Origin of the sequence: Arcicella aurantiaca, assembly GCF_003148625.1 — a bacterium.
Lineage (GTDB): Bacteria > Bacteroidota > Bacteroidia > Cytophagales > Spirosomataceae > Arcicella > Arcicella aurantiaca.
In genome coordinates this window covers 7,328-91,834 of the sequence record NZ_QGGO01000010.1, presented here as the reverse complement: position 1 = coordinate 91,834, position 84,507 = coordinate 7,328, and the positions used below count along the sequence as shown (strand labels likewise).

Annotated in this window: 71 protein-coding genes and 1 pseudogene; 40 read left to right on the top strand and 32 right to left on the bottom strand. The window is 34.7% G+C overall.

Annotation, left to right across the window (positions count from 1 at the left end):
* The first annotated feature begins 288 nt into the window (after nucleotides 1-288).
* The 4 genes from LV89_RS11110 to LV89_RS11095 all read left to right on the top strand — a co-directional run bounded on the left by LV89_RS11110 (nucleotide 289) and on the right by LV89_RS11095 (nucleotide 6,092).
* A complete protein-coding gene (locus LV89_RS11110; RefSeq protein WP_109742967.1) occupies nucleotides 289-2,160 on the top strand; it encodes a M61 family metallopeptidase in 1,872 nt (623 codons plus the stop codon).
* 42 nt (nucleotides 2,161-2,202) lie between these two features.
* Nucleotides 2,203-2,925, top strand: coding sequence for a hypothetical protein (locus tag LV89_RS11105; RefSeq protein ID WP_146199141.1), 723 nt, complete (start codon nucleotides 2,203-2,205; stop codon nucleotides 2,923-2,925).
* Nucleotides 2,912-4,903: a S8/S53 family peptidase gene (locus LV89_RS11100; RefSeq protein ID WP_109742965.1), complete on the top strand. Its 1,992-nt coding sequence runs from the start codon at nucleotides 2,912-2,914 to the stop codon at nucleotides 4,901-4,903. Before LV89_RS11105 ends, LV89_RS11100 begins: the two co-directional genes overlap by 14 nt.
* Before the next feature lie 409 nt (nucleotides 4,904-5,312).
* Nucleotides 5,313-6,092, top strand: coding sequence for a transglutaminase domain-containing protein (locus LV89_RS11095; RefSeq protein ID WP_109742964.1), 780 nt, complete (start codon nucleotides 5,313-5,315; stop codon nucleotides 6,090-6,092).
* Between the two features lie 101 nt (nucleotides 6,093-6,193).
* Here LV89_RS11095 and LV89_RS11090 read toward each other — a convergent pair whose 3' ends face one another.
* Nucleotides 6,194-6,403: a hypothetical protein gene (locus tag LV89_RS11090; protein ID WP_109742963.1), complete on the bottom strand. Its 210-nt coding sequence runs from the start codon at nucleotides 6,401-6,403 to the stop codon at nucleotides 6,194-6,196.
* Between the two features lie 238 nt (nucleotides 6,404-6,641).
* On the opposite strand from LV89_RS11090, the gene LV89_RS11085 reads away from it, so the two are divergent.
* Nucleotides 6,642-8,597 (top strand): sialate O-acetylesterase, encoded by a 1,956-nt coding sequence (locus LV89_RS11085; RefSeq protein ID WP_109742962.1) that lies wholly within the window; start codon nucleotides 6,642-6,644, stop codon nucleotides 8,595-8,597.
* 289 nt (nucleotides 8,598-8,886) lie between these two features.
* A complete protein-coding gene (locus tag LV89_RS11080; RefSeq protein WP_109742961.1) occupies nucleotides 8,887-10,689 on the top strand; it encodes an alpha-L-arabinofuranosidase in 1,803 nt (600 codons plus the stop codon).
* Nucleotides 10,690-10,752: 63 nt separating this feature from the next.
* On the opposite strand, the gene LV89_RS11075 is transcribed toward LV89_RS11080, so the two are convergent.
* A complete protein-coding gene (locus LV89_RS11075; protein WP_109742960.1) occupies nucleotides 10,753-11,394 on the bottom strand; it encodes a response regulator in 642 nt (213 codons plus the stop codon).
* A 38-nt stretch (nucleotides 11,395-11,432) separates the two neighbouring features.
* Here LV89_RS11075 and LV89_RS11070 point away from each other — a divergent pair, with 38 nt between their 5' ends.
* Nucleotides 11,433-13,172 carry a tetratricopeptide repeat-containing sensor histidine kinase gene (locus tag LV89_RS11070; RefSeq protein ID WP_109742959.1) on the top strand — a complete coding sequence of 580 codons (1,740 nt, stop codon included), beginning with the start codon at nucleotides 11,433-11,435 and terminating at the stop codon, nucleotides 13,170-13,172.
* A gap of 251 nt (nucleotides 13,173-13,423) precedes the next feature.
* Here the strand turns inward: LV89_RS11070 and LV89_RS11065 are convergent, their stop codons facing one another.
* Nucleotides 13,424-13,846: an OsmC family protein gene (locus LV89_RS11065; RefSeq protein ID WP_109742958.1), complete on the bottom strand. Its 423-nt coding sequence runs from the start codon at nucleotides 13,844-13,846 to the stop codon at nucleotides 13,424-13,426.
* 97 nt (nucleotides 13,847-13,943) lie between these two features.
* Here LV89_RS11065 and LV89_RS11060 point away from each other — a divergent pair, with 97 nt between their 5' ends.
* From LV89_RS11060 to LV89_RS11040, 5 genes are all read left to right on the top strand, one after another.
* Complete coding sequence (locus LV89_RS11060) at nucleotides 13,944-14,402, top strand: LexA family protein (protein ID WP_109742957.1); 459 nt, start codon at nucleotides 13,944-13,946, stop codon at nucleotides 14,400-14,402.
* Nucleotides 14,399-15,664 (top strand): Y-family DNA polymerase, encoded by a 1,266-nt coding sequence (locus tag LV89_RS11055; protein ID WP_109742956.1) that lies wholly within the window; start codon nucleotides 14,399-14,401, stop codon nucleotides 15,662-15,664. The genes LV89_RS11060 and LV89_RS11055 overlap by 4 nt, the downstream gene beginning before the upstream one ends.
* 144 nt (nucleotides 15,665-15,808) lie before the next feature.
* Nucleotides 15,809-16,705: an OmpA/MotB family protein gene (locus tag LV89_RS11050; RefSeq protein ID WP_109742955.1), complete on the top strand. Its 897-nt coding sequence runs from the start codon at nucleotides 15,809-15,811 to the stop codon at nucleotides 16,703-16,705.
* A gap of 210 nt (nucleotides 16,706-16,915) precedes the next feature.
* On the top strand, nucleotides 16,916-17,815 hold the full coding sequence (locus tag LV89_RS11045) for an OmpA/MotB family protein (RefSeq protein WP_109742954.1): 900 nt from the start codon (nucleotides 16,916-16,918) through the stop codon (nucleotides 17,813-17,815).
* A gap of 163 nt (nucleotides 17,816-17,978) precedes the next feature.
* Nucleotides 17,979-19,208: an IS256 family transposase gene (locus LV89_RS11040; RefSeq protein ID WP_109742953.1), complete on the top strand. Its 1,230-nt coding sequence runs from the start codon at nucleotides 17,979-17,981 to the stop codon at nucleotides 19,206-19,208.
* A 134-nt stretch (nucleotides 19,209-19,342) separates the two neighbouring features.
* Here the strand turns inward: LV89_RS11040 and LV89_RS11035 are convergent, their stop codons facing one another.
* Nucleotides 19,343-20,248, bottom strand: a complete 906-nt coding sequence (locus LV89_RS11035; protein WP_109742952.1) for a prohibitin family protein — start codon at nucleotides 20,246-20,248, stop codon at nucleotides 19,343-19,345.
* A gap of 332 nt (nucleotides 20,249-20,580) precedes the next feature.
* The gene (locus tag LV89_RS11030) at nucleotides 20,581-21,048 is read right to left on the bottom strand and encodes an Mpo1 family 2-hydroxy fatty acid dioxygenase (RefSeq protein ID WP_109742951.1); all 468 of its coding nucleotides are present in this window, start codon (nucleotides 21,046-21,048) and stop codon (nucleotides 20,581-20,583) included.
* 239 nt (nucleotides 21,049-21,287) lie between these two features.
* On the opposite strand from LV89_RS11030, the gene LV89_RS11025 reads away from it, so the two are divergent.
* From LV89_RS11025 to LV89_RS10995, 8 genes are all read left to right on the top strand, one after another.
* Nucleotides 21,288-21,866: a thymidine kinase gene (locus LV89_RS11025; protein WP_109742950.1), complete on the top strand. Its 579-nt coding sequence runs from the start codon at nucleotides 21,288-21,290 to the stop codon at nucleotides 21,864-21,866.
* Nucleotides 21,851-23,719, top strand: coding sequence for a type IX secretion system anionic LPS delivery protein PorZ (gene porZ, locus LV89_RS11020; protein ID WP_158279567.1), 1,869 nt, complete (start codon nucleotides 21,851-21,853; stop codon nucleotides 23,717-23,719). Before LV89_RS11025 ends, porZ begins: the two co-directional genes overlap by 16 nt.
* 22 nt (nucleotides 23,720-23,741) lie before the next feature.
* The gene (locus LV89_RS11015; RefSeq protein WP_109742948.1) at nucleotides 23,742-24,494 is read left to right on the top strand and encodes a DUF4905 domain-containing protein; all 753 of its coding nucleotides are present in this window, start codon (nucleotides 23,742-23,744) and stop codon (nucleotides 24,492-24,494) included.
* Complete coding sequence (locus LV89_RS11010; RefSeq protein ID WP_158279566.1) at nucleotides 24,463-25,419, top strand: septal ring lytic transglycosylase RlpA family protein; 957 nt, start codon at nucleotides 24,463-24,465, stop codon at nucleotides 25,417-25,419. The genes LV89_RS11015 and LV89_RS11010 overlap by 32 nt, the downstream gene beginning before the upstream one ends.
* A gap of 118 nt (nucleotides 25,420-25,537) precedes the next feature.
* Nucleotides 25,538-25,705 (top strand): hypothetical protein, encoded by a 168-nt coding sequence (locus LV89_RS25170; protein ID WP_158279565.1) that lies wholly within the window; start codon nucleotides 25,538-25,540, stop codon nucleotides 25,703-25,705.
* 84 nt (nucleotides 25,706-25,789) lie between these two features.
* On the top strand, nucleotides 25,790-26,560 hold the full coding sequence (locus LV89_RS11005; protein ID WP_109742946.1) for a TIGR02757 family protein: 771 nt from the start codon (nucleotides 25,790-25,792) through the stop codon (nucleotides 26,558-26,560).
* A gap of 59 nt (nucleotides 26,561-26,619) precedes the next feature.
* Entirely contained in the window at nucleotides 26,620-27,564 is a 945-nt protein-coding gene (locus LV89_RS11000; RefSeq protein WP_109742945.1) for an aldose 1-epimerase, read from the top strand.
* 25 nt (nucleotides 27,565-27,589) lie between these two features.
* Entirely contained in the window at nucleotides 27,590-28,222 is a 633-nt protein-coding gene (locus LV89_RS10995) for a hypothetical protein (RefSeq protein ID WP_109742944.1), read from the top strand.
* Between the two features lie 7 nt (nucleotides 28,223-28,229).
* Here the strand turns inward: LV89_RS10995 and LV89_RS10990 are convergent, their stop codons facing one another.
* The 3 genes from LV89_RS10990 to LV89_RS10980 form a co-directional block, all read right to left on the bottom strand.
* Entirely contained in the window at nucleotides 28,230-28,865 is a 636-nt protein-coding gene (locus tag LV89_RS10990) for a LysE family translocator (RefSeq protein ID WP_109742943.1), read from the bottom strand.
* A 4-nt stretch (nucleotides 28,866-28,869) separates the two neighbouring features.
* On the bottom strand, nucleotides 28,870-32,616 hold the full coding sequence (locus LV89_RS10985) for a sensor histidine kinase (protein WP_109742942.1): 3,747 nt from the start codon (nucleotides 32,614-32,616) through the stop codon (nucleotides 28,870-28,872).
* 246 nt (nucleotides 32,617-32,862) lie between these two features.
* Nucleotides 32,863-33,156 carry a hypothetical protein gene (locus LV89_RS10980; RefSeq protein ID WP_109742941.1) on the bottom strand — a complete coding sequence of 98 codons (294 nt, stop codon included), beginning with the start codon at nucleotides 33,154-33,156 and terminating at the stop codon, nucleotides 32,863-32,865.
* 132 nt (nucleotides 33,157-33,288) lie between these two features.
* Between LV89_RS10980 and LV89_RS10975 the strand changes: the two genes are divergently transcribed.
* The 5 genes from LV89_RS10975 to LV89_RS10950 all read left to right on the top strand — a co-directional run bounded on the left by LV89_RS10975 (nucleotide 33,289) and on the right by LV89_RS10950 (nucleotide 38,637).
* Nucleotides 33,289-34,038 (top strand): L,D-transpeptidase family protein, encoded by a 750-nt coding sequence (locus LV89_RS10975; protein WP_109742940.1) that lies wholly within the window; start codon nucleotides 33,289-33,291, stop codon nucleotides 34,036-34,038.
* Between the two features lie 194 nt (nucleotides 34,039-34,232).
* The gene (locus tag LV89_RS10970; RefSeq protein WP_109742939.1) at nucleotides 34,233-34,631 is read left to right on the top strand and encodes an Hsp20/alpha crystallin family protein; all 399 of its coding nucleotides are present in this window, start codon (nucleotides 34,233-34,235) and stop codon (nucleotides 34,629-34,631) included.
* A gap of 452 nt (nucleotides 34,632-35,083) precedes the next feature.
* Complete coding sequence (locus tag LV89_RS10960; protein ID WP_109742937.1) at nucleotides 35,084-36,226, top strand: lactonase family protein; 1,143 nt, start codon at nucleotides 35,084-35,086, stop codon at nucleotides 36,224-36,226.
* Between the two features lie 115 nt (nucleotides 36,227-36,341).
* Nucleotides 36,342-36,863, top strand: coding sequence for a gluconate 2-dehydrogenase subunit 3 family protein (locus LV89_RS10955; protein ID WP_211321194.1), 522 nt, complete (start codon nucleotides 36,342-36,344; stop codon nucleotides 36,861-36,863).
* A 58-nt stretch (nucleotides 36,864-36,921) separates the two neighbouring features.
* Complete coding sequence (locus LV89_RS10950) at nucleotides 36,922-38,637, top strand: GMC oxidoreductase (RefSeq protein WP_109742936.1); 1,716 nt, start codon at nucleotides 36,922-36,924, stop codon at nucleotides 38,635-38,637.
* A 67-nt stretch (nucleotides 38,638-38,704) separates the two neighbouring features.
* Here the strand turns inward: LV89_RS10950 and LV89_RS10945 are convergent, their stop codons facing one another.
* Both LV89_RS10945 and LV89_RS10940 read right to left on the bottom strand, forming a co-directional pair.
* Nucleotides 38,705-39,301 carry an HNH endonuclease gene (locus tag LV89_RS10945; protein ID WP_109742935.1) on the bottom strand — a complete coding sequence of 199 codons (597 nt, stop codon included), beginning with the start codon at nucleotides 39,299-39,301 and terminating at the stop codon, nucleotides 38,705-38,707.
* 354 nt (nucleotides 39,302-39,655) lie between these two features.
* Nucleotides 39,656-41,695 carry a hypothetical protein gene (locus tag LV89_RS10940; RefSeq protein ID WP_109742934.1) on the bottom strand — a complete coding sequence of 680 codons (2,040 nt, stop codon included), beginning with the start codon at nucleotides 41,693-41,695 and terminating at the stop codon, nucleotides 39,656-39,658.
* A 176-nt stretch (nucleotides 41,696-41,871) separates the two neighbouring features.
* On the opposite strand from LV89_RS10940, the gene LV89_RS10935 reads away from it, so the two are divergent.
* Nucleotides 41,872-42,228, top strand: coding sequence for a CoA-binding protein (locus LV89_RS10935; RefSeq protein WP_229201505.1), 357 nt, complete (start codon nucleotides 41,872-41,874; stop codon nucleotides 42,226-42,228).
* Nucleotides 42,229-42,575: 347 nt separating this feature from the next.
* On the opposite strand, the gene LV89_RS10930 is transcribed toward LV89_RS10935, so the two are convergent.
* The 4 genes from LV89_RS10930 to LV89_RS10915 all read right to left on the bottom strand — a co-directional run bounded on the left by LV89_RS10930 (nucleotide 42,576) and on the right by LV89_RS10915 (nucleotide 46,350).
* Nucleotides 42,576-43,175, bottom strand: coding sequence for a YceI family protein (locus tag LV89_RS10930; protein ID WP_109742932.1), 600 nt, complete (start codon nucleotides 43,173-43,175; stop codon nucleotides 42,576-42,578).
* A gap of 65 nt (nucleotides 43,176-43,240) precedes the next feature.
* The gene (locus tag LV89_RS10925) at nucleotides 43,241-43,639 is read right to left on the bottom strand and encodes a MarR family winged helix-turn-helix transcriptional regulator (protein WP_310588780.1); all 399 of its coding nucleotides are present in this window, start codon (nucleotides 43,637-43,639) and stop codon (nucleotides 43,241-43,243) included.
* 192 nt (nucleotides 43,640-43,831) lie between these two features.
* Entirely contained in the window at nucleotides 43,832-44,299 is a 468-nt protein-coding gene (locus tag LV89_RS10920) for a MarR family winged helix-turn-helix transcriptional regulator (RefSeq protein ID WP_109742930.1), read from the bottom strand.
* Between the two features lie 137 nt (nucleotides 44,300-44,436).
* The gene (locus LV89_RS10915; protein ID WP_109742929.1) at nucleotides 44,437-46,350 is read right to left on the bottom strand and encodes a BamA/TamA family outer membrane protein; all 1,914 of its coding nucleotides are present in this window, start codon (nucleotides 46,348-46,350) and stop codon (nucleotides 44,437-44,439) included.
* 98 nt (nucleotides 46,351-46,448) lie between these two features.
* Between LV89_RS10915 and LV89_RS10910 the strand changes: the two genes are divergently transcribed.
* From LV89_RS10910 to LV89_RS10890, 5 genes are all read left to right on the top strand, one after another.
* Entirely contained in the window at nucleotides 46,449-47,027 is a 579-nt protein-coding gene (locus LV89_RS10910; protein ID WP_109742928.1) for a Maf family protein, read from the top strand.
* 59 nt (nucleotides 47,028-47,086) lie between these two features.
* A complete protein-coding gene (locus tag LV89_RS10905) occupies nucleotides 47,087-48,901 on the top strand; it encodes an alpha-amylase family glycosyl hydrolase (protein WP_109742927.1) in 1,815 nt (604 codons plus the stop codon).
* 345 nt (nucleotides 48,902-49,246) lie between these two features.
* On the top strand, nucleotides 49,247-50,056 hold the full coding sequence (locus LV89_RS10900; RefSeq protein WP_109742926.1) for a tetratricopeptide repeat protein: 810 nt from the start codon (nucleotides 49,247-49,249) through the stop codon (nucleotides 50,054-50,056).
* Between the two features lie 36 nt (nucleotides 50,057-50,092).
* On the top strand, nucleotides 50,093-50,455 hold the full coding sequence (locus LV89_RS10895) for a transmembrane 220 family protein (RefSeq protein WP_109742925.1): 363 nt from the start codon (nucleotides 50,093-50,095) through the stop codon (nucleotides 50,453-50,455).
* Between the two features lie 208 nt (nucleotides 50,456-50,663).
* The gene (locus tag LV89_RS10890; RefSeq protein ID WP_109742924.1) at nucleotides 50,664-51,431 is read left to right on the top strand and encodes a ThuA domain-containing protein; all 768 of its coding nucleotides are present in this window, start codon (nucleotides 50,664-50,666) and stop codon (nucleotides 51,429-51,431) included.
* 71 nt (nucleotides 51,432-51,502) lie between these two features.
* On the opposite strand, the gene LV89_RS10885 is transcribed toward LV89_RS10890, so the two are convergent.
* From LV89_RS10885 to LV89_RS10870, 4 genes are all read right to left on the bottom strand, one after another.
* Complete coding sequence (locus LV89_RS10885) at nucleotides 51,503-51,727, bottom strand: Txe/YoeB family addiction module toxin (protein WP_310588779.1); 225 nt, start codon at nucleotides 51,725-51,727, stop codon at nucleotides 51,503-51,505.
* On the bottom strand, nucleotides 51,720-51,965 hold the full coding sequence (locus tag LV89_RS10880; protein ID WP_109742923.1) for a hypothetical protein: 246 nt from the start codon (nucleotides 51,963-51,965) through the stop codon (nucleotides 51,720-51,722). Before LV89_RS10880 ends, LV89_RS10885 begins: the two co-directional genes overlap by 8 nt.
* A 38-nt stretch (nucleotides 51,966-52,003) precedes the next feature.
* Nucleotides 52,004-55,858: a methionine synthase gene (gene metH / locus LV89_RS10875; RefSeq protein ID WP_109742922.1), complete on the bottom strand. Its 3,855-nt coding sequence runs from the start codon at nucleotides 55,856-55,858 to the stop codon at nucleotides 52,004-52,006.
* Nucleotides 55,859-55,925: 67 nt separating this feature from the next.
* Complete coding sequence (locus LV89_RS10870) at nucleotides 55,926-56,543, bottom strand: Uma2 family endonuclease (protein WP_109742921.1); 618 nt, start codon at nucleotides 56,541-56,543, stop codon at nucleotides 55,926-55,928.
* A 228-nt stretch (nucleotides 56,544-56,771) separates the two neighbouring features.
* Here LV89_RS10870 and LV89_RS10865 point away from each other — a divergent pair, with 228 nt between their 5' ends.
* Nucleotides 56,772-57,239 (top strand): Lrp/AsnC family transcriptional regulator, encoded by a 468-nt coding sequence (locus LV89_RS10865; protein ID WP_109742920.1) that lies wholly within the window; start codon nucleotides 56,772-56,774, stop codon nucleotides 57,237-57,239.
* Nucleotides 57,240-57,370: 131 nt separating this feature from the next.
* Here the strand turns inward: LV89_RS10865 and LV89_RS10860 are convergent, their stop codons facing one another.
* Nucleotides 57,371-58,603, bottom strand: a complete 1,233-nt coding sequence (locus LV89_RS10860) for an MFS transporter (RefSeq protein ID WP_109742919.1) — start codon at nucleotides 58,601-58,603, stop codon at nucleotides 57,371-57,373.
* 39 nt (nucleotides 58,604-58,642) lie between these two features.
* Nucleotides 58,643-59,233, bottom strand: coding sequence for a DUF7935 family protein (locus LV89_RS10855; RefSeq protein ID WP_310588778.1), 591 nt, complete (start codon nucleotides 59,231-59,233; stop codon nucleotides 58,643-58,645).
* A gap of 51 nt (nucleotides 59,234-59,284) precedes the next feature.
* On the opposite strand from LV89_RS10855, the gene LV89_RS10850 reads away from it, so the two are divergent.
* From LV89_RS10850 to LV89_RS10840, 3 genes and pseudogenes are all read left to right on the top strand, one after another.
* The gene (locus LV89_RS10850) at nucleotides 59,285-59,584 is read left to right on the top strand and encodes a HesB/IscA family protein (RefSeq protein WP_109742918.1); all 300 of its coding nucleotides are present in this window, start codon (nucleotides 59,285-59,287) and stop codon (nucleotides 59,582-59,584) included.
* Nucleotides 59,585-59,899: 315 nt separating this feature from the next.
* Entirely contained in the window at nucleotides 59,900-60,793 is an 894-nt protein-coding gene (locus LV89_RS10845) for a Ppx/GppA phosphatase family protein (RefSeq protein WP_109742917.1), read from the top strand.
* A 133-nt stretch (nucleotides 60,794-60,926) separates the two neighbouring features.
* A pseudogene (locus LV89_RS10840) lies at nucleotides 60,927-62,172 on the top strand (IS256 family transposase).
* Between the two features lie 76 nt (nucleotides 62,173-62,248).
* Here LV89_RS10840 and LV89_RS25605 read toward each other — a convergent pair.
* Nucleotides 62,249-63,616, bottom strand: a complete 1,368-nt coding sequence (locus LV89_RS25605; RefSeq protein WP_109742916.1) for a C1 family peptidase — start codon at nucleotides 63,614-63,616, stop codon at nucleotides 62,249-62,251.
* A gap of 382 nt (nucleotides 63,617-63,998) precedes the next feature.
* On the opposite strand from LV89_RS25605, the gene LV89_RS10830 reads away from it, so the two are divergent.
* Complete coding sequence (locus tag LV89_RS10830; RefSeq protein WP_109742915.1) at nucleotides 63,999-66,239, top strand: DUF5916 domain-containing protein; 2,241 nt, start codon at nucleotides 63,999-64,001, stop codon at nucleotides 66,237-66,239.
* Between the two features lie 491 nt (nucleotides 66,240-66,730).
* Here LV89_RS10830 and LV89_RS10825 read toward each other — a convergent pair whose 3' ends face one another.
* Nucleotides 66,731-68,236: a flavin monoamine oxidase family protein gene (locus LV89_RS10825; protein WP_109742914.1), complete on the bottom strand. Its 1,506-nt coding sequence runs from the start codon at nucleotides 68,234-68,236 to the stop codon at nucleotides 66,731-66,733.
* 252 nt (nucleotides 68,237-68,488) lie between these two features.
* Here LV89_RS10825 and kdsB point away from each other — a divergent pair, with 252 nt between their 5' ends.
* On the top strand, nucleotides 68,489-69,274 hold the full coding sequence (gene kdsB / locus LV89_RS10820) for a 3-deoxy-manno-octulosonate cytidylyltransferase (RefSeq protein WP_229201504.1): 786 nt from the start codon (nucleotides 68,489-68,491) through the stop codon (nucleotides 69,272-69,274).
* On the opposite strand, the gene LV89_RS10815 is transcribed toward kdsB, so the two are convergent.
* Together LV89_RS10815 and porX are read right to left on the bottom strand one after the other, a co-directional pair.
* Nucleotides 69,255-69,944 carry an SIMPL domain-containing protein gene (locus LV89_RS10815; RefSeq protein WP_109742913.1) on the bottom strand — a complete coding sequence of 230 codons (690 nt, stop codon included), beginning with the start codon at nucleotides 69,942-69,944 and terminating at the stop codon, nucleotides 69,255-69,257. The two genes, kdsB and LV89_RS10815, sit on opposite strands and share 20 nt — an antisense overlap.
* A 131-nt stretch (nucleotides 69,945-70,075) precedes the next feature.
* Nucleotides 70,076-71,647 carry a T9SS response regulator signal transducer PorX gene (gene porX / locus LV89_RS10810; protein WP_109742912.1) on the bottom strand — a complete coding sequence of 524 codons (1,572 nt, stop codon included), beginning with the start codon at nucleotides 71,645-71,647 and terminating at the stop codon, nucleotides 70,076-70,078.
* 297 nt (nucleotides 71,648-71,944) lie between these two features.
* On the opposite strand from porX, the gene LV89_RS10805 reads away from it, so the two are divergent.
* On the top strand, nucleotides 71,945-73,123 hold the full coding sequence (locus LV89_RS10805) for an acyltransferase family protein (RefSeq protein ID WP_109742911.1): 1,179 nt from the start codon (nucleotides 71,945-71,947) through the stop codon (nucleotides 73,121-73,123).
* 3 nt (nucleotides 73,124-73,126) lie between these two features.
* On the opposite strand, the gene LV89_RS10800 is transcribed toward LV89_RS10805, so the two are convergent.
* The 8 genes from LV89_RS10800 to LV89_RS10765 form a co-directional block, all read right to left on the bottom strand.
* Nucleotides 73,127-73,855 carry a hypothetical protein gene (locus LV89_RS10800; RefSeq protein ID WP_109742910.1) on the bottom strand — a complete coding sequence of 243 codons (729 nt, stop codon included), beginning with the start codon at nucleotides 73,853-73,855 and terminating at the stop codon, nucleotides 73,127-73,129.
* 180 nt (nucleotides 73,856-74,035) lie between these two features.
* Entirely contained in the window at nucleotides 74,036-74,716 is a 681-nt protein-coding gene (locus tag LV89_RS10795) for a cell division ATP-binding protein FtsE (protein WP_109742909.1), read from the bottom strand.
* A gap of 222 nt (nucleotides 74,717-74,938) precedes the next feature.
* Nucleotides 74,939-75,595: a fructose-6-phosphate aldolase gene (gene fsa / locus LV89_RS10790; RefSeq protein ID WP_109742908.1), complete on the bottom strand. Its 657-nt coding sequence runs from the start codon at nucleotides 75,593-75,595 to the stop codon at nucleotides 74,939-74,941.
* Nucleotides 75,596-75,745: 150 nt separating this feature from the next.
* A complete protein-coding gene (gene pssA, locus LV89_RS10785; protein ID WP_109742907.1) occupies nucleotides 75,746-76,468 on the bottom strand; it encodes a CDP-diacylglycerol--serine O-phosphatidyltransferase in 723 nt (240 codons plus the stop codon).
* Between the two features lie 3 nt (nucleotides 76,469-76,471).
* Nucleotides 76,472-77,113, bottom strand: a complete 642-nt coding sequence (locus LV89_RS10780) for an MBL fold metallo-hydrolase (RefSeq protein ID WP_109742906.1) — start codon at nucleotides 77,111-77,113, stop codon at nucleotides 76,472-76,474.
* 45 nt (nucleotides 77,114-77,158) lie between these two features.
* On the bottom strand, nucleotides 77,159-77,848 hold the full coding sequence (locus tag LV89_RS10775; RefSeq protein WP_109742905.1) for an SAM-dependent methyltransferase: 690 nt from the start codon (nucleotides 77,846-77,848) through the stop codon (nucleotides 77,159-77,161).
* Nucleotides 77,849-78,177: 329 nt separating this feature from the next.
* Complete coding sequence (locus tag LV89_RS10770) at nucleotides 78,178-78,819, bottom strand: REP-associated tyrosine transposase (protein ID WP_158279564.1); 642 nt, start codon at nucleotides 78,817-78,819, stop codon at nucleotides 78,178-78,180.
* A 50-nt stretch (nucleotides 78,820-78,869) separates the two neighbouring features.
* Nucleotides 78,870-79,643: an alpha/beta fold hydrolase gene (locus tag LV89_RS10765; protein ID WP_109742903.1), complete on the bottom strand. Its 774-nt coding sequence runs from the start codon at nucleotides 79,641-79,643 to the stop codon at nucleotides 78,870-78,872.
* A gap of 362 nt (nucleotides 79,644-80,005) precedes the next feature.
* Here LV89_RS10765 and LV89_RS10760 point away from each other — a divergent pair, with 362 nt between their 5' ends.
* Nucleotides 80,006-83,356, top strand: a complete 3,351-nt coding sequence (locus tag LV89_RS10760; RefSeq protein WP_109742902.1) for a TonB-dependent receptor — start codon at nucleotides 80,006-80,008, stop codon at nucleotides 83,354-83,356.
* Nucleotides 83,357-83,511: 155 nt separating this feature from the next.
* Nucleotides 83,512-84,402 carry an SDR family oxidoreductase gene (locus LV89_RS10755; protein WP_109742901.1) on the top strand — a complete coding sequence of 297 codons (891 nt, stop codon included), beginning with the start codon at nucleotides 83,512-83,514 and terminating at the stop codon, nucleotides 84,400-84,402.
* The last annotated feature ends 105 nt before the right edge of the window (nucleotides 84,403-84,507 follow it).

Genomic DNA, 84,507 nt, shown 5'->3' with positions numbered 1-84,507 from the left:
ATTTGATTTTGAGGATTTGAGTGAGGTTGCTTAAACTACTTCCTCATGAACTCATAAACTCACCTCCTTAAATCTTCACCTCCTCAAAAATCCTCACCTCCCCAAATCTTCACCTCCTCAAATCTTCACCTCCTCAAAAATCCTCACCTCCTCAAATCCTCACCTCCTCAAATCCTCACCTCCTCATAAACTCCCCCCAAAAATATACCTTTCACTCAATTTCTACGTTAATATCCCATCAAAGATTATTATCTTGCATTATTAATTTTCAACAACTCATATTATAGAATGAAATTTCAATTTTTAACGCTTTCGGCACTGTTTATATGCCTAAATACTTTCGGTCAGAAAGTCTCTCAAACTACCAACTATCAGTTTTTTATTGATTTAACTAAAGTCCAAAATGATAAATTGGAAGTGTCGTTAATTACGCCTAAAATGTTGAAGGAAGAAGTGGTTTATAATATGCCAAAGATTGTTCCCGGAACGTATGCAAACTATGATTTTGGACGTTATGTGTCTGATTTCAAAGCTTTTGATGCCTCAGGGAAAGCTCTTTCAGTAGAAAAGTTAGATAAAAATAGCTACAAAATTAAAGGAGCTAAAAGCTTAAATAAAGTTACTTATTTAGTAGATGATACTTGGGATTCTCCAGAAATTGCAGGAGAATATGTGTTTGAACCTGCTGGAACTGATATTGAAGAAAACAAATTGTTTGCCATCAATACGCACGGTTTTATTGGCTATTTTGATGATATGAAACGTCAGACTTATGAGGTGACTTTTACAAAACCAACGGGTTTTTATGGAGCAACTTCTTTAACTGCTGCTAAGACAAATCCCAAAACTGATACATTCATTGTTCCAAATTACAATGATTTGGTTGATGCTCCAATCATGTACTGCAAACCAGATACTACTATTTTGAAAGTAGGTGGTGCTGATATTTTAATTTCTGTGTTTTCTCCAAACAAAAAAGCAACTTCAGCCGAAATTGCAGCTAACGTAAAAACACTTTTGGAAGCTCAAAAAGAATATTTAGGAGGTGCTTTGCCAATCAAGAAATATGCTTTCGTGATTGTGCTTTCTGATAATTTGAAAAACGGTAGCTATGGAGCATTAGAACATTCATATTCATCTTTTTATTATTTGCCAGAAGCTTCGTCTGACGAACTTTCTCAGACCGTGAAAGACGTTTGTTCACATGAATTTTTCCATATTGTTACGCCTTTAAGTATCCACTCGGTTGAGATTGGAGAGTTTGATTTTAACAAACCAAAAATGTCAAAACACCTTTGGATGTACGAAGGAATGACCGAATACGCAGCGGGTCACATGCAGATGAAGTATAATTTGATTGATTTGCCAATGTATTTGAATATGTTAAAATCAAAGATTAGCAACATGAATGACCGTTATAAAGATGATGTTCCGTTTACAGTAATGTCTGCTGATGTCTTGGAAAAATACAAAGACCAATACCAAAATGTATATGAAAAAGGGGCGTTAATTGGTTTGTGTTTGGACGTAAAATTACGCCAATTGTCAGGTGGAAAATACGGAACACAGAACCTAATGCGTGATTTGTCAAAATATTATGGTAAAGAAAAATCATTCAATGATGATGAGTTATTCGATAAAATTACGGAGGTTACGAAATACCCAGAAATTCGTCAATTCTTTGCCAAATATGTAGAAGGAAAAGAGCCATTGCCAATTCAAGAAACCCTTAAAAGTGTAGGAATTGACTATTTGAAAAGCCGTAAAAAGAAAGAAAAGACATTAGGTTTTTCTGTTTATAATTTAGGAATTAGTCCAGAAACAAAAGGCGTTTTCATCATTGATGAAGATGGAATTGATGAATTAGGAAAGAAATTGGGACTTAAAGCAGGCGATGAATTTGTAAGTTTGAACGGTCAGAAATTAGATTTAACGTCTTTCAGAACAACTCGTAGTGAGTTTATGGCAAATGCAAAAGAAGGCGATGATGTAAATTATGTAGTGCTACGTAAAGAGGGTGATAAAAAAGTAGAAGTGAAGCTTACAGGTAAATTATTTATCCCAGAAGTAGAAGAAAAAAATATTTTAAGTGCGGCAGAAAACCCAACGGAAGAACAACTAACCCTGCAAAAAGCATGGTTAGTACCGTCGGCAAATTAATCAATATTGAAAATGAATTCAGCAGTGAAAAATAAATATTTCATGAATCTGAAAACAAAGTGGGTAAAAGCTATTGCAGTTTTTACCCATTTTGTTTTCATGCTCATTAGTTTGTGGTCGTGTCAAGAATTAGATTGCGGTTGTGTGCAACCTCCACAAACAGGAACGTCGTTTTTCTATCCAATACTTGGAACATTCATTGTGTATGATGTTCAAGAAATTCAATATTCATTGACAGAAACCCCAAAAGTTAAAAACTATCAATTTAAAGAAGTGAATGCTTCCTTTTTTCAAGATTCTGATAATAAAGAGACTTTAAGAATTGAACGTTATCGTCGAGAAAATGAGACGCAAAAATGGACAATTGATTCGATTTTTACGGCTAAAAAAGAAGTTGATAAAGCACTGAAAACAGAAAATAATGTAACTTACGTAAAAATGATTTTCCCAATAAAGGAAGGCGTTAAATGGAATGGGAATCTCTATAATTCTTTGGGAAATGATTTTTATGAAATGAAAAAGGTAAATCAGCCTTTTCAAATAAATGGACAAAATTTTGCTAAAACCCTAAGCGTCATTCAACAAAATGATTCTACATTAGTTGATTTGAAACGTAGAATGGAAATTTATGCAGAAGGTATTGGATTAGTTTATCAAGAAAAGACGTTTGTATCTTATTGTAATACAGTAGATTGTCTCGGAAAAGGGAAAATAGATTTTGGAATGAAATATATACTAAAAATTAAAAGCTATGGAAAAGAGTAGTCAGTTATCAGTTATCAGTAAACAGTTATCAGTAAACAGTTATCAGTTATCGGTTATTGGTTATTGGTTATTGGTTATCGGTTATTATTTAGGTATAATTCAGAAATGGATTCGGAATAAGGTTTTAGGGTCTGTGTGTTATTTACTGTTTACTGTTTACTGTTCACTGTTCACTGCCACACAGAAATGGATTCGGAATAAGGTTTTAGGGTCTGTGTGTTATTTACTGTTTACTGTTTACTGTTCACTGTTCACTGCCACACAGAAATGGATTCGTAATAAGGTTTTAGGGTCTGTGTGTTATTTACTGTTTACTGTTTACTGTTCACTGTTCACTGCCACACAGAAATGGATTCGGAATAAGGTTTTAGGGTCTGTGTGTTATTTACTGTTTACTGTTTACTGTTCACTGTTCACTGCCAACTGTTCCGCTCAGGGGAAATATTTGATTACATTTAAGGATAAAAATAATTCTCCTTATTCAGTTTCAAAACCATTAGAGTTTCTTTCTCAGCGTTCGGTAAACCGTAGAATAAAGCAAAAAATAGCCGTAAATACTCGTGATTTACCTGTAAATCCATCGTATCTCACTGAGATAACGAAAGCAGGTGGAAAAATTTGGTTTACATCTCGTTGGATGAATGCCGCTTTAGTGCAAACCACTGAGGCAAATTTGACTAATATTCTCAAACTTTCATTTGTAAAAGGATTAGAAATAAATGGGACAATTGACGACCCACGAACTCGGACTGGAAGACAAAAATCTAAGTTTGAAGCCTTAGAAACAGAGGCTTTTAATTATGGTTTAGCCAAAACTCAAAATGAAATGATTGGGGTTAATACCATACACGATTTAGGTTTACAAGGTCAAGGAATGATGATTGGAGTTTTAGATGCAGGCTTCAATAATGCCAATAATATACCTGCTTTAAAGGCAATTTTTGATGAAAAAAGAATTGTTGGAACGTATGATTTTGTCAAGAAAGAAACCTCAGTCTATGAAGATGATGGACATGGAACGGCAGTATTGTCGTGTATGGGAGCTTATACAGAAGGAAGCATGATTGGTTCTGCTCCGAAAGCGTCTTATTTGCTATTGCGTTCTGAAGATGCTCCTTCAGAATATATTATAGAAGAAGCCAATTGGCTTTTTGCAGCAGAATATGCCGATAGCGTTGGGGTAGATTTAATCAATTCTTCATTGGGTTATACCACTTTTGACGATGCCAAAACCGACCATACTTATGCTGATTTAAACGGAAATAAAACCATTGCGGCTCGTGCGGCAGACTGGGCTGCGGCAGTCGGAATTGTCTGTGTAATTAGTGCAGGGAATGAAGGAAATGGTGCTTGGAAATATATTGGAACACCTGCCGATGCAGATTCTGTTATTGCGGTTGGTGCAGTTACGGCTACAAAAACCTTAGCTTCGTTTAGTTCTTTGGGTATTCCGACGGATAAACGAATTAAGCCCGATTTGATGGCAATGGGACAGAGTGTTGCCGTTGTTGCTCCAACGAGTTCGGTTACTACTTCATCAGGAACGTCTTTTTCTTCTCCAATTCTTTGTGGAATGTTGGCTTGTTATTGGCAAGCATATCCCAATCTCACAGCTATTGAAGTGATTGATAAAGCAAGAAAATCAGGTAGTCAATACGATAATCCTGATAACAAATTTGGCTATGGGATTCCTAATTTGTCTAAATCAATTCAAATTTTAAATACTCAAAATGAATTAGAAACTTGGCTGGAAGTCTTCCCAAATCCTACAAAAAATGAAATAACAATACGGTTACGTAATTTTACAGGCAAAACTTATGAATTGAATTTGACAGATATTGCTGGAAGACGTTATTTGTCAGAAACAATGGATAGCCAGATTAAAACGATTTCTTTAGATAAAATCTCATCAGGAATGTACTTTTTAAGAGTTGGCAATGATGAAAAAAATAGTTTGATTAAATTATGGAAAGAATAATTTGAGATGAACTAAGTAATGGGACAAAATAAAGTACCATTACTTAGTTAATAAATAATTGATAATCAAATTCATGACAATCGTAAATCGTAATTCTTAAATCGTCCTTGTTCTTAATTCTACTTTGGCACGTTAAAACCTGCCCTAAAAAGCCGTAGGCTCGGTAGATTTTGTAGCTTCGAAATGAATTTCGGGCTACAAGATTTGTCAAGCCTACGGTTTTTTTCAAGAGTGTCAAAGTAGAATTAAACAATGGTGTAAAATTAGGTTATATAGAATAGCTTGGTTAATAGCGAGTTCCAACACTAAATACTAAGCCCTAAGCCCCAAACCCTACTTATTATGAAATTTTACAAACTTCTATCGTTCAAAAAGGTTATCTTTACATATACGATATTCCCTAACACAAATGAAGTTAAAAGTAGCTTGTCAGCTCGATTATGAATCCAAAGAAAATGTACCTCTAATTTTGATACTTCGTCCTCAAAATAGTTCAGGACAGCAAGTAATAGAAGAAAACTATACCATTACTCCAAAATTACCCATTTCTGAATATAAAGACGTATATGGGAATTTGTGCCAAAGACTTGTTTGTCCTGTTGGCAGTATTTCAATCAGTACATCTTCTGTTGTGGAAGCCCAAGATAATCTCGATATAAATTTTGCTGCCGATTATGTTCCCGTAGAAAACCTCCCTGCTGACGTATTAATTTATCTGTTAGCAAGCAGATATTGTGAGGTTGATAAATTGTTCAACCTTGCCGTAGAAATTACTCAGAATATAACCATGGGATATTCGCAAGTAGATGCCATTTGCCAATGGGTGCGTAAAAATATTCGCTACGAATACGGACATAGTTGTTCTTCAACTTCAGCTTTTGATATTAGTCAGAGTAAAATTGGCGTTTGCCGAGATTTCTCACATTTATGTATGGCTTTGTGTAGATGCTTGAGTATTCCTGCACGTATGGTTGTAGGTTATTTGTACGACTTAAAACCGATGGATTTACACGCTTGGTTTGAAGCATACATTGGAGACCAATGGTACACATTTGATGCAACGCAAAGCTCACTAAAAGGAAATAGAGTTGTTTTAGCGTATGGTAGAGATGCCAATGATGTGGCTTTTTCAACGCAATTTGGAGAAATGGAACTACTCAATATGTGGGTTTCGGTGGAGGCAGTTTAAGAGACTTGCCCCATCTTTTAGCCCCGAAATGAATTTCGGGGCTAAAAGATGGGACAAGCCTACGGTTTTTCAAGAGTGCCAAAGTAGCATTAATACTTTAACTAAGCTGCTTTTTTTACCACTTTTTTAGCGGTACTTTTTCCAGTTACCGCTTGTTTTTCAGTATCTGCACAGCATTTAGAAGCCTTTTCGCCTTTTTTGCAACAACCTACTTCTGTTTTTTCACACTTCTTATTTTTGTCTTTGTCAGTTGCTAAAGAAACATTAGCCACAAAAGCCAATAATGATAAACCTAAAATTACTTTTTTCATGTTTTTGATGTTTAAATGTATGCAATCGTAAATCATAATTCTTAAATGGTCACTGTATTTAAGTCTTTGATAACGTGAATATAATGGTTTTATTTCATCGTTTGAAGGTCAAAAATCATGCCTGATAATGACGATTACTAAAGTGAATAAAATGTAAACCTTCTAATCGAGGATAGTTTTATTTAGTATTAAATTTAAGTTTACCATTCAAAATTTAACCTTTCATATTCTCAAAACTATGCAACGTTTATTAACCATAATCTTATTGTTTATCGGGATTAATTCTTTTGGGCAAGTTCGTTTTGCACGTATTTTTTCTGACCATGTTGTACTTCAACAAAAAAAGCCAATTCCTGTTTGGGGATGGGCAAAACCTAATGAAAAAGTAACGGTTACTTTGGGCAAACAAACACTTAGCTCGCAAACTGATATTTCTGGAAAATGGCAAGTCGTTTTTAATCCCTTAGAAGCAGGCGGAGGAGCTTATACGATGGTGGCAAAAACGGCAAATAATGTTACAACAATTTCAGATATTTTGATTGGTGAAGTTTGGCTTTGTTCTGGACAATCAAATATGGAATGGACAGTAGCACAAGCAAATAATTTTTCCGTAGAAAAGAAAAATGCCAATTTTCCACAAATTCGCCATTTTAAGGTTGAACATGAAGTGACAATTTTACCGCAAACAGATTTGAAAGCAGGTGAATGGAAAATGGCTTCGGAAGAAACGGTGGGAGATTTTACGGCAATCGGATTTTTCTTTGCTCGTGAAATTTATCAAAAAATGAATGTACCCATTGGTATTTTACATTCTTCTTGGGGAGGTTCACAGGTAGAAGGCTGGATTAGCAAAGAAGGAATGTTGACCAACGAAGAGCTGAAAAATTATGCTCAAAATTTACCCGATACTTGGGAAGGAGCAGATAAACTTCATGACCAAAAATTGCAAAAACAAATTTTTGGAAGTGTGCTAAACCCTACTTTGGAAGATGAGAAAAAGTATTTGGACGCAAATTATGATATTGCTAAATGGCATAATGGCGGTAGTCCGATGGGACAGTGGGACTGGAAAGGTATTTGGGCATTTAGAGGACAAGGGTTTATGGCTCGAAAAATCGAAATTCCTGCCGAAATGATTGGGCAAAGTACCACGCTTTCTTTATCAGAAAATGATAGTTTCAATGAAGTTTACATCAACGGAAAATTAGTTTCTGCGGGAATTTTAAAAGGCGTTCGTAAGATTACTGTACCAGCTAATATTTGGAAAGTAGGTGCAAACCAAATTATGGTAAAATTTGGAAATCTTGTTAGTTTACCGTGGTTCGGGCTGGGTTTGCAAGGTTCTGAAAATGACCTTTTTGTAAGTTCGCAAAATCAGAAAATTAGTATTGCCAACGACTGGAAATTGATGCCTTCTTTTGCCGAAAAACATGAATACGTTCATTCAAGCAACAACACAGGAACAACCATTTATAATGCCATGATTGCTCCGATTGTCCCATTTGCTATCAACGGTGCTTTGTGGTATCAGGGAGAAACCAATGCAGGACGTGCCTTTCAATATCGTCAAACGTTTCCTTTAATGATTGAAGATTGGCGTAAAAAATGGAATGATAATTTCTCGTTTTATTTCGTCCAATTATCATCTTATGGCCCTTATCAAAATAGCAACCAAGGGAGTAATTGGGCGGAACTTCGAGAAGCCCAAACTATGACATTAAGTTTGCCAAATACTGGAATGGCAGTAACTACTGACGTTGGCAATCCGAGTGATATTCACCCAATAAATAAACAAGATGTTGCTCATCGATTAGCAAGCAATGCCCTGAAATTCAATTATAAACAAGATGTTACGTACAGTTCTCCGATGTATGAATCGGTGAAATTTGAAGATAATAAAGCCATCATTTCTTTTAAATTAATTGGGAAAGGTTTAGAAGTACACGATAAATTTGGCTACTTGAAAGGTTTTGAAATTGCAGGAGAAGATAAGGTATTTCATTATGCGAAAGCTGAAATTTCGGGCGATAAAGTAATTGTATATCATCCAAAAGGAGTAAAGCCAATTTCTGTGCGTTACGCTTGGGCAGATTCTCCGATTGACGCCAATTTATTCAATACGGAAGGTTTCCCTGCTTGTCCTTTCCGCACAGATGATTGGACAGGCATCACAGTTAAAAGTAAGTTTGAATAATGTAATTAGTTGTGATTTAGTGATTGGTGAATTGTGATTTAGTGATTGGTGAACTATTATTCACAACTCACAATTAAACTATTTCACAACTCACAATTCACTAATTCACAATTAAACTATTTCACAACTCACAATTCACTAACTCACAATTAAACTATTTCACAACTAAACTATTTCACAACTAATATCTTGCAAATCAAGGGTTTTCCCTGATGAATGAGGATTGAAAATAACTGAATTTTGTAATATTAATTCTTCCAAAATTTATAACAATCCTCAAAACTAAAAAATGATTCGATTTACTAAGTTTTTAATGTTCCATTTGCTTGGTATTGCCATACTGGGTTTTCCTTTATATTCTTGTTCAAAGACTACTGATAACGGTGTTATTGTTGCTCCAAAAGATTCTGTCATTGTGATAACTCCAGCCGTTGAGCCTAAAATTGCGTCAACAGTTGGTTTCTTTTTGGATAATTGGCAAGCAAAAACATTTACTACCCCATCTTACACAGAAAGTTCTATTCCAACAAGTGCTGTAAATACTGTTACGGTTGATGCTTCTGCAATTGTTACCAAAATCCCGAATCAAATTTTCGGACATAATGCTAATACTTGGATGGGAACATTTTTTGACCAAGCCAGTTTTATGACGGATATTACCAATCTCAAACCAAACGTAATTCGGTGGCCAGCAGGGAGTGGTAGCAATGGTTATTTCTGGAATGCAAATCCTGTGCAAGACCCTAACAATAAAAGCCGACAAACTCCGCCTGCACAATACATGAAAGATTGGGGCATTCCTGATAAATATATGGATAAAGATGGAAAACTATTTGATGCGTGGTTTGGCTACGGACAGACAACCGACAATTGGCGTGCCTCTCTAAGTAATTATTATGATATGCTACAAAAGAGTAATAACAAAGGCGTTATTGCTATCAATTATAGTTTTGCAAGATATGGCACAAGTAAAAACCCTGTGGCAACTGCCGCACATCTTGCCGCTGATTGGGTTCGTTTCGATAAAGGAAGAACAGAATATTGGGAAATTGGCAATGAAAATTATGCCGATTGGGAAGCAGGTTATAGAATTGATGTTTCTAAAAATCAAGATGGGCAACCTGAGTTTTTGACGGGTGGACTATATGCCAAACATTTCAAAGTTTTTGCCGATTCAATGAGAAAAGCAGCCACTGAAGTAGGAGTGAAGATTAAAATTGGAGCTGTTACCCAAGAAGCACAAACGCAATCTTGGCAAAACAATACAACTAAAACTTGGAATGCTACGATGATTCCTGAGTTGAATAATAAAGCTGATTATTATGTGGTTCACAATTACATTACGCCTTACGACCAAAACTCATCGGCATCAGTAATTATCAATTCGGCATTAACTGTTCCCGCTCAAATGATGAATTTTGTGAGTAATGAAATCACCAGTAACGGAGCAGAATTGAAGCCAATTGCCTTCTCAGAATGGAATATGTGGGCAAAAGGCTCAAAACAACAGGTTTCTAATATTAGCGGACTTTTTGCGGTAACTGTACAAGGAGAAGCTATCAAAAACAAATACGGTTTGGCGGCTCGTTGGGATTTTCTGAATGGTTGGGACGATGGAAACGACCACGGACTTTTTAGCGACGGTGGAAGTGCCGATGACCCAAAATGGAATCCAAGACCGTCATTTTATTATATGTATTATTTCCAAAAATGTCTTGGCGATAGAATGGTTTCTGCAACGATAAATGGAACAAGTGGAGCATTAGCCCCGATGACAACCTATGCTTCAACTTATTCATCGGGTGAAATGAATGTTACCATTCTGAATCCATCACCAAATGCACAGACAATAGAAGTAAAAACAAAGAATTTTAATGTAGGAAATCGTTTTTATTGGTATAGTTTAGCAGGAGGAAGTGATAATGGCGAGTTTTCAAGAAAAGTATTAGTCAATAACTTTGGTCCTAAAGGTGTGGCTGGTGGCCCGTCAGACTATACAACGCTCAAAGCTTTGTCGGCTTCAACCACCAACGGAATAAAAGTAACCGTTCCTGCTTGGGGAAGTGTTTTTGTAATGATTGATAAGAAGTAGTTTTAGTAACACAGACTTTAGTCTGTTCACTTTATCAACAGACTAAAGTCTGTGTTACCAATTCTATTTCACATAACCGTACTCCATTGCCATTTTTAATAAACTTACTACATTTTTTACCTCAAATTTTGATAATAAATTGCTCCGATGCGTTTCTACGGTTTTTTCACTGATGAATAAATCTTGAGCCATTTCTCGGGTTGTTTTGCCAAGAGCAATTAATTCTAAAACCTCTTTTTCTCGACGAGTAAAACGAATTTGATAGAGATTTTTCTCTTGTTGTTTTTGTCGAGTCATGCCTTTCATAATAATATCCATAACCTCAGCACTTTGATAATTTTTACCAGAATTAACAGTTCTGATAGCCTTTAAAAGTTCTTCAGCACCTGTATTTTTGAGAATATAGCCCAAAGCTCCATTCTTCATCATTTTGGTAATAAAACTTTCATCATTGTACATCGACATTGCCAATATTTTCACGAAAGGGAAATTTTCAGTGATATATTTACAAAGGTCTAAACCGCTATCTTTACCCAAATTTATATCCAATAAAACCACATCTACCTTTTTTGAACGTAGCGTTTCTTTAACTTGAATGGCATTTTGGCACTCACCAACTACCTCAAAGTCAAGTTCCTGCAACATCAAAGAAGTTACACCTTCTGTAAATATTTTATGGTCATCAACTAATAAAATACGTATCATTTGAATGGTTATTTTTCTATAAAAAATTGTATAAAATAATGGATTGCTTTAAATATGCCACGAAGTTAACAGTAATTTTGGTATTACTCCAATTTTCAAGTGTTACCGCCCAAAATACTAATTATCCCAATATTGATGCGGTATATACCCAAGTACAATTAGACAATTTGATAAAAAAATATGAGTCTAAACGGGATACTTTGGGCTTAGCATTTACCTATTGGGCGTATGCCAAAAATCAAGAAAGAGCCAATGGAATGAATACTTCTCCACTAACTAATTTTAGGAAAAGTATGGAGTGTTTTGGAGCAATAAAGGATTCTTCCAATTTCTATGATGTTCGTGGGGCGATTGGTTCATATTTCATGGATAGACCCTTTATTAAACAATATGCTCAGGAATATATCCAAAGTGCGGTTAAGTATTTTCGTAAAAAGAAGAAGTACAGTAATGAAATCGGGCATTTAATCAATTTAGCTAACATTAATATTCACAACGAAAATTATGCAATGGCTGACCAAATGTTGCGACGTGTAGAGTTCTTAAATACCAAAATTCATGATGAAGCTTTTCGAGGACGTTTACATTCTTCTTATTCAGATTTATATGCTCGGCAAAAGCAATATGCAAAAGCAATGACTCATGCAAAAATCAGTTTAGAAGTAGCTCAACATCTAAAAATTGATTGGCTCGAAGCACTTTCTTTGTATTTCATCGCTAAATGTTTGGAAGGATTAGAGCGGTACGACGAAATGATGCTTTATTTGGAAGCAAGTTTAAAAGTAACCGAAAATAATGTCAACCTTATTCAGCTTCGAGAATCTGTTTATGACAATCTTCACTACTACTATTATCAGAAAAAGAATTATACACAGGCTTACGCTTACGCAATCAAAACAAAACAGACTTTAGAAACCATTTATTTCTCGAAAATAGAAAGTGACGTTCGTTCTTTTAACGAATACCGATTATTGGAAAATCAGAAAATCATTATTTCTAAAATTGCCCTTGAAAAGAAATTGGCAGAAATAGAATTAGATAAATTACGGTCGAGACAACAATTATACATCGTTACCATTATCCTGACGCTCTTATTTTTATTATTATTCACTTATATTTTTATCAACCGCCGCAGATTGAGCCGATTAAGAGCTATCCAAATTGATAAAAACTTGCATATCGAAACACTCAACGCTTTAATTAATGGGCAGGAATCTGAAAGAGTGAGAGTTGCCCAAGAATTACACGACGGCTTAGGAACGATGCTTTCACGCATGAAAATTTTGGCAGGAAGAGGATTACCCCAAGAAAAAATAACCCAAATGATTGACGAAGCCTGTGCGGAGGTAAGAAATATTTCAGGCAATTTACAACCGAATACTTTGAGTAATTTTGGTTTGATTAGAGCCGTGCAAGACCTTGTTTTTAAGCAAAATAGTACCGAACCTGCCATTATTTTTCAATATTTTGGAGAACCATTTGAGATAGAAAATAAGAAAAGTTTGATGGTTTATCGCATCATTCAAGAGTTATTGGCAAATTCTCTAAAACACGCTCAAGCCACCGAAATATTAATTCAAGTGATATTTTCAGAAGATAACAATATTACTTTAACCGTTGAAGACGATGGAATTGGTTTTGACGAAGAAGAAGTAAAAACGGATAGTAATGGCTGGACAAATATCCGTTCAAGGGTGAATTATCTAAACGGAACAATCAATTTATATACCGACAAAGGCACATCTGTAACGATTTCTATGCCATTTTCTGGGGAGTGAAAGATATAACGCAGTCAGGGTTCAAACCTTGACTGCGTTAAAACAATTCGGAACTATCAACTATTTGACGCAGACAAAATTAGACCACAGATTGAACAGATTTTACAGATTTACACTGGGACACACAGTCTGTGACGCACAGTCTGGGTCAGTCAGATAAAATAAAGAAAAATCAGCGAAAATCAGTACAATCCGTTTCATCTGTGGTCTATCGTTTGTCTTGTGACAAACCATTTATAGTTCCGAAACAATTAAGCATTTATCTCAAAACTATGCGTAATTTCTGCCGAAGGGCTCAATTGTGCCGTTGCAGAACAATATTTTTCCATCGACATTTCAATAGCTTTCTTTGCTTTATCTTCCGAAATATTCCCTTTAAATTTAAAATGAACATTGATTTTACGGAAAGGTGTCATTTCTGTTCCTTCTATTTTTTCACGTTCTCCAGAAACTGAGATTTTTAAATCTTCAATTACTTGACGTTGCTTTTTCATAATCAAAATCACGTCAATAGCCGTGCAACCACCCAAACCCATCAATAATAATTCCATTGGGCGAGAGCCAGCGTTGTGTCCGCCAATATTTTCGGCAGCATCTATGTGTACGGGTACGCCCGACATTCCTTGTGCCTCAAAGTGAAAGGCATCGTCAACTCTTACTAATTCTACTTGCATTAACTTAAAGATTATGTATTAATTTCACAACAAACATAAGGCTTGCGAAAGTTCAAATCAAACAAATGGGTATTATATTTGGAGAAATTTAACGACTATGACATTAAATTACGACGGCGAAATACAGTTTTTTAGTCTCAATGATTGTGATATTATTGAACTCAATAAATACCTCATGCCCGTAGAATGTGGCACATCGGCGACAGGTTTTCCAAGTCCTGCCGATGATTATGTTGATATTACGTTAGACTTGAACGAATTTCATGGCGTAAAAAAGCATACTTGTTATTTGGTAGAAGCCAGAGGAGATTCAATGATTGATGCAGGAATTTCAGACCGAGATATTTTGATAGTTGATACCACGCTCGACTATCGAGAAAACGATATTGTCATTTGTAGTTTGAATCATTTTTATATGGCAAAAATCATCAGAAGAGTACAAAATAAACTCTTTTTGATTTCTAAAAATCCAAATTTTCAACCCGTAGAAATACAAGAATCAGACGATTTTCGAGTATTTGGCGTCGTGAAAGGTTTAAGTCGTAAATTCAGATGAACAAATGGTTTGGCTTAGCTGATTGTAACAATTTTTATGTTTCTTGCGAGCGAATTTTTAATCTTCCTGCTCGTGAACTTCCCGTTGTAGTGCTTTCTAATAATGATGGCTGTGTCATTTCTCGTTCCCAAGAAGCCAAAGACATGGGAATCGAAATGGGCGTGCCTGCCCATAAAATTGCAGATAGTATTAATAAAAAAACTTTAATGGCTTTTTCGAGTAATTATGCTCTTTATGGAGATATATCTTCAAGAGTGATGAATTGCTTGAATGACCTTTGCCCAGCGGTAGAGGTTTATAGTATTGACGAAGCCTTTTTAGATTTGAGCCTTATTCCTACTGAAGAATTGTTCGGTTTTGGCATTGAGATAAAACGGAAAATTGCCAAATGGACTAAAATTCCAATCAGTATTGGTATTGCTCCCACAAAATCTTTGGCAAAAGTAGCCAATCGTTATACCAAAAAATACCATAAAGAAAAAGGTGTTTTTGTAATAGATTCCAATGAAATTTTAGAAAAAGTATTGACCGAAACGCCCATTGAAAGTGTTTGGGGAATTGGAAGGAAATATGGCAAATTTCTAAAAAGTCATAATATAAATACGGCTTTAGATTTTACAAAACTACCCGAAAGTTTTATTAGAAAGTATTTTTCAGTGGTAGGCATAAGGCTTTACCGTGAACTAAAAGGAGAGTCTTGTTTAAATTTGACAGAAGTTGAAGACAAAAAGAAAGCCATTCAATATACACGTTCCTTTGGTAGATATGTCACTACTTTATCTGATTTAGAAGCGGCTCTTTCAACTTTTGCGAGTAAATGTGCCGAAAAATTACGGACTCAGGAAAGTTGTGCCAATGTCCTGAGTATCTACATTCGCACAAATCCTTTTAGTAAAAAGCCCCAAATTTATAAAAACATTACCTTGAATTTTGATATTCCTACAAATGGAACGTTAGAGATTCAAGAGAAAGTTTTGTTTGGATTAAGACAAATTTTTGTAGAGGGTTATGATTATAAAAAAGCAGGCGTTTATGTAACAGGACTTGTGCCAAATGATGCCATTCAAGGAAATTTGTTTAGTCAAGAACCAGATGTGAAGTTGCAGAAAATCAGTAAGTTGATGGATTTGGTTAACGCTAAATTTGGAAAAGATACCATTTCATTTGCGGTTCAAAAAAGTAAAACCAATTGGCAAGGAAATGCAGAAAAAATGAGTCCCAAATTTACAACACACTGGAAAGATATTCCCAAAGTTGAGTAAAAAACACGTCTGGTATGATTTTTTGATAATAAACACTTGAAAATATAAAACGATAAAGCATGACAAAAAGGTAAGATTTATGACTTTATTTCGTTCTTAATACGGTAACAACACAAATTCAAAACCAACAAATAGCATCAAAATATGAAAAAAATCATTTTGTTAGCCGCATCAATCGCCATGATGTCGTCTTGTGTAAGCAAGAAAAAATTAGCAGAAGCTCAGGCGGAGTATTCAGCTTTCAAAGCAAGTTCTGAAAATAGTATTGCCAAAGTGCGTACAGAATTGAGAGATTGTGAAACTTCTAAAATTACTTTGGAGTCAGACTTGAAAAATAAAGCTGGCGAAGTAGAAGCAAAAGCAAAACAAGTAAAAGCATTAGAAGACCAAATTGATTATTTAAAGAAGACAAATACCAATCTTTTGGATAGAATGTCTGACCTTTCGATTGTGAGTAAGGCAGGTGCAGAGAGCATCAAAAAATCTTTAGAAACACTTAACGACCAAAGTAAATATATCAAAGATTTGAACTCGTCAGTTCAGCGTAAAGATTCATTGAACTTAGCTTTAGTAATGACCTTGAAGCGTTCATTGGCAGATATTAACGACGAAGATGTAACAGTAGAAGTGAAAAAAGGAGTGGTTTATATTTCTATTTCCGACAAATTATTATTCCAGTCGGGTAGTGCGATGATTAACTCAAAAGCAGAAGTTGTTTTAGAGAAAGTATCAAAAGTCGTAAACGACCACAAAGAATTAGATATTTTAGTAGAAGGACATACGGATAATGTGCCAATTTCTACCGATTGTATCAAAGATAACTGGGATTTATCAGCAAAACGTGCTACCTCAGTTGTTCGTTTATTGCAAACTAAATTTGGTATCTCGCCAGAGCGTATGACTGCTGGTGGACGTTCAGAATATGCTCCAAAAGATGTCAATACAGCAGAAGCAGGACGTAAAAATAACCGTAGAACAGAAATTATCGTAACGCCTAAACTTGACCAATTCTTCCAAATGTTGGCAAACGGTCAAAAATAATTGCTGAAAAATAATTTTAAAGTCGTTAGTAAACACTTAGATATTCAGATATTTAGGTGTTTACTAACGACTTTTTTTGTATTAGGACTGTTTTCTACTCTATTTTAATGCAAAAACAGCACGGTTTTTGATAGGATATTAATTAGCTGACCGCTAAAAGTTAAGTCTGGAAGGACTTAACATATAACCCATATAAAAATCAATATACCCATGAACAGAATTATTGTATTCATTTTGTTTGTATTAGTCACGTCATCATGTGTAAGCAAGAAAAAATATGTGGAAATGCAAAATGAATACTCAAGTTTCAAAGCCACTTCTCGGAATACCTTATCAAAAGCTAAGAATGACATCAAAGACCGTGATAAGCAGATTTTAACCTTCGAAACAAGCACAAAACAGAAAGAAAAAGAGTTAGAAGTTCGGACAAAGCATATCAAAGTGCTTGAAGAGCAGGTAGATTTTTTGAAGAAAACTAATACCAAACTTTTAGACCGTATGACAGACCTAACGATGGTAAGTAAGGCGGGTGCTGAAAGTATCAAAAAATCATTGGAAACTCTCAACGAACAAAGTCAATATATTGAAAATATCAACGCAACCATTCAGCGTAAAGACTCATTGAATATGTCGTTTATGGTAGCATTAAAGCGTGCTTTAAATGATTTCTCGGATGAAGATTTGAATATTAAAGTGAAAAAAGGATTAGTAAGTATTTCGATATCTGATAAAGTTTTTTTCCCTTCAAATAATACCAATATTAGTCAGAGAGGAGAATTTGTCATTGAAAAATTAGCAAAAGCTCTCAACGACCATCGTGAATTAGATATTTTAGTAGAAGGACATACCGATAATTCGCCTGTTTCGGCAGACTGTATTAAAGACAACTGGGATTTGAGTGCTAAAAGAGCAACAGCTATTGTTCGCTTACTTCAAACAAGATTTGGCGTTTCTCCCGACCGTATGTATGCAGGTGGACGTTCTGAATATTCTCCAAAAGATTTCACAGGAAATGAAGCCAATCGCAAGTTAAACCGTAGAACAGATATAATCATAATGCCCCGTTTAGACCAATTTTTTCAAGATATAGTTAACGGACAAGTGAAGTAACAGTGAACAGTTATCAGTGAATAGTTATCAATTATCAGTGAACAAAAATAAAAAAGTATCAAAAAAAAGCCATTTGGGGAACTAATAATGAGACTGTAAATTAAACTGTGTCAAGGTGAAATTTAGCTAAAAATGTTAATTTTACTTTAAACACAGTTTTTTTATGCAAACTAATCAAGAATTTGATTTTGAAGCCTTTAAGCGAGAAGCTATTAAAGGTATGTATGAAGGAAAGCCTTTCAACGGAGAAAAAGGTGTATTTGCTCCTTTAATGAAGCATTTTTTAGAATCTGCCATAGCAGGTGAGATGGATTTTCACCTGCAAGAAGAAAAAGCGAGAGGGGAAGCAAATCGAAGAAATGGCAGAGCAGTCAAACGAGTAAAGAGTTTATCAGGAGAGTTTGACTTAGAAACCTCACGAGATAGGGCTGCCACATTTGAACCAATGATTTTACCCAAGCGTCAAGTTATTATTACAGAAGAGTTGGAGGAAAAAGTAATAAGTCTTTATGGGCGTGGAGTTTCGACCAGAGATATATCTGAGCATATCAAAGAGATGTATCAAATGGAAATTTCGGCTACTCAATTATCCGCTATTACCGACAAGGTAATCCCAGCTATGAATGAGTGGCGAACACGAGCATTACAAACCGTTTACCCTTTTGTTTATTTGGACTGTATGCACTATAAAGTTAAGGAAAGTGGACGAGTAGTGACACGAGCCATTTATAACATTTTAGGTGTGGATATAGAGGGAAAGAAAGATTTAATCGGTATGTATGTCTCCGAAACAGAAGGAGCTAAATTCTGGTTGTCAGTTATTACAGACCTCAAAAACAGAGGTGTAGAAGATATTTTGATTGCCTGCATTGATGGATTGAAAGGCTTCCCTGAAGCTATTGCTACGGTCTTTCCATTGACCCAAATTCAGACTTGTGTGGTACACCAAATTCGTAATTCTTTACGCTATGTTGCTGAAAAAGATAAGAAAGAGTTTGTTGCTGATTTAAAGCCTGTTTACCAAGCTATCAACAAAGAACAAGGATTTGAAAACTTAGTTAAAATGGATGAAAAATGGGGTAAAAAATACCCAGTACCTATCCAATCATGGTACAACAATTGGGTCACACTATCAACTTTTTTTGAATATGATGACCAAATCCGTAAGGTTATTTATACAACCAATACAGTTGAAGGATTCCACCGTCAAGTCAGAAAAGTAACCAAAACAAAAGGAGCTTTTACATCTGATAACGCATTAATGAAGTTGGTGTATTTAGTAGTGTTAAATATCTCTGAAAAATGGACGATGCCACTCCATAATTGGAGTTTGACACTTTCGCAACTTTACGTTATATTTGGTGAGAGATTGAAACTTCATTTAACGAATTAATTCAAAAACCTGACACAGTTCAGTTTACACTCCCCTAATAATTCTCAAAATGGCTTTTTCACTGCTCACTGCTCACTGCTCACTGCTCACTGCTCACTGCTCACTGCTCACTGCTCACTGTTCACTGTTCACTGTTACTTGTCTCCTAAAATAAATGGTGTACTACCTTTTCCTCCCATAATAATTACCTTAGTATTGGGCGATTTTGCAATTTCTTTTTGAGCTAAAATGGATTCATACTGCAACTGTTTGTCAGTTAAGCCCGTTGATAAAATCTTTTGATAATCTGCAATGCCTTGAGCTTCAACACGTTTTCTTTCAGCTTCTTGTTTCTCTTTTTGAAGCACAAATTGCATCTTTTGAGCATCTTGTTCGGCATTAATTTTAGATTCAATACTTTGTTTTACCGACGTTGGAAGATTAATATTTCTAATTAAAAGTTGTTCCAATAAAAGTCCTCTCGACTTAAAATTACCTTCAATTGATTTGAAAATACGGTTTTGAAATTCATCTCTTTTTGTGGAATAAAGCGATACAGCATCATAATAGACCGCATTGTCCCTTATTTTGGTACGAGTAATCGGACGCACAATTTTATTCTGATAATCTACCCCAATTTCCTTTAAAATTTTAGGCGTTTCACTCGGAATAACCTTGTACAAAACTGTTAGGTCAATTACCACTTCCAGACCATCGGCTGTTAAAACTCTAATAGCATCGTCACCTTCTTTTAAACCTTCGTCATGTACCGCAGACATCGTATAATTTTGCGTTTTAATGTCAAAAGTTTCAATTTTTGCCAAAGGATTTACAAAATTCAAACCGCTTGAAAGTGTGCTTTGTCCCACATTTCCGAACAATGATTGAACGCCAACTTCGCCTGCATCAATTTGTTTAATTCCCGAAGAAAGTAAGCCTAAAACAATGAAAACGCCACCTACAACTTTTGCAGGACGAGAAAAACGAGAAAATGTTAATGAGGGGGTATTAATAGCAAATCCAGCCATCAATACCACAATACCTAAGAAGATTAAGAACATTTTTTGTATGATTAAAATTTAAGCTTTGGTTTTCAGTTATGTTTTGTATCTCTACCAAACAAAACCGCATCAAATATGAACTACTTGATGCGGTTTTGTTTGAAAATAGTATGAATGGCTATTTTTAGGTATGAGGTATGAGGTCGTAGGTATGAGATAGTAGGTATGAGGTTGTAGGTATGAGATAGTAGGTATAAATTGAGAAAATATTTTGTTGAAATATTTTAGTATTTTGGAACTTAAATGTGAAATAAGCACTTTTCTATACCTCATACCTCATACCTCATACCTCATACCTCATACCTCATACCTCATACCTCATACCTCATACCTCAATAACTAATCCCCAAACGCTCATAAATGAAGCTCATTAACCAAGCAGGGCCAATCATTAAAAATTGTAAATCTTTGAAGAATGAAGGTTTTTTGCCTTCAACTTTATGCCCCCAAAATTGACCAATCCAAGCTAATACAAAAACGGTTACGCAAACTTGCCAAAGTGGAGCAAATCCCGATTGTTCGATAAGATAGCAAAGGTAAGTACAAATAGAAGCAAATAGCAGAAGCCCAATAGAGAGCGTTTTAGACAGAGAGAAGTAATAAATTAAAGTTAATCCTAATACAATTAAGGCTACATTACCTTCAATATCACCAAGATTAAAAAAAGGAAGTTTAATACTAAAGAGCAAGCCAACAACACTGAAGAAAATTAGTGGAACACAAATCCAGTGGACAGTTTTGTTCGTGGGGTTTTGATGACTTTCGCCATATTCGGCGAGCCATTGGTTAATTGTTTTCATGGTATTTTAGTGATATTATGGGGTGAATAATACCAAAAATACAAAATCGTCTTTAAAAAGTCAAATTTACTGATAGGTCATTTTATGTTTTTTTTGTATTTTTCTAATATTTTAAAAGTGTTTTAGAAATTCTTATTTCGACTAAAAATTATTACATATCTCGATTCGTTTTCCACTAACTTTAAAATCTCGTATCTTCGTGAACAATTATTTTCACCCTTAACTATTCTATTAAAAACGTGTTTATTGAGCCTTATCATAATCAACATCAGCAAAACGAAAAACGTACAGGTTGGATAGAAGTCGTTTGTGGTTCTATGTTTTCTGGAAAAACTGAAGAGCTTATTCGTCGCCTCAACCGAGCAAAAATTGCCAAACAAAAAGTTGAAATATTCAAACCTGCTTTAGATACACGTTATCACGAAGAAAACATTGTTTCACATAATTCTTTGATGATTCGTTCCACTCCAATTCAATCTTCACAAGAAATTTTGTTGCTTTCGGGCGACTGTGATGTAGTTGGTATTGATGAAGTACAATTTTTTGACTCTGGAATAGTTGAAGTAGTAAACAACCTTGCCAATTCGGGTAAACGAGTTATCGTTGCAGGGCTTGATATGGATTTTCAAGGTAAACCATTTGGAGAAATGCCCGCATTAATGGCAATTGCCGAATATATCACTAAAGTTCATGCTGTGTGTGTGGTTTGTGGAGATGTTGCCAATTATTCATACCGAAAAACCGCAGCCCAAGAACAGGTAATGTTAGGTGAAACCGATAGCTACGAAGCAAGATGCAGAAAATGTTTTCATTTATAGAATTTCCATATTTCAAATGGTTGAGTAATTGTCCGTTTTTTTACCGACGATTACTATGGGTATTTATCGTTGTTTTTTCGATAAATGTGGCTTCAAATGCTCAAATTGGCACTTGGCAAACACATTTTAACTATCTGAATACTAAGGATGTAGCCATTGTAGAAAACAAAATTTATTGTGCTTCCGAAAATGGCTTTTTTTATTATGATACTGCTGAAAATCAGGCAATAAAATTGTCAAAAATTGATGGTTTTACTGAAACTGGCATTGCTAAACTCAAATATAATTCAACAACTAAAACCCTTATTATTGCTTATCAGTCTGGAAATATTGACTTATTGGCGGTAAGTGCAAGTGGTGAGCCAGTCAAAATTACCAATATTCCTTTATTGAAAGAATCAACTTCAATTCAAGCCAATAAAAGAGCTAACCATATTGAAGTTAAAGATAAAATTGCTTATTTGGCGTTCGACTTTGGTTTAGTGGTTTTAGATATTGAGAAACAAGATATTCGAGAAACTTATCAAAATCTGGGCAATAATGGCTCATTAATTAATATTTATAAAACCGTTTTTACGCCAGATAGTATTTACTTATCAACTTCACAAGGCATTCGAGGAGCAAAATTGGCATCCAATATTAATCTTCAATTTTTTGGTAATTGGAAAACATTACTCAATCGAAATTTATCTATCTGTAATTTTCAAAATGGATTAATGTTAGCTTCTGATATTGGAGAAATCTTTACTTATCAGAATGGTAAATATAATAATTTTATCAAATTTTCAGAAAAAATTGAAAATATCGAAAATATAAATAGTAAAGAATTTTTTGTAAAAACTTTAAATTCTGTAAATATTTTAAATATAGATAATCTTAAAATAAATAAAATTTCTGAAATTAAAATCAATTTGCCCAAAGTTTCCCAAGTTGATGCACAAGGAAAATATTGGATTGCAGATTATACAAATGGATTGTTGAGTAATTCACAAGGAAATTATAAATCTTTTAGTCCAATAAGTACCGATACTCTTTATCAAACTCGTAAAGATTCAATTGTGACAGATTTGGATGGAAACGCTTGGAAAAGGCAAGGAGACTATGGCGGAATATTGGTAGAAAATGCCAAAAAACAACGTCAGTTAATTTATACAGGTGTTGGAGCTGGAAATTTACCAAGCAATACTGTAAAGTCATTGGCTTTAGACCGAGACGGACAAATGTGGGTAGGAACAGACAAAGGTGTCGTGGTTTTTGATAGTCCAAATGCCGTTTTTAGTGGAAAAAACTTTGATGCCTACACACCTGTTTTTGAAAAAAGAAGATTATTGGGCAATGAAACAATAACTTCTATTGCAGTAGATGGAGGAAATAGAAAATGGATGGGGACAAAAAATGGAATCTTTTTATTTAATCCAGACGGGACGGAATTAGTTAGTAATTTTACCGAAAAGAATTCGCCATTACCCACTAACGAAATTCTATATATCACTGCTGAACCTAAAACGGGAGAAGTTTATATTAGAACAAGCAAAGGCATGGTTTCGTATCGTGGAACGGCAACTGAAGGAAGTTTGAAGCAAGTAGAAAATGCCGTAAAAGTATTCCCAAATCCAGTTAGACCAGATTTTGAAGGACAAATTGGCATTGAAGGTTTAGTTGAAAATGCTTACGTAAAAATTACCGATGTAGCAGGGAATTTAGTTTATGAAACTCGTGCTAATGGAGGAACAGCCGTTTGGAACGGTAGAACATTAGCAGGTGGAAGAGTTGAAACAGGCATTTATTTAATTTTTAGTGGCAATGCAAAAGGAGAGGAGACTTTAGTGAGTCGTTTGGCGGTGGTGAAGTAGGAGTTTTGCCAAAATATCAGCAATGAAACAAAAAATCAATCATACATTTTCTGGGAAAATTTGGAATACAACTTTTGGAGGTGATTTTGCAGCTTTAGAAATTCGAGATGAATTAAGCCGTCAAGTTAGTTTTTCAGCTATTAATTTGTTGACAGGTAATGTTTTATGGGAAAATATTCGTCCAGAAAAATCTTGGTGGCTGGGTTTGGTAGGAATATTTGATACATACCTGATTTTACACAAATATTCGTCTCAACAAAAGCCCGAACCCGAAGGAGTTTTAATTCTTGATATATATACTGGAGAGGTCATTCAACGTTTAGACAACTGGGTTTTCTTTGATTTTAAAGATAATATTTTGGTCGTTTATCAGGTAGAAAACAACTTTCCCGTCTATAAAACCATTGAACTAAGTAACAATAGTGTTTTTGTGGCTCAATCAGACCATAACTTCGTAGCTCCATCAGTAATTCATTACCCAGAGGATAGCCCTCATTTTCCTACAATTTTTAAATTTTTGTATCGTTTATTGGGCATCGAAGCCCAAAAAGCAGTAGATTATCTCGAAATAAGTAACAAGATTATAATTTCTTATTATATTTACAGAGAGAAATCATTTCAAAATTACCTTCTGGTAACTAACCGAGACCGTGAAATTTTACTAAACGACCTCATTGCAGAAACCGAAGGCGTTGGAATTGATACTTTTACAGTGAAATCCGATACTTTGTTATATGTTAAAAATGAAACTCAATTCATCGGTTATGAACTATAACCCAAAATCCGCCATTAAAACAGCTCTTACTTGTGCTTTAACTTCTGTTATGTTCTCGTCTTTTTCTGCTGAAACCGTAAAAGATTCAATCGGAATAAAAAGAGAAGGAGGTAAGTCGTTTGTTTTATATAAAGTAGCTCCTAAGCAAACTTTGTTTTCAATTGTAAAACGATACGGAAGTTCGGTTGCTGAATTTAAAGCAGCGAATCCCGGAGTTTCAGAAAGCGTTCAAGTTGGGCAAACTATCAAAATTCCTTACAAAGGCTATGTGGTAGCTACTGCCCCTGTGAATAAATCTGTACCTTCGCCAGCACCAGCTCCTGCTGCACCTGAGGCGGTGAAAATGGTTTCGCACGTGGTAGAATCTGGACAAGGGTTATATTCAATTGCAACTAAATATAAAGTTACAATGGCGGATGTACGTAAATGGAATAATTTGACGACAGACCAATTGACAGCAGGTCAGGTACTTATCGTAGATGCCCGTGAATATGAAAGAGCTAAAAAAGCAGGAGATTTACCCGCAAAAGGAGAAGTTGTAAAAGTTGAAGATACTAATTTGGGTGGAGGTATCGTCAATAGCAAACCAACAACCGAACCAGATGTAAGTGAAGCAAAAACATCATCTGAAACTTCAAAAACATCTTCAGGATATAAAAAAACGATTGAAACAGGTTTAGCAGAATTAATTGATGTTGAGGATAAATCAGGAAAATATTTAGGGCTTCATCGTTCTGCTCCAATTGGAACATTAGTAAACGTGAAAAATTCATCTAATGGTCAAAGCATTTGGATAAAAGTAGTTGGTAAATTACCAGATATTGGAAGTGATAAAGTAATTATCAAATTATCACCAAGAGCATTTGAAAAATTGAACCCTTCAGATAAAAGAATCAGAGCTGAAATAAGCTATATGACCCAGTAGTTTTTTGAATTGATAATTGACAATTAACAATGAATAATTTTGGTATTTGAAGAGTAAAATCAAAACTAAAACTTTTTCTCATTGTTAATTGTTAAATATCAACTATCAATTGAAAAAAATGCCACGCAACAAACGACAAATTACTTTCGGACATATCGTCTTTAATGTCCTTTATACATTGGCATTTCCAGCCATTGCTACTTTTGCTTTTCTCTACACCATTATTGTCTGGATTTTTTCCATTCCTTCAAGAATTATCGCTTTCTTTGGCTCAAAAATTAAGTAAAAATAGGTGTTGGGTTTTAGGGATTAGGTTTTAGACTAATCACAATTCTTCATATTTTACTTTCCAAATCACCCCAAATTCAAAATGACTTCCTACGTTGCAGATTTATTAGAAGAAAAGTATTTGCAATACAATCAGCCCAATTTTATTCCTAACGACCCTGTTTGTATTCCCCACCTTTTTTCTCGTAAACAAGATATTGAAATTATGGGTTTTTGGGCAGCAGTTTTAGCTTGGGGACAACGTAAAACGATTATCAATAAGTGTAAAGAGTTAATTACATTGATGGATAATGCACCCTTCGATTTTGTTGTCAATCATCAAGACTCAGACCTCAAACGCTTGCTCAATTTTAAGCACCGAACCTTCAACGCTACCGATACCCTGTATTTTATCGCTTGGTTTCAAGACTTTTATCATAGGCATGAAAGTTTAGAAGAAGCATTTTTGTTTGAAAATGCCGAAATTGACATAAATACAAAACAACATTTGATAAATTTTCATGACCGTTTTTTTAGTTTGGAAGATTTTCCAGAACGAACAAAAAAGCACATTGCAACGCCTGTCAGAAATTCATCTTGTAAGCGTATTAATATGTTTTTGAGATGGATGGTACGTCAGGATGACAAGGGAGTAGATTTTGGGATTTGGACAAAAATCAAAACTTCACAATTGATTTGCCCTTGCGACGTTCATGTGGATAGGGTTGCTCGTCATTTAGGACTAATTCAAAGACCAAAACCTGACTGGACAACGGCGGTAGAATTGACTGAAAATCTAAAGAAACTCGACCCAAATGACCCCGTAAAATATGATTTTGCTCTGTTTGGTTTAGGGGTTGAAGGTGAAATGTAGCTTTTTTTCAATGTTCGTTAAACGAAATATCGATGAACGAACATCAAACATAGAATATTATGAAAATTACAAAAGAACCATTTGGACATTTTACGGAATACGTTTTGACGAACCCAGAAACGGGTGAAGCCTTATACATTTTACCTGAATTTGGTGGAATGATTCGTAAAATGACTTTGCAGAAAGACGGTCATCTTCACCACGTTATTGAATGTGGTAATACGGCTGAAAAACTTTTAGCAGGTATGAATGCGTATCCGTCTGCTCATTTATTTCCTTGGGGAAATAGAGTGAGAAACGGGAAGTATAATTTTCAAGATATTGATTATCAGTTGACTATCAATGAAATCGGTTTGCAAAATGCCATTCATGGCTTAGTTAGTTTTGCTCCTTTTGAAGTGGTAGAAGAAACTGTTAATGAAGTAGAAGCCATTTTGACTTTGCGATATGTTTATTATGGTGGTGCTTTGGGCTTTCCTTTTCCTTTTATATTAGAAATTTCCCATATTTTTAGTTCCGACGAAGGTTTAGAGATTAATTATTCTATCAAAAATACAGGGAGAAAAGATATGCCGATGGTTTTAGGTTGGCATCCATATTTTAAAATTGAGGGAGAAAAAGCTGATGATTGGCAAATTGATTTTCCTGCAACACATCAGTATAGTGCTGATAGTCAGATGATTTCAGCAGAAAAGAAACCTGTAAATTTTTCAGGAATAATTGATTTGAAAGGAAAGACCTTAGATGCCGTTTTTGCGATCAAATCATCAAGTAAAATTGTCTCAAAACTACATTCTCCTAAGAAAAAACTCACACTCAACGTTTGGCAAGAAGGCATGAAAGGTGGTTTTACTTTCACTGTCGTTTATATTCCTGCAAGTCGTGATTGTATTGCTATTGAGCCAATGACAGGCAATACTGACGCTTATAATTCGGGGGATGGACTCTTGGTTTTAGAAAGTGGAAAGACTTTTGAGATTGCTTGTGGGGTTTATATTTCGTAAATTTGAATAAAACTATTTAGAAATCATGTACAAAAGTAATTTCAGAGAATGGACTTTAGATAAAATTGAAGAAACCTTCGGCTTACAACAAGTTAGAAGATTGCCTATTTTAGAAGACTTATTGGCTTTTGAATATCAAACTGATTCTTATGAAACGAGATATTTATCTCATTTAAGTGATAATTATGTAGCACTCGGTGGGGACGATTGGAATGAAGTTGAACTTGAAAATAAATTTATCAGTCCCTTAATTGTTTTTTCAGATATTGCTAACGAAAAATACTCATATTTCTTAGAAAGAGACCTTTCAGCAATTGTTGGAGATTTTGAATTAATTGGTCGAGTGGATGGTATGATTGCAACAGGGTTTCGAAATCCCAAAGTGCCCTATTTTTGTTTAAGTGAATACAAACGACAAACAGACCCGAATGGAGACCCAAGAGGACAGGCTTTAATTGCTATGTTGGTTGCTCAAAAATTAAATAATAATCAGAAGCCAATATTTGGAAGTTATATTATTGGAAGAGATTGGTATTTTATGGCATTGGTTGATAATGAATATGCTATTAGTAAGGATTTTTCGTGTGTAGCTGATGAAGTTTTTGATATTTATCGAATTTTGAAAGGTTTAAGCGTTCAGATTGAGAAACTTATATAAATCGAAATTATTTCCTTTCGGTCAATGCTACTTTTATGCCAAGTGCAATGAGTGTTATGCCACAAATTTTATTGATATAATTGGTAATATTTGCATTTCCTTTCAATTTTGAAAAAATAGAAGAAGCAAAAAGAGCTAAAATCAAACACCAAATTGTACCTGTAACGGTAAAAGATAAACCCAACGTAAGAAATGGCAAAACTGTATTTTTTACGTTGGAATCAATGGATTGAGGCAAAAAAGCGATGAAAAATAAGGCAACTTTTGGGTTTAAAACATTGGTTATTACGCCATCTCGATAGACTTTCAGATAGTCTGTTTCTGGATTATCTAAGGGGTTTTCGGTATTCAAAGCGGCTTTATCCGTTAACATCTTGAAACCTATATACAAAAGATAAATTGCACCTGCATACTTTACAATATTGAAAATCAGAATGGATTTGGCGATGATAATGGACAAACCAAATGCCGCCAAAAAAGTATGAACAATGCTTCCCGTAGCAATTCCTAAAACCGACATGATTCCCGCTTTTTTGCCTTGAGCGATACTTCTTGAAAGAATAAAAATGGTATCGTTTCCTGGCGTAATATTTAGCAAAACACCCGTCAATAAAAACGCTTCGTAATTGATTATTCCTGTCATAATTTTAGATGGCTAATGGTAATGTGAAATAGAACGTACTGCCCACATCTTGTACGGTATCAAACCAAATACTTCCTTTTGAATTATCAACTACCCACTTGGCAAGAGCAAGTCCAACGCCTGTTCCTTCGGCTTTTGTTGAGAAATCGAGCATGAAAATTTTACTATGATTTTCTTTTAAAACACCAATTCCATTATCTGTAATGCTAAATGTTACTGATTCAGTATTGATTTCTACCTTGATTCTGATGACAGGTTTACGGTCGGCAGGCACAGATTGAATGGCGTTCATTAAAAGGTTATTGATGATATTTCCTGTCAATTGGCGGTCACCCCAAACCATTACAGCTTTGTTCGGAACGTCTTTAGAAATGTTTATTTTCTTATCTTCAAAGAATAAATTGGCTACTTTATTTACTTCATAAACAAAATCAAAAACTTCACGTTTCGGAATTGGTAAACGAGCAAAATCTGAGAATGAATTGGCGATGTATGATAAATTATCAATTTGTCCTGTTAATGATTCTATTTGGTCTTTTATTTGGGCAGTATCAATCGTAGCACCTCTTGATAATTTGTGTTGAAGTAACTGTAACGATAATTTCATAGGCGTTAGTGGATTTTTGATTTCATGAACCACTTGTTTTGCCATTTGTTGCCAAGCAGATTGTTTGGTGGTGTCAGCCAAAGCCACTTTCGACTCTTCCAATTTTACCAACATATCATTATACGCTTTAATCAAAACGCCAATTTCATCATCTGAACGCCACGACAGCGGTTCGCTTGGTTTGCTTAAATCTACTTTTCGTAACTTATTGGTAATCAGTCGTAATGGTACAGTTAATACATTCGATGCGAAATATGAAAGTAATAATAAGCCCAAGAAAATGGTCGTAAAGGTGTTCAATAATGAGCCAATAACTGCACCAACTTCTTTTTCATAAGCTACTTTTGAATCGTAAAATGGAATGCTTACAACGCCTGCTAATTTTCCGTCATTGGAATTTACACCAACATAAGAACCCATAAAATTTAGATTTCCCATTGATTCTGGAATAATAGCATTATGTTCTTTTTCTTCGATAATTCTTATGTAAGCCTCTGGATTTAAGTAGGTTGAAACAATACCCGTTTCATAACTTAGTAATTTATTGGTTGCCAATAAACGCCCAGTTGTATCAAAAACGCTAACGTATTTTTTGGTATTGGTAGAAATATTTTTGAGTGTATCTGTTAAAAACTGTTTACTCATTTTGCCTTGTATAAATCTATCAACGGCAGGCAAAATACTAATTCCAGCGTTTTCAGTTTGGCTCACATACGACTGTTCCTGACTTTCAGAGAGTTTTGTACCAATGATACTAAGCGTAATACCAACTACCAAAATAAGAGGAAGTAAGAAGGCAACGTTCAAATAAATCTGGATTTTGGTAGCAAAATTTACATTCAGACTTGAAAAACCATAGCGAATGGCGTAAATCAAAATGATGAAAATGATGGTGACTACCAAAATGAGAAACAAAAATGAGAAGTTAGAATAAATAGTGGCAAGACTAATTTGCTCAGATGAAACCACAATTTTACGCCCATTTTTATTAGTAACCGCCACGTGATTGTAACCATTGTCGATAATTCCTTCTTCACTAATTTGTTTGCTTTCAACCAAACTTAGAGGCATTTTACGCTCATAGTTATAGTTTTTTCCGCCTAATTTTATGATTTTCCCATTTTCATAAACCGCATAGCTATAATTGCTGGCTTCCAATTGTTCTTCGCCACTGGTTGGTAAATCTGCCAAAGCTGCATCACGAGTGGCGTCATTTCGTTTTCTTAAATCTATAATAACATAGCCGATTGCTTTATTTTCAGTATTTAATAAAGGGATAAAATCAATATATTGTTTTTGATAACCATTGCTTGCATCGTTAATGAAAAACAAATTGTTATAATCGGTTCTATATTTTTGGGTTTTGTACTTGCTCTCATAATCTTGAAAACTGAGTGCATCTGAGACATTGTCTAATGATTTCCCATTAATATCAAAAGCAGAAACTTCGGTATCGTAATAGTCAAAATAACTGTCTAAAATCTCTCTTCTAATAAAGTTTTGAACTTGCTCACGTGGTAATAAAGCTGATTTTATCAATTCTTTCAAGGTTGAATCTTTACTAATATCAACATTTGCTTTGCTTAATTTAAACTCTCCAATTTCATCATTTTCAGCTAAGTATTTATTTCCAAATGCTTGTTTTTGGATAAAATCTTTTCTAATGGCTTGATTATAAATTACATAAGTTCCTAATGTTGCACAGGCTAAAGCTCCTAAAAAGAAATAGATAGACGTTTGGTAACGGAAAGTGTACAAAAATTTAGGAAACTGGCTAATTAACAGTGAACCAGCATAAAGTCCGTGTAAAAGAATTAGTAAAATATTTGAAGATTGAAGTCCAAGTATGATGATACTCCAAATAAATAAGCCAATCAATAAGGCAAAAAAGCCCCAACGTTTTGAATTTCTATTGAGCTTAATAACAATGTTTGTCAATAAATGGGTTGCTAAAAAATAGACAATCGATAGTAACACAAAAGCCCCTAAAGAGGAAAGTTTTAAAGGTTTTTCAATAAAGTCGATATTTAAAGCAAGGTCTAATTGATAAGCAGATTTTTCATAAATATTCTGTAATTGTCGGTAAAAACCCTGAAATACGCTAAAATTTATGATGACAATAATAACAGAAATTATCTTTTTGGTCATATCAGATAAGTGCATTAACCAAAAATATCTTTTCATTTTGTAGTAATTATTTACCAAATAAATTAACAAAATGATAATGATAGCAAGATTTAAAATTAAATCGCCAAGTGATGGAGCGATGATGGAAGACGTGTAAAATTTAGGATTAAAAAGAGTTGATGCGTAGAATATAAAAGGAATATTATAATAAAGCATGATGGCTCTGAATAACAAAAAATAGCCCATCAATAGTAAAAAACCTCTGCCGTATCGGTGGGTTGTGTTCAAATACCAAATCCATGCAAAAAGATAAACTACTAAAAAAAACATACTTAGTAGTCCTAATAAAATAACATTGGCAGGAATTGATTGATTTTTTAAATTGTCAATTTTAGAAGGCGTTACTGAAAATAAAAACTCCTTGGTTTCGGAATACATATTCAGATGCGTTGCGGCAACAGGCGAGGTGTCAATTTGTTGTGGGTCGGCAGTAAAAATATTAGGATTATAATTCGTTTTGAGGTGATTACTTTCCGACTCGTACTGACGATATAAATTAACGACAGAAAATATCTCAAAATTATCGGGCGTTCCAATGACTAACCGACGATTTACAATAAATTTTCCTTCTGGCGTGTGAATTGATTTTAGATTGAAATTCCCTTCAATCGCCTGATATTCTGGAATAAACCTATGGTCAGACCAGAAGATTAATCTACTATTTTTAAAAATGAAATAGGGATGAATCGTACTCGTTTTAAGATGCGAAAAAGTGGTATCTTTTGATTGAGAAACTAAAGTAACAACCTTCGCCAAATCTTCATTTGAAGAGCGAATTTCTTCTTGAACTTTAGTCTGAATATCATATAAATATTTATCCTCAGTAGCACTAATTGGTCCTTTTTTAGTGATAACAAACATGAGCATTGCCAAACCAAAGGTTGCCAATGCAAGGATTAAAAATATATTCTTTTTAACAAAAATGAGTTTCAATAAGGACGTAAATCGTTTTAACATTAGGGTCTGTTTATTTGTTATTTTGGAATAAGACAAATTTTATACCACTACTTATGGAAATGTATTAAAATGTTTAAAATCAGACGGTTGTGTGTTATATGTTTAAGCCACAAATAGCAACAATCAGATAAAATAATGCAGGGAATAATAGATTAATCCCGAAAAATTTATCTGAAAGTGTGATTTGTGGCTTAAAATGATGTGAAATGATACGTTAAATTACAAATAAAAAAGCAAAGACTAAAACTAAACCGCTAAGAACTGGTTGACTAAAAGTGTCCATTCTTCTTCTAAACTAACATTGGGCATGGTTGTTTTGGCTCTTCTGTACCAATAATTGGCGTTCCAATTATCGCCTTCTTTACGGTGTAAATACGCATGGAGACGGTCATAAGCTTGCGTTCCTTCTTGCGACTGTGCAATATCATGGGCGGCTTCCCAATCATCTTTTGCATCATACCAAAGTGCTTCCAGAATTTCAGAGATATTTTGCGGAGGATTTAACGCTGTGAGTGAATTATTGAATTCTATGATTGTCATATTTATTTTTGTTACGAATTTAAGAATTTTCACGTAAAATAACTTTTGTACTAATCCATGAATTTTAGAAAATTGTCTTTAGCTTCAAAATTCATAAATTGCGTTAAAAAACTTCCCCCCGTATAAATCACTATGAAAAAATGTCTCCTTTTTGTGCCAATTTTAGTTTTGTTATGTTCCTTAACGAATCCGCCAATTGATTTTTACCAAGCACAATTACGTTTTCCGAGAGTTAAAGAAGCCTTAAAGTCCAAAGGGAAAATGGTAGATGAAATGCTTTCCTCGAAAGGTGTCAGCACTGCTAATTTTGACCTGTTTTTTAGAGTATTCAAGAAAGAACAAAAATTTGAGGTTTGGGCAAAGAATAAGCAAGAAAGCACTTTCAAACTCATAAAAGTTTATGATTTTTGTGCAAGTACGGGTGTTTTAGGTCCTAAACGCCGTTCGGGAGATAGACAAACGCCTGAGGGTTTTTATACCATTGATGCCTTTAATCCAACGAGTAATTATTACTTGTCGTTTAGAGTGGGTTATCCAAATGCTTCAGATAAAAAGTTTGCAGATTGGTTAAATCCAGGGGATAATATTTTTGTTCATGGTTCGTGCATTACCATTGGTTGTATTCCTGTGGGAGACGACAATATCAAAGAATTATATTTATTGGCAGCTCGTGCAAAAAGTGGAGAACAAGAAATTCCGATTCATATTTTCCCTAATAAAATGACGGATGAAAACTATGCAGCCTTGAAAAGTGAATATGCTTCCAATGCAACTTTATTAGAATTTTGGTCGTGGTTAAAACCGGGTTATGATGCTTTTGAAAAAAGTAATGCCGTGCCAACTGTAACCGTTGACGAAGCTGGAAAGTACATTGTAAAATAGAAATTTATTGCAATTTCCAAATCAAAACCATCCGAAAGTTTGCCACTTTTAGATGGTTTTTTTGTTGAATTTAAACTCAAAAATGACATTTTGTCTTTTTATTTTTCATAAAACAGTCATAATGGCTTAAAATTTTGGCTGGTATAAGATTTGAAGAAACATTTGTACAAACAACAAATTAATACTGCACAACAATGGAAAATAAGAAAATTGTAATACCGAGAGATATTTTAGCCAATATAGATTTCAATAATACTTTAAACGGTGGGAGAGTAGAACCCAACATTCAAGTGAATCAAACTGAAAATGCTTACGAAGTTTTTGTAAAAGTAGCAGGTTTAGCAGCAGACCATTTGAAAGTAGATATTGAAGAAAATCGCCTGTTACTTTATGCTTTACAGCCCGTTTTGAAAACCGCTGAGCAAGAAGTACCCGAAAATTATGTTCCGCAAACTATTGGACAAATAATGCTTCCTAATTTTGTGGATTTAGAGAATATCTCAGCACGTTATCATAATCATCAATGGAAAATTGTGATGCCTTTTGATGATAATCGAAAAGGATTTAAACGAAATGTAGAAGTTGAGTTTTGATAAGGAGTTATTAGTTACTGGCAATTGGTTATCGGTATAAGTCCAGTTCTACTTTGGCACTTAAAAACTTGCTCTAAAAAGAGCCGTAGGCTCGGAAGGTTTTGTAGCCCCGAAATTCATTTCGGGGAAAAGCAATGAAATATTTAAGGGTTTGTTTTGTCATTTTTACCCAAAATGAATTTCGGGGCTACAAGATGGGTCAAGCCTACGGATTTTTCAAGAGTGCAAAGAAAACTCGGTCAGACGATAGTCAGACCGCTACCAAACAACATTTCATAAAAGCCTTCAAAAAGCAAAATCTTAACAAGACAAATCAACCAATAACCAATCATAAGTATCCAATACCCAAATATATATCCCGCCCTGCAAGGTACGCCTGTGCAGGGTATTTTTTTGCATTTCGAAACAAAAAATCCTTAAATTGTGGCTTCATAAATTTTTAACCTTTCACAATGAAACGCAGACATATTTTTTTCTTAGGATGTGGCCTATTGGCTAATTCTTTTTTATTCGCTCAAACTCCTGCCAAAAAAGCAAAAAATGATGATTTCCACCTTTTAGTTGGTACTTATACAACAGGTAAAAGCGAAGGTATTTATGTCTATAAATTCAATGTTAAAACAGGAGAATTTAAGGCAGAAAGTATTGCTAAAAATATTAAGAATCCATCATTTTTAGCCGTTTCTCCCGATGAAAAATACGTTTATTCGGCAGGAGAAGTTGATAATAACGGAGCCGTTCATTCATTTTCATTCAACAAAAAAACAGGCGATTTAACACCGCTAACTTCGCAGTCTTCAAACGGTAATTATCCTTGTCACGTTGCTATTGATAAAACAGGCAAATGGGTTATTGCAGGAAATTATGGAGCAGGAAGTTTAACGGTTTTACCTGTGGAAGCCGACGGAGCATTGGGTAAGCCAACACAAACGATTCAGCACGAAGGAAAAGGCGTAAATGCCGAACGCCAAGAAAAACCACACGTTCACTCTATCAATTTTGCACCTAATAATCATGATGTTTTTGTGGCAGATTTGGGAATTGATAAAATTGTAACGTATTCTTTGGACACTAAAACAGGTAAATTGAGTGATGGAAATCCACCATTTACGAAAGTACAAGATGGTTCAGGTCCAAGACATTTTACGATGCACCCAAATGGAAAATGGGCGTATGTTATTCAAGAATTATCGAGCCAAGTAACGGTATTTGATTATAAAAATGGCTCATTGGCGGCAAAACAGAGTCTTTCTACTCTTCCTGCCGACTTTAAAGGGGATAATTCATGTGCAGATATTCATGTATCTCCCGACGGAAAGTTTTTGTACGGTTCAAACCGCTTTCATGATACCATCGTGATTTATTCAATTGATGCCAAAACAGGAACCTTAACTTACATTGGTGAGCAATCTGTTATGGGCAAAGTGCCAAGAAATTTTATGATTGACCCAACTGGAAATTTCGTTTTAGTGGCAAATCAAAAAACCGATAATATCGTAATTTTCAAACGTGATAAACAAAAAGGAACGCTTACGCCAACTGGAAAAGAAATAGCCGTACCAACGCCTGTTTGTTTGAAAATGATAAATTTCTAAGCGATAATAAAGGATAATGAAATTTAGAAATTCTTGTATATTTAGAAATAAAATTAGCCTGTCATGTTTGATAGGCTAATTTTATGTTGTTCCATTTCAAAAATAAATTAATCACATGCAGAGACGTTCAGCCATAAAAAATATTGCATTAACAATAGGTAGTGCCATTGTGTTGCCTTCTTGGGCTAATGCTTGGAATTATGAAAATGTAAAAAATATTCAATCTTTAGTATCGGTTTCTCAAGAAGTACTTTTAGCACAAATTGTAGAAAGTATTATTCCTAAGACAGATACACTTGGAGCTAAAGATTTGAATGTTCATCAGTTTGTTACCAAAATGATTGCCGATTGTTACGACAAAAAAGCACAGGACATTTTCAAAAAAGGATTTGATTTGGTAGAAAATAAAGCTAAAAATGATTTTGGTAAAGCTTTTTTAGATTGTGATAATAAACAAAAATTAGAAGTTTTAACCAAAATGTCTAAGTCTGATAATAGCGATGAAAAGGCATTTGTAGGCTTGGTAAAAAATATCACTATTCAAGGTTATCTCAATTCTGAATACGTAATGACCAATCTTAGAAAATTTGAATTTGCCCCAGGTCATTATTACGGTTGTGTACCTGTGAAAAAGTAAACTAAGATTAAGCAAATAGCGAAAATTCAAACGAATTTAACATTACAAATCTCGAAAAATGTCAAATCTAAATATAGACTCAGTAAAAAATAGAACTTTTGATGCCATCGTAGTGGGTTCTGGAATAAGCGGAGGTTGGGCAGCCAAAGAATTAACAGGAAAAGGATTACATACTTTGGTTTTGGAGCGTGGACGTGAAGTAAAACACGTGGTAGATTATCCAACAACCATGATGCAACCTTGGGAATTTGAACATCGTAATCAGATTAAAAAAGAAGTAAAAGATGCCAATCCAATTGTGAGTAAATGCTATGCTTTTTATGAAGGAACAGAACAGTTTTTCGTGAAAGATGCAGAACATCCTTATGTACAAGAAAAGCCTTTCGACTGGATTCGTGGTTATCAGACAGGAGGAAAATCATTACTTTGGGCAAGACAAACACAACGTTGGTCGGAATACGATTTTGATGGGCCTGCTCGTGATGGATTTGCCGTTGATTGGCCAATCAGATACGCAGATATTGCTCCTTGGTATAGTTATGTAGAGAAATTTGCAGGGATTTCTGGCAATAAAGATGGTTTGGCTTCATTGCCAGACGGTGAGTTTTTGCCACCACACGAAATGAATTGCGTTGAAAAATATTTTAGTCAATCAGTTGCTAAAAATTATTCTGACCGCCATATCATTATGGGGCGTGCCGCTCACTTGACAAAACCTAAACAAATCCATTTAGACCAAGGACGTGCCACTTGTCAGCATCGTACCATTTGTGAGCGTGGTTGTCCTTATGGCGGATATTTTAGTAGTAATGCTTCCACTTTGCCTTGGGCTGCTAAAACGGGTAAAATGACCTTACGCCCAGATTCAGTGGTTCATTCTATTATTTACGATGAGAAAAAAGGCAAAGCAACTGGTGTGAGAGTAGTTGATGCTAATACCAAAGAAATGATTGAATATTATGCAAGAATCATTTTTGTAAATGCAGCGGCTTTAAATACCAATTTGATTTTATTGAATTCAACGTCAAATCGTTTTCAAAATGGTTTGGGTAATGATAGTGGTTTGCTCGGAAAATATGTGGCTTTTCATAATTATCGTGCCACAATTAATGCAGAATATGAAGGATATTTAGATAATGCTACCGACGGTCGTCGCCCGAATTCTCCTTATATTCCCCGTTTCCGTAATGTATTCAAGCAGGAAACAGATTTCTTGCGTGGTTATGCTTCTGGATTTTCAGCAGATAGATATAGCCATGATGATAGAAGTGGTTTAGGTGAAGATTTGAAGAAAGGAATCTTGAATCCGAAATTAAATAATGTGTGGAGTGTAGGTTCGCACATGATGGGAGAGACCATTCCGAAGGAAAGTAATTTTGTAGCTTTAGACAAAACATTGGTTGACCCTTGGGGAATTCCTCAGTTGAAAATCTCGGTTGATTATGACGATAATGACGTTAAAATGACCAAAGATTTCTTTGAGCAATTGACAGAAATGTACACAAAAGCAGGTTTCAAAAATATCAGAACGAATGATTCTAACAGAACTCCGGGATTAGATATTCATGAAATGGGAGGGGTTCGAATGGGTAAAGACCCTAAAACATCGCTTCTGAATAAATGGAATGCTTTACATTCTTGTAAAAACGTTTTTGTAACTGACGGAGCATCAATGACTTCTACTTCAACGCAAAATCCTTCGTTAACTTATATGGCTTTTACAGCTCGTTCAGTTGATTATGCCGTGAAGGAAATGAAGAAAGGAAATTTGTAGCATAAACGAGTAGATTTTTAAAAGAGATTTGTCAATTCTTCAAGAATTGACAAATCTCAAAACTGAATTAATCTTCCAACTTTACGTGTCCCCAGTTTTCACCAGAACGAATACGATTTAGTTGCGTATGAGTAATGCCAAATTGCTTGGCAATCATTTTCAAACGATTCTTGTCCGATTTTAACATCTTTTTAATCATAATCACTTTACTTTCAGTGAGTTTATAATTTTTTGTTCTTTTCGGAATTACTCTATCCTTCACCGCAGGGTTTTCACGGTTGTGGATAGTCATTTCATCTCTGGTAGCCCATTTAAGGTTTTCCCAATAATTATTTAGTTTATCATGGTCGAGATGAAGCACAAATTTACGGTTTTCATCATCATCTTCTTTCGGAACAAAAAACTCAGCAACTAATTTATGAACATAGCGGTTCAACGATTTATTACCTTTTGCCCTAATGTTTAATGATTTGTAGCCTTGAATTTTTGAGCCTCCAATAATATCTCCATGCTCTGGGTCGTTCTGAAAACTTCTTAAACGTCCATAATTAGAAACTTTATAAGTTGGTGGGTTTTCAACTTCTGGAAAAGGGATAACAATCCACTTTTCATTCCAAAAACTGGTGTTTTTTTTAATGCCGATACCTGCTTTTTTCTCCGTCATAGGGGAATTCATTTAGTACAATCTTTACTACTGGATATTTCAATATTCGGTCTTATATAATGCTTGAAATGTTAATTGTTTTCTTGAAAAGATTACTTAATTAACGAGCTTATTGATAACTTATTTTGAAACTACTAACAGTCGTAAATGTTTTAGTGGTTATATAAAATTTAATGGTAACTCTGTCAAAGTTAAAGAATTGAAATTGTTCACGTTAATAATTATTGATGTTTTTTCTATAAATAAGTATTCTGTGCCATTTGTGTATGCCTAAATGGCAATAACTTAAATGATTGCGAGTTTCAAAACTAATCTGAAAGGTTGTAACAACTAAACCCTAACCAATCCTCAATGTTAGATTACGTATATTCTACATTCTCCCGCATTTAATATACTATTTGGAAATACATTTTGTTCATTATTTTCATAAGATTTTATGTAATTCGTTGAAAAGTAGGGTTTTGCATTTCTCGATTCTATTATATTTTGAATCTCATCGGTTGCAATCGCAAGCTCAGTATTTAAACTTACGATAAATAAATACTTTTGGATTTCTTTTTGTGTCCAAATTATTACTTTTTTTTGTCCAGTAATATCTGGCGGAATAATCCATTCAATTTTCTGATTTTCAATTAATGGATTTATCTCTTCTGAAATTTGTTTCAAAATACTAATATTTCTGAAGAGTTGACCATTTTGTCCCCAATGATATTTTCCATGCGTCGCTTTTTTACCTTCTGATAATTGGAAAACATATAACTTGGTATAATGTTCGTTGGGTGCAGGAGATAAATGTGTATCTCTTTGTTCAAACCCCAGAGCCATATACGAAGGCATATCTGTCAGGAATAAACCCATAAACATTCTGATTTCGTTTCCTTTTACGTAAAATTCATCAAAACGTGGGTCATCTTTATCGGCAGTCATTATTGTAAAATTCGGAGCAAATTTACGGGTTGTCAATAAATGATGATAACGTGCAAATTCAGCAATAAATCTTTCCGAACCTACGACCATTGATTGTAAATCTCCCAAAGTGGTATCGGTATCAGACCCTTCCAAATGTTCTTCTTCAACGCCATAAGCCATTGTATTGGGCGGAGCTAAAAAGCTTTCTGCAAAATATCCAAATGATGGTTTTTGCTGACGAATTACAAATTTAATATATTTATGAATGTCATAATAATTATCAGGATTGGCAGGAGTTCCGTTCGGATTCATCTGTACGTGCGACATATCGCCACGCATAAAATCAAAATTGTATTGTTGGGCAAAGTTCAAATATTTTTGAGCCATGTAATCCCAGACCTCTTGTTTAGGTTTTGAAAAATCAATTTCCCAATCACGATTTTCATTTTTTGATTCATACAATTTTACCCTTGCCAAAGGACCAAAAACACGAGACATTCCTTCTGGTTTTGAAATCACATAATCACGCCAAACTCTTCCATCTTCATCAATCGTTTTGGCTTCTTCACGGCGGTCAACTTCAAGTCCTCGATAAGGCGGTGCCATCGTTGCAGGTACAGGTTCGTAGCCTTCTGAGAACAAATGATTAATAAGTTGATTTCTACGTTTGTTTCGTGCTTCAAGGTTGTTTTTATCTCCAAAAAGGAATTTTAAACGATTTTCTTCTGAATAAACTTCGTTATTAAAAAACTCCTCTTTACGTCTTGGATAATATTCTGAAATGGTACCGCCATATTGATATAAAAAATCTAAAATACGTTCTTGAACTTTCTCATATAGATTCTCAGAATGGTCAATAATTTCAAATTCACGACGTTGTAACCATTCAAAAAATTGAGGGTTAGCCAATGAAACTTCCGAGTAACGGTCAGTATGTGGAATTACGTCCATTCCTACCGTTTTACCCATTAAGTGCAACAAATTACAAACAACCTTTAATTGTTTTTCTACGGTATCAAGGTGTGGAAATGCGATGGCTAATTCTGTATCAAAAAACTCAGGATTAATATTCCAGCTTGCTATTCCGTATAAACTTGCTACTACGCCACATTCCCAAATTGGTAAAAGGTGGATAGATGACTGAGCAGCAGGTAGTGTCAGGGTATATTTTACGACATTCCAAAAACTTCCAATTGTCCGAACATTAATGCCCACCATATTTACCGTTTTTAGCCAAGTCCCATCCGATTGAGACTTTACAGGGCTTTCAATCGTATTTGCAGGATTGAGTGCCTGATAAAATGCTTGTTGTCCAAATCTTTTTTCTAAAAGATAAGCCAACTGTACTGCTGGCATTTGAACAGCTTGTTCGGGTAATAAATTGGGTACAAAAGATTGCTCTTTAGCTATGTAAGACGATATAGCCGTCTGCGGATTATTCAACCATGACTGGCGAAAATCCTCATACGTTTCTGGAATATTCATAAAATTTATATAAAAATGGTCGTAATAACTTTTTAGAAACTAAAACAGTTATAAAAATTGTTTTAAATTAAGAAAAAATACGCAAAAAAACTGCAAAATTTTGCAAATTCTTAATTGTTTGTCATTAATTCATAAAAAACTTTGCAAAAATACTTACCAATTGTATGATAAATAAGATGAAAACTTTAATAATCGGAGCGTCAATTAATCCAGAACGTTATGCCTTTAAAGCAGCAAATAGCCTATTAGCACATGGGCATGAAATTGTATTGGTAGGACAGAAAGAGGGAGAAATTCAAGGACACAATATCATTACAAATTACCCTGATTTTGAAGATATTGATACTGTAACGATGTACGTTGGTCCAAGAAATCAGCCCGCATTGTATGATTATATTCTAAGACAAAATCCACGTAGAATTATTTTTAACCCAGGTACTGAAAATCCAGCATTTGAAGCAATGGCTCAAGAGAAGGGAATTGAAGTAGAAGAGGCGTGTACGTTGGTACTGTTAGCCATTGGACAGTATTGAGTGTATTTGGGGGATTGGTTATTTGTTAATGATGAAGGGTAATGATTGGATAGAATAAATCTTGAAGATATAATTCCGCTTTTAATTCACCAATGTTCTAATCACTAATCACCAATAACTAAGTAAAGAATTTAGTCAACAAAAAATCCCCACAAAATTCAAACTCAATGGTTTGAATAATGTGAGGACTAATGAGAAACTGTTTAGTAAACGTGATGTTTAGCAGTTTTAGTATGACTAATTCAAACAAAGTATTCGTTAAGAATTAGTCTATCTTGCAATGTATTGATTAGGAGTGAGTTACAACACTAATGCCTAACAACTAAATCCTAACCCCTACTTAATTTTTATTTACCAGCTACTAAAGTTACGTCTAAAGTAAATACGTCATCAATTGCTTTGTCACCGATTGTATCAAAGAATTTCTTAGAGTTATATTTTACTCCGAAATCTGTTCTATCAACTGGAATAGAAGCCGTTGCAGTTACTTTACCACCAACTACTGCGATTTTAGCAGGAAAAGTGATTGACTTTGTAATACCTTTCAATGTTAAATCTCCAGTGATGTTTGAACCAGCTACTTTAGTGATTTTGAAAGTTGAAGTTGGGAATTTTTCTACTTCGAAGAAATCACCAGTTGTGATGTGACCGATGAATTTTTGGTTATATTCAGCATTTGTAATATCTGTACAAACGATTGATTTCATGTCGATTACGAATGAACCTCCAGAAACTTTAGTACCATCTGCGATTAAAGAACCAGAAGTAATACCGATTGTTCCTTCGTGCTGACCAGCTACTTTTTTAGCTAACCAGTGAATTTTACTTGCTTTTGTATCTACTGACAAAGTTGCTTTTTTGCTTACTTTTGAAGGAGTACCAGCTACTGCTACGTTTACAAATAAAGCAGCTACTAAAATACTTGCGATGAATTTAATTACTTTCATTTTTGCTTAAAATTTAATTGTTAAAAAGAATTATTATGATTTAGAATTGCTGAAATTCTATTGTATTAATTATTGGTAATTTTCTTTGTAAGTTCTTCAAGTTCATTACTTGGTTCTGAATTTCTTAACTTATCCAAAAGGCAACTCAATTGATTGGCTTCACATTCGGTTAGCCCATAAAGTTGTTCTTCCCATTTTTGTTGCAAAACATCCAATTCTGCCAAAAGGTCTAATCCTTTTTGTGTAATTATGACATCAACTGCTCTGCGGTCATTTGGGCAAACTTTTCTGATTACTAAATCTTTAGCTAATAATTTATCAACCAAACGTGAGGCATTAGACATTTTATCAAGCATTCTTTCAATAATGGCAATAACAGTAATTGGCTCAGGATATTGACCACGTAAAATTCTTAAAACGTTATATTGCTGTGGAGTTAAGTCAAAAGGTTTGAAAATTTCCATTTGCAATGAAGTCAGCCAATTATTTGTGTAAAAGATATTAATAACCGCCTTGGAATAGGGGGATTTAAAACTGTTTTGCTGTATATCTTTTTCTATGCTCATCTTGTTTGTGATTCAAAATTAATGTACAAACATTAGATGTCAATACATTGATTTGTTAATTATTTGTTAATGTTTTTAATTGTCTGATTTTTAGGGATTTATAATTTTGTAGTTTCTTGTTTTTTCAAGTAAACTATTCAGTAAATCTGTTTCGGCTTCATTTAATCCTATAAAATTAATCTCAGATTCGACAATTTTACTACTTAATTCCTGCAAAAGTATTACGCCTTTGGCAGTAAGGGCTACATTAACAGAGCGAAGGTCTTCGGTTGATTTGACTTTAATAACCAATTGTTTGGCGATTAGTTTATCCACTAACCGAGAAACATTAGACATTTTATCAACCATTCGTTCGATGATAAAATTAATATTTGCAGGTTGTGGATAGATTTGATGCAGGATTTTCAGAACATTATATTGAGGTTTACTCAATTTATATGGCTTTAATATTTGAGCATATCTATTCGTTAACCAGCCATTGGTGTACATCAAATTTACTGTTAACTTATTGTATGGATTTTTGAAGCTTTTTTGTTTTATGTCTTTTTCTAATGGCATAAGGTAGGGTTTTGCATAAATTTTAGTGCGAAATATAGGTTCGCAACTTTAATGTAGCAACATGGACTAAGCAAAATTTATTGCTTAGAGGCACAAAGAGTTAGTAAACGGTAGTTTTGGAGAATAAAAAACACAGTTTATCTGAAAGTGACAATTTCTGGTGCTGAAATGTCAAAATCTCTTAAACGAAGGTTATAGGTATCATTAAAAGCAAAATTGAGCGTTTGAACATCGGGTAAATTGGGGAAATATGAGAATTTAATCTGGAAGGTATTGAAGGTTAAATTCTCGTTACGCAAACGAATACCGATGCCAATTCCTGTATAAGGTACTTTGTTAAGCAAAAACTGATTTTTGGGATTAACAAAGGCAAAATCTGTTTGGAAAAATGGAGCAATTCTAAAACCGACAAAGTTTAATCTTGAAAAAAATACGATTTGATAACCCAATCCTAATTTTTTTGTTCCCCAAAGTTTATCACTATTGACATCCAAAATGCCATTTTCACGGTTTACATTGACAAATTCGCCTGTATAACGATTATTGCCAAAAGCATAACGCAGGTTTACGAAATGACGAACTTGTGTTCTTTTTCGATAAGTGTGTAAAGTGCTAAAATAGTTTGATTCTATGCTCAAACCTGTTGTTCCGTTTGAGTATCCACCTGCATTCAAGAGTCCATAAATATAGCCTGCTTTACCAATGTATTGCCCTTTAGCGAGCTTAATGCCCGAATACCAACGTTTCCCGAAGGCATCGGAGTTTTCATAGCCAGCCACTAAGGTTGCTAAATATCCGTAGGGTACGTCCTCGGTAATTCCGAATCCGTAAATCAAAAAGTCTCTTTTATATCGTCTATTCGAGAATCCAATTCCTGCTAAATAATCCCGATGATTTCTAAATATTTGATTGGTGTCTGTCGTTACAGTTGGGCGTTGGGTATAAGAAATGTCTGTAAATCTCACACCAAGCACTAAGCGTGAACGTTGTTGAATTTCTTTGTCTAAAAATGGTAATTTGAAAGCATAAGCCGTCCAAAAATCCAGATAATTACGATTGGTCGGAAATTTTAAATAAGTTGTGTCGCTGTCTTTGTAGGGTGTACCGTCATAGCCACGAAAAGTATTCACGGTATTTCGGTCGTTACTCATTTCAAAACCACCTGCCAATTTCATTTCTGGGGTAAGAAAAGGGCGATAAAAACGTACAGCGTAATGATTGGTCAGTCTTCTTAATTCAATTTCTGCTTGTCCAGTAATAAATGTTCGCCCGATGTATGGAATGGTATATTGGCTATAATATTCAAGAGCGGGTTTTTCATTATAATTAAAATAGAGAATATTCTTCCAAGAATGCCCTAAACCTCTGACATTGATTTGATTAATGCCCAAATAATAATCTTTGAAACTATTAAAACCAACTTCGGGCAGTAACGACCAAATGTCTTGGGTAATCACTAATAAATCAACTAAATTCGGAAACTGTGGGTCGGGCAAAACCAAAATTCGGGCATCGTGGAGGATTGAGCTTCTACGCATCAAACGTTCATTGTCTCGGAGGCGGTCGGCGTCAATAATATCTCCAACGTCAAACATTAGAAACGATTTTCTAATTACTTTTTCTCTGGTATTGCTATGAAGTGAATTTAAGAAACGGTCGAAACCTTCGGCAACTCTACTGGTATCGGCGATACTTTCACCAAAAACTTGCCGACGTTTTACATAAATTTTACGAATTACTCTTCCTTCATATTCTTTGAAAGGATTGTCTTCAATTTGGACAATTTCTTGCCCAGAAGAGTTTTGATTGTAAACATCTCGAAAGAGAGCATTATAAATTTCGTTGAGAATTTTATTTTTAGAGAATTGCTTTTTCAATTTTGTAAACATCAAACTATCTTTTTCAGACTTCATACTTACAATTTCTACGGGCTTTTGGAACGTAGAATCTCGTTGCTGTGAAAAAGCCACCGAATAGCAAAACAAGATTAAGGTCGAAATCTTAATCGTTTGTTTGAAGAAATATGGGTAAATTTGTAAAGTATATTTCATATATATCGTGAACAAATAATAGCTTTTAGAGATTAAATTTTGAGAGGACTACGAAAACTCTCATGTGGTAATCATTAAACGATAGAACTCCCCAAATAATGCTTAAACTGAATAAAACGCTTCTTTTAGCTTCTAATTCGCCTCGCCGACAACAATTATTGCGTGATGCAGGCTTTGAATTTACCGTAAAAGTTAAAGACACTAATGAAGATTTCCCTAAAACTATGCCAGTGGAAGAAGTTCCTGCTTATTTGGCTCGTAAAAAAGCTGAAGCTTTTCGGGACGAACTTGGAAGTCAGATAATTTTAACCGCTGATACTATTGTTGTTATTGATAAAGACATTCTAAATAAGCCAAAAGATGCGTCAGAAGCAAGAGAGATGTTGAGAAAATTATCAGGCAGACAACATCAAGTAATCACGGGTGTTTGTGTAATGACGGCGGAAAGTACAGAAAGCTTTATTGATATTGCAGAGGTTTTTTTCCGTGAATTAACCGATTGGGAAATAGATTATTATATCGAAACTTGTCGCCCATTCGACAAAGCGGGTTCTTATGGTGTTCAAGATTTTATTGGCATGGTAGGAATCCCACGTATGGAAGGCTCATATTTTACCGTAATGGGTTTGCCTGTGCATAAAGTGTATGAGGCTTTGAGTAAGTATTTTGTGAATTAGTAATCCTTCTAAGTATTACAAACAGTTACCAGATTTTATCAACCACTAATGATTTTATTGTGAAGCCTTCTCCCATTATTGAAGCCTTGCCGACGGGTATCCAAGACGGAATAAATTATATTTCAGATACAAAAGTTATTTTAGTTCTTTTTGCCCCGAAAAAGGAATTTGTATATGCTATCGGTGATTTTAATAATTGGCAAGCTGATACGCAATCGTTGATGAAATGTACTCCTGATAGAAATCGTTATTGGCTTGAAATTGATGGACTAACCAAAGGTGAAGAATATGCTTTTCAGTATTTGATAAATGGCAAATTAGCCGTTGGTGACCCATATTGTGAGAAAATCCTTGATCCAAATAATGATAAATGGATTTCTCCAAGTGTTTACCCAAATCTTAAAGTTTTACCTTCAAATGTAACAACTATTGCTTCGGTTTTTCAGACTGGACAAACGCCATATACTTGGAAAATAACTAATTTCAAGCGTCCTGCTCAAAGCAATTTAGTAATTTATGAGTTACACATTCGTGATTTTGACAAAGATGGTTCATATCAAAATGTCATTGACCGCATGGAATATTTCAAAAACTTAGGCGTGAATTGCATTGAATTAATGCCTATTGCGGAGTTTTCAAATAATGATTCTTGGGGATATAATCCAATTTATCATTTAGCACCCGATAAAGCTTACGGAACAAAAGACGATTTGAAGAGATTTATTGATGTTTGTCACGAAAACGGAATAGCGGTAATTTTAGATGTGGTTTATAATCAGGCTGATTATGAATTTCCGTATGTAAAAATGTATTGGGACGGCAACAAACCGTCGGCTGATTCACCTTTTTTTAATCAACGTGCCAAGCATCCGTATAATGTGTTTTCAGATTTTAATCATGAAAGTCAAGCTACGAAAGACTACGTAAATCGTGCCAATGAATTTTGGCTAAAAGAATATAAAATAGACGGTTATCGCTTTGATTTAGCTAAAGGATTTACGCAAAAGGTGACTACAAACGATAGCAAGTTTAGGTTATATGATAAAGGTCGGGTTAATATTTGGAAAGAGTATTATAACAAAATAAGAAGCTACGATAAAGATGCTTATGTAATTTTAGAGTTGTTTTCAGAAGATAAAGAAGAACAGGTTTTTACGGACATGGGCATGATGGTTTGGGCAAATCAAAATGGAGATGCACGTAATGCGGTAAAAGGTTTCCCGTCTGACTTTACTCGTTATTCATATCAATCAAGAGGTTTTAAAAGTCCATCGGCAGTTGGCTATATGGAAAGTCATGACGAAGAAAGAGTCGTTTATGATACCATAAACAGTAGAAGTTCGGTTTTTTCATTTCCGACAATATTAGAACGTGTAAAAGCTGCTGCTGCAATTTTCTTGACAATTCCAGGTCCTAAAATGATTTGGCAGTTTGGCGAGTTAGGGTATGATGTTGCAATTGACCAAAACGGAAGAACAGGACGAAAACCCATTCGTTGGGAATATTTTGAAAACCCCGACCGTTTGAAGTTGTATAAGGTTTTTGCAGCATTGATAAAGATTAAAACAACTTTAGAGATTGCCCAGTCAACAGATTTTCAATTGGATTTAGCAGGTTTTGTAAAGAAAGTAGTTTTAAATGGAGCAAATAATCACCTAATTGTCGTTGCTAATTTAGATGTGAATGACCACTTAGTTTCAGATATATTTCCAACCATTGGAACATGGTATGACTATTTTACAGGAAATATTACTGAGGTATCAGACATTAATTTTGCTTTCAATTTAAAAGCTGGAGAATTTCATATTTATACATCAACACCATTGCCAAAACCCGATGACAATTTAGTGACTTGGAAAGCATTAGGAAAATGATTTGTGAAGTTGAAAGAATTGAGCTAATCAGGCACGAAGATTCAAAGTGATTTTTTTTATAGAGACTTAGCGTCTTTGTTGCTAAACTTTCAGAAAAGGGCAAAAAAAAAGGCAAATTCACCGCTACAACCTGCCTACCCTTGCTTCGGTCAAGACCTGGGGGATTCGGAGGGAGCTGGTAATTTGCCGTCACAAAGATGGTGGATTTTATTGAGGTTACAAAACCTACTTTGAAAAATATCCACGCCATAATATTGAAAACTCTGTTAAGTTTTTTATTATCAATCATTTATAGACAATAATTATTTTTAAATATTTTTTAACTTTTAATCAAATACAACCAAAATGTTTGCTTTTTTAAATAAATATATCTCAATAACCTTCAAGGATTTTTATATTAGGGATTCTCAACTTGTCAGACATACCCCAAAAATAGGTAGAAAATCAATCCTACAAAACTGTTTACTGCTAACTGTTTCCTGTTTCCTGCTTACCGCTTGCACGGGTTCTTCTGAGGCATTTTTAGAGAAAGCAAAGGAACAATTACAAAAAGGTAAAGCAAAAGAAGCCATTGAATATTTGAATCAGGCGATAGATAAAGACCCAGAAAATGCAAAAGCATTTAATATGCGTGGGGCAGCTAATTTTGAGCTGAAAGACTATAATAGTGCTTTATTAGACTATGAACAAGCCATCAAACTGGAGCCAAAAGACTACAAGCCCTATTTCAATCGTGCGTCTGTAAAAATGGAAAAATCAGATTGGGAAGGAGCATTGATGGACTGCAATAAAGCCTCTGAAATTCAGCCAGATACTGCTGAGATTTACATCAAAAGAGGCATTATTTATGCGGCTTTAATCAAAATTCCAGAAGCATTAGGTGATTTTGAAAAAGCTATCAAATTGAATCCAAAAGAAACAAATGCTTTGTATAATAGAGGAAATATTTATTTTCAAATGGGTAAATTTGATAACGCTGCTAACGATTTTATAACTGCTGTGAAAATTGACCCGCAATTTGCCAAAGCATATTACGCTTTAGGGATTGTTCAGCAAAAAATGAATAAAAGTGATGAAGCTTGTATGAGTTTAAAGACGGCTAATCGTTTGGGATATACAGATGCCAAAACAGCAATGGATAGTTTTTGCAAGTGATTTTAGTATATTTACCAATCGTTTAACAATATCAACATGAAATACATAGCCCTAATTTTTACCCTCATTTTTTTACTTTTTGCAGGTTGGCAGTATAATGACCCCGACCCAATTCTTTGGATTCCCATTTATTTGATAGCAGCTTATGCGACATTCAGAACGTATCAAGGAAAAGCAAATCCCGAAATGCTATTGGTTTTAATTGTGCTTTCTTTTGCGGGAGGTATGAATTCGTGGAATATGATGACTTCATGGGAAGGATTTTTCTCGGAAGGAGGAGGCTTATCGATGAAAACAATGAATCAAGAATTAGCTCGTGAAGCCTGTGGATTATGGATTGGAACGATAGCTTTTATGATTTGTTGGGAAATAGACAGATTTCAGAAAGTTAAAAGATAATTTTGTTAAAGTGCTGATTTTAGCCTTTTTACAAACAAAATTAGGTTTGTAAAAAGGCTTTTTTATGTTTTGTATTTTTGTGCCCTTGTAAAATTTCCTTACATACCATGATAATCAATGGTAGCGAATTTGTAATTTAGATTTCAAATAGGTTCGATAAATTTTCATTGAACTTAATTCATAATTCCATCTCAATCCAATTTTTATAATGAAAATATCTTCCGCAAAAAGCATAATGTTGATGCTTGGACTATCACTGATGTCAAGCATTTCGTTTGCACAACAATTTAAAGTTTTGTTATTTACCAAAACCGATGGCTTTCACCACGAGTCTATTCATGAAGGAGTAACGGCAATCAAACAATTAGCAAATCGCCATAATTTTAGTGTAGATTGGCAAGAAAATGCCACTGTTTTCAGCGATAAAGGCTTAGAAAAATATCAAGCGGTGATTTTCTTGAGTACAACTGGAAATATTTTGAATGAAGAACAACAAGCTGCATTTGAGAAATTTATCAAAGCTGGCAAAGGATATGTAGGTATTCACGCAGCATCTGACACAGAATATGATTGGGCTTGGTACGGTAAAATGGTTGGTATGTATTTTAAAATTCACCCACAAAACCAATCGGCTTATTTGAAAGTTGAAGATAGTAATTTTCCAGGAATGGAGCGTTTTCCAAAGAAATTCCTTTGGACAGACGAATGGTATGAATTCAAAACGCCTGCTAATGCCACTGATTTAAAGATTTTGGTTTCGGTAGATGAAAAAACATATAATCCTGCGGCAAAATGGGGAGATAAAGAAGGCAAGGGCATGGGAGATATGCACCCAATTTCATGGTATCACAACTATGACGGCGGACGTGCATTCTATACAGCACTTGGTCATATTCCATTGACTTATTCAGACCAAACTTTCTTAGACCATATTTACGGAGGTATTTATTGGGCAGCTACTGGAAAGGGTTTGTAAAACAAAATAGGCACTCAATTTGAGTGCCTATTTTTATTTTATCTAATAATGAAATCTGCATTGAATGACGATTATTTCTTCATCTGTGACTTGGTAATCCTATGTTCATCAGTTATTCGCCTTGACCAAAATCCTTTTAAATCATGTTTTAAGGGTTCTGGCTTACCTTTTCCAGTAAACGGATGACTTTGAGTATCTTCTAATAAATCAATAATTTTTCTAAGAATTTTAACGTCCACTTTAGCCCAATGAAATAAATCTTCTTGTGCATCTGGCTCAAAAATAAGACTACGCATTCACTAAGTTTTTTAATTGTTCTAAGTCAACTTTTACTAAGTTTTTACGTTGCTTAGCATTCTCTACTGCTTTTAATAAACGTTCTTTATTTACAGCATTACTCAATAAATATTCTGTAGTATCTACTTCTTCTGCTTCAATTGTAAGCGTTAGATTACGATTTTTAAACATCGATTTTAATGCTTTAACAAAATTATTGTCAAGTTCAGCTTCGTTAATTTGAAATGTCGATACCATAATTTGTTCGTTTATATTTAGTGTAAACTTAAATATTCCTAATCATAATTCAAAACAGGAGCGAGCCATTTCTCTGTCAATTCTAAGCTCATTCCCTTACGTTCTGCGTAGTCAACTACTTGGTCTTTAGCAATTTTTCCGATTGGGAAATACTTACTATCTGGGTGAGAGAAATACCAACCACTCACTGAACTCGCTGGATACATGGCAAAGCTTTCTGTCAATTGAATTTCTAATTTTTCTTCAGCTTGTAATAACTCAAAAAGTGCTTTCTTTTCAGTATGGTCTGGACACGCTGGATAACCCGGAGCTGGACGAATACCTTGGTATTTTTCAGAAATTAAATCTTCATTACTCAACGTTTCGTCGTTGGCATATCCCCAAAACTCTTTACGTGTACGCTCGTGCATTAATTCCGCAAAGGCTTCTGCTAAACGGTCGGCAAGGGCTTTTACCATAATTGAGTTATAATCGTCATGGTCACGGTCGTATTTTTCTAATAGCGTTTCGATTCCAATTCCTGCCGTAACCGCAAATGCACCGATATAGTCTTCTTTACCTGTAGTTTCAGGTGCGATAAAATCCGATAAACAATAATTGGCTACGTTAGCAGCTTTTTGTCCTTGTTGGCGTAAATGATGTAATACCGTTTCATTTTTGCTTTCTTTCGAAACATTGTAACTGATATGCTTATGAACACCATGTTTTTCGCAAGGGACTTCTTTGATAATTTCTTCAAAGGTGTGAAGAACAATGTCATCACCAACGGCATTTGCAGGATAAAATCCAACTACTGCACGAGCTTTAAGCAGTTTATTATCAATGATTTCTTGTAATAAAACATTAGCATCATCAAATAACTTTTTGGCTTCTGCTCCAACTACTTCATTGTCAAAAATCTTTGGATATTTACCCGATAATTGCCAAGTTGAGAAGAACGGAGTCCAGTCGATGTACTTGGCTATTTCTGCTAAATCATAATCCATGAAATATTTATTTCCTAAAAACTGTGGTTTTGTAGATTTGAAATTTGCCCAATCAATTTTTGGAGCGTTTTCACGAGCCTTTTCGATGGGAGCATAATTTTTATCTTTCTGACGGCTTGCGTGGTCTATGCGTAATTGAGCGTAAGAAGATTTAATTTCATCAAAAATTTCCTCTTTCGTTTGCTCACTTTGCATCAAACGGCCCGCCACTGGTACACTTTTCGAGGCATCCAACACGTGAATTACTGGGCCAGAATAATGTGGGTCAATTTTTACCGCTGTATGAATACGTGAAGTAGTTGCTCCGCCAATCAATAATGGTACGGTAAAACCTTGACGCTCCATTTCTTTCGCCACCCCAACCATTTCGTCTAATGAAGGCGTAATCAAACCTGAAAGTCCAATAATATCAACGTTGTGTTCACGAGCAGCGGCAAGAATTTTTTCGGTTTGAACCATTACGCCCAAATCAATAATTTCATAATTATTACAGCCCAAAACAACACCAACGATGTTTTTACCAATATCATGAACGTCGCCTTTTACTGTTGCCAAAAGAATTTTTCCACCACCTGTTGCACTCTGAGCTTCACCTGCACCTAAAGAACGAGTTTTTTCTTCCTCAATAAATGGTAATAAATAAGCTACTGCTTTTTTCATTACCCTTGCCGATTTTACTACTTGTGGCAAAAACATTTTGCCTGCTCCGAACAAATCCCCTACGACGTTCATCCCGTCCATCAGAGGGCCTTCAATTACGTGTAGAGGTTTGTCATATTGCTGACGAGCTTCTTCTACGTCGGCATCTATAAATTCTGTTAATCCTTTGATTAGAGCGTGTTCTAAGCGTTTTCCGACAGCTTGATTTCTCCAAGCATTGTCAACTACAACTTCTTTTCCTTTCGATTTTACCGTTTCGGCAAATGCTACCAAACGTTCTGTTGAATCCTCTCTGCGGTTCAATAAAACGTCTTCACAAAGCTCTAACATATCCTTTGGAATATCGTCATAAACGCCTAATTGAGCTGCATTTACAATACCCATGTCCATACCTGCTTTGATGGCGTGGTACAAAAACACGGTGTGCATTGCCTCACGAACAGGCTCATTTCCACGGAAAGAGAACGAAATATTTGAAACCCCGCCCGACACTTTGGCGTAAGGTAGATTTTCTTTTATCCAACGAGTAGCATTGATAAAATCAACAGCATAGTTATTATGTTCTTCGATACCTGTTGCAACGGTTAGGATATTTGGGTCAAAAATAATGTCTTGCGGAGGAAAATGCACTTTGTCCACCAAAATGTCATAAGCTCTTTTACAGATTTCGATACGTCTTTCATAAGAATCTGCCTGCCCTTCTTCGTCAAACGCCATCACGACTGTACTTGCTCCATAACGTTTAACTTTTTCTGCCGATTCAATGAATTTTTGTTCACCCTCTTTTAATGAAATAGAGTTTACTATGGACTTTCCTTGCACACATTTTAAGCCTGCTTCAATCACTTCCCATTTTGAAGAATCGACCATGATTGGCAATTTGGCAATGTCTGGTTCAGCCATCAACAAATTTAAAAAAGTCTTCATGGCTTCTACACCATCAATCATTCCTTCGTCTAAGTTTACGTCAATAACCATTGCACCACCATCTACTTGTTCACGAGCTACGGCAATGGCTTCTTCGTATTTATTTTCACGAATCAAGCGGGCAAATTTCTTTGAACCTGTTACATTACAACGTTCTCCGATGTTTACGTAGTTGGTTTCTTTGGTAATATTTAGAGGTTCAAGCCCCGATAATTTTTGGATAGGCTCAAATGTAGGAATCGTTCTTGGGGGATATTTTGCGGCAACTTTGGCAATTTCTGCAATGTGTGCAGGCGTACTTCCACAACAACCTCCAATAATATTCATGAAGCCATTTTGTAGGAAATCTTCTACAATCGCTGCCATTTCAGAAGGTGTTTGGTCGTATTCTCCCATTTCGTTGGGCAAACCTGCATTGGGGTGAGCCGATACTAAAAAGGGTGATTCTTTGGCTAAAATTTGTACATAAGGACGCATTAAGTCGGCTCCTAAAGCACAGTTCAAACCAATTGATAATAAATCTAAATGGGAAACAGAAGTCAAAAATGCTTCGGTGGTTTGTCCAGAAAGGGTACGTCCAGAAGCATCCGTAATCGTTCCCGAAACCATGATTGGGATTGGTGAATTGGGATTGGTGAATTGGGAATTATTTTCCTGACGTGGAATAGACGTACTTTGAAGTGGTCTGATAGTTCCTTCTGCTCTATCTTTTTGGTATAAATCAATGGCAAAAAGTGCTGCCTTTGCATTTAATGTGTCAAAAATAGTTTCTACCAATAACAAATCAGCACCACCGTCCATCAAACCTTGAATTTGCTCATAATAAGCATCAACCAATTCATCAAAAGTAACGGCTCTGAAACCCGGGTCATTTACGTCTGGCGATAAAGACAAAGTTCTATTGGTAGGTCCAATTGAACCTGCTACATAACGTGGTTTTTGCGGAACGCCGCCCGCAGTATTTTTAGCGGTAAATTCATCGGCTACTTCACGGGCAATTTTTGCAGATTCGTAGTTCAATTCATACACATATTCTTCCATGTGATAATCTGCCATAGCGATAGAAGTACCTGAGAATGTGTTAGTTTCCGCAATATCTGCACCTGCCTCAAAATACTTTGCATGGATTTCCTTGATAACATCGGGGCGAGTTATCGAAAGCATATCGTTATTACCTTTTACCTCATGCGGGAAATCCTTGAATTTCTCGCCACGATAATCGGCATCAGATAATTTATATTCTTGAATCAACGAACCCATTGCTCCGTCAAGCACAAGGATTCTATTTTTTAAAACTTCTTTTATATTTGGTCTATTCATCTTTTTGGTAGGTACAAAGTGACAAAGGCACAGTGTCACAAAGTATTAGTACAGTTTTATATCAACTTTAATCATTCTCAAATTCATCTTCTACCATTCCTTCAAAAATGACCGCTAAATCTATTTTCATTTCAGGAAAAATATGAGAATACATGATTTCATCATCAGTCATGGGACGGTGTCCAATATATTTACCTTCTTCGTTGAGTGTATAAATAAAAACACAACAATCTTTGGGTTCAACTAACCAATATTCACGTACACCACTTGCTTCATAAACTTGAAATTTTTGCTTCATTTCTTTTTTAGAATTGCCGGGCGAAAGAATCTCAATGACTAAATCTGGTGAACCCAAACAACCTCTTTTATCCAATTTAGACTCATCACAAATCACACAAATATCAGGTTGTACAACGGTCTGAATATCTTTATTAGTCTTTTTATCTTTAACCGTCAGGCGTACATCAAAAGGGGCAAAAAAGACTTGGCATGGATGTTTTTCAAAGAAATTACCCACCGCCATTGTTAAGCGAAATGCAATTCTTTGGTGCTTCATGGCTGGGGCAGGAGACATTTTAAATATCTTTCCCATTATCAGTTCTATCCTTTCTTTGAAGTTCCAAGTCAAATAATCAGCATAACTGTAAGTTGCATTAAGGTCTATTTGCGAAATGTCTGTTGTCATCGTTTGAATTTCTTAGTAAAGTACAAATTTAGTATTAAAAATTAGCTTACTGATAATTTCCTGATACTCATTCAACAAAATCTATTACAAAATTATCCCTTTAAGATAAATAATTTACTTTGTTTTGAAAAAATAGATATATTTACCTTACTAAATGAAAATATCAGATATTATTAGCTAAATGTTTGCTATTTATTTCAACGAACCGATAAATTATCTTCTAAAAATATGGCAATTAAAATAGACTCAACCGACAAAGAAATTCTTAGACATTTACAACAAGACGCTTTGTTGACGACCAAAGAATTGGCTTCACGCCTAAACCTATCACCTACGCCCGTGTATGAACGTGTGCGGAGGTTAGAAAAAGATGGGGTTATCAAAAAGTACGTGGCTTTGGTGGATAGAGAAAAAGTGCTGAAAGATTTAATGGTTTTTTGTAGTATCCGTTTGAAAGAACACGCCCAAGAAGCAGGAGCGAGGTTTGTTCAAGAAATTGTACGATTAGACGAAGTGCAAGAATGTTATAATATTTCGGGAGATTATGATTTTATGCTCAAAATTGTGGTTCATGATATGCGAGAATATCAAGCATTTTTGATGAATAAATTAGCGTCTTTAGAAAATATCGGCAGTACACACTCCATCTTCGTAATGTCTGAAATTAAGCATGAAACAGCGTTTTTAGTGAGTTGATTTTTTATGATGTATAATTGGCTGATTGTGTCTGAATTATGATTTTTATGATTGGAAGATTTTATGATTTTCCGTAAAATTTAATCTTCAAATTCTTTAATCCTATAAATCATAGTTCAGACTAACCTATCCTACTCTTCCAAAAAGTCTAAATCCTTTCCATGTGTTTCTGGAATGGTAAAAATAGAGTAAAATGCCATTGCAAATGCAATGATACCTACCACAGCGGCAGCATCAAAAATACTCATAGAAGGTTTTAAATAAGCAAAAAGAGAGGTCATTCCGATAACTGCACCTCTTACCATATTTGGAATGGTTGTTGCTGCCGTAGCACGTAAATTTGTCCCAAATTGTTCTGCTCCAATGGTTACAAACATTGCCCAATAACCTACTGAAAAGCCCGCACAAACACAAGTTGTATATAAAGCCGTAGCCGTTTGAATTCCTGCATATAAATACACAATACTACAAATGAGTGACATTAATAGAAGAATAGCTACTGCTTTTTTACGAGATTTTAAAAATTGACTAATGACACCACTTGATAAATCGCCAAAGGCAAGTCCGATATAACAAAACATAATGGCTTTGCCCGGTTCTATGTTTTCTTGAATGCCCATGGCTTTTCCAAATTCATTGGCAAATGTTGCCAAAATACCAATAACAAACCATGTTGGAACTCCAATAGCAATACATTTTAAATATCTGCTCAAACGGTCTTTATTGGTAAAGAGAGCAAAGAAATTTCCTTTTTGAATATGTTTTTGTTGCTTCAAATTTTCAAACATTCCTGACTCAAAAACGCTGATACGAAGTAATAAAAGCGTTATTCCGAGTCCGCCACCCACAAAGTAAGCATTTCTCCAACCGCCAAATTCTTTTACGGTGAAATATGCCACAACTGCTCCAAATAAACCAACTCCTGCAACTAATGATGAACCTAAAGCTCTTAATTCTTTTGGTAAAATCTCAGAAACTAATGTGATGCCAGCTCCTAATTCTCCTGCCAAACCTACTCCTGCAATAAAGCGTAAAAGACCGTAAGTGGTTGGGTCTTGTACAAAACCGCAGGCAATATTGGCGAGTGAATAGGTGATAATTGACCCAAAAAGTACCGATAAACGCCCTTTTTTGTCGCCCAAAATTCCCCATAAAATTCCGCCTAAAAGTAAGCCTCCCATTTGCCAATTGATAATATCTTTACCGACAGAGGAAATTTGTTCTTCGTTTAAACCCAATTCTTTCAAACTCGGCACTCGAACAATTCCGAATAAAAGGAGGTCATAAATATCTACAAAATAGCCCAAAGCGGCTACAATAACAGGAATACTGAAAAGATGTTGGATAGTGGTTTTATTTTTCATAATTATTATTGTTTTCAAAAGACGTTGCAGGCAACGTCTCTACATGAAAAAAAATGTTCTCATTTCTTGTTTTACCATTCTAAGGGCTTCGTCAGAAGAATTTACTCCTTTGTTCATCACAACTTCAAAAATTCGTTTTGAAAGCTCCAAAGCAGGAGCTTCTGAAGCTAAATCTTTAGCCGATAAATTGATTAAAGCAACGGTTTCATTCATGGCATTTTTGATGGTTGTCCATGCTTGGTCGCTCATATAAACTTGTTGAGATAAGTTATGAGAAAATTCTTCTCTGATTTCCGCAAGCATTAATTGTTGAAAATCAGCAACTGTTACAGCTCTGCCATTCAAACGAATCAATAAGTTATTAGGAGAAATTCTTTCTAAAAATAAAGCCATTCGCTCGTATGCTTGCAAACGTATTGGAAGTAAAGTTTTGGTCGTTTCAGCCTTAATATCTAATTCTTTTTGAACTAAATCTTTTTTGATAAATGAGCTGACTGTCAAATACATAGCCCATAGAACCAATCCAGCAGGTAAAATAACTTTTAATAAATCGGCAACTAATTCCATTGTGTAAGGGTTAATTAATTTTAGTTTTAGCTTTTGACTTTCGTGTGTATTGTCAAAAGTCATTAGCTTAGAAAATCAAAAATAGTTAATTTTAGTGGTGAAAAGAATGTAGTTATGACAGATTTGAAAATAAATCCCATTGATATTACCGATAAAGCGAAAGAACAGATTAATAATGCCTTGAAAATCAAAGGTATTCCCGAAAATTATTTTTTGAGAATTGGTCTGAGAGGAGGTGCTTGTAGTGCCACTTATTTTATTGGTTTTGATAAAATGGAAGACAATGACGAACTTCACCAAATCAATAATCTAAATATTGGTCTATTAATAAAAAAGCCCCACTTGATGTATTTGATGGGCGTTGAATTGGATTTTGAGGAGGAGGGAAACGGATACACTTTTAATAAATTGTAAGGTTTATGAGTGTTGAGTATTTGAGTATTGAGTATTGAGTATTTGAGTATTTGAGTATTGAGTATTGAGTATTGAGTATTGAGTATTGAGTATTTGAGTATTTGAGTATTTGAGTATTGAGTATTTGAGTATTGAGTATTTGAGTATTGAGTATTTGAGTATTGAGTATTTGAGTATTTGAGTATTGAGTATTTGAGTATTTGAGTGCTAATGTCTGCTTAAATTTAGAGAGGTTATATAAATTATTTTTCATCTTTTTCATTACATTTTTCTCATCACGTTTAAGCCTTCCCAACAACTCTTTAATTTTAAAGAATGAAAATAGCTGCTATTGACATTGGCTCGAATGCCGCCCGTATGCAAATCTCGAAAGTCTTAGAAAATGACGGAAAGATTAGTTTTAAAAAAGTTGAATATGTACGTTTTGCTCTTCGTTTGGGGCATGATGTGTTCAATGAAGGAGAAATTAGTCCCGAATCAGAAGTCAGGATTTTTAAATTATTGAATGCTTACAAACTTTTGATGGATTTGCACGAGGTAAAAGATTATCTCATTTGTGCTACCTCCGCCATGCGTGAAGCTGGTAATTCAGATGCCGTTATTACTCGTATCCATAAAATTTTGGATATGAAAATCCATATTATTGAAGGAGCAAAAGAAGCTGAACTGATTAACGACGTGGTCGTTCAAGCATTAGGAGACGGTAATTATTTGCACATTGATGTTGGTGGAGGTTCGACGGAATTAAATATTTATTCGGAACGAAAGAAAATTGCATCTCGTTCATTCAAAATTGGCTCAGTTCGTACTTTGGAAAATAAAGAAAAAGAAGGAGATTGGGAGAAAATGAAAAAGTGGATAGAAAGCAATATTGACCCTAAAAAATCTAAAATAACTGCCGTAGGAACAGGAGGGAATATTAATAAATTGTTTAATATTTCAACTCAACACGAAGACGAAACCTCGATGTCTTACGACGAATTAAAACGCCTAAAAGAATATGTAGCAGGGTTTACTTATGAAGAAAGGATAAACAAACTACGTCTCAACGCTGACCGTGCTGATGTTATTATTCCCGCTGCCCAAATCTATATTTCAGCCATGAAATGGGCAGGAGCAAAAACCATTTTAGTCCCTGATTTAGGTCTAAAAGATGGTATCATCAAAATGGTTTATGAGAAAATTCAAAATCGTAAAAGTAAATCATAAGGTTAACCAAAATGACATAAAAAAGCACAGATTGAATTTCAATCTGTGCTTTTATTTTTAAGGAGATTGTAAATTAAACTGTGTCAAGTAAAATTTAGCAAGAATGTTAATTTTACAAAAACACAGTTTTTTTATGCAAACACAATCAGACTTTAATTTTGAAGACTTCAAGAAAGAAGCTATCAAAGGGATGTATGAGGGCAAACCACTTAATGGGAAAAAAGGTATTTTTGCTCCTCTTCTAAAACATTTTTTAGAAGCTGCCCTCCAAGGAGAAATGGATTCTCACTTGCAAGAATCTAAACTACAAGGCGAGCCTAATCGTCGTAATGGCAAGGCAACAAAACGGGTAAAAAGTCTCTCAGGAGAGTTTGATTTGGAGACTTCCAGAGATAGAACGGGGACATTTGAACCCCTGATATTGCCCAAACGCCAGATAATTATTACCGAAGAATTAGAGGATAAAGTAATTGCTCTTTATGGTCGTGGTGTTTCTACTCGTGATATTAGTGAGTATATCAAGGAAATGTACCAGATGGATATTTCTGCGACTCAATTATCATCTATTACTGATAAAGTTATTCCAGCCCTCAATGAATGGCGAACACGCCCCCTACAATCGGTTTATGCCTTTGTTTATTTGGATTGTATGCACTACAAGGTACGAGAAAATGGCAGAGTCGTTACCCGAGCCATTTATAATATTTTAGGGGTTGACTTAGGGGGAAAAAAAGATTTAATAGGGATGTACGTCTCTGAAAGCGAAGGGGCTAAGTTTTGGTTGTCTGTAATTACAGACCTAAAAAATAGAGGAGTTGAAGATATTTTAATTGCCTGTATTGACGGTTTGAATCGGATCGCCGAAGCGGGGCTTTCCAGAAGCCATTGGGGCAGTATTTCCTTTAACTCAAATTCAGACTTGTGTAGTTCACCAAATCCGTAATAGCTTACGATACATTGCAGAAAAAGATAAAAAAGCCTTTATGGTTGATTTAAAGCCTGTTTATCAAGCAGTTAATAAAGAAGAAGGCTTTGGAAAGTTGGCTAAATTAGATGAAGTATGGGGCAAAAAATATCCAGTTCCGATTCAATCATGGTATAATAATTGGGAAACTTTATCCACTTTTTTTGAGTATGATGAGCAGATTCGTAGGGTCATTTATACGACCAATACCATCGAAGGATTCCATCGACAGGTCAGGAAAATTACTAAAACAAAAGGGGCATTTACCTCAGATATGGCTCTGATGAAACTGGTGTATTTGGTGGTTCAAAATATATCTGAGAAATGGACGATGCCCCTGCACAATTGGAGCTTGACTCTCTCGCAACTATATGTTATTTTTGGAGATAGATTGAAACTCCATCTAACAAATTAGTTTTCTTCGGGGCAAGCCCCGAAGAAAACTAAGAAATCTTGACACAGTTCAGTTTACATATCCTTTTTAAGAAGGATTATTCCTCTTCTTCTTCTTCACCAGCTTCTTCTTCCTCTTCTTCTTCTTCTTCCTCTTCTTCTTCCTCTTCTTCCTCTTCTTCTTCCTCTTCTTCTTCCTCTTCTTCTTCCTCTTCTTCTTCTTCACCAGCTTCTTCTTCCTCTTCTTCTTCCTCTTCTTCTTCCTCTTCTTCTTCTTCTTCTTCTTCTTCTTCTTCTTCTTCTTCTTCTTCTTCTTCTTCTTCTTCTTCCTCTTCTTCTTCTTCTTCTTCTTCTTCTTCTTCTTCTTCTTCTTCTTCTTCTTCTTCTTCTTCTTCTTCCTCTTCTTCTTCTTCCTCTTCCTCTTCATAATACTCGTCTTCGTATTCGGCTAAAATATCGTCATATTCTCCAGTGCCTTCGTATTCTAATTCGTCATATTCTTCAGGAACTTCTTCGTCATATTCATATACATCAATAAATTCCCAAATGTCGAAAGTCTTATAATCATTTTCTTTGTAGAAAATATAATCCTTGCGGTCATATCCTCTACCATTATCAATTACTGATTTTTTATCATTAATCCAAGTATCATCAGACTCAGGAATTGGCGTTGTACGACCAAAAATCCAACAGTCTCCTAAATTGAATTTATTGTTGATTACATATTCATAAGGCATATAGCAATAGCCTTTGTCTCCCCATTTTTCACCCCATGAGTTACGAACGATAAACATTTTATCTACCTCAGAATATCCCACACAAAGCATAGCGTGCAAGCCATGAGCACTTCTTGAAGCTTCGTCTGGAGATGGCATTGGAACAATTCCTTTATTTTTCGTGCAAGAATCGAAAGAAGGGAAAAGAGCAATCCCAAATACAATTGGATAACCATCTGCCAAACTTTTTTTCCATTCTTCTAATTTAACAGGAACAAATTTCTTTGTTTCAATTTTGAAATCTGCCGCTACTTCGTAAGACTTTTCGTGAGGCTTTTCATTCACCATTTTGGCTTCGTAAGGCCAAGTAGATTCCTTACAAGCTCCAATTTTCATTAAACTGTCAACCGCATATTGAATGTGGCTACCTGCATCTTTGATAGTACCACCTGCTCTTAAACGGGCATTATAATAAATAAATAGACGGCTTACATCAAATGCTTTTTTGGCAAGATATTTTTTGGCTAAATATTCATAAGCACCCGCTACGGCGTTGGCAGTACAACTACTAAGACGTTGTTGGTCTTCAACTTGGGTCATGTACGAACGTAAATCTACTTTAGAAGGCATTTCAGCATTTTTTAATTTTGAAGAAGCCTTATACTTTTCTGCATCTGCACTTGGTGCAAGATACTCGTATCCTTTGATTTCACGGTCGCTACCGCCTTGTTGGTCAAATTTTAAACTCATTGTGGTAAATTGATGGTTATACACCGATTGGTGTTTAGTGATAATTTAATGTGGAAAATGGATATTTAATCTTTGTCTTTTAATACTAATTGAAGAGATTGTGTGGTTAGTTGCAAGTCGATTTGAATTAAAAGGGTTAGCAAATACTGATTTTTTTTTGTCAAATTTCTGCAATTCATTTGAATATTTTTTAAAACATGAAAAAAGATTATTAAGCGGTCAAAATACATTTTTTTGTATGATTTCTATTCTGAGTTTTTTAGAAAATCATTCCTATCAGAGACGGACAAAGATTCCTAAGAACTACTTTAACTTTGCAGTAAATATTTAGGGCTAAAGGTTTCATTTTCAAGCTCATCAACAAGATATTCAAAAACAATCAGTGAAAAAAACATTTATACTACTCTCAATTTGCTTGGGGAGTTTGAGCTTATCTGCTCAAAAAATTAATGAGAAATACCAATATCATATCAAAAAAGCTACCAGTAGTATCAAGATTGATGGTAAATTAGATGATGAAGAATGGCAACGTTGCGAAACAGCACAAGACTTTTGGATGATGACTCCAGCCGATACCTCAAAGGCGAATTGTAGAACTGAAGCCAAATTTACCTACGACGATAATTTTCTCTATTTTTCTGCTATTAATTATCAAGCCAAGGAAGCTCCATACATTGTAGAGTCGTTGAAAAGAGATTTTAATTTTGGGTTAAACGATAACTTGTGGTTAATTCTTGAACCATTCAATGACCTTACGAACGGTTGGGTTTTTGGTACAAATGCCGCAGGAGCTCAATTTGATGGACAAATTGGCGATGGTACTAATTTGAATGCCAATTGGGATAATCGTTGGAGTTCTCAGACTTCTTTTGATGGTAAAAAATGGATTTTGGAAATGGCAATTCCCTTTAGTTCGCTCCGTTATAAAGCAGGAGAAACCAATTGGGGAATGAATTTGAGTCGTTTAGATTTAGGTTCAAATGAAAAATCTACTTGGGCTCCCGTTCCACGTCAATTTTTTTCAATTACGCTTGCTTATACAGGTACGCTTGTTTGGGACAATCCACCGCCAACGCCTAAAACCAATATTTCAATTATTCCTTATTTATTGACAGGTGTAAATAAGAATTTCGAGAAAAACGAAGATGCTGTTATCAGAAAAGATATTGGTGGTGATGCTAAAATTGCCATTACGCCATCGTTAAATCTTGACCTGACTATCAATCCCGATTTCTCACAGGTAGATGTTGACCAACAAGTGACCAACCTCAACCGTTTTGAGTTGTTTTTTCCTGAGCGTCGTCAGTTTTTTCTTGAAAATTCGGATATTTTCAACAGTTTCGGAAGTGAAGAAACTCGCCCCTTTTTCTCTCGCCGAATTGGTTTAGGAACACCCATTCAATACGGAGCAAGATTGAGTGGAAAATTGGATAATAATTGGAGAGTTGGGCTTTTAAATATCCAAACAAGTGCCAATAAAGATACGGCGGTCGGACTTCCAACTTACAATTATTCGGTATTGGCTTTACAACGAAAAGTGTTTTCTCGTTCCAATATTAGTATGATGATTGTCAATAAAGAAAGTGTAGGTTTTGGTGTTGATAATGCTCGTAAAGGATTTACTGAATATAGTCGTAATGCCGTTATTCAGTATAATTTGGCTTCAAAAAGTAATAAATGGTCTGGCAAAATTGCGTTGATGAAGTCGTTTTCTCCTGACCAAAATACAGACGATTTCACCCAACATATTAATCTTTCTTATACCACTCGTGTTTGGACGATTGGAGGAGTTTTTACTCGTGTTGGAGAAAATTATCGTTCAGAAGTGGGCTTTGTTCCACGTAGAGGTTATCATTATTTTAGTCCTTCTATTAGCTATACTTTTTACCCAAAAAAATCGGATAGCAGAATCGTATCACATGGCCCTAAATTGGTGGGATTTATGTATAAAAATAACCGAGAAAATGTGCCATTAAACGTAGTCTTGTCATCGGACAATGCCAGTACCGAAGCTGTTATTTACAATTTTACATTTAGAAATAGAGCTTTATTTGAAATTTGGGGAGGGTACGATAATACCGTATTATTTTCACCATTCAATCCGATAAATCCTTATAAAAATGATTATTATGTGAAAAATAGGAGTGAGCATTCGTGGACGTCTTGGGGTACAAGTTTTACCTCAACACCACGTAGTTTGTTAACTTATGGTTTTAATTCTCGTTATGGAGCATATTATGGTGATGGTACTCGTTTACGACTAAATGCACAGTTGGGTTATCGTTTTCAGCCTTTTGTAAGTATTTCATTATCAGGTGAGTATAATAAAATAAAAGACGTTAATTTGTTTGATAAGCAAACAAATAAGCCTGTTTTAGCGGGTACTGATTTTTGGTTGATTCAATCAAAATTTGATATAACCTTTACCAATAAATTGTTCTGGACGACTTATTTTCAGTATAACGAACAAGTCAGTAATGTCAATTTGAATAGTCGTATTCAGTGGAGATATAAACCCGCTTCGGATATTTTCTTAGTGTATTCAGATAATTATCTACCTTCAGACTTAGGCATCAAAAACCGTTCTATCGTCGTTAAATGGAATTATTGGTGGAATATTTAGTTTAGTGAATAGTGAAAAGTTAAGAGTGAATAGTGAAAAGTTAAGAGTGAATAGTGAAAAGTTAAGAGTGAATAGTGAAAAGTTAAGAGTGAATAGTGAAAAGTTAAGAGTGAATAGTTAAAAGTTAAGAGTGAAAGGTTCGTAGTTCATAACCCTTCACTCATAAACTTTTAACTCTTCACTCATAAACCCTTCACTCATAAACCCTTCACTCATAAACTTTTAACTCTTCACTCATAAACCCTTCACTCATAAACCCTTCACTCATAAACCCTTCACTCATAAACCCTTCACTCATAAACTCTTAACTTTCCACTCTTCACTCATAAACCCTTCACTCATAAACTCTTAACTTTCCACCCTTCACTCATAAACCCTTCACTCATAAACCCTTCACTCATAAACTTTTAACTCTTCACTCATAAACCCTTCACTCATAAACCCTTCACTCATAAACCCTTCACTCATAAACTCTTCACTCATAAACTCATTTACTCCTTGCCATTCACTCTTTTCATCAACTCTTCCGCTGCCATTCTACCTGTTTCTGCACCACCGTTCATATAGCCTTGTGAGGTTTTACTACAATGTTCCCCTGCAAATAAAATACTGTTGATGGGTTCGGCTTCAACGCCACCAAAAGCAGTTTGTTGCCCAACAGTCATGCAGGCGTAGCTACCTTTGGCAAGTGGGGCATTTCCCCAATTGAATACGCCCTTTTTGCCGTTAAATTGCTCCTTAAAACTTGGATAAATAATATCTAAGTGATTCACAAAGCCATCAACACTATTGTTATTTAACTCTTTACCCATTTTTCCACCCGTGAAAATAGAATATCCACCAGCACCTTTATTGTCGTTCTGCATTTGGGAACTATCCCAGCCATTGTGGATTAAATTGCTCAAAACGTAGCCAGAAAAACCTTGTTCACGCCAAAAACGACTTTTCATACCCAAGAACATCTTTGAGTTAGTTCCGTAAGATAATTCTTTGATACATTTTGCTTTTTTGGGCGACATATCCACATTCATTTTTACCTCTCTCAATACTGAAAAAGGAATTGTCATAATGACAAAATCTGCGAAAATTTGCTTGCCATTTTGGAACACCAATTCATATTCCATACCCTTTTCGGTAAGAGCTTCTAATTGATAACCCGTCTCGATATTTTCTTCTAAAGTTTTGGCAAGAGCATCCACCACTTTCTGATTTCCACCAATGACTTTATAGCGTTCATCGCTTGTACCGTAAATTTCAAAACTATTTTTACTGTCGGTATCTAAAAGAGATAAAAAAGCTAAACAAGATTGAATATCAGATTCTAAACCCATTTCTGAGGTATAGGAGATTCTCAATAACTCATATAACCAGCCCGAAATACCGATTTTTTGTAAATATTCGTCCAGCGACAATCTATCTAAAGCAATTAACGCAGGGTTTTTTAAGTTTCCTTTTGCCACAATTGCCGCATCTTTTTTGATGGTAGCTACAAAAGGCTTGATGGCTTCAATAATTGATTTATCGTTAATTCTGTGATTATCAAAAAAGTAATCGTGCTGAATTAAGCCCAATTTTGCTTCTTCGGGAGCTTGCATATCCAACAACCCAAGATTGAATTCTTTACATAAATCCAACATATCTTTATGCGACGAATCTATAAATTCGCCTCCCAATTCGGTAGTTATGCCATCAGCTAAAAGTCCTGTGGCACTCATCATTCGTCCGCCAGTACGTTTGGCAGCTTCGTAAATGGTTGGACTAAATCCTGCTTTTTTCAATTGATGAGCCGCATTTAAGCCTGCAATTCCACTCCCAATAATGGCAATTTTTATACCTTTTCGACTGACACAACTCGTTAAATTTGTACTTAAAAAAGCACTTGCCGATACGATAGAAGCTGTTTTGATGAAATTTCTACGTGAATTGTCGAGTGTGATTTCTTCTTTTTGAGCCTCTAAAAAAGCTTTTTGGAAAAGTCTTAAAATGGGAGATTTCATAGTATAATTAGCAGGGGAAAATTTGGTATGATTTGATTTTGTATCGAATTTGAACCTCTTTTTTTAGATGATGAGCGAATTTTACATCACTTTTACGAATTGCAGATACATAATCATTGAATTGCACGTTTCTAATCGTAAATTTATGTTTAATTACTGAAAATGGTTTGATTTTTGTCTTTTAAAAATATTCTGTGTTAATTCACAATACTAAATAAAATCACACTATCTGCTTGCCAAAAACAATAAAACGTGAATAAAATTTTAGGAATAATTCCAGCTCGCTACGCTTCCACTCGTTTTCCTGCCAAACCTCTTGTAGATATTGGAGGAAAGTCTATGATTCAAAGAGTTTATGAACAAGCCTCGAAGTCAAAATCGTTGGCAAAAGTGGTAGTTGCAACAGATGATGAACGTATTTTTGACCATGTTCAATCCTTTGGAGGTGAGGTAGTTATGACTTCTACAAAACACCCAAGTGGGACAGATAGATGTTTTGAAACGTTCCAAATTGTATCAAGAAACGACCGTAAAAAACAAGGGAAATTATACAAGAAATATGATTATGTAATTAATATTCAGGGAGATGAACCCTTTATTCAACCTGAACAAATTGATATTTTAGCGGCTTGCTTGACCGAAAAAACAGAGTTAGCAACCCTTGTAAAACAGATTGAAGACGAACAAACATTATTCAATCCGAATACGCCAAAAGTAGTTTTTGATAATAATCACGAAGCCATTTATTTCACTCGACAAACCGTTCCGTATTTACGTGGAATAGAAAAAGCAAAGTGGCTTGATGCACATGATTATTACAAACACATTGGTATTTATGCGTATCGAGTAGATGTTTTAAAGAAAATTACCAAATTGCCAATGGCACTTTTGGAGCGTGTGGAGTCTTTAGAACAATTGCGTTGGTTGGCAAATGGCTTTAAAATAAAAATTGCCGAAACCCCTTACGAAAGTTTCGGCATTGATGTTCCTGAGGATTTGGAGGAGGCTTTACGGAGAGTTACTTCATTTGAAAAGTAATATTTACTTGGTAGGATATTTTTATCTTTTCAACTTCAATATCTGTTTTAAATTTACCATATCCCACTTTTATATCCTCATTGAGGTCATATGATTTCCAACCCTTTCTTAATCCATAAAATTCATTGCCACTAATCAAGATAATGTCACCAATTTTTTTCCCTACACTCTCAGCAATAGAATTAGCCTTTTCTTTTGCATCATTAATGGCTTTAATACGCAATTCTTTTTCAATTTCAGACTGCATTTTATTAGTCATTTTATTCAATGATGTATTTGTTAATCCCTTATTATCTAATTTGGGAAGTAGATTATTAATATCGTTAATGGTCTTAACTTTTAAAATGTAATTTCTACTTTCTAAAAAGCTACTCGGCTTATCATCTGAAGAATAGCGTTTACTTCCTTGTACTGTATTGATGGTTAAATTATCTTTTTTTAATCCAATTTCTTCAACTGCCTTCACAAGTGATTTTTCTAAAGTTTCAATGCTAAGTTTTTCGTTCTCTGTTTTAAAATATTCCTGTAAATTAATGCTGTATTCAAAATAATCTGGAACAACTTCAATTTCCGCTTGACCTGTAACTTCGATTTTACTAATGTTATTTTGTGCCTTTGAAGTCAAAGCAACCAAATAAAATAAACACAATATGGGGATGATTTTTTTCATAGAATTATTGCTTAAATTAGTTTAAAATAAATTGTAGAATACGGATTTAACAGATTGAACACCGAATAATTATGTAATTTTATTAAAAAATATTTGTATCCAATCCATTAAATCAGCGTGCCAATAAAAACCTATTTCGCCGTCAAATAAACAAATGGAATAATACATTCCTCCAACGACACCCCACCATGCTGAAAAGTATTTCTATAATGACTTACATAATGGTTGTAATTGTTAGGATACGCAAAGAAATAATCTTCCATCGTAAATACGTAAGACGTTGATACATTGACCTTTGGCAAGAAAAAACGCTCAGGTTTGCGACAAACCAAAAGATGAGAATCATCATCCCAATTTAAGTTTCTACCTTGTTTATATCTCAAATTTGTATTCACAGAACGGTCGCCCACAATTTTTACAGGATTTTGCACTCGTATCATTCCGTGGTCAGTTGTGATGATTAATCGACCTTTTTTATCCGATATTTTTTTCAATAAATCAAACAAAGGAGAGTGGTTAAACCAACTTGCCGTTAAACTTCTATAACCTGATTCATCGGGAGCTAATTCCTTTATCATTGCCATGTCTGTACGTGCGTGCGAAAGCATATCCACGAAATTATAGACGATGACGTTCAAATGATTTTGCGATAATTTGGTGAAATTTTCCACTAAATTTTTCCCTTGATTGTTGTGAATAATCTTGTGATACGACGATTTTACTGCAAAAGGCATTCTGCTTTTCCGAATTTGTTCTTGGAAGAAAAACTCTTCGTGTTGGTTGAAGCCTTCTTCATCTTCGCTGTCGCCAATATCTTGTACCCAATGTTTGGGATATTGTTTTTCAATTTCAGAAGGCATTAAACCTGAGAAAATAGCATTTCGGGCATAAGCAGTTGTTGTCGGTAAAATTGAATAATAAACGGATTCTTCTTCTACTGAAAAATAATCTTGAATAAGTCCCTCCAAAATTTTCCATTGGTCGAAACGTAAATTATCAATTAATACAAAAAATAGGGGAGAGTCTTCTTTTAGTAAAGGGAAAACCTTTTTACGCATTAATTGATGCGACAAAACAGGTTTATTTGCTTTGGGTTCATTGAGCCAATCTTCATAATTTTCGGTGATAAATCTTGAGAAGTTGGCATTGGCTTCCGCTTTTTGCATATTCATAACCTCCGCCATCGACTTGTTTTCGGTTCGGTCAATTTCCAATTCCCAGAAAAGTAATTTTTTGTAAATTTCAGCCCATTCAGCGTGGTCAATACGGTCTTGATATTGCATTGCCAACTGACGGAATTCTTGCTGATACGAAAGATTTGTTTTTTCTTCTTCTAAACGTTTTTTATCTAAAATTTTCTTGACAGAAAGAAGTATCTGGTTGGGGTTCAGAGGTTTAATTAAATAGTCGGCGATTTTTGAACCGATTGCCTCTTCCATAATATATTCCTCTTCCGACTTCGTAATCATAATTACAGGAAGATTTGGCTTCAATTGTTTTATTTTTGGAAGCACCTCCAAGCCTGTCATTCCAGGCATATTTTCATCTAAAAAAACAACATCAAATTTCTTTTTTTCTACTTCTTCCAAAGCATCCGCTCCAGAGTTTACGGGTGTAACTTCATAACCTTTTTGGGTAAGAAACATGATATAAGGTTTGAGCAAATCTATTTCATCATCTGCCCAGAGGATTGAGTATTGCATAATTAATGATTTAATGTTTTGGTAGTAAATTAACGGAGAGTATTATAATTTGTTGCAATGTATTATTATATTATTATCCTTTGTCATGCAACGTATAAAGTAATAATATGGTCTTAATTTTTAAATTGTAAGAGGTTAATGTGAAAAAAATAGACAGAGTTTCATCAATCGTATGAAAAAGTTTTCAATGCTATATTTATATGAAAAATAAAATCAAGTAACTTTGTAGATAATCTATAGCATAAATTACTATTAAGCTTCTATGCGTTATTATCTGACATTATAAATCATTATTTTATGTTAAAAAAAACAAGTAATACCTATTATTATCATTTGGATTTCATTCGCTTTTTTGTTGTTTTCTTTGTTCTTCTACATCATTGGGTTTCTGAAACTCCCTTTAAATTTCTTCCATTTGCCAGTACAGTTGCTTTTGTATTAAGTGCTTTTTTATTGACTAAAGGATTATTGGAAGAAAAAAATCTTATATCCACAAACACAAAAAGTAACTGGATTGTAATTAAGGCATATTTTTGGAGGAGAAGTTTGCGGATTTTTCCAATTTATTATTTATTGATAATTGTTGCTTATTTAATTAATTGGAAAGGTGAATTCAAAAGTCATTCAGTATATTATTTTACATTTCTTCAAAACTTTGATATGGTCAGGAACAGTTATTCTGGTGTGGGTATTGTTCATACTTGGTCAATAGCTGTTCAAGAGCAATTTTATTTAGTTTTGCCATTTATAGTTTTGTTTTTGTCTAAAAAAGTAATTAAGTACCCTTTTTTAATAATGGTTATAGTGGGAATATTATCAAGGAGTTATTACTTTTTTATGCAATATCCATTTCGTTACAATCATTTTTTAACTGAATGTACATTAGACTGTTTTGGAATAGGAGGAATAATAGCAATATTATATATTTATTATCCTAAAAAATTTAAAAAATTTCTTAAAAAAGAAATTTACTTTTATCTGGTACTAATTATATACATACTAAGCTTTATTTTGTTTACTATGAATAGTAATGTTGATATATATAAGTCAGGCTTTTATACTGCATTAGAATTGAAAAACAGAGTATTAGTAGAACAGCATAATAATTTTTACCGAGTATTAGAACGATTATTTATCCCGTTATTATCCATTTGGTTAATTGGGTGGGGTATGTTTGATATGTACTCGCATGTCTGGAATACTATATTTAAGAATAGAACTATTCTTTACCTAAGTAAAATAAGCTATGGTATCTATTTGTATCATTTCCCTGTATTTTTAATTTTACGAAAAATATTAATCTATTTTAAGTATAATGAACATGGTTTTTTTGCAATTTCCACATATTTTATATTTACAATTCTTATATCATCTTTTTCATATTATTTTTTTGAAAAACCAATAATGGATTGGAATAAAAATAGAGAGGCTCGCAAAGCGGAGAAGATATACAGTAAAGAATGTGAGGCTGTTTAAATTTTACTCTTCAAACTTAGGCAAACTACTATTTACACGAATGTAATTTCCTTCGGTTGAGGCATTGTGTCCGAAGCCACAATCATAAGCATCTTCCATGAAATCTACTTTTGCACCATTTTCTAAAAACGTAATTTTAAACTTACATTTCCCAAATTCTTGATTGCTGTAAATAGCTTGGTTATTGGTATATTTTAGAATAGTTCTGCCAATTGAAGCCATATTATAAGCTGGAGCTGAAGTGACATTATTAAAACTGATAGCAATTTTATCGTTTCCAATTTGTTGCACTAACATTTCACCCGCTCCACCATTTTCGCCAAACGAGTATCTGTATGTTCCTGTTACGCTTTTTAAGGATTTTCGAGGAATGATTTGTTCTTGAGTTTTGCTCAATGACAAGGATAAATCTTTGGCATTGACTTTAATGGCATTCCATGTGCCAGTTATTTTATCGCCTTTCAATTCGGCTGAATATATACCTGTCACTTGTCCGTCAGGCATGAGTTCATGAAAGAAAAGCGTATTTTTCGATTGTGAACCAATAACTGAAATCGGAATTCCTTTTTTCTTGTAAATAACATTCCCAAAAACTGTTCCACCGTCCAGATTCAGCGTTAGCGTAATAGGAATTTTACCATTGATATTGCCATCGAAGATTTTTTGAGTGACTGCTTGTGAGAAAGATAAAGTGCTGATTAGTAGGAAGATGAATGTGAGATTTTTTTTCATAATAATATTTGAGAAGTTGAGCACATGGTGATTAGTTATTAGTTATTGGTTATTAGTTATTGGTGATTTGAAAATTGGGTATTCACAAAGTATTATGTTTTGAGGAGTTTAACCAATTCCCAGTTCCCAATCCCCAATTCCCAGTTCCCAATCCCCAGTGACCAATAACCATTTACAGATTTATGCTTTTTCTTCCAAAACTACGCCGTTTTCACATTTCATAATGCGGGCAGGGAATTTTCTAATCATGTCAAAGTCGTGCGTAGCCATTAAAATAGCTGTACCTGCTTTATTGATTTCGTGAAAAAGTTTGATGATTTGTTCTGAAACTTCTGGGTCAAGATTTCCCGTAGGTTCGTCTGCAAAAAGGATTTGCGGTTCGTTCAATAAAGCTCTGGCAATTACTACACGTTGTTGTTCTCCTCCCGAAAGCTGATGGGGCATTTTATCACGTGCAGGAGCCATGCCTACTTGCATCAATACTTCTGCAATACGTGCTTTCATTTTAGCTCTGTCAGTCCAACCTGTGGCTTCCAAAACCCAAAGTAAATTTTCATAAACATTTCTATCCATGAATAACTGAAAGTCTTGAAATACAACTCCAATTTTACGACGAAGGTACGGACGGTCTGAGATTTTCAATGTTTCAATTTCATAGCCAACCACTTTTGCCTTTCCTTGTTGAAGCCATAAATCTGCGTAAAGCGTTTTTAATAGAGAACTTTTTCCACTTCCTGTTCGTCCAATCAAGAAAACGAATTCTCCTTTATTAATCGAAAAATTAACATCATTTAAAACGATTCGGTCTTTTTGATAAATAAAAGCATTCTGGATAGAAACGATTGGCTCGGAAGTAAACATGGTCTATTAGTTATGAATTTTAAATTAAAAGTTAGTGACAATTTGCATCACTATCAAAGTTAAGTATATCTATTAAGATTTGAAATACCTTTCGCTCACAAACAAAAAACTCCGTAATTTATTGTTACGGAGTTTTTTTAGAAAATGTACAAAGTATTAAGTCTAAAGCAAAGAAGTTTGAAAATGTCTTAATACTTAGTACATGATACTTAATACTTTCAATTATGCGTTTGCTTTTGCGTGGTCAGCTAAGAATTGCTTCAAACCATTTTCAGTTAATGGGTGTTTCAACAACGCTAAAATAGCAGAAAGTGGACCTGTCATTACGTCAGAACCGATTTCAGCACATTTAATGATGTGAATAGGGTTACGAACAGAAGCTGCTAAGATTTCAGTATCAAAACCGTAGTTATCAAAAATAGTACGGATTTGTTCAATCAAATCGATTCCGTCAAATCCAATATCATCTAAACGACCGATGAAAGGAGATACATAAGTTGCACCTGCTTTTGCTGCTAAAAGAGCTTGACCTGCTGAGAATATTAAGGTACAATTCGTTTTAATTCCTTTTTCAGAAAAATACTTAATTGCTTTAATCCCGTCTTTAATCATTGGGATTTTCACAACGATTTTCTCATCTAATTCAGCTAATTCTTCACCTTCACGAATCATTCCTTCGTAGTCGGTTGCAATAACTTCTGCCGAAACATCACCATCTACTATATCACAAATAGCTTTGTAGTGTTTCAATACGTTATTTTTTCCGCTGATACCTTCTTTTGCCATTAATGAAGGATTGGTAGTTACTCCGTCCAATACTCCGAAATCATAAGCTTCTTGAATTTCAGCAAGATTTGCTGTGTCAATAAAAAATTTCATAATACAATTATACCTCCAGCCCCAGAGGAGGAATTTTGTTAAAATTTGGTAAGTCGTGGGGTAAATGACTTATATAATGATTTTACTAATGCAAAATATTAAATCGTGTTAAAGTTACACAATCTTGTTATATTTCAGAAAAATCTTTGATTATTCTTTTTTTAATAAATTCTGAACGATAGAAATCAAGATGTATAAGAATATTATTAAAGGAACGGCTACAAATTTCAGTAAAATCAATAGTAATACCGAAAGAATCAGAAAAATATATTTTATTTGATTTTCTGCCCAGCTAAAATTTTTAAATTTTAAGGCAAAAAGCGGTAACTCTGCCACTAAAAGATATGACATAATAATTGAATAAATCACTAACACATTGAAGTTGAGAATGTAAGGCGAATACTCTGGATTATATGCTAAGATTAGCGGAAATGATGCCACAACCATTCCGTTTGCAGGAGTTGGTACACCAATAAACGAATGACTTTGACGGGTATCAACATTAAACATGGCTAAACGTAAAGCTGAAAAAACGGCTAAAGCAAGAGCAATATATGGTTTGTAAAAGCCAAATAGTCCAACGGTACAAGTGCCAGAAGTACAGCTATTTTCAATGAGTTTGAGCATTATTAAAGCTGGAAGAACACCAAAAGTTACCATGTCGGCTAAAGAGTCTAATTCTTTGCCAATCGGTGATGTTACGTGAAGTAAGCGGGCGATAAAGCCATCAAGCCAGTCGAAAATAAGTGCTGCCCCAATCAACATTGACGCAGTCGTAAGATTTCCTTCAAATACTTGTATTATTCCGAATATTCCACAAATTAAATTACCACAAGTCAGAGCATTAGGAATATGTCTTTTTATTTCGTTCATGGTTTATGCTTTTACGTAGGGATTATATTTTTTCTCATCTCCGATAGTGGTAATGCCTCCATGTCCTGGGAAAATAACCATTTCGTCGTCGAGAGTATATAATTTTGTTCTAATACTATTTTCTAAATCTGGAAAACTACAAAGTGGAAAATCCGTTCTGCCTACACTTCTTTTGAAAAGTACATCGCCACTGATACAAATATTTTCTTCTTTGTTGATAAAAGCGACGTGTCCGGGGGCGTGTCCGGGAACGAAAAGAATTTCTAATTCAGTATTTCCAAATGTGATAATATCACCTTCTTCAATAAAAACATCCACTTCCGACCCTTCATAATTCGGAAAGCCATAATATTCTGCACGAGCCGCTGCATTTTGTAAGATTGGAAGGTCTTTTTTGTGTAAATGTAGTTTTACACCAAAGGTTCTTTTTACGTATTCATTGCCCAAAACGTGGTCGATGTGTGCGTGCGTATTGAGCAAATGAACTACTTTTAGTTGTTCATTGTCAATGAAATCTTTTAGCTCTTTACGTTCTTCGTAATTATGACAACCGGGGTCGATGATGACACATTCTTTGGTTTCGTCTGAAAGAATGTAGGTATTTTCCGAGAAGGGATTGAATGTAAATGTATGGACTTGTATCATTTTACAAAAGTAATAAAAAAATAAGGCTTTAGATGAAAAGCGGGATTAACCAATCAAAAACATGGTTGGCTTTTTGTGCAAATCGGGTTTTTTATTTTTCCAATCAGCAATTGTTTTTGTCTGAATCATCTCATCATTTCCTGTTACATTACAAGCAATACACAATAGCGTTGTGGGCTGACAAGTATTCAATAAATCTTCTAAAAAAGAATTGTTTCGGAAAGGGGTTTCCATGAAAATCTGGGTTTGTTCTTTTTTAGACTCATTTTCCAAAGCTTTGATTTTTTTAGAGCGTTCAATTTTATCAATCGGTAAATAACCATGAAAAACGAAAGATTGTCCCGAAAAACCAGAAGCCATCAAAGCCAATAGGATAGAAGAAGGACCAACTAAAGGCAAAACTTTCACGCCTAATTGATGAGCAACTTTTACCGCCAAAGCTCCGGGGTCAGCAACACCGGGACAACCAGCTTCTGACATGATTCCAATATTTTGTCCTCGGGGAACGGCATCAAAATATTTACGGACATCACTGATAGAAGTGTCTTTCGTCAATTCAAAAAAATGAAGATTATCAATGACAACGCCAAGTTTTAATTCACTTATAAACCGCCGAGCTGTACGGATATTTTCTACAAAATAATAGTCAGTCTGAGTAATCGCATTTTTGATTTGATTTGGCAAAACTGCCTCACTACTTTCTGGTGCGAGTATGGTTGGTATTAAATATAACATCTGTGTATTACGGACAGCCTTGTCCGTAGTTTTGATTTTATTTTTTGGACAATGCTGTCTGTATTACATTTTTTTTTTGGACAAGGCTGTCCGTAGTTTTGATTTTATTTTTTGGACAATGCTGTCCGTATTACATTTTTATTTTCGGACAATGCTGTCCGTATTACATTTTTATTTTCGGACAATGCTGTCGGTATTACATTTTTATTTTCGGACAATGCTGTCGGTATTACATTTTTATTTTCGGACAATGCTGTGTCCGTATTACATTTTTATTTTCGGACAATGCTGTCGGTATTACATTTTATTTTCGGACAAGGCTGTCCGTATTACAGTTGTTCGGAAAACATTTGATTCACATAACTAAAAGGATAATCTCGCCAATTTTCAACTAAGCCAATTTTAACGGGATTGTTCAAAACATAACTAATAATCCTTGTTAGTTCACCTTCATTTCTTACAACCCTATCATAACTTTCTTCTTGCCAAAATGAACCAGTTTTATTTAAAATTTTATTGGCTTGTGAAGCTGTAAATTGCTTTAGTCGTTGTAGAATTGTGTAGAGATTAATATCTTCATTTAAAACGGTAAAGACCAAATGTATATGATTTGACATGATAGTATAGCAAATCAATTCATATTGTTTACCGTCCCTAAAATGTAAAGCATCCATAATTATTTTAGCTACATTTTCATTCTTTAGCCAATGATTTCCGTTTGGGTTACTTTCTAAATATTTGTCAAATAAGCCGAAGTAACGTCTGTGTTGTTCATCAATAAGTAACTCTTTCTCAGAGTCATTTTTATTTGATAATTTAATAGCAGAAATCTTTTCCGCATTATCTTTAGAAATTTTGATGATTACATCTTTTGGCAAACTTCCATAGAGTCTTGTAGTGATAAAATACGTAGCTCCATTTTGTTGAAAATGAGGCAAATTCCTTCGGTAGAAAGGTTTAAAATTATTCATGATTGGTAGAATTAGTTTTAATATAACAGCCACAACTGTCATGATTACATTTATACGGACAAGGCTGTCCGTACAACATTGATAAACTCTTGTGGTTTATCCGCTTGTACCCAATGCCCTGCACCTTCAATGGTTATAATTTCATAATTGGGAAACAAGTCCCAAATTTTTCTTTCGTCTTCAGGCTGAATATAGTGTGATTCTGACCCACGAATAAATAAAACGGGTTTTGTTATCGTTTTTTCATTAGCCAATTCATGCCCGACAATATCAATATTTTTGGTGATGACAGGAACATTAATTCGCCAGTCGAACTCATTGTTTTTTTCTGGGTTTCTCCAAAGATTTTTCAAAAGAAATTGACGTACCCCTTCACTCTCTTCAAAGCGTTTCATCAACTCATTCGCCTCGGTTCTGCTTTTTAGGTTTTTCAAGTCAATGGAAGCTAAACCTTGCAAAATCATGTTATGATGCACAGGGTAAAACTTTGGTGCAATATCTACCACCATTATTTTAGAGAAACTCTCAGGATAATTCATGGCGAATTGCATCACGGTTTTTCCACCCATTGAATGCCCGATTAAAATGGCATTTTGCAGGTTATGGTCGTCGATAAACTCCTTTAAATCTGATGCCATTACATCATAATTAAAGTCATCACTACGAGGAGATTGCCCATGATTACGTTGGTCAACCATATAAACTTGATAAGCGTCTGCTAATACTTTTCCAATCGTGAGCCAATTATCAGATGACCCAAAAATACCATGAAGAATAATAATAGGAGTTCCCGTTTCGCCGACCTGTCTAAAAAAAAGTTTCATTTAATTAAAAATCTAAAAACTAAAAATGCCAAAAAATGTTTTAATAAATATAATTAATCATTTATACTTAGTTGAATAAATGATTAATTATTCTCAACAAAGTTAATGGGTATATTCTTAAAAAAATACTAAACAGATAGACTTCAATAATTTACTTTTACAATATAAATTATTTAGGAAAAATAAAATCGAAAAATAGACTTTTTTGAGGTTTTTCTTTAACAAATCCTATAAATCAATAGATTGGCTCTTTGATTTTTACATTTTCTTAATAAAGGCTTGTTGTTCTTGCTAAATTTTTGTTGTTATTTTGTATCCAAATTCACCCATTCAATTTCTAACTAAATTCCAAATTTTCAATCATGAAAAAAATCTTTACCACTAAGGTTGTTTTAGGAACTCTTTTGGTTCTTATGGCTTCCCTTTCAAGTGTGCAAATGTTTGCTCAGGTGACTTCTGCTTCAATTGTTGGTAGCGTTGTTGACTCAAAAGGTGAGAGCCTTCCTGGAGCAACAGTTATTGCAATTCACACTCCATCTGGTACTCGTTATGGTGCATTAACAAATAACTCAGGACGTTATACTTTTAATAGTGTTCGTGTTGGTGGGCCATACAAAATCACAGCATCATTCGTTGGTTTTAAAACACAAACACAAGAAAACATTGTTACTACATTAGGGGCAGCCGCTAATGTAGGTTTTAAAATGGTAGAAGAAGGAAGTCAATTACAAGAAGTTGTAGTTAAATCAAGTAAGAATGACGCATTTAGTTCAAGTAGAACTGGAGCTTCTACCTCATTTGGTGTTAACGCAATTAGTAGTTTGCCAACTATTGGACGTACAATTAATGACATCACTAAGTACAACGCTTATAGTAATGGTCGTTCTTTTGCTGGTCAAGATGCTCGTTTTAATAATTTTACTATTGATGGTTCTGTATTTAACAACGGTTTCGGTTTAGGTTCTTCATCTCAAGCGGGTGGTCGTACAGGTACAACTGCAGTATCTCTTGATGCCATCGAACAAGTTCAGATAAACATCGCTCCATTTGATGTTCGTCAATCAGGTTTTGCAGGTGCAGGTATCAACGCTGTTACTCGTTCTGGAACAAATGATTTTACAGGTTCTGCCTATCATATCTTTAGAGGAAGTAGCTTAGTTGGGAAAAAAGCAGATGGTAGAGATTTACCAACTGTAAATATTGATGAGAAAACATACGGTTTCCGTGTAGGTGGCCCAATCATTAAAGATAAATTGTTCTTCTTTGCAAACTACGAAACTTTCAAAAGCTCTAATCCAGCTTTGGATTGGGTTGCTAACCGTTCTGGAGCAACTGGTAACGTATCTCGTGTATTAGCTTCTGATATTGAGGACTTAGGTTCATTCATGAAAAGTAATTTCGGTTATGATATTGGTGCAGTTGATGGTTTTAACAACGAAGTTCAAAGTTCTAAAGGTTTATTAAGATTTGATTATAACATCAATGATAAACATAAATTAACTGTTCGTTATTCACATCACGATTCACAGTCAGACGCAATAATTAGTAATAGTAATAGTAGTAATACAGCAGGTAATGGTAACCGTACAAACTCTGCATTAGCATTGTCTCCACAAAATACAGGTTATATTATTGCAGATAACACTCGTTCAATTGTTGCTGAATTAAGTTCAAACTTCAATAGCAAATTCTCTAACAGTTTTATTGCTACTTATAATAAGCAAATTGAAGACAGACAATATAGAACATCTGTATTTCCAACTATTGACATCTTAAATTCAGGTAGTACTTATACTTCTTTAGGTTTTGACCCATTCACGCCAAATAATAAATTGAATTATTCAACATTAAACTTTACGAATAATTTAAGTTACTTCGCAGGAAAACACACTGTAACTTTAGGTTTAGCTTACGAATATTTTGTGTCTAACAACGTATTTTTCCCTTCTTCAAACGGTGTTTATGTATTTAACTCAATTGCAGATTTCAAAACAGCAGCATTGGCATACAAAGCTAATCCTAATTTGACTGTATCTCCAGTTACTTTGGCTCGTTTTAACTACCGTTACTCTTTATTGCCAAATGGACAAGAGCCATTACAAACACTTAATGCAACTACTTATTCTGCATACTTACAAGATGAATATCAAGTAACAGACAGATTGAAAGTTACTGGTGGTCTTCGTTTTGATGTATTCAGTTATGATGATGCAACTTCAGCATCGTTCTATAATCCCGTTGTAGCAGGATTAACATATAAAGACGAAAATAATAGTAATTTGAAAGTAAATACAGGAGCTTTCCCAAGTGCAAAAGTTTTAGTATCTCCACGTATTGGTTTCAATTTTGACGTGAATGGTGATAAAACTACTCAAGTAAGAGGAGGAACAGGTTATTTTGTGTCTCGTATTCCACAAGTGTTAATTTCTAACCAATTAGGTAATAATGGAGTTAATACCGCAGTAATCACAGCAACAAATACAACTGCTTATCCATTTACTTTAGACCCGTCGGTTTATAAGCCAGCAACAACTGATATTACTAAACTTCCTGCTTATGCAGTAAACGCTTCGACAGAAGGTTTAGAAAATCCAATGATTTGGAAATCGAACTTAGCGATTGACCAAAAACTTCCATTCGGTTTGATTGCAACATTAGAAGGTATTTATAACAAGAATATCAAAGCTTTACGTTATATTGATGCTAACTTAAAAGGAGCTTCAACTACTTTTGCTGGAGCAGATAATCGTGACCGTTTCCCTGCATTTGGTCTTTCTGGAACTGCTGTTAACCCTGCTCGTTTCTATAATACTGCAACTACAAACGTTTTTGTATTGACAAATACTGATAAAGGAGAGTCATATTCATTAACTGCAAAATTAGAAAAACCAACAACTGAAGGTTTTGGAGGAATGGTTGGTTATACTTATGCAGTAGCTAAAGATATTCAGTCTGTGGGTAGTACTGTACAAGCAAATATTCCTACTGTAACAGGTCAAAACTACTTGACTACTTCTTTCTCTGATAATGATTTACGTCACAGATTTGTAGGATACGCTAACTATCGTATTAATTATGGTGGTCAATTTGGAGGTTCAACAATGATTACTTTAGGTGCAGTAGCAAATAGTGGATTTAAAGCTTCTTATATTTATGGTAGTGACTTTAACGGAGATGGTCAAACAAATGACTTAATATTTGTTCCAAACAAAGCTTCTGATTTAGTTTTCTTACCATTAACAGTAGGTTCTGGTGCAACTGCTAAAACTTATACTGCTGCTGAACAAGCTGCTGCTTTTGATTCTTATGTAGATGGTAATGAATATTTGAGTACTCGTCGTGGACAATATGCTGAGCGTAATGGTGGTTATTCTCCTTGGTTAACTCGTTTTGACTTAACAGTTGAACAAGATTTTTACATTAAAACTGCTAAAGGAAGAAAGAATACTTTACGTTTCCGTGCTGACATCTTAAACGTTGGAAACTTATTGAATAATGCTTGGGGAGTTGGTAATGTTTCAACTTCATTAAATCCATTAAGTTTTGCGGGTGTTAATGCTTCGGGTGTTCCACAATATCGTATCGGAACTCAAGTTGTAAGAAATGATGCTGGTGTAAACGAAACAATTTTACTTCGTGACTCTTTTGTAAAAAGTATTACAGTTGATAACGTATGGCAAGCTCAATTCGGTATCCGTTATATTTTTGAATAATTGTTAGCGAATTAGAATTATAATAAAAAAAACCCGAATCGAAAGGTTCGGGATTTTTATTGCACAAATCTCAAAAGGTATGCTTGCATAATAAATTGAAACCTGTAATATTGCGTTATATTTAATCTTGAAATTATAATAAACAATCTTATAATATGAATTTTAATGAACCAATGCTCAGAGATGGAGCTTTAGCAGGAAAAACAATTGTTGTAACAGGTGGAGGAACAGGTTTAGGGCGTTCGATGTCTAAATATTTTTTACAATTAGGTGCAAATGTTGTGATAGCTTCACGCAAAATGCCTGTTTTGGAAGAAACAGCCGCAGAATTAATCGCTGAAACTGGCGGAAAAGTTTTGCCAATTGCTTGTGATGCCCGTAATTATGATGAAGTTGAAAATGTACTAAAAACAGCAGTTGAGCATTTTGGAGCAGTGCATGGTTTGGTTAATAATGCCGCAGGAAACTTTATTAGTCCAACTGAACATTTATCCCACAAAGCCTTTGACGTAGTGGTTGATATTGTGTTGAAGGGAACATATAATTTCTCTTTAGCTTTTGGGAAATATTGGATTGCAGAAAAAATCAAAGGAACTGTCATGTCAATCGTAACTACTTATGCGTGGACAGGTTCAGGTTATGTTGTTCCTTCGGCAACGGCAAAGGCAGGAGTTTTAGCACTTACACGCTCATTGGCGGTAGAATGGGGAGCAAAATACGGTATTCGTTTTAATGCGATTGCTCCAGGTCCATTTCCAACAGAAGGTGCATGGGAACGTCTTTTTCCTGCGGAGGCAATGGGAGAGGAGTTAGCAGCAAAATTAGCTCCAGAGAATAGAATACCTTTAAAAAGAGTAGGAGAACATCAAGAATTAGCCAATTTAGCAGCTTATTTAATGTCTGAGTTTTCGGCTTATATCAACGGTGAAGTAATTACAATTGATGGCGGAGAATGGCTAATGGGAGCAGGAGAATTTTCAGATTTAAACGAAATTTCTGACGAAAAATGGGCTGTTATCGCCAGAGCAGTTAGAGGGAAAAAATAATATCAGTGGGCAGTTATCAGTTATCAGTTATCAGTTATCAGTTATCAGTTATCAGTTATCAGTTATCAGTTATCAGTTATCAGTTATCAGTTATCAGTTATCAGT

What these genes read in the sequence shown, in the direction of transcription:
- LV89_RS11110 (WP_109742967.1), top strand. Translation starts at nt 289, where the DNA reads ATGAAATTTCAATTTTTAACGCTTTCGGCACTGTTTATATGCCTAAAT.
- LV89_RS11105 (WP_146199141.1), top strand. Translation starts at nt 2,203, where the DNA reads ATGAATCTGAAAACAAAGTGGGTAAAAGCTATTGCAGTTTTTACCCAT.
- LV89_RS11100 (WP_109742965.1), top strand. Translation starts at nt 2,912, where the DNA reads ATGGAAAAGAGTAGTCAGTTATCAGTTATCAGTAAACAGTTATCAGTA.
- LV89_RS11095 (WP_109742964.1), top strand. Translation starts at nt 5,313, where the DNA reads ATGAAGTTAAAAGTAGCTTGTCAGCTCGATTATGAATCCAAAGAAAAT.
- LV89_RS11090 (WP_109742963.1), bottom strand. Translation starts at nt 6,403, where the DNA reads ATGAAAAAAGTAATTTTAGGTTTATCATTATTGGCTTTTGTGGCTAAT.
- LV89_RS11085 (WP_109742962.1), top strand. Translation starts at nt 6,642, where the DNA reads ATGCAACGTTTATTAACCATAATCTTATTGTTTATCGGGATTAATTCT.
- LV89_RS11080 (WP_109742961.1), top strand. Translation starts at nt 8,887, where the DNA reads ATGATTCGATTTACTAAGTTTTTAATGTTCCATTTGCTTGGTATTGCC.
- LV89_RS11075 (WP_109742960.1), bottom strand. Translation starts at nt 11,394, where the DNA reads ATGATACGTATTTTATTAGTTGATGACCATAAAATATTTACAGAAGGT.
- LV89_RS11070 (WP_109742959.1), top strand. Translation starts at nt 11,433, where the DNA reads ATGGATTGCTTTAAATATGCCACGAAGTTAACAGTAATTTTGGTATTA.
- LV89_RS11065 (WP_109742958.1), bottom strand. Translation starts at nt 13,846, where the DNA reads ATGCAAGTAGAATTAGTAAGAGTTGACGATGCCTTTCACTTTGAGGCA.
- LV89_RS11060 (WP_109742957.1), top strand. Translation starts at nt 13,944, where the DNA reads ATGACATTAAATTACGACGGCGAAATACAGTTTTTTAGTCTCAATGAT.
- LV89_RS11055 (WP_109742956.1), top strand. Translation starts at nt 14,399, where the DNA reads ATGAACAAATGGTTTGGCTTAGCTGATTGTAACAATTTTTATGTTTCT.
- LV89_RS11050 (WP_109742955.1), top strand. Translation starts at nt 15,809, where the DNA reads ATGAAAAAAATCATTTTGTTAGCCGCATCAATCGCCATGATGTCGTCT.
- LV89_RS11045 (WP_109742954.1), top strand. Translation starts at nt 16,916, where the DNA reads ATGAACAGAATTATTGTATTCATTTTGTTTGTATTAGTCACGTCATCA.
- LV89_RS11040 (WP_109742953.1), top strand. Translation starts at nt 17,979, where the DNA reads ATGCAAACTAATCAAGAATTTGATTTTGAAGCCTTTAAGCGAGAAGCT.
- LV89_RS11035 (WP_109742952.1), bottom strand. Translation starts at nt 20,248, where the DNA reads ATGTTCTTAATCTTCTTAGGTATTGTGGTATTGATGGCTGGATTTGCT.
- LV89_RS11030 (WP_109742951.1), bottom strand. Translation starts at nt 21,048, where the DNA reads ATGAAAACAATTAACCAATGGCTCGCCGAATATGGCGAAAGTCATCAA.
- porZ (WP_158279567.1), top strand. Translation starts at nt 21,851, where the DNA reads ATGTTTTCATTTATAGAATTTCCATATTTCAAATGGTTGAGTAATTGT.
- LV89_RS11015 (WP_109742948.1), top strand. Translation starts at nt 23,742, where the DNA reads ATGAAACAAAAAATCAATCATACATTTTCTGGGAAAATTTGGAATACA.
- LV89_RS11010 (WP_158279566.1), top strand. Translation starts at nt 24,463, where the DNA reads ATGAAACTCAATTCATCGGTTATGAACTATAACCCAAAATCCGCCATT.
- LV89_RS25170 (WP_158279565.1), top strand. Translation starts at nt 25,538, where the DNA reads ATGCCACGCAACAAACGACAAATTACTTTCGGACATATCGTCTTTAAT.
- LV89_RS11005 (WP_109742946.1), top strand. Translation starts at nt 25,790, where the DNA reads ATGACTTCCTACGTTGCAGATTTATTAGAAGAAAAGTATTTGCAATAC.
- LV89_RS11000 (WP_109742945.1), top strand. Translation starts at nt 26,620, where the DNA reads ATGAAAATTACAAAAGAACCATTTGGACATTTTACGGAATACGTTTTG.
- LV89_RS10995 (WP_109742944.1), top strand. Translation starts at nt 27,590, where the DNA reads ATGTACAAAAGTAATTTCAGAGAATGGACTTTAGATAAAATTGAAGAA.
- LV89_RS10990 (WP_109742943.1), bottom strand. Translation starts at nt 28,865, where the DNA reads ATGACAGGAATAATCAATTACGAAGCGTTTTTATTGACGGGTGTTTTG.
- LV89_RS10985 (WP_109742942.1), bottom strand. Translation starts at nt 32,616, where the DNA reads ATGTTAAAACGATTTACGTCCTTATTGAAACTCATTTTTGTTAAAAAG.
- LV89_RS10980 (WP_109742941.1), bottom strand. Translation starts at nt 33,156, where the DNA reads ATGACAATCATAGAATTCAATAATTCACTCACAGCGTTAAATCCTCCG.
- LV89_RS10975 (WP_109742940.1), top strand. Translation starts at nt 33,289, where the DNA reads ATGAAAAAATGTCTCCTTTTTGTGCCAATTTTAGTTTTGTTATGTTCC.
- LV89_RS10970 (WP_109742939.1), top strand. Translation starts at nt 34,233, where the DNA reads ATGGAAAATAAGAAAATTGTAATACCGAGAGATATTTTAGCCAATATA.
- LV89_RS10960 (WP_109742937.1), top strand. Translation starts at nt 35,084, where the DNA reads ATGAAACGCAGACATATTTTTTTCTTAGGATGTGGCCTATTGGCTAAT.
- LV89_RS10955 (WP_211321194.1), top strand. Translation starts at nt 36,342, where the DNA reads ATGCAGAGACGTTCAGCCATAAAAAATATTGCATTAACAATAGGTAGT.
- LV89_RS10950 (WP_109742936.1), top strand. Translation starts at nt 36,922, where the DNA reads ATGTCAAATCTAAATATAGACTCAGTAAAAAATAGAACTTTTGATGCC.
- LV89_RS10945 (WP_109742935.1), bottom strand. Translation starts at nt 39,301, where the DNA reads ATGACGGAGAAAAAAGCAGGTATCGGCATTAAAAAAAACACCAGTTTT.
- LV89_RS10940 (WP_109742934.1), bottom strand. Translation starts at nt 41,695, where the DNA reads ATGAATATTCCAGAAACGTATGAGGATTTTCGCCAGTCATGGTTGAAT.
- LV89_RS10935 (WP_229201505.1), top strand. Translation starts at nt 41,872, where the DNA reads ATGAAAACTTTAATAATCGGAGCGTCAATTAATCCAGAACGTTATGCC.
- LV89_RS10930 (WP_109742932.1), bottom strand. Translation starts at nt 43,175, where the DNA reads ATGAAAGTAATTAAATTCATCGCAAGTATTTTAGTAGCTGCTTTATTT.
- LV89_RS10925 (WP_310588780.1), bottom strand. Translation starts at nt 43,639, where the DNA reads ATGGAAATTTTCAAACCTTTTGACTTAACTCCACAGCAATATAACGTT.
- LV89_RS10920 (WP_109742930.1), bottom strand. Translation starts at nt 44,299, where the DNA reads ATGCCATTAGAAAAAGACATAAAACAAAAAAGCTTCAAAAATCCATAC.
- LV89_RS10915 (WP_109742929.1), bottom strand. Translation starts at nt 46,350, where the DNA reads ATGAAATATACTTTACAAATTTACCCATATTTCTTCAAACAAACGATT.
- LV89_RS10910 (WP_109742928.1), top strand. Translation starts at nt 46,449, where the DNA reads ATGCTTAAACTGAATAAAACGCTTCTTTTAGCTTCTAATTCGCCTCGC.
- LV89_RS10900 (WP_109742926.1), top strand. Translation starts at nt 49,247, where the DNA reads ATGTTTGCTTTTTTAAATAAATATATCTCAATAACCTTCAAGGATTTT.
- LV89_RS10895 (WP_109742925.1), top strand. Translation starts at nt 50,093, where the DNA reads ATGAAATACATAGCCCTAATTTTTACCCTCATTTTTTTACTTTTTGCA.
- LV89_RS10890 (WP_109742924.1), top strand. Translation starts at nt 50,664, where the DNA reads ATGAAAATATCTTCCGCAAAAAGCATAATGTTGATGCTTGGACTATCA.
- LV89_RS10885 (WP_310588779.1), bottom strand. Translation starts at nt 51,727, where the DNA reads ATGCGTAGTCTTATTTTTGAGCCAGATGCACAAGAAGATTTATTTCAT.
- LV89_RS10880 (WP_109742923.1), bottom strand. Translation starts at nt 51,965, where the DNA reads ATGGTATCGACATTTCAAATTAACGAAGCTGAACTTGACAATAATTTT.
- metH (WP_109742922.1), bottom strand. Translation starts at nt 55,858, where the DNA reads ATGAATAGACCAAATATAAAAGAAGTTTTAAAAAATAGAATCCTTGTG.
- LV89_RS10870 (WP_109742921.1), bottom strand. Translation starts at nt 56,543, where the DNA reads ATGACAACAGACATTTCGCAAATAGACCTTAATGCAACTTACAGTTAT.
- LV89_RS10865 (WP_109742920.1), top strand. Translation starts at nt 56,772, where the DNA reads ATGGCAATTAAAATAGACTCAACCGACAAAGAAATTCTTAGACATTTA.
- LV89_RS10860 (WP_109742919.1), bottom strand. Translation starts at nt 58,603, where the DNA reads ATGAAAAATAAAACCACTATCCAACATCTTTTCAGTATTCCTGTTATT.
- LV89_RS10855 (WP_310588778.1), bottom strand. Translation starts at nt 59,233, where the DNA reads ATGACTTTTGACAATACACACGAAAGTCAAAAGCTAAAACTAAAATTA.
- LV89_RS10850 (WP_109742918.1), top strand. Translation starts at nt 59,285, where the DNA reads ATGACAGATTTGAAAATAAATCCCATTGATATTACCGATAAAGCGAAA.
- LV89_RS10845 (WP_109742917.1), top strand. Translation starts at nt 59,900, where the DNA reads ATGAAAATAGCTGCTATTGACATTGGCTCGAATGCCGCCCGTATGCAA.
- LV89_RS25605 (WP_109742916.1), bottom strand. Translation starts at nt 63,616, where the DNA reads ATGAGTTTAAAATTTGACCAACAAGGCGGTAGCGACCGTGAAATCAAA.
- LV89_RS10825 (WP_109742914.1), bottom strand. Translation starts at nt 68,236, where the DNA reads ATGAAATCTCCCATTTTAAGACTTTTCCAAAAAGCTTTTTTAGAGGCT.
- LV89_RS10815 (WP_109742913.1), bottom strand. Translation starts at nt 69,944, where the DNA reads ATGAAAAAAATCATCCCCATATTGTGTTTATTTTATTTGGTTGCTTTG.
- porX (WP_109742912.1), bottom strand. Translation starts at nt 71,647, where the DNA reads ATGCAATACTCAATCCTCTGGGCAGATGATGAAATAGATTTGCTCAAA.
- LV89_RS10805 (WP_109742911.1), top strand. Translation starts at nt 71,945, where the DNA reads ATGTTAAAAAAAACAAGTAATACCTATTATTATCATTTGGATTTCATT.
- LV89_RS10800 (WP_109742910.1), bottom strand. Translation starts at nt 73,855, where the DNA reads ATGAAAAAAAATCTCACATTCATCTTCCTACTAATCAGCACTTTATCT.
- LV89_RS10795 (WP_109742909.1), bottom strand. Translation starts at nt 74,716, where the DNA reads ATGTTTACTTCCGAGCCAATCGTTTCTATCCAGAATGCTTTTATTTAT.
- fsa (WP_109742908.1), bottom strand. Translation starts at nt 75,595, where the DNA reads ATGAAATTTTTTATTGACACAGCAAATCTTGCTGAAATTCAAGAAGCT.
- pssA (WP_109742907.1), bottom strand. Translation starts at nt 76,468, where the DNA reads ATGAACGAAATAAAAAGACATATTCCTAATGCTCTGACTTGTGGTAAT.
- LV89_RS10780 (WP_109742906.1), bottom strand. Translation starts at nt 77,113, where the DNA reads ATGATACAAGTCCATACATTTACATTCAATCCCTTCTCGGAAAATACC.
- LV89_RS10775 (WP_109742905.1), bottom strand. Translation starts at nt 77,848, where the DNA reads ATGTTATATTTAATACCAACCATACTCGCACCAGAAAGTAGTGAGGCA.
- LV89_RS10770 (WP_158279564.1), bottom strand. Translation starts at nt 78,819, where the DNA reads ATGAATAATTTTAAACCTTTCTACCGAAGGAATTTGCCTCATTTTCAA.
- LV89_RS10765 (WP_109742903.1), bottom strand. Translation starts at nt 79,643, where the DNA reads ATGAAACTTTTTTTTAGACAGGTCGGCGAAACGGGAACTCCTATTATT.
- LV89_RS10760 (WP_109742902.1), top strand. Translation starts at nt 80,006, where the DNA reads ATGAAAAAAATCTTTACCACTAAGGTTGTTTTAGGAACTCTTTTGGTT.
- LV89_RS10755 (WP_109742901.1), top strand. Translation starts at nt 83,512, where the DNA reads ATGAATTTTAATGAACCAATGCTCAGAGATGGAGCTTTAGCAGGAAAA.